98 protein-coding genes, 2 tRNA genes and 2 pseudogenes (2 of these 102 running past the window's edge) are annotated in these 115,343 nt (G+C 67.7%); 36 read left to right on the forward strand and 66 right to left on the reverse strand.

Annotated features, from left to right (window positions below; translation table 11 throughout):
- Positions 1-224 carry the final stretch of an SRPBCC family protein gene (locus ITJ61_RS01845; protein WP_181057882.1) on the forward strand. 241 nt of this gene lie to the left of the window's left edge, so 224 of the gene's 465 nt are visible here — the last part of the coding sequence; the start codon falls outside the window, past its left edge; the stop codon is at positions 222-224.
- Positions 225-337: 113 nt separating this feature from the next.
- Here ITJ61_RS01845 and ITJ61_RS01850 read toward each other — a convergent pair whose 3' ends face one another.
- Entirely contained in the window at positions 338-1,117 is a 780-nt protein-coding gene (locus ITJ61_RS01850; RefSeq protein WP_228496557.1) for an SDR family oxidoreductase, read from the reverse strand.
- A gap of 52 nt (positions 1,118-1,169) precedes the next feature.
- Between ITJ61_RS01850 and ITJ61_RS01855 the strand changes: the two genes are divergently transcribed.
- Entirely contained in the window at positions 1,170-1,940 is a 771-nt protein-coding gene (locus tag ITJ61_RS01855; RefSeq protein WP_194685306.1) for a glycerophosphodiester phosphodiesterase family protein, read from the forward strand.
- Between the two features lie 99 nt (positions 1,941-2,039).
- Positions 2,040-2,408, forward strand: coding sequence for an RNA polymerase-binding protein RbpA (locus ITJ61_RS01860; protein ID WP_068479689.1), 369 nt, complete (start codon positions 2,040-2,042; stop codon positions 2,406-2,408).
- Between the two features lie 124 nt (positions 2,409-2,532).
- Here the strand turns inward: ITJ61_RS01860 and lnt are convergent, their stop codons facing one another.
- The 11 genes from lnt to ITJ61_RS01915 form a co-directional block, all read right to left on the reverse strand.
- Positions 2,533-4,077, reverse strand: coding sequence for an apolipoprotein N-acyltransferase (lnt, locus tag ITJ61_RS01865; protein WP_194685307.1), 1,545 nt, complete (start codon positions 4,075-4,077; stop codon positions 2,533-2,535).
- Positions 4,074-6,524: a DEAD/DEAH box helicase gene (locus ITJ61_RS01870; protein WP_194685308.1), complete on the reverse strand. Its 2,451-nt coding sequence runs from the start codon at positions 6,522-6,524 to the stop codon at positions 4,074-4,076. The genes lnt and ITJ61_RS01870 overlap by 4 nt, the downstream gene beginning before the upstream one ends.
- On the reverse strand, positions 6,521-7,390 hold the full coding sequence (tatC, locus tag ITJ61_RS01875; protein ID WP_308471359.1) for a twin-arginine translocase subunit TatC: 870 nt from the start codon (positions 7,388-7,390) through the stop codon (positions 6,521-6,523). Before tatC ends, ITJ61_RS01870 begins: the two co-directional genes overlap by 4 nt.
- Before the next feature lies 1 nt (position 7,391).
- Positions 7,392-7,727, reverse strand: a complete 336-nt coding sequence (gene tatA / locus ITJ61_RS01880) for a Sec-independent protein translocase subunit TatA (RefSeq protein ID WP_104299047.1) — start codon at positions 7,725-7,727, stop codon at positions 7,392-7,394.
- A 4-nt stretch (positions 7,728-7,731) separates the two neighbouring features.
- Positions 7,732-8,049 carry a hypothetical protein gene (locus ITJ61_RS01885; protein ID WP_146080545.1) on the reverse strand — a complete coding sequence of 106 codons (318 nt, stop codon included), beginning with the start codon at positions 8,047-8,049 and terminating at the stop codon, positions 7,732-7,734.
- 106 nt (positions 8,050-8,155) lie between these two features.
- Positions 8,156-9,127 (reverse strand): helix-turn-helix transcriptional regulator, encoded by a 972-nt coding sequence (locus ITJ61_RS01890; RefSeq protein WP_194685309.1) that lies wholly within the window; start codon positions 9,125-9,127, stop codon positions 8,156-8,158.
- Positions 9,124-10,149: a helix-turn-helix transcriptional regulator gene (locus ITJ61_RS01895; RefSeq protein ID WP_194685310.1), complete on the reverse strand. Its 1,026-nt coding sequence runs from the start codon at positions 10,147-10,149 to the stop codon at positions 9,124-9,126. The genes ITJ61_RS01890 and ITJ61_RS01895 overlap by 4 nt, the downstream gene beginning before the upstream one ends.
- A 9-nt stretch (positions 10,150-10,158) precedes the next feature.
- Positions 10,159-11,076: an FKBP-type peptidyl-prolyl cis-trans isomerase gene (locus ITJ61_RS01900; protein WP_194685311.1), complete on the reverse strand. Its 918-nt coding sequence runs from the start codon at positions 11,074-11,076 to the stop codon at positions 10,159-10,161.
- Between the two features lie 50 nt (positions 11,077-11,126).
- Entirely contained in the window at positions 11,127-12,122 is a 996-nt protein-coding gene (locus tag ITJ61_RS01905; protein ID WP_146080544.1) for a hypothetical protein, read from the reverse strand.
- The gene (locus ITJ61_RS01910; protein ID WP_194685312.1) at positions 12,119-13,174 is read right to left on the reverse strand and encodes a tRNA (adenine-N1)-methyltransferase; all 1,056 of its coding nucleotides are present in this window, start codon (positions 13,172-13,174) and stop codon (positions 12,119-12,121) included. The genes ITJ61_RS01905 and ITJ61_RS01910 overlap by 4 nt, the downstream gene beginning before the upstream one ends.
- Positions 13,171-13,911 (reverse strand): HAD family hydrolase, encoded by a 741-nt coding sequence (locus ITJ61_RS01915; RefSeq protein WP_146081017.1) that lies wholly within the window; start codon positions 13,909-13,911, stop codon positions 13,171-13,173. Before ITJ61_RS01915 ends, ITJ61_RS01910 begins: the two co-directional genes overlap by 4 nt.
- Positions 13,912-13,998: 87 nt before the next feature.
- Here ITJ61_RS01915 and ITJ61_RS01920 point away from each other — a divergent pair, with 87 nt between their 5' ends.
- Positions 13,999-15,096: a PAC2 family protein gene (locus ITJ61_RS01920; RefSeq protein WP_323744289.1), complete on the forward strand. Its 1,098-nt coding sequence runs from the start codon at positions 13,999-14,001 to the stop codon at positions 15,094-15,096.
- Positions 15,097-15,137: 41 nt separating this feature from the next.
- Here ITJ61_RS01920 and mshC read toward each other — a convergent pair whose 3' ends face one another.
- From mshC to ITJ61_RS01935, 3 genes are all read right to left on the reverse strand, one after another.
- Entirely contained in the window at positions 15,138-16,454 is a 1,317-nt protein-coding gene (gene mshC, locus ITJ61_RS01925) for a cysteine--1-D-myo-inosityl 2-amino-2-deoxy-alpha-D-glucopyranoside ligase (RefSeq protein ID WP_104341085.1), read from the reverse strand.
- Positions 16,455-16,518: 64 nt separating this feature from the next.
- The gene (locus ITJ61_RS01930) at positions 16,519-17,361 is read right to left on the reverse strand and encodes an undecaprenyl-diphosphate phosphatase (RefSeq protein WP_104241188.1); all 843 of its coding nucleotides are present in this window, start codon (positions 17,359-17,361) and stop codon (positions 16,519-16,521) included.
- 164 nt (positions 17,362-17,525) lie between these two features.
- Entirely contained in the window at positions 17,526-18,836 is a 1,311-nt protein-coding gene (locus tag ITJ61_RS01935) for a M20/M25/M40 family metallo-hydrolase (RefSeq protein WP_104341084.1), read from the reverse strand.
- Positions 18,837-18,967: 131 nt separating this feature from the next.
- Here ITJ61_RS01935 and ITJ61_RS01940 point away from each other — a divergent pair.
- The 3 genes from ITJ61_RS01940 (at position 18,968) to ITJ61_RS01950 (ending at position 20,624) form a co-directional block, all read left to right on the forward strand.
- A tRNA-Leu gene (locus ITJ61_RS01940) sits at positions 18,968-19,053 on the forward strand.
- 213 nt (positions 19,054-19,266) lie between these two features.
- Positions 19,267-19,815, forward strand: coding sequence for a flavin reductase family protein (locus ITJ61_RS01945; protein WP_181059330.1), 549 nt, complete (start codon positions 19,267-19,269; stop codon positions 19,813-19,815).
- Between the two features lie 107 nt (positions 19,816-19,922).
- Complete coding sequence (locus tag ITJ61_RS01950) at positions 19,923-20,624, forward strand: DedA family protein (protein ID WP_104341083.1); 702 nt, start codon at positions 19,923-19,925, stop codon at positions 20,622-20,624.
- 29 nt (positions 20,625-20,653) lie between these two features.
- On the opposite strand, the gene ITJ61_RS01955 is transcribed toward ITJ61_RS01950, so the two are convergent.
- Positions 20,654-22,483, reverse strand: coding sequence for a DEAD/DEAH box helicase (locus ITJ61_RS01955; RefSeq protein ID WP_104241192.1), 1,830 nt, complete (start codon positions 22,481-22,483; stop codon positions 20,654-20,656).
- Positions 22,484-22,518: 35 nt separating this feature from the next.
- On the reverse strand, positions 22,519-23,697 hold the full coding sequence (locus ITJ61_RS01960; protein ID WP_104341203.1) for an acyl-CoA dehydrogenase family protein: 1,179 nt from the start codon (positions 23,695-23,697) through the stop codon (positions 22,519-22,521).
- 97 nt (positions 23,698-23,794) lie between these two features.
- Here ITJ61_RS01960 and ITJ61_RS01965 point away from each other — a divergent pair, with 97 nt between their 5' ends.
- Positions 23,795-24,604 (forward strand): SGNH/GDSL hydrolase family protein, encoded by an 810-nt coding sequence (locus ITJ61_RS01965; protein WP_104341082.1) that lies wholly within the window; start codon positions 23,795-23,797, stop codon positions 24,602-24,604.
- 12 nt (positions 24,605-24,616) lie between these two features.
- Here ITJ61_RS01965 and ITJ61_RS01970 read toward each other — a convergent pair whose 3' ends face one another.
- The gene (locus ITJ61_RS01970) at positions 24,617-25,456 is read right to left on the reverse strand and encodes a TrmH family RNA methyltransferase (RefSeq protein ID WP_104241194.1); all 840 of its coding nucleotides are present in this window, start codon (positions 25,454-25,456) and stop codon (positions 24,617-24,619) included.
- On the opposite strand from ITJ61_RS01970, the gene ITJ61_RS01975 reads away from it, so the two are divergent.
- On the forward strand, positions 25,455-26,330 hold the full coding sequence (locus tag ITJ61_RS01975; RefSeq protein WP_228496561.1) for a Sir2 family NAD-dependent protein deacetylase: 876 nt from the start codon (positions 25,455-25,457) through the stop codon (positions 26,328-26,330). The two genes, ITJ61_RS01970 and ITJ61_RS01975, sit on opposite strands and share 2 nt — an antisense overlap.
- 34 nt (positions 26,331-26,364) lie before the next feature.
- Here ITJ61_RS01975 and ITJ61_RS01980 read toward each other — a convergent pair whose 3' ends face one another.
- On the reverse strand, positions 26,365-27,444 hold the full coding sequence (locus tag ITJ61_RS01980; protein ID WP_104341081.1) for a glycosyltransferase family 4 protein: 1,080 nt from the start codon (positions 27,442-27,444) through the stop codon (positions 26,365-26,367).
- Positions 27,441-28,352: an alpha/beta fold hydrolase gene (locus tag ITJ61_RS01985; RefSeq protein WP_104341080.1), complete on the reverse strand. Its 912-nt coding sequence runs from the start codon at positions 28,350-28,352 to the stop codon at positions 27,441-27,443. Before ITJ61_RS01985 ends, ITJ61_RS01980 begins: the two co-directional genes overlap by 4 nt.
- Before the next feature lie 105 nt (positions 28,353-28,457).
- Here ITJ61_RS01985 and ITJ61_RS01990 point away from each other — a divergent pair, with 105 nt between their 5' ends.
- Positions 28,458-29,153: an exonuclease domain-containing protein gene (locus ITJ61_RS01990; protein ID WP_104241198.1), complete on the forward strand. Its 696-nt coding sequence runs from the start codon at positions 28,458-28,460 to the stop codon at positions 29,151-29,153.
- A gap of 84 nt (positions 29,154-29,237) precedes the next feature.
- Here ITJ61_RS01990 and ITJ61_RS01995 read toward each other — a convergent pair whose 3' ends face one another.
- From ITJ61_RS01995 to glgA, 3 genes are all read right to left on the reverse strand, one after another.
- The gene (locus ITJ61_RS01995) at positions 29,238-29,498 is read right to left on the reverse strand and encodes a type B 50S ribosomal protein L31 (RefSeq protein ID WP_068481959.1); all 261 of its coding nucleotides are present in this window, start codon (positions 29,496-29,498) and stop codon (positions 29,238-29,240) included.
- Positions 29,499-29,586: 88 nt separating this feature from the next.
- Positions 29,587-30,372: an ABC transporter ATP-binding protein gene (locus tag ITJ61_RS02000; RefSeq protein ID WP_194685314.1), complete on the reverse strand. Its 786-nt coding sequence runs from the start codon at positions 30,370-30,372 to the stop codon at positions 29,587-29,589.
- A 50-nt stretch (positions 30,373-30,422) separates the two neighbouring features.
- On the reverse strand, positions 30,423-31,607 hold the full coding sequence (gene glgA / locus ITJ61_RS02005) for a glycogen synthase (protein WP_104242034.1): 1,185 nt from the start codon (positions 31,605-31,607) through the stop codon (positions 30,423-30,425).
- A gap of 47 nt (positions 31,608-31,654) precedes the next feature.
- Here glgA and ITJ61_RS02010 point away from each other — a divergent pair, with 47 nt between their 5' ends.
- Both ITJ61_RS02010 and serB read left to right on the forward strand, forming a co-directional pair.
- The gene (locus ITJ61_RS02010) at positions 31,655-32,896 is read left to right on the forward strand and encodes a glucose-1-phosphate adenylyltransferase (protein ID WP_104241200.1); all 1,242 of its coding nucleotides are present in this window, start codon (positions 31,655-31,657) and stop codon (positions 32,894-32,896) included.
- Entirely contained in the window at positions 32,893-33,552 is a 660-nt protein-coding gene (serB, locus tag ITJ61_RS02015) for a phosphoserine phosphatase SerB (RefSeq protein ID WP_194685315.1), read from the forward strand. Before ITJ61_RS02010 ends, serB begins: the two co-directional genes overlap by 4 nt.
- Before the next feature lie 119 nt (positions 33,553-33,671).
- On the opposite strand, the gene fabG is transcribed toward serB, so the two are convergent.
- Complete coding sequence (gene fabG / locus ITJ61_RS02020; protein ID WP_104241202.1) at positions 33,672-34,382, reverse strand: 3-oxoacyl-ACP reductase FabG; 711 nt, start codon at positions 34,380-34,382, stop codon at positions 33,672-33,674.
- 80 nt (positions 34,383-34,462) lie between these two features.
- On the opposite strand from fabG, the gene ITJ61_RS02025 reads away from it, so the two are divergent.
- Genes ITJ61_RS02025 through ITJ61_RS02035 form a run of 3 tightly spaced genes read left to right on the forward strand, consistent with a single transcriptional unit; the run spans position 34,463 to position 35,863 of the window.
- A complete protein-coding gene (locus tag ITJ61_RS02025; protein WP_146080201.1) occupies positions 34,463-34,738 on the forward strand; it encodes a DUF3099 domain-containing protein in 276 nt (91 codons plus the stop codon).
- Positions 34,731-35,012, forward strand: a complete 282-nt coding sequence (locus ITJ61_RS02030; protein ID WP_228496563.1) for an acetone carboxylase — start codon at positions 34,731-34,733, stop codon at positions 35,010-35,012. The genes ITJ61_RS02025 and ITJ61_RS02030 overlap by 8 nt, the downstream gene beginning before the upstream one ends.
- A complete protein-coding gene (locus ITJ61_RS02035) occupies positions 35,009-35,863 on the forward strand; it encodes an SURF1 family protein (protein WP_194685316.1) in 855 nt (284 codons plus the stop codon). Before ITJ61_RS02030 ends, ITJ61_RS02035 begins: the two co-directional genes overlap by 4 nt.
- 96 nt (positions 35,864-35,959) lie before the next feature.
- Here the strand turns inward: ITJ61_RS02035 and ITJ61_RS19670 are convergent.
- Positions 35,960-36,088, reverse strand: a pseudogene (locus tag ITJ61_RS19670) (integrase core domain-containing protein); the annotation flags it as partial.
- Between the two features lie 8 nt (positions 36,089-36,096).
- Between ITJ61_RS19670 and ITJ61_RS02045 the strand changes: the two are divergent.
- Positions 36,097-36,680, forward strand: a pseudogene (locus tag ITJ61_RS02045) (recombinase family protein).
- Between the two features lie 190 nt (positions 36,681-36,870).
- Here the strand turns inward: ITJ61_RS02045 and ITJ61_RS02050 are convergent.
- The 8 genes from ITJ61_RS02050 to sufB all read right to left on the reverse strand — a co-directional run bounded on the left by ITJ61_RS02050 (position 36,871) and on the right by sufB (position 45,524).
- Entirely contained in the window at positions 36,871-38,463 is a 1,593-nt protein-coding gene (locus ITJ61_RS02050) for a hypothetical protein (protein WP_194685317.1), read from the reverse strand.
- A 125-nt stretch (positions 38,464-38,588) separates the two neighbouring features.
- Positions 38,589-39,575, reverse strand: a complete 987-nt coding sequence (locus ITJ61_RS02055; protein ID WP_194685318.1) for an IS481 family transposase — start codon at positions 39,573-39,575, stop codon at positions 38,589-38,591.
- 106 nt (positions 39,576-39,681) lie between these two features.
- Positions 39,682-41,280 (reverse strand): ABC-F family ATP-binding cassette domain-containing protein, encoded by a 1,599-nt coding sequence (locus ITJ61_RS02060; protein WP_104241205.1) that lies wholly within the window; start codon positions 41,278-41,280, stop codon positions 39,682-39,684.
- 180 nt (positions 41,281-41,460) lie between these two features.
- Positions 41,461-41,793 (reverse strand): metal-sulfur cluster assembly factor, encoded by a 333-nt coding sequence (locus ITJ61_RS02065; protein WP_104241206.1) that lies wholly within the window; start codon positions 41,791-41,793, stop codon positions 41,461-41,463.
- Between the two features lie 9 nt (positions 41,794-41,802).
- The gene (sufC, locus tag ITJ61_RS02070) at positions 41,803-42,567 is read right to left on the reverse strand and encodes a Fe-S cluster assembly ATPase SufC (RefSeq protein WP_068481926.1); all 765 of its coding nucleotides are present in this window, start codon (positions 42,565-42,567) and stop codon (positions 41,803-41,805) included.
- Positions 42,568-42,570: 3 nt separating this feature from the next.
- The gene (locus ITJ61_RS02075) at positions 42,571-42,903 is read right to left on the reverse strand and encodes a non-heme iron oxygenase ferredoxin subunit (RefSeq protein ID WP_104299032.1); all 333 of its coding nucleotides are present in this window, start codon (positions 42,901-42,903) and stop codon (positions 42,571-42,573) included.
- Positions 42,900-44,105, reverse strand: a complete 1,206-nt coding sequence (sufD, locus tag ITJ61_RS02080) for a Fe-S cluster assembly protein SufD (protein ID WP_194685319.1) — start codon at positions 44,103-44,105, stop codon at positions 42,900-42,902. The genes ITJ61_RS02075 and sufD overlap by 4 nt, the downstream gene beginning before the upstream one ends.
- On the reverse strand, positions 44,106-45,524 hold the full coding sequence (gene sufB, locus ITJ61_RS02085) for a Fe-S cluster assembly protein SufB (protein WP_104242038.1): 1,419 nt from the start codon (positions 45,522-45,524) through the stop codon (positions 44,106-44,108).
- A gap of 262 nt (positions 45,525-45,786) precedes the next feature.
- Here sufB and ITJ61_RS02090 point away from each other — a divergent pair, with 262 nt between their 5' ends.
- Complete coding sequence (locus ITJ61_RS02090; protein WP_104241209.1) at positions 45,787-46,752, forward strand: COX15/CtaA family protein; 966 nt, start codon at positions 45,787-45,789, stop codon at positions 46,750-46,752.
- 619 nt (positions 46,753-47,371) lie between these two features.
- On the opposite strand, the gene ITJ61_RS02095 is transcribed toward ITJ61_RS02090, so the two are convergent.
- Positions 47,372-48,274 carry a heme o synthase gene (locus ITJ61_RS02095; RefSeq protein WP_236558549.1) on the reverse strand — a complete coding sequence of 301 codons (903 nt, stop codon included), beginning with the start codon at positions 48,272-48,274 and terminating at the stop codon, positions 47,372-47,374.
- Positions 48,275-48,517: 243 nt separating this feature from the next.
- On the opposite strand from ITJ61_RS02095, the gene tkt reads away from it, so the two are divergent.
- The 6 genes from tkt (at position 48,518) to pgl (ending at position 56,794) form a co-directional block, all read left to right on the forward strand.
- Positions 48,518-50,608, forward strand: a complete 2,091-nt coding sequence (gene tkt / locus ITJ61_RS02100) for a transketolase (RefSeq protein WP_104241211.1) — start codon at positions 48,518-48,520, stop codon at positions 50,606-50,608.
- Between the two features lie 77 nt (positions 50,609-50,685).
- The gene (tal, locus tag ITJ61_RS02105; RefSeq protein ID WP_194685320.1) at positions 50,686-51,804 is read left to right on the forward strand and encodes a transaldolase; all 1,119 of its coding nucleotides are present in this window, start codon (positions 50,686-50,688) and stop codon (positions 51,802-51,804) included.
- Between the two features lie 9 nt (positions 51,805-51,813).
- Complete coding sequence (locus ITJ61_RS02110) at positions 51,814-53,400, forward strand: glucose-6-phosphate isomerase (protein ID WP_194685321.1); 1,587 nt, start codon at positions 51,814-51,816, stop codon at positions 53,398-53,400.
- 105 nt (positions 53,401-53,505) lie between these two features.
- Positions 53,506-55,047, forward strand: coding sequence for a glucose-6-phosphate dehydrogenase (gene zwf, locus ITJ61_RS02115; protein ID WP_236558410.1), 1,542 nt, complete (start codon positions 53,506-53,508; stop codon positions 55,045-55,047).
- Positions 55,044-56,042: a glucose-6-phosphate dehydrogenase assembly protein OpcA gene (locus tag ITJ61_RS02120; RefSeq protein ID WP_104241215.1), complete on the forward strand. Its 999-nt coding sequence runs from the start codon at positions 55,044-55,046 to the stop codon at positions 56,040-56,042. Before zwf ends, ITJ61_RS02120 begins: the two co-directional genes overlap by 4 nt.
- A complete protein-coding gene (gene pgl, locus ITJ61_RS02125; RefSeq protein ID WP_104341073.1) occupies positions 56,039-56,794 on the forward strand; it encodes a 6-phosphogluconolactonase in 756 nt (251 codons plus the stop codon). The genes ITJ61_RS02120 and pgl overlap by 4 nt, the downstream gene beginning before the upstream one ends.
- Before the next feature lie 93 nt (positions 56,795-56,887).
- Here pgl and ITJ61_RS02130 read toward each other — a convergent pair whose 3' ends face one another.
- From ITJ61_RS02130 to ITJ61_RS02180, 11 genes are all read right to left on the reverse strand, one after another.
- On the reverse strand, positions 56,888-57,256 hold the full coding sequence (locus ITJ61_RS02130; RefSeq protein ID WP_104241217.1) for an RNA polymerase-binding protein RbpA: 369 nt from the start codon (positions 57,254-57,256) through the stop codon (positions 56,888-56,890).
- Positions 57,256-57,513, reverse strand: a complete 258-nt coding sequence (gene secG, locus ITJ61_RS02135; protein ID WP_104241218.1) for a preprotein translocase subunit SecG — start codon at positions 57,511-57,513, stop codon at positions 57,256-57,258. Before secG ends, ITJ61_RS02130 begins: the two co-directional genes overlap by 1 nt.
- 81 nt (positions 57,514-57,594) lie before the next feature.
- A complete protein-coding gene (gene tpiA / locus ITJ61_RS02140) occupies positions 57,595-58,383 on the reverse strand; it encodes a triose-phosphate isomerase (RefSeq protein ID WP_104241219.1) in 789 nt (262 codons plus the stop codon).
- Entirely contained in the window at positions 58,377-59,588 is a 1,212-nt protein-coding gene (locus tag ITJ61_RS02145) for a phosphoglycerate kinase (protein ID WP_194685322.1), read from the reverse strand. The genes tpiA and ITJ61_RS02145 overlap by 7 nt, the downstream gene beginning before the upstream one ends.
- Before the next feature lie 31 nt (positions 59,589-59,619).
- Positions 59,620-60,621 (reverse strand): type I glyceraldehyde-3-phosphate dehydrogenase, encoded by a 1,002-nt coding sequence (gene gap / locus ITJ61_RS02150; protein WP_236558411.1) that lies wholly within the window; start codon positions 60,619-60,621, stop codon positions 59,620-59,622.
- A 184-nt stretch (positions 60,622-60,805) separates the two neighbouring features.
- Positions 60,806-61,783: a DNA-binding protein WhiA gene (gene whiA, locus ITJ61_RS02155; protein ID WP_068481866.1), complete on the reverse strand. Its 978-nt coding sequence runs from the start codon at positions 61,781-61,783 to the stop codon at positions 60,806-60,808.
- Between the two features lie 71 nt (positions 61,784-61,854).
- On the reverse strand, positions 61,855-62,742 hold the full coding sequence (gene rapZ / locus ITJ61_RS02160; RefSeq protein ID WP_104242040.1) for an RNase adapter RapZ: 888 nt from the start codon (positions 62,740-62,742) through the stop codon (positions 61,855-61,857).
- A gap of 58 nt (positions 62,743-62,800) precedes the next feature.
- Positions 62,801-64,723: an excinuclease ABC subunit UvrC gene (gene uvrC / locus ITJ61_RS02165; protein WP_104341071.1), complete on the reverse strand. Its 1,923-nt coding sequence runs from the start codon at positions 64,721-64,723 to the stop codon at positions 62,801-62,803.
- A complete protein-coding gene (uvrA, locus tag ITJ61_RS02170) occupies positions 64,723-67,596 on the reverse strand; it encodes an excinuclease ABC subunit UvrA (protein ID WP_104241223.1) in 2,874 nt (957 codons plus the stop codon). Before uvrA ends, uvrC begins: the two co-directional genes overlap by 1 nt.
- 64 nt (positions 67,597-67,660) lie before the next feature.
- Positions 67,661-69,739: an excinuclease ABC subunit UvrB gene (gene uvrB, locus ITJ61_RS02175; RefSeq protein ID WP_104241224.1), complete on the reverse strand. Its 2,079-nt coding sequence runs from the start codon at positions 69,737-69,739 to the stop codon at positions 67,661-67,663.
- A 96-nt stretch (positions 69,740-69,835) separates the two neighbouring features.
- Positions 69,836-70,372: a Dps family protein gene (locus ITJ61_RS02180; protein ID WP_104241225.1), complete on the reverse strand. Its 537-nt coding sequence runs from the start codon at positions 70,370-70,372 to the stop codon at positions 69,836-69,838.
- 143 nt (positions 70,373-70,515) lie between these two features.
- On the opposite strand from ITJ61_RS02180, the gene ITJ61_RS02185 reads away from it, so the two are divergent.
- Positions 70,516-71,241, forward strand: coding sequence for an IMPACT family protein (locus ITJ61_RS02185; protein ID WP_104341070.1), 726 nt, complete (start codon positions 70,516-70,518; stop codon positions 71,239-71,241).
- 54 nt (positions 71,242-71,295) lie between these two features.
- Here ITJ61_RS02185 and coaE read toward each other — a convergent pair whose 3' ends face one another.
- Entirely contained in the window at positions 71,296-71,931 is a 636-nt protein-coding gene (coaE, locus tag ITJ61_RS02190) for a dephospho-CoA kinase (protein ID WP_104306612.1), read from the reverse strand.
- A 150-nt stretch (positions 71,932-72,081) separates the two neighbouring features.
- On the opposite strand from coaE, the gene ITJ61_RS02195 reads away from it, so the two are divergent.
- Positions 72,082-72,726 (forward strand): DUF4126 domain-containing protein, encoded by a 645-nt coding sequence (locus ITJ61_RS02195; protein WP_104341069.1) that lies wholly within the window; start codon positions 72,082-72,084, stop codon positions 72,724-72,726.
- A 151-nt stretch (positions 72,727-72,877) separates the two neighbouring features.
- On the opposite strand, the gene rpsA is transcribed toward ITJ61_RS02195, so the two are convergent.
- From rpsA to ITJ61_RS02215, 4 genes are all read right to left on the reverse strand, one after another.
- Positions 72,878-74,335 (reverse strand): 30S ribosomal protein S1, encoded by a 1,458-nt coding sequence (rpsA, locus tag ITJ61_RS02200; protein WP_194685323.1) that lies wholly within the window; start codon positions 74,333-74,335, stop codon positions 72,878-72,880.
- Positions 74,336-74,553: 218 nt separating this feature from the next.
- Entirely contained in the window at positions 74,554-75,015 is a 462-nt protein-coding gene (locus ITJ61_RS02205) for a DUF779 domain-containing protein (RefSeq protein WP_104306614.1), read from the reverse strand.
- Between the two features lie 126 nt (positions 75,016-75,141).
- Positions 75,142-76,443, reverse strand: coding sequence for an MFS transporter (locus ITJ61_RS02210; RefSeq protein WP_194685324.1), 1,302 nt, complete (start codon positions 76,441-76,443; stop codon positions 75,142-75,144).
- Positions 76,440-77,348, reverse strand: coding sequence for a shikimate dehydrogenase (locus ITJ61_RS02215; protein WP_323744383.1), 909 nt, complete (start codon positions 77,346-77,348; stop codon positions 76,440-76,442). Before ITJ61_RS02215 ends, ITJ61_RS02210 begins: the two co-directional genes overlap by 4 nt.
- 130 nt (positions 77,349-77,478) lie before the next feature.
- Between ITJ61_RS02215 and ITJ61_RS02220 the strand changes: the two genes are divergently transcribed.
- Both ITJ61_RS02220 and ITJ61_RS02225 read left to right on the forward strand, forming a co-directional pair.
- On the forward strand, positions 77,479-79,311 hold the full coding sequence (locus ITJ61_RS02220; RefSeq protein WP_194685326.1) for a sugar phosphate isomerase/epimerase and 4-hydroxyphenylpyruvate domain-containing protein: 1,833 nt from the start codon (positions 77,479-77,481) through the stop codon (positions 79,309-79,311).
- Entirely contained in the window at positions 79,277-79,915 is a 639-nt protein-coding gene (locus ITJ61_RS02225; RefSeq protein ID WP_104299016.1) for a TetR/AcrR family transcriptional regulator, read from the forward strand. The genes ITJ61_RS02220 and ITJ61_RS02225 overlap by 35 nt, the downstream gene beginning before the upstream one ends.
- 65 nt (positions 79,916-79,980) lie before the next feature.
- Here ITJ61_RS02225 and ITJ61_RS02230 read toward each other — a convergent pair whose 3' ends face one another.
- The 4 genes from ITJ61_RS02230 to polA all read right to left on the reverse strand — a co-directional run bounded on the left by ITJ61_RS02230 (position 79,981) and on the right by polA (position 87,465).
- Positions 79,981-81,504: an aldehyde dehydrogenase family protein gene (locus ITJ61_RS02230; RefSeq protein WP_104299015.1), complete on the reverse strand. Its 1,524-nt coding sequence runs from the start codon at positions 81,502-81,504 to the stop codon at positions 79,981-79,983.
- A 100-nt stretch (positions 81,505-81,604) separates the two neighbouring features.
- Positions 81,605-82,924 carry a helix-turn-helix domain-containing protein gene (locus ITJ61_RS02235; RefSeq protein ID WP_104241236.1) on the reverse strand — a complete coding sequence of 440 codons (1,320 nt, stop codon included), beginning with the start codon at positions 82,922-82,924 and terminating at the stop codon, positions 81,605-81,607.
- A 118-nt stretch (positions 82,925-83,042) separates the two neighbouring features.
- Positions 83,043-84,740, reverse strand: a complete 1,698-nt coding sequence (locus ITJ61_RS02240; RefSeq protein WP_194685327.1) for a DUF885 domain-containing protein — start codon at positions 84,738-84,740, stop codon at positions 83,043-83,045.
- Positions 84,741-84,834: 94 nt separating this feature from the next.
- Complete coding sequence (gene polA, locus ITJ61_RS02245) at positions 84,835-87,465, reverse strand: DNA polymerase I (protein ID WP_194685328.1); 2,631 nt, start codon at positions 87,463-87,465, stop codon at positions 84,835-84,837.
- Positions 87,466-87,569: 104 nt separating this feature from the next.
- On the opposite strand from polA, the gene ITJ61_RS02250 reads away from it, so the two are divergent.
- Positions 87,570-88,016 carry a PaaI family thioesterase gene (locus ITJ61_RS02250; protein WP_104241239.1) on the forward strand — a complete coding sequence of 149 codons (447 nt, stop codon included), beginning with the start codon at positions 87,570-87,572 and terminating at the stop codon, positions 88,014-88,016.
- Positions 88,017-88,084: 68 nt separating this feature from the next.
- Here ITJ61_RS02250 and ITJ61_RS02255 read toward each other — a convergent pair whose 3' ends face one another.
- On the reverse strand, positions 88,085-88,687 hold the full coding sequence (locus ITJ61_RS02255) for an ANTAR domain-containing response regulator (protein WP_104241240.1): 603 nt from the start codon (positions 88,685-88,687) through the stop codon (positions 88,085-88,087).
- A 35-nt stretch (positions 88,688-88,722) separates the two neighbouring features.
- Here ITJ61_RS02255 and ITJ61_RS02260 point away from each other — a divergent pair.
- Positions 88,723-88,805, forward strand: a tRNA-Leu gene (locus tag ITJ61_RS02260).
- A gap of 183 nt (positions 88,806-88,988) precedes the next feature.
- Positions 88,989-90,752: an LPXTG cell wall anchor domain-containing protein gene (locus tag ITJ61_RS02265; protein WP_194685329.1), complete on the forward strand. Its 1,764-nt coding sequence runs from the start codon at positions 88,989-88,991 to the stop codon at positions 90,750-90,752.
- A 196-nt stretch (positions 90,753-90,948) separates the two neighbouring features.
- On the opposite strand, the gene ITJ61_RS02270 is transcribed toward ITJ61_RS02265, so the two are convergent.
- Complete coding sequence (locus tag ITJ61_RS02270; RefSeq protein WP_104241242.1) at positions 90,949-91,209, reverse strand: hypothetical protein; 261 nt, start codon at positions 91,207-91,209, stop codon at positions 90,949-90,951.
- Between the two features lie 274 nt (positions 91,210-91,483).
- Here ITJ61_RS02270 and ITJ61_RS02275 point away from each other — a divergent pair, with 274 nt between their 5' ends.
- From ITJ61_RS02275 to ITJ61_RS02285, 3 genes are all read left to right on the forward strand, one after another.
- The gene (locus tag ITJ61_RS02275) at positions 91,484-97,081 is read left to right on the forward strand and encodes a glutamate synthase-related protein (RefSeq protein ID WP_323744290.1); all 5,598 of its coding nucleotides are present in this window, start codon (positions 91,484-91,486) and stop codon (positions 97,079-97,081) included.
- Positions 97,078-98,814, forward strand: coding sequence for a diflavin oxidoreductase (locus ITJ61_RS02280; RefSeq protein WP_194685331.1), 1,737 nt, complete (start codon positions 97,078-97,080; stop codon positions 98,812-98,814). The genes ITJ61_RS02275 and ITJ61_RS02280 overlap by 4 nt, the downstream gene beginning before the upstream one ends.
- Before the next feature lie 138 nt (positions 98,815-98,952).
- Positions 98,953-99,897, forward strand: coding sequence for a hypothetical protein (locus ITJ61_RS02285; RefSeq protein ID WP_194685332.1), 945 nt, complete (start codon positions 98,953-98,955; stop codon positions 99,895-99,897).
- 105 nt (positions 99,898-100,002) lie between these two features.
- On the opposite strand, the gene ITJ61_RS02290 is transcribed toward ITJ61_RS02285, so the two are convergent.
- Positions 100,003-100,578: a dihydrofolate reductase family protein gene (locus ITJ61_RS02290; RefSeq protein WP_194685333.1), complete on the reverse strand. Its 576-nt coding sequence runs from the start codon at positions 100,576-100,578 to the stop codon at positions 100,003-100,005.
- A 71-nt stretch (positions 100,579-100,649) separates the two neighbouring features.
- Between ITJ61_RS02290 and ITJ61_RS02295 the strand changes: the two genes are divergently transcribed.
- Together ITJ61_RS02295 and ITJ61_RS02300 are read left to right on the forward strand one after the other, a co-directional pair.
- Complete coding sequence (locus tag ITJ61_RS02295) at positions 100,650-101,216, forward strand: TetR/AcrR family transcriptional regulator (protein WP_104299178.1); 567 nt, start codon at positions 100,650-100,652, stop codon at positions 101,214-101,216.
- A 105-nt stretch (positions 101,217-101,321) separates the two neighbouring features.
- Positions 101,322-101,960: a TetR/AcrR family transcriptional regulator gene (locus ITJ61_RS02300; protein ID WP_194685334.1), complete on the forward strand. Its 639-nt coding sequence runs from the start codon at positions 101,322-101,324 to the stop codon at positions 101,958-101,960.
- Here the strand turns inward: ITJ61_RS02300 and ITJ61_RS02305 are convergent, their stop codons facing one another.
- Complete coding sequence (locus ITJ61_RS02305) at positions 101,961-102,236, reverse strand: hypothetical protein (RefSeq protein ID WP_194685335.1); 276 nt, start codon at positions 102,234-102,236, stop codon at positions 101,961-101,963. It lies immediately after the preceding gene.
- Between the two features lie 53 nt (positions 102,237-102,289).
- Between ITJ61_RS02305 and ITJ61_RS02310 the strand changes: the two genes are divergently transcribed.
- Positions 102,290-102,748 carry a MarR family winged helix-turn-helix transcriptional regulator gene (locus ITJ61_RS02310; RefSeq protein WP_104306627.1) on the forward strand — a complete coding sequence of 153 codons (459 nt, stop codon included), beginning with the start codon at positions 102,290-102,292 and terminating at the stop codon, positions 102,746-102,748.
- A gap of 35 nt (positions 102,749-102,783) precedes the next feature.
- On the opposite strand, the gene ITJ61_RS02315 is transcribed toward ITJ61_RS02310, so the two are convergent.
- The 8 genes from ITJ61_RS02315 to trpB form a co-directional block, all read right to left on the reverse strand.
- Positions 102,784-103,887, reverse strand: a complete 1,104-nt coding sequence (locus tag ITJ61_RS02315; protein WP_194685336.1) for an NADH:flavin oxidoreductase/NADH oxidase — start codon at positions 103,885-103,887, stop codon at positions 102,784-102,786.
- A 68-nt stretch (positions 103,888-103,955) separates the two neighbouring features.
- On the reverse strand, positions 103,956-104,990 hold the full coding sequence (locus ITJ61_RS02320; RefSeq protein ID WP_258064742.1) for an alpha/beta hydrolase: 1,035 nt from the start codon (positions 104,988-104,990) through the stop codon (positions 103,956-103,958).
- Positions 104,991-105,123: 133 nt separating this feature from the next.
- Positions 105,124-106,581, reverse strand: a complete 1,458-nt coding sequence (gene pyk, locus ITJ61_RS02325; protein ID WP_104241251.1) for a pyruvate kinase — start codon at positions 106,579-106,581, stop codon at positions 105,124-105,126.
- 56 nt (positions 106,582-106,637) lie between these two features.
- Entirely contained in the window at positions 106,638-108,098 is a 1,461-nt protein-coding gene (locus tag ITJ61_RS02330; RefSeq protein ID WP_104241252.1) for a glutamate synthase subunit beta, read from the reverse strand.
- Positions 108,091-112,659 (reverse strand): glutamate synthase large subunit, encoded by a 4,569-nt coding sequence (gene gltB, locus ITJ61_RS02335; RefSeq protein ID WP_194685337.1) that lies wholly within the window; start codon positions 112,657-112,659, stop codon positions 108,091-108,093. The genes ITJ61_RS02330 and gltB overlap by 8 nt, the downstream gene beginning before the upstream one ends.
- 188 nt (positions 112,660-112,847) lie before the next feature.
- On the reverse strand, positions 112,848-113,906 hold the full coding sequence (gene lgt / locus ITJ61_RS02340) for a prolipoprotein diacylglyceryl transferase (protein WP_194685338.1): 1,059 nt from the start codon (positions 113,904-113,906) through the stop codon (positions 112,848-112,850).
- Entirely contained in the window at positions 113,903-114,724 is an 822-nt protein-coding gene (trpA, locus tag ITJ61_RS02345) for a tryptophan synthase subunit alpha (protein WP_104307264.1), read from the reverse strand. The genes lgt and trpA overlap by 4 nt, the downstream gene beginning before the upstream one ends.
- A 29-nt stretch (positions 114,725-114,753) precedes the next feature.
- Positions 114,754-115,343 carry the 3' end of a tryptophan synthase subunit beta gene (gene trpB / locus ITJ61_RS02350; RefSeq protein ID WP_104241255.1) on the reverse strand. 655 nt of this gene lie beyond the right edge of the window, so 590 of the gene's 1,245 nt are visible here — the last part of the coding sequence; its start codon lies beyond the right edge, outside the window — the gene reads right to left on this strand; it ends in the stop codon at positions 114,754-114,756.

Genomic DNA, 115,343 nt, shown 5'->3' on the forward strand with positions numbered 1-115,343 from the left:
AATCCGGCGAGTTCGAGACCGATGTTGTGCTCGTCGTCGTCCAGCAGAACGACAAGAAGAGCAAGGTGCGAGTCCTCGAGCAGGGGTTCCCCCGCGGTGACTACGCCGAGATCCACGTGGCCAAGTACCGCGATGGCTGGCGTGAGCACCTCCTCCAGCTCCAGGAGCTGTTCGAGGATGGACCCGGCCGGAAGCTCGCGACGAACTCGCTCAAGAACGCCTGACGTCGCCGTTGATCGCCGAACATCGGCGGTGCTCACGACGACGCTGGTCAAAACGACGATGCCCGGACCACCTGGTCCGGGCATCGTCGTTCGCGACAGCAGAATCCCCGCGTCTAGGCCTCGGCGGCGAAGCCCGACGTGTCGCCGATGAGGCGGATGTTGTCGGCAGGAACCGGCTCGACGACGGCCTTCGTCACCTCGGCCGCGAACTCCTGCACGTTGTAGAGCTTGCCGGCCTCTTCGCGACGGGCGGCGATCGCGCCCGGGTTGAGGCGGTCGAGCAGCGTCGCGGTGATCGTGCCCTCGATCATGTCGCCGGAGACGACGACGAACTCGATGCCGCGCTCGGCGAGCTCCGGAACTCGCTCGAGGAGCGCGTCCTCCCCCGCCCGCTTCGAGCTGGCGACTGCCTCGTACTCGGGCATCGTGGGCGTCGTGCGGATGAAGTGCGCCTGGTGGCTCGTCACGAAGACGACACGGCCCCCGTCACGCATGAGCTCGAGCGCGCCAGTGAGCGTCTCGACCTGCGCGTCGCGGTTGAGCTTCAGCGCGTAGTCCTCTCCGAGGCCCGACTCCATGCCGCCCGAGGCATTGAGGACAAGCACGTCGAGGCCCCCATACTCGCGCTCGATGGTCGAGAAGAGCTCCTGGCGGCTCCCGGTGTCGGTGAGGTCGGCACCGACGGCGATCGCGGTACCACCGTCGGCCGCGATCGCGTCGACGAGCTTGACGGCCCGCGCTTCCTTGTTGCGGTAGTTCACGACGACCTTGGCGCCAGCCTGCGCGAGGAACTTGACGGTGTCCGCGCCGATGCCGCGGGAGGAACCCGTGACAAGCGCACGCTTGCCCTCGAGTGCTCCGGCGGCCAGCGGGTTGAGAATCTGTTCAGCCATGTGCTCGATTCTATTGGGCGTGACGAGAGCCGGGCGCACTACCGTTGGACGCATGCAGCACCCGTACCTGGATGGCGCTCCCCCACGTGTCCTCGCCCACCGCGGGCTCGCGCTGCGGGCCACGGAGAACACCAGCGAGGCCTTTCGCGCCGCCCTCGACGTCGGCGCCACCCACATCGAGACGGATGCCCGTGCATCCAGGGATGGGCGCGCGGTGCTCTGGCACGACGCGACCCTCGAGGGCTTCGACGGGAGCGATCGGAGCCTCGCCGGCTCCCCCATCGCCGAGCTGACGCGGCTGACGTCGGCCGGGCGCACTCCTGGGGCGCTGCTGCTCCCCCTCGACGAGGCGCTCGACGCCTTCCCGCAGGCTCGATTCAACATCGACGTCAAATCAGCGGATGCCGTCGACGCCGTCGCTGCCGCCGTTCGACGGACGAACGCGCAGCGACGAGTGCTCGTCACGTCGTTCTCAGCTCGTCGTCTGCAGCTGACCGCGACTCTCATTCCAGAGGCAGCCCGCGGGGCCGCGAGCTCCGCCATCGCGGCCGCGCTCGTCGGCGTGTCGCTGCGGTCGCGTGGGATGCTGCATCGGGCGCTCCGGGGCGTCTCAGCGGTGCAGATTCCCGAGCGGGCCGCGCGGATCGAGCTGCTCTCCCCTACGAGGCTGCGAGCCTTCCACCGCCACGTGCCGGAAGTGCACGTCTGGACGATCAATGACCCGTCGAAGATGGCGGAGCTGCTCGAGCGAGGCGTCGACGGTCTCGTGACGGACCGCGCGGATCTTGCCGTCGAGGTCGTTCGAAGCCGCAGGAATGTGTGAGTTTCGAAGGAAAAGGGGGAACGCGCGGGAATACCGCGGCACAATAGGACGTTGGGACGATAGAAGTAGAACCGCACTGACGAGGAGAGGAGGTCAGCAATGGCTGATCGGAGTCTGCGCGGAATGCGGCTCGGCGCACAGAGCCTGCAGAGTGACGAGGGCGTTGTCCTTGTCGACCGCCAGGTGCGAACGTACGAGACGACGCTGGGTGAGCGCTTTGCCGTCACCTTCGCCGCTGAAGCGGAGGTGCCCGAGGTCTGGGCGTCGCCGAAGAGCGGCAACGAGGGTCGTCTGCTCGACGAGGGCGGCGAGCAGGTCGCCTACGAGGCGCCGGAGCAGAAGCACCAGCGCACTCACTGGGACATGCTGCTCGAGCGTCGTACGCGGGAGGAGCTCGAAGAGGTCCTCCAGGAGCGGCTCACGTTCCTGCGCTCACGGCGCGGAACCAAGGGCGCGAAAGACGTCTGACCCCCGCAGGTCGCTCAGCGAGCGACCGTGACTGTCGAAAGGGACGAGGCCTTCTGGCTTCGTCCCTTTCGTGTGTCCGGTCGCTGCGCCACCGCCGGGTCCGTCTCGGACTGGGCCGGCTCGGCTAGCGTCGAGGGATGCGCACGGTCGCGGTGTTCATCCGCCGCGTCTTGGAGCTTCCTGCGCCGATGAGCAGGCCCAGCCCGAGCGCAGCGAGCGTGACCTCGATGCCGCGCCCGAAGAGCACCGCAGGGGTGAGGCCGTCGGCAAGCGGGACATCCACGATCATGACACCGGGCTCGTACCAGGGCAGCTCGGCGAGCACTCTGCCCTCTGGCGAGTAGACGGCGCTCAGGCCGACGGTCGACGCCTGCACGATGGAGCGGCCCGTCTCCATCGAGCGCAGCCGTGCGAACGCAAGCTGCTGGGCGGGCTCGTCGGTCTTCCCGAAGTCGGCGTTGTTGCTCGGAGCGAACAGCACCGTGGCCCCCTCGAGGACCGCGTCGCGGATCAGCACGTCATCGACGATGTCGTAGCAGATGTAGGTGCCAGCCCTGATGTCGCCGACCTCGAGGATGCTGTCCCGCTCCCCCGGCGAGTAGCCGCGCCCGATCAGGCCGATCAGGTCAGGGGCAAGCGAGTACCAGAACTCACGATCCGGGACGTACTCGCCGAACGGAATCGGGTGCTTCTTGTCGTACTGATCGCCCCAGCCGCTCTCCGCGTCCCAGACGAACTGCGAATTGAAGAACCGGTCGTCGTCGGCGCTCGCGCCCTCCTCGACCGTCACGGCGTTCGCCACGATCGGGGCACCGTACTGCTCGCTCAGCTGGTCGAGCGTGCGGCGCACCCCGGTCGACGTCTTCGGGTCGAGATCGATCGAGCCCTCCGGCCACAGGATGGCGTCGACGTCGGCGTCATCCGGGATGGTGAGGGTCGCGTCGACATGGCCGAGGAAGACGTCTCCTGGGTCTCCGTCGACGAAGTAGGCGGCCTCCGGGGTGTCGCCCTGGACCGCGGCGATCCGGGCGGAACCGATCTCGTTCGTCGGGTAGATGGGAACGACCGCGACCACGAGCACGGCCGCAGCCGCCGTAACCCAGGTCTGGGGTCTGACTCGGGCGCGGCCCAGCTCGAGGGTCAGCGCCACGAGGAAGACCATGACGAAGCCCATGCCCGAGAGTCCCAGCCAGGACACGAGCTCCGCGAACGGACTCGCTGATTGCGACTGCGCGACTCTCCCCCAGGCGAAGCCGCCGTACGGCCACGCCGAGTAGATCGCTTCGCGCAGCGTCCACAGTCCCGCGATCGCCGCCGCGACGAAGATCACGCGTCTCGCGCCGCTCTCCCAGCGTGCCGTGAGGCGACGGTAGGCGAGCGCGACGAGCACCGCTCCCCCGGCCCAGAACAGTGACGAGAGGACGCTCAGCGCACTCCACGGTACGGGGCCGAGGAACAGCGAGGCCCAGGCGATGAGCGGGAAGTAGTAGGCGAGTCCGGAGGCGAGGCCCACGAGGAACGCCCCTCCGGCGGAACGGTGCATGAGGGAGCAGAGCACCAGCCCGATGCCGACGAAGGCGAGCGGCCACAGCGCGGTTCCTGGGAAGGCGGCCCTCAGCAGCAGGCCGCCGGCAACGGCAGCGAGCAGGGAGAGCCAGAAGGACCTCACCCCACCCCCGAATACGCCACGATGCCCCGACGCACGCTGCTGGATGCCTGCCGCGCGGTCGTCGCGAACTTGCCCTCCGCGACCTTCTCGATCTGGTCGAGCACGTCGAGCACCTGCTTGCACCAGCGCACGAAGTCGCCGGCGGCGAGGTTCGACTCCTCGAGGACACGCTCGAGCTCCGCGCCGTGCGCCCAGTGGAAGATGGCGGGGGCGAGGTTCGTCGCCAGGCGTGACGAGCGCGGTACACGGTACTTCTCGGCCAGCTCGTCGAGCGACTGCCAGTGCTTCTCGGTGGTCTGCATGGCACCGCGGAAGGCCCCGCGAGGCAGCTGGTACTCCTCGAGGGTCTCCTCTTCGCGGCGCGGCTCGTACACGAGGACGGCAGCCATGGCGGCGAGCTGCTGCGGGTTCAGCTCGTTCCACACCTGTCTGCGCAGGCACTCGGCGATGAGCAGGTCACGCTCGCCGTAGATGCGCGCGAGCGTGCGCCCGTGGTCGGTCACGGTGAGGTCCTTATCACCGCTGTCTGCGGGGGCGAGGTAGCCGAGATCGAGCAGGAGCTCGGTGATCCGGTCGAAGACCTGGGCGACGGCCCCGGTTCTCGACTCGATCTGCCGGGTCAGCTTGTCGTTGTCGTGCTTCAGCTTCCAGTAGCGCTCACCCCAGCGAGCGTGCTGCTCCCGGTCCGGGCAGACATGGCACGGGTGACGCTTCAGGGCGGTCTGGAGCTGTGTCAGCTTCGCCTGCCTGCGCTCGCGCGCGGCGTGCTGGTGCGCCTCGTCGTGGGGGATGCGCTTGCGCTCGAGGTCGTTGAGCTCGCGACGGATGCGCGAGTACTCGAAGAAGTCGCCGAGGTGGCAGTTCATGCCCTCCTCGTAGCCCGCGAGGGCCTCCTCCTGCTGACGCACTCGCTTCGCGAGGTCGACGACCGCTCTGTCCGCCTGGAACTGCGCGAACGACGACTCGAGCACGGAGCGCGTGCGCGCGCGGCCGAACCGGTCGATGAGGTTGACCGCCATGTTGAAGGTCGGTTTGAAGCTCGAGTTCATCGGGTAGGAGCGACGCGAGGCGAGCGAGGCGATCGCCTGGGGATGCATCCCGCCGACCCATTGCACGACGGCGTGGCCCTCGACGTCGATGCCACGACGGCCCGCCCGGCCGGTCAGCTGCGTGTACTCGCCTGGGGTGATGGGCACTCGCGATTCGCCGTTGAACTTCTCCAGCTTCTCCAGCACGACGGTGCGAGCCGGCATGTTGATGCCGAGCGCCAGTGTCTCGGTCGCGAAGACGAGCTTCACGAGCTTGCGCTGGAAGAGCTCCTCGACGACTTCCTTGAACGCGGGCAGCAGCCCCGCATGGTGGGCTGCGATGCCGCGCTCGAGGCCTTCTGTCCACTCGTAGTAGCCGAGGACCGCGAGATCCTGATCGAGGAGGTTGCGGCAACGGTCCTCGACGATCCAGCGGATCTCGTCGCGTTCCTCGCGAGTCGTGAGCGAGACGCCGGCGCGAAGCACCTGGGAGACGGCCTGGTCGCAGCCCTTGCGGCTGAAGATGAAGTTGATGGCGGGCAGCATGTCGGCATCGTCGAGCATGCGCGTCAGGCCAGCTCGGTCGGCCCGGGCCGTCTGGAATCGCTGCTCCTTCCAGCTGCTCCCCCGGCCCCTGCGCCCGACGCGGTCGCGGTCGCGGCCGTCTTCGCGCCGCCCGCCGCCACCCTGCGTGGCCCGGACGAGGTCGGGATTCACGCGGTCGGCGATGTCTCCGTCACGGGTCTCGAAGAGGTCGTAGAGGCGCTGGCCAACGAGCACGTGCTGGAACAGCGGCGTTGGGCGCTCCTCGGAGACGATGACGTCGGTGTCGCCGCGTACGGTCTGCAGCCAGTCGCCGAACTCCTCGGCGTTCGAGACCGTCGCCGACAGCGAGATGAGTCGCACCTCGCTGGGAAGGTGGATGATCACCTCTTCCCAGACGGCGCCCCTGAACCGGTCTGCGAGGTAGTGGACCTCGTCCATGATGACGTACGCGAGGTCGTCAAGCAGATCGCTGCCCGCATAGAGCATGTTCCGCAGCACTTCGGTGGTCATGACGACGATCCGCGCGCGCGGGTTGATGTTGACGTCTCCCGTGAGGAGGCCGACTTCGCTCTCGCCGTAGCGGCGCACGAACTCGCTGAACTTCTGGTTGCTCAGCGCCTTGATCGGCGCCGTGTAGAAGATCTTGGCATTCGGCTGGCGCATGGCCAGGAAGACGCCGAACTCGGCGACGACGGTCTTGCCAGCGCCCGTCGGCGCCGCGACGAGCACGCTCTTGCCGGCCTCGACGCTCGCGCACGACGCGATCTGGAACTCGTCGAGGTCGAAGCTGAGTTCGCGACGGAACAGCTCGAACTGCTGCAGCTGAGCGCGGGACCTGCTGGCCGCGAAGCGCTCGGACGGGCTCGGGGTCATGCAGCCGACGCTTCGGCTGCCGCCAGCTCGGCCTCGAACTTCTTGTGCTTCTTCGCGCGCCGTCGGTCGTTGATCATGGCGATGCCGACAGCGAGGAAGTACAGGCCGAGCATCGGGGCCATCAGGAAGAACATGGAGAGGACGTCAGCCGATGGCGTCGCCATCGCCGCGAAGAGCGCAACGAGCAGCACGGCAGTTCGCCATCCCTTGAGAATCGCGGAACCCGTGATGACGCCCGCGAAGTTCAGCATGACGAGGATGACCGGGAGTACGAAGGCGATGCCCACCGCGATGCAGAGCGTCATGATGAGCTTGTAGTAGTCGCCCGCGTTGATGAGGCTCGAGCTGTCCGAGGGCGCGAAGCTCACCATGACCTCGACGATGCGGGGCATCAGCAGCCACGCGACCCAGACGCCCGCGAGGAACAGCGGGATCGCCGTCCCGACGAAGCCGATGGCGTACCAGCGCTCGTTCTTCTTGAGCCCGGGGACGACGAACATCCAGATCTGGTAGAGCCAGACAGGCGAGGACAGGATCACACCGAGAGCGAGGGAGATCTGCAGCCGTAGGTCGAAGGCGCCCGTGATGCTCTGGAAGTTCAGGTCCGCCGTTCGACCCTGCGACACGGCGATGTCGTGGATCGGCGCGGACATCAGGTTGAAGACCCAGTCCGTGAGCAGGAATCCACCCACCATGCCGAGCACGATGCCGATCGCGGAGATGATGAGCCGGTTGCGGAACTCGATGAGGTGCTCGGCGAGGCGCATGCGCCCGTCAGGATCGCGCTTGCGGTCCTTCTTCGCTCTCTTCGGCGTCGTCTTCGGCACTCCTGCCGGAGACGGCCCCTCGCTTGGCTGGAGGGTCACGTCAGTTGGAAGGACCAGCGGTGCCCCTGGCATCGGAGCTCGGGGCCGCGGGGGCCTCAGGAGCCGGCGCTGCCGGAGCGGAGTTCTGGACGGGAGGCGTGACGGGTGCCTGCGGGGCTGCGGGTGCCTGCGGCGCAGCGGCGGCAGGTTGCGAGTACACGTCCGTGGACGGCGTGGCGTCGACCTCGTCGTCCTTCTTCATGTTCTTGACCTCGCCGCGGAAGATGCGCATCGACTGTCCGATGCTCTTCGCGAGGCCCGGGAGCTTCGGGGCGCCGAAGAGCAACAGGACGATCACCAGGATGATGATGAGGTGTGGGCCAGTCAGATTCGGCATGGTGTCAGTTGCCTTTCACAAGGTGTTCATATTGAAACGGGTCTGCGGTCGTCAGCTCACGGCCACGCTCCAGGCGCTGCTCGTGACGCTGCTCTTTGGTTTCGTCGAGCGCTTCTTTCAGCGCACCTCGCTCGACTTGGACCTCGCGGAGACCGCGAACGATCGCATTGCTCCGTGGAGGCGTGAACGAGACGAGCGTTTGCGCACGCTTCTCGAACGCCTCGAGGAGAACCTCGAGGCCCGCCAGCTCGCCCTGCAGCAGGACGACCTTCTTGAAGAGCCAGTAGCCCAGTGCACCGAGCACGCCAAGCAGGATGAGCACGAGGCCCACCCAGATGAGAACCCAACTCCACCACGGCATAGTGACTCCAACGATACCTGGTCTGAGCTGAATCGCCAGTCACCCGCCGTTGGCTCGCCGTCGAGCTTCAGCGCTCGTGGTGCTCGCGGAGCGCGGTGGCGGCCCAATCGGCGACGGCGGCACGCGCGGACGCGGGCGCCAGGACGCGCATCTCCCCCGCATTCCCGGCGACAAGACGGGAAAGATGCCGCATCGAGGCCATCCGGACCTGCACGGTGGCGCGTCCACGGTCGTCGACAGTCGGCGCGGGCTGCCCCGGCGGTAGGTAATCGCGCAGGAGCGGCAGGACGGCGGCCCCAGCCTCGATCGTCACCAGGACGTGTTCCTCGCTCGGCGTGAAGATCGGGCGGGCTGTCGCGGCCGCAGGATGAGACTCGGCAGAAACATCCGTGACCACCGCCTCGCGCATCCGGTCGAGCCGGAACACGCGCTCGGCGTCGCGCTCCAGGCACCATCCGCGCAGGAACAGGTCCCCGCCCAGGGTCTCGAGCGTGAAGGGATCCACGTGGCGCACGCTCTCGTCGCCGTCTTCGCGCCGGTAGCGGAAGCGCAGGCGCCGCCTCGTGGCGAGAGCGGCTGAGACCGCGTCGCGGGCGGCCGGAGCCTCCGCTATCGAGCCGAAGGCGAAGTGGGGCGCCGCGCCGCTCGCGCCGAGCTTCCGGAGGAGATCGTCGATGCGGTGCTCATCGACGAGCCGAGGGAGGCTGCGCAGGAACCCGAGGCCGGCGATCACGGCTGCCGCTTCTCGATTCGACATGCGCGGTGCTTCCTCCAGGGCGACGAAGTGGGTCACCTCGATGAGGTCCTGCGCTTCGAAGGCATCCCAGTTGATGTCGAAGAGGTCGAGGTGGCTGTAGACCCCCGCATCGCCGGGAGTGCCGGACACGGCGATGAGTCGGACCGCATCCCGGACCTGCGTCGCGCTCACGCCGAAGTGGCTCGCTGCGGTCTCGACGGGCACCGCTGCTTCCTGTTGGCGCAGGTACGGCACGAGCGACACGAGGAGCGCGAGACGGTCGGCGGAGACGAAGGGGCTCACGGGGCGACCTCGCTGTGGTCGGAGACGACCTCGGTCAGGCGCGCCGCGACGAGCCTGGCGAGCTGTTCCGGCTCGAGCACACGGACCTCCGAGCCGAAGGACGCGAGGCGATTCGCGAGGAGGTCCACATCGGTGTAGCCGAGCTCGATCTCACGCCAGGGGGTGTCAGCTGTGGACGCGACGGAGCGGAGCCTGACCTCGGCGTCCGAGCCCTCACGGACCTCGAGTCTCGCGCGCTGCCTGCGTGCGAGTTCCGCCAGCGTGTCGAGCGCTCGTGCTGCGTGCTGCTCTGGGGTCACCCCCGGGTAGCGCGTCGTGTCGACGGCGCCGAGCGGCCTCGGCGTCGAGACGATGCGTGCCAGGAGGAACATGCGCTCGCTGGCTCGGTCGAGATCGTAGGAGACGAGCAGCCAGTTCGCGTCGGCGAACACCAGAGCAAGCGGTTCGACCCGGCGAACCCGCGCAGCTTCCTCGCCGGGCTTCGCGTACGAGAACGAGACGAGTCGACCCTCCTCGATGGCTGTCGAGAGGGGCTCGAAGGCCGCGTCACGCGCCCGGAGACGCGGTGCGACGCCGACGAGATCCTCGCTGGTGCTCTCCCCCAGCGCCTTCAGCTTCATGAGGCCGCGCCTCGACTCCTGCGAGACGGAGCCCTCGCGCCAGACCTGGGCGGCCAGTGCGAGCAGGGCCGTCTCCTCGGCATCGAATACCAGTCCTGCTGGCATGGAGAACCCGCCTCGAGGCACCCGGTAGCGAGCGAGCTGGTTGTTGCCGGGCGCCGACGGGTCGTCGATGACCTCGACGGGAACACCGAGGTCTCTCAGCTCGGTCTTGTCGCGCTCGAATCGCTTCTCGCGCGCGGTAGCCGCACTCCCGCCGCTGTCGCCCGAGTACCCGTGGACGGTCTCGAAGATGTCGCTCTTCGTGAGTCCTCGCTCGGTCGTCAGGAGCGCGAGGACCAGCGAGAACTGGCGCTCCGCAGCGGAGGGCGCCTTGGCTCGGGGTGTTCGCTCGCTTGCCACGCCTCGATGTTAGATCGTGCCGAGGATGTCGACGACGAAGACCAGCGTTGAGCCAGCGGGAATCGCCTCGCTCGCCTGGTCGCCATAGCCGAGGGCTGGCGGGATGACGGCGATGACCTGCGAGCCCACCGTCTGTCCGACCAGAGCCTGCGCGAAGCCGTCGACGACGCCGGTGGTGGAGAACTGGGCGGGGGTGCCGCGGTCCCAGGAGCTGTCGAACGTCTCCCCCGTCGCGAAGAGGACGCCGGTGTACTGGACGACGACGGAGCTGCCCTCTGCCACGACTGGGCCGGTGCCGAGCTTGCGTGTCTCGAGGACCAGCTCGTCCGGCGCAGTCGCACCTTCGACGATCGTGACCTGCGGGGCGCCCTCGGCCGCATCCGTGACCGTGACGAGCGACTGCGTGGACGCCTGCTCGGCTCCGGTTGCCCGCGTCTCGGGCACCTCGATCACGTCGGCGACGACGAGCGCGGGAGGCGTGTCCGTTGCTCCCGCGTTGGCGGTTCCCTCCAGGAGCAGGGCCGCGGGGATGAGGGCGACGACGCGCGAACCGGAGGTCACGCCGTCGAAGAGCCCCGTGAGGTAGCCCGGGATGCCCTCGGCGTCGAGGTCGAGGACCTGCCCGAGCGGTGCGTACGGGCTCTCCTCGGCCTTCGTGCCAGCGTCGTACACCGTCAGGTTCGCGGCGACCGTGGAATCGAGGGTGATCTCCTCGCCGTCACCCTCGATCTCGACGCGGCGCTCCATCTCCTCGCCGAGACCTGCGACATCGCCGATCACGACGGTCGGTGCTGCGCCGTACTCGCCGCTGACCTCGACGCCGTTGAGCGCGTCTCCGCTCGCTGCGGGGGTCGAGCTGCCGGCGCACGAGGCCAGGCCGAGCGAGAGGAGGAGGGCCGCGGCGATCGCGGGGAGACGTCGTTGCATTGATCCGCCTTGCGTGGAATCGAGAGGGAGGTGGGAAGTCAGCCTGGTCGCTACTCGGCGGCCAGGATGTCGATCACGAAGACCAGCGTGCGTCCCTGCGTGGCCGTGGCGTTCAACGGCCCTGGCTGGGACGCGAGACGCTCGGGGGGAAGCACGACGACGAGCTGCGAGCCCACGGGGGTGCCCACGATCTCCTGGCTCAGACCGAAGAGGCCGTCGGTGGGTGCCATGGTGAGCTGGAGCACGTTGTTGCCGGGGGTCCACGTGGATGCGACCTGCTCACCGGTCGTCCAGTCGAAGGCAGAGAGCTGCATCGTCACGGCCTGGCCTTCGGCGACCGGGGCACCGTAGCCGTCGATGCGCACGTGTCGCTTCGGGGCTGCGGGCGGGTCCTGGGCTGGCATGGTGACACCAGGGGTGCCGTTCGGTGCCGTGACGACGGCCGGGATGCCGTCTTCGGGGGCGGCGATGCGCCCACCGGCACTCGATGGGTACACGTCGAGCACATCGGCGATGGCGACGATCGTCATGGCCGGGTCGACCCCCGTCGATGCCGCCGCCTCGCCGAACAGGACGCTCGCGGGCATGACGGCGACGACGCGCTCGCCGGTCTGCGAGCACTCGATGGCCTCCGCGAGTCCGGGGAAGGTGTTCGCGATCGTCGCCACGCTCGTCGGCGCGGAGGCACCGGACTCATCCGCGACCGTCGGGCTGTAGGGCACGAGGACCTCGCCGCCGGCGCCGTCGAGCAGCTCGAAGTTCGCGCGCACGACTCCGGACGGCGTGACCGGGTCGCCGGTTCCGACGCCGTCACGCGTGGTCTCGAGAGCAGTCACCGAGAGGGGATGCGGCAGGGTCGCGCCGCTGAGCTCGCCGAACGCGCCGTCGGCAGTGATGCTCGTCGAAGCGGTGCCCTCGACGCCGGGCAGCTCGCACGCCGCGACGTCGAGCTCGCTCTCCGGCCAGGTGACGCAGCCCGTGAGGGCGATCGCGACGGCGGACGCGGTCATCGCGGCCCCCACGAGTCGGATTCCTGTGCGATTCATTCGCTCTCTCCCTCTGGTCCGGTGCTCTGCGCGTCGGTGTCGTCCTGCTGCGTTTCGGAGGGCTCCGGCTCGCTGCCCTGTCCTGAGGTGATGGCGGCGCCGCGCTGCGCGAGTCTGGCGCGCTTGCGGAGCACCTTGTCGCTCACCTGTCGGTCGCCCAGCGATCCCGGCGTCCAGATCTCCACGTCCTCGTCGCTGAAGTCAGATTTCGAGGCTCGGCGCTTGAGGTTCGGCACGACGGCGCCGTCCGCGAGGCGGCGGGCCGTGAGCAGGAAGCCGGTGTGGCCGATCATGCGGTGGTCGGGACGCACAGCGAGGCCCTCGACGTGCCACCCGCGGACCATCGTCTCGTCGGCGTTCGGATCGGTGAAGAGGCCGGTCGCGCGGATGGCCTCGGCGACGCGGGACAGCTGGGTGACCGTGGCCACGTAGCAGAGGAGCACTCCGCCGGGCTTGAGGGCGTCCGCGACGACCTCGAGGCACTCCCAGGGGGCGAGCATGTCGAGCACGGCCCGGTCGGCGGTCCCGTCGGCGTGCTGCTCGGGCAGCGCTTCGGCGAGGTCGCCGAGCACGAGGTTCCAGTTGTCCGGCTTCTCGCCCATGACGCTGATGACGTTGCCCTCCGCGACCTGGGCGAATTCCTCCCGGCGTTCGAAGGACGTGAGCGAGCCCGTCCCCCCGAGCATGCGCAGGATCCACAGCGAGAGCGCGCCTGAGCCGACGCCGGCTTCGATGACGCGTGCACCGGGGCGGATATCGGCCTTCGCGAGGATCGCCGCGGCATCCTTCGGGTAGATGATGGCGGCACCGCGCGGCATGGACATGACGATGTCCTCGAGCAGCGGACGCAGCGCGAGGTACTGGCCGCCGTCGGTCGCGGCGATGACCGAGCCCTCGTCGACGCCGATGATCGTGTCGTGGTCGATCATGCCCTTGTGCATGAAGTAGCGCTTGCCCGGCTCCAGGTAGAGGGTGCTGACGCGTCCCTTCGGGCCGGTCAGCTGCACGCGGTCTCCAGCGCGGAAGGGTCCGCCGATGTCGGTCTGGGTCATAGCTGTGCTTCGCTTTCTCGGTTGGCGGCGTCGTGTGCCGTCTGTGCGTCCTGTCCCGTCGCCGTTGCGCTTGCGACGCGCTCGACGAGTTCGCCGAGCTCATCGAGGGTGATGCCCTCGAGTGTGTGCGTCACGAGATGCGCGTGGTGCGCCTCGAGCGTCTGGCCGTGCGGGATGCCGATCGTCGCGCATCCGGCGGCCCGAGCGGCCTCGAGGCCGCGGCGTGAGTCCTCGACCGCGATGCAGCTCTCCGGGGCGACGCCCAGCTGCTCTGCCGCGCGGAGATACGGTTCGGGGTGCGGCTTGCCGTTGTCGACCTCGTCGCCTGCGATCACGATCGTGAACAGCGGGGCGTCGAGCGTCGAGACGACTGCGTCGGCGAGGATGCGCGTCGAGTTCGTCACGAGCGCGTTCGGGATGCCTGCAGCGTGCAGGTCCGTCAGCAGCTCCAGAGCGCCGGGCCGCCAGTCGAGCTCCCTGAGGATGCTCGCCATGACCGTCGAGTTCATGTGGTCCACGATCTCCTGCGGCTCGAGCCTGACGCCGAGGCGAGCGAAGAACTCGGACGCGTCGGCCATGCTCGAGCCCACCATCCCCAGCTCCTGCTCTTCGGTGAGCGGGGGCAGGCCGTGGTCGCTGAGGAGGTTCAGCTGAGCGGTCTGCCAGTACTGCTCGGTGTCGACGATGGTGCCGTCCATGTCCCACAGGACGGCGGCGGGAAGTTTCGAAGGAGCCACGGGGCGACAGTCTACGGGGCGGCAGGGCGGCTGCCGACGCCCCGCCGCGTATCCTTGGACGACAGTCCATCCATGGCGAGGAGCACGGTGACGGATCACAGCGAGGCCACCACACCATTTGCGCGAGGCAGACTGCTGGTGGTCGCCCTGCTCGGCTGGAACGACGCGGGCGACGCGGCATCGAGCGCCGTCCGATCGCTGCAGGAGGCTATCGGCGCGGACCGCCTCATCGAGGACATCGACGACGAGTCCTTCTTCGACTACTCGATCCACCGCCCGGTCATGAAGGCTGGTGTGGAGGGGATCCGGAAGATCCAATGGCCGAGCGTCGCCTTCAGCGGCATCGCGCTGCGTGAGGCCTCGGCGACGGACGCCCCGGCCGAGACCACCGAGCTCGCAGCAGATGCGGGGCTCTCAGTGAGCTCCGACAACGGTGAGAACGTCTTCGTGCTCATCGGGCCCGAGCCGACGCTGCGGTGGCGGAGCTTCACGAAGCACGTCGTCGACCTGTGCGAGCGGGAGGGCATCACGCGCGTCGTGCTCGTCGGGGCGCTCCTCGCTGACGTGCCGCACACCAGACCCATCACGATCTTCATGTCGAGCGACGACGCGGCGGTCCGCGAGGAGCTCGACATCGACCGCAGCGAGTACGAGGGTCCGACGGGAGTGCTGTCGGCGATCGGCGAGGAAGCGCGTTCGCGCGGCATGCTGGTGCTCTCGCTCTGGGCTTCCGTTCCCCACTACGCGCACCACTCGCCCTCGCCGAAGGCCACGCTCGCCCTCGTCGACCGTCTCACCGAGATCGTCGATGTCTCGATTCCCCACGGCGAACTCGTCACCGAGTCCGCGGAATGGGAGGCGGAGGTGACGGAGGCGACTGCGCAGGACGAGGAGATCGCGCAGTACGTCGGCTACCTCGAGCGCACGCGCGACATGGTCGAGGCGCCTGAGGCGTCCGGTGAGGCGATCGCGCAGGAGTTCGAGCGCTTCCTCGAGCAGGCGGCCGGGAAGAAGCCGCAGCCGGGGCCAGGAGCGTTCCCGACGGATCTCTCCGGGACCGCGCAGCGGCCCATGGGAGGCGATCGCCGAGTGGCGCCCGAGGGTGACGATCAGGATGCGGACGCCGCCGAGTCGGAGTCTCCTGCCGCGGAGGAGACCGAGGCACCCGAGGACTCCGAGGACTGACCCAGCCAAGGAGCTGGTCCCGGGCCGGGACCCGCTCGGAGCTACTCGCTGGTGAGGCTCACACCCAGGAGGGCGTCGACGAGCCTGACGACGTCGCCGTCTCCGGCGGCCGGAGGCGCCTGCACCCACTCGTCGACGATCTCGACGACCGCTGGGGTGTTCAGATCCTCGGCGATCGCCGCCCGCATCCGCGTGACGAAGCTGCTCTGCTCGGACGGGACTCCTCCGGCGATCGACCGCCGTGCTCGCTCACGCCAGGCAGACAGGCGCTCACTCGAGCGCTCGAGTTCCGCGTCGGTCCACTCCCAGTCGCTCCGGTAGTGGTGGGAGAGCATCGCGAGCCTGATCGCCATGGGATCGACCCCATCGGCGGTGAGCCTCGAGACGAGCACGAGGTTGCCGAGGGACTTCGACATCTTGGTTCCGTCGTAGGCGATGAGGCCAGCATGCGCGTACGCGCGGGCGAAGTCGTCGGCCGAGCCGTTCGAGTCAGCCGAGGTCAGCGAGATGGCGTGCGCGGCCGAGAGCTCGTGGTGGGGGAAGCGAAGGTCGCGGCCGCCGCCCTGCACCGAGATCGGGGCCCCGAGCGTGCGCGTCGCGATGACGGAGCACTCGATGTGCCAACCGGGACGACCGAGTCCCACGGCGCTCTCGAAGGCGGGCTCGCCGTCGCGCGCGCTGCGCCAGAGCAGCGGATCGAAGGGGCCGTGCTTGCCTTCACGGTCCGGGTCTCCCCCGAACTCGAGGAAGGCGGCTTCCATCTCGGCTGGGGTGTACCCGGAGACGTCGCCCATCGTCCAGCTGCTGGCGGTCTCGGCGGCCGCGACGTCGTAGTACACGTCGCCGAGCTCGGTGACGGCAGCGGGAGCCGCGTCGCTCGCGACGGCAACCCGGTAGGCGAGTCCCGCGTCGATGAGCTTCGCGATGGCCTCGCCCGTCTCGGCGATGCTGTCCTGCACCCGCACGTACGCGTCGGGCGGCAGCACACGAAGCGCGGCCATGTCCGAGCGGAAGAGGTCGGTCTGCGAGGTCGCGATCTCCTGCCAGTCGCGCCCCGTCTTGGCGGCGCGCTCGAGGAGCGGGTCGTCGACGTCCGTGATGTTCTGCGCGTACCTGACCTCGAGACCCGCATCGCGCCAGGCGCGTCCGAGGGTGTCGAACGCGAGATACGTGGCCGCGTGGCCGAGGTGCGTCGCGTCGTATGGGGTGATCCCGCAGACATAGAGGGTCGCGATCCCATCGGGGGTGACGGTGTCCTGCACACGTCCGCTCGCCGAGTCGAAGACCCTGATCGGACCACCGCCGTTGCCGGCTACCGAGGGGACTGCAGGGATGGGCCACGAGGGAACGGTTCGCACCGGGACATCCTATGTCGCGCCCCAGCCTTGACCGTCGAGTGGGACTCCCCACCGCGTGTCAGCGTCAGGCGGCACCGCTCGTCGGGTCCATGAGCCCGAACGACAGCAGGATGATGATGAGCGTGCCGAGCGCGATGCGGTACACCACGAAGGGCAGGAAGCTGCCCTTGTTGAGGTACGCCATGAGGTACTTGATGACCACGAGGCCGACCACGAACGAGATGATCGTCGCGATGATCGTTCCGACGACGGGCGCCTGCGCGCCCTCCGTCTCCCCGAACGCGGAGACGAGCTCGTAGAAGCCGGAGCCGAAGACGGCTGGCACGGCCAGGAGGAAGCTGTAGCGGGCGGCCGACGGGCGGTCGTAGCCCATGATGCGTCCGGCCGTGATCGTGCCGCCAGAGCGGGAGACGCCGGGGATGAGGGCGAGCGCCTGAGCGAACCCGTAGACGATGCCGTCCCTCGTGTTGAGGTCCTGCAGCGCCTTCGCGCGCTTCCCGAAGATGTCGGCGAGGCCGAGGATGACGCCGAAGATGATGAGCGTGAACGCCACGATCCAGAGCGACCTGAACTGGTCCCGGATCAGGCTCTGCAGCAGGAAGCCGAGGACGACGATCGGGATCGAGCCGAAGATGATGAGCCAGCCCATGCGCGCATCTGGGTCGCTCCGCGGAACGCTGCCGCGAAGCGAGCCGAACCAGCGCGAGATGATGCGCTTGATGTCGCCCCAGAAGTAGACCAGGACGGCGGCCTCGGTGCCCAGCTGGATGATGGCGGTGAACGTCGCCCCAGGGTCCTGCACGCCGATCCACTCGCCGACGATGCGGATGTGCGCGCTCGAGGAGATCGGGAGGAACTCAGTGAGCGCCTGCACGAGTCCGAGGATGACGGCGTCAAACCAGTTCATTGCCACTGCCTTTTCGAGAGAGATTTCCTGCTGCGGCCGCGGTCGAGGTCACGTCGGGCCCGGCGCACGCTAACACGAATCCGGCAGTCAGGCGCGGATGGCACCCCGGAGCCGAATGGATGCGGAGAGCGGGCGTGCCCGGATCGAGCACGCCCACCGAGCGCTCAGTAGCTGCGCAGGAAGTCCCCGAGCACCTTGCGTCCGAAGACCAGCGACTCGAGCGGCACGCGCTCGTCGACGCCGTGGAACATCGCGGGGAAGTCGATGCCCTCAGGGAGGCGGAGCGGGGCGAAGCCGTAGCCCTCGATGCCGAGCGTCGCGAGCGCCTTGTTGTCGGTTCCGCCGGAGAGGAAGTACGGCACGACGACGGCTTCGGGGTCGTGCCGCTGCAGGGCCGCCGTCGCCGCGTCGACGATCGGGCCCGAGACGGGAGCCTGCGTGCCGATGCCTCGGAACACGGTCTCGATCTCGATGTCGTCGCCGACGATGGCCTGGATCTCCGCGAGGAGCTCGTCCTCGGCTCCGGGGAAGGGCCGCGCGTCGATGGCGACGCTCGCCGACTCCGGGATGACGTTGTGCTTGTAGCCGGCGTTCAGCATCGTTGGGTTCGTCGTCGAGCGGAGGCTGGCCGTGAGGAACCCAGACGCGCTGCCGGTCGCGAGGACGATTGCACCCGGCGTGGTCTCCTGCGGGTCGACCTCGAGGAGGCGAGCGAGCTCCGTGATCATCGAGGAGGTCGTGTCGTTGAGGAGCACCGGCCACTCGTGGGAGCCGAGCTTCGCGATGGCCTGGGCCAGGCGCGTCACGGCGTTCTCCTCAGCAGGGATGACCCGTGAGCCGTGAGCCGCCCTCCCCTTGGCGTGGAGCCGCAGCCACAGGAGCGCCTTCTCCCCCGTCTGCAGCAGGTAGGCGCGTTTGCCGCCGACCGTGATCGAGTAGCCGCCGACCTCGGAGATCGCCTGCGTCGCGCCAGCGAAGAGCTCCGGATGGTCGCGGGCGATGGGCTCGGATCCGAACTGGCCGCCGTTCTCCTCGTCGGCGAAGAACGCGAGGACCAGCTCGCGCTCCGGCAGCTCGCCCGCGCCGAGGATCTCCTCGACGGCGGTCAGGATCATGGCGTCCATGTTCTTCATGTCGACGGCACCGCGCCCCCACAGGAGGCCGTCCTTGATGACGCCGGCGAATGGGTCGACGCTCCAGTTGCCAGCTTCCGCCGGGACGACATCAGTGTGTCCGTGCACGACGAGCGCCGGCTTCTCCGGGTTGCGCCCCGGGATGCGCGTGAAGATGCTCGGGCGTCCTGGGGCCGCCTCGATCGTCGTGACGTCCAGACCGAGAGCCTGGAGCCGCGCCTCCAGGTACTGCGCAGCCTCGGTCTCGCCCTTGGAGCGGCCTTCGCCGTAGTTCGTGGTGTCGAGGCGGATGAGGTCCTGGGTCGTCGTGACGGTCGGATCGAGTTCGAGGGAGTCAGCCATGCCCCAACGCTACCGCCGCGGAGTCCCCCAGATAGTCCCTGCGACGCGCCCGGGATGCACGCTTTTCGGCCTCGATTAGCGTTTCGCCGGAATCCTGGTAATGTTTCTCCTCGTGCTCAACAGCACAACCTGCGCGGGTGGCGGAAATGGCAGACGCGCTAGCTTGAGGTGCTAGTGCCCGTATTAGGGCGTGGGGGTTCAAGTCCCCCCTCGCGCACAGGTTGAAAGGCCCGGGAGTTTTCTCCCGGGCCTTTCGTGTTCCCTGCCGCAGCTTCCTGTTTCGTCCCTCAGGTCATCTGCGATTCGCTTCCTGACGCACTGCGTAGTGAGACGGCGCGGAGGGAAACACTCGGCAACGTTGGCTTGCCAGGACACGCTCTGCGGGTGACGCTCGATGAGGTCCATCCACCGTCATCCCAGGAGTGCACCAGTGCCCGCTGAAACCACGTCGCTCGCGAACCACACGCAGATCGATCAGACCGAGCTCTCCGAGAGCTTCCGCTCGCTGTTCCGCCAGCACCCCTCGGGTGTCGCGGTGCTCACGGCCGAGAGCGAAGCCGGTCCGGTCGCGATGACGATCACTTCGCTCACGTCGGTCAACGCTTCCCCCGCGCTTGTCGCCTTCTCGCTGTCGAAGGCCTCGTCGGCGACGCCCGGAATCCTGGGATCGTCCAGCGTGCTCGTGCACTTCATCGACGAGGCGTCGCTCGCGGTGGCCCAGGTGGCCGCCACGAGCGGTATCGACCGCTTCGCAGACCGAGACAGCTGGGGCTATCTGCCGAGCGGAGAACCGCACTACAGGGCCGTCACGCGCTGGGCGCGTGGCAGCGTCCGCAGCACGCTCGACGTGGACGGCGCGGTTCTTGTCGTCCTGGACATCGTCGAGGCCAGGGATGGGAGCGCTGGCGCCCCGCTGGAGGACGACGGGGTCGTCTACCGCAATCGCGTGTGGCGAAAGCTCGGCGCCCCGCACAGCTGAGAGGGGGCCGTGGAGCGGTCGGGTAGTTTGGGAGCGCAGCACTGTGACGAGCGATTGGCGCATGAACTGCCTCCACGCTCCCAGACCGAGAAGGACCTCCTCGAACCATGCCTGGCCTCGCCACGACACTCCTCCACGCCGCCAGCTCAGGAGGGAGCGCCGTCGATGAGGCGACCGGCGGCATCTTCGGGGTCATCTCCGATTGGGCGATCGAGATCATGGGAACCATCGGGGCTCCTGGCGCCGGCATCGCCGTCGCGCTGGAGAACCTCTTCCCGCCTATCCCGTCCGAGATCATCCTTCCGCTGGCGGGCTTGGCAGCGCACCAGGGCAAGTTCTCCGTGCTCGAGGCCATCATCTGGACCACGATCGGCTCGGTGGTCGGCGCCTATGCCCTGTACTGGCTCGGTCGCTGGCTCGGACACAACCGCATGGTGTGGCTCGCTCGGAAGATCCCTCTCGTCGACGCGGCCGACGTCGTCAAGACGACCAACTGGTTCAAGAAGCACGGCAAGAAGGCCGTCTTCTTCGGCCGGTTCCTGCCGATCTTCCGGAGTCTGATCTCGATACCGGCCGGCATCGAGCGGATGCCCGCACTCCAGTTCGGCCTGCTGACGCTCGCCGGCTCCGCGATCTGGAACACCGTGTTCGTGATGGCCGGCTACCTGCTCGGCGACTCCTGGGAGCAGATCCTCATCTACGCAGACGCGCTCAAGTACCTCGTGTACGCCCTCGTGGGAGGCGCGATCATCTGGTTCCTGGTCGTGAAGATCCGCGGGCGGGTGCACCGCGGCGGCCACTCGGCCTGAAGGCGCGCGCGCTCAGGTCGGCTGACGGCTCAGGAGCGCATGCGCCGCCGGAGCACGTCGATACGCGCCTGGATCTGCGACACGGTCGCCTGTCCCACCGCTGGCCCCCCGCAGCTGCGTCGCAGCTCCGCGTGCACGATGCCGTGCGGCTCCCCCGACTGCTTCGCGTAGACCGAGACGAGGCTGTTGAGCAGCGTTCGCTGCTCCTTCAGGGTTCGGTGGAGCGCCTGGGGCGGCGCGGGAGCCGGTGGGCCTGCCTTCACGCGCGACTCCTGGATGCGCCCCTGCTTCGCCTGGCGCTGGGACAGCACCGACCGCACCTGGTCGGCGTCGAGGATCCCGGGCAGCCCGAGGAACTCCAGCTCCTCCTCGCTGCCGACTTCGGCCGCGTAGCCGAAATCGCCGCCGTCGTAGAGGACCTTGTCGAACAGCGCCTCGCTCGAGATCGCCTCGAACGTGAACTTCCCGAGCTCGTCCGAGGTCTTGTCCGGCCGCTCGGCGGCGGCCATCATGTCTTCTTCCGGAGCGCGGGAGTCGTCGGCGTCAGCGAGCCGATCGAGCGCGTGGTTGCGCTCCATCTCCAGCGCGTGCGCGAGCTTCGTGAGCTGCGGCACGCTCGGCACGAAGACCGTCGCGGTCTCGCCCTTCTTGCGGGCGCGCACAAAGCGGCCGATGGCCTGTGCGAAGAACATCGGCGTCGACGCGTTGGTTGCGTAGACGCCCACAGCGAGCCGAGGCACGTCGACGCCCTCCGACACCATGCGGACGGCGACCATCCACCGCTCGTCGCTCGCGGAGAACTCGGTGATGCGGTCGGACGCGCCCTTGTCGTCGGAGAGGATGAGCGCGGGCTTGGTTCCCGTGATGGTCTTCAGGATCGCCGCGTAGCCCTTTGCCGCCGCGTGGTCGGTGGCGATGACGAGGCCGCCGGCATCCGGGACTTCCTGGCGGACCTCGCTGAGGCGCTGGTCGGCCGCCTGCAGGACCTGGGGGATCCACTGCCCTTCGTGGTCGAGGGCGGTGCGCCACGCCTGGGAGACGATGTCCTTCGTGTTGTCCTCCGCGAGGCCCGCTGACATCTCCTCCCCCTGCGTGTCGCGCCACCGCACGTTGCCGGCGTAGGACATGAAGAGCACTGGGCGCACGACGCCGTCCTCGAGCGCACGGCCGTACCCGTAGGAGTAGTCGGTGAGGGATGTGCGGATGCCGTCCTCATTCGGGGCGTAGGTGACGAACGGGATCGGCGCGGAGTCGGAGCGGAAGGGCGTTCCCGTGAGCGAGAGTCGGCGGTCGGCGTGTCCGAAGGCCTCGCGGATCGCGTCTCCCCAGCTCAGCGCGTCTCCGCCATGGTGCACCTCGTCGAGGATGACGAGCGTGCGTCCGGAGGCCGTCAGGTGGCTGTGCACGCTCGGCTTCATCGCGACCTGCGCGTAGGTCACGGCCACGCCGTGGAACTGACGTGAGTGGATGCCCTGGTTGTTGCCGTAGCGCGGGTCGATGCGAAGGCCGACTCGAGCGGCAGCCTCCGCCCACTGCGTCTTGAGGTGGTCGGTCGGCGCGACGATCGTGATGCGATCGACGGAGCGGCGCTGGAGGAGCTCGGTGGCGAGTCGCAGGGCGAAGGTCGTCTTGCCAGCGCCTGGCGTCGCGGAGGCGAGGAAGTCTCGAGGCTCGGACTCGAAGTAGACGTCGAGCGCCTCAGCCTGCCAGGCACGCAGCCTCCCGGCGGTGCCCCACGGCGCTCGCTGCGGGAACGACGGGGAGAGGTGCTCGGCAGCGAAGGTGCCGACCTGGTGACCGTAGCGTGAGCCGTCGTGGCTGGAGGGATGAGCTTCCTGGACGGCTTCGCGTTCGGTCATGGCTGCGTCGAGTTCCTCTCAGGGCAGTCGCCCGGTCAGCGCCGTGCGGGTGGGTCTTGGATTGGTCCGAGTCGGTGGCTGGCGTGCAGCCGGCGCACGGCTCGCTCGTTCGACGGGTGCAAACCGCCTGCGAGCACGTCGCGCAGCAGTCGCGCGAGCTCATGTCCGGAACGGTAGCCGCTGCCGCCGACAATCCCGAGCGCGTCCTGCGTCGTGGTCGCCGCGGCGGCCACCGCCTCGTACTTCGCCATCGTCAGGCGCGCGAACCAGGCGTCGCCGTGAGGCACCCCCTCGTCGACATCGCGAGCGATGGACTCAACGAGGGTACGCGCTGCGAGCTGTCGAATGCTCATCCTGGCGATTTCCTCTCGAACCTGCACGTCGTCGGCGAGACGGATCCCGCCCTGCGTCGAGCTCGTCCGGTGCTCGGCGGCCTCGATCGCCAGCTCGAGCGCGCGGTCGCCGATCCCGACGTAGCACGAGGCGACGAGGAGGAGGAAGTTCGAGTGAACGGCGAAGATGTGCGGTTCGCTGCTCGGTCCGACCGGGAGCCGAGCGATGACGCGCTCGGCGGGGATACGGGCACCGTCCAGGGAGGTGGAGCAGCTCTGCGTCCCCCGCATGCCGAGCGTGTCCCAGTCATCGTGGATGCGCACGCCGTCGTCGCCGCGTCGCAGCACTCCGTGGACGAGAGCCGGCTCCGCTCCGGTGTCGTCGCGGCCGAAGGTCACGAGGCTCGTCCAGACGGGAGAGAGCGAGGTGAAGATCTTCATGCCGTGCAGCCGGTAGCCGCCGTCGGCCTCCGGCTCGGCACGGACATTCGAGTCGTAGAGGACGGCGTCGTTGCCGATCTCGGAGATGGCGAGCGCGTAGGTCTCCCCCGCGACGATCTCGCGCAGCATCCAGTCGAGGGCCCCTTCGCCCGCCTCGTGCCTCGCGCGGGCGATGCCGGCGACCACGTGGTGCATGTTCACGGCGAGGGCCGTCGCTGGAGCCGCGGCCGCGAGACGTGCCTGGCATCGCACGGCCTGCTCGAGGGATGCTCCCGTGCCGCCGAAGTCGCGAGGAACCAGCAGCCGCAGGTAGCCGATCTCGCGGAGCGCCTCGAGGTCGTCCGCGGGGAAGGAGTTCTCCGCGTCGTGGCGGCTCGCGCGCTGATTGAGCACCTCGAGCAGGTCATCGGCCAAAATGGATCTCGGGTCTGAAGCTGGCATGTCCACCACGGTACTCGTCACGGCTTCGACCTCGATGACCACGTCAGCGTCTGTGACGGTCTAGTCTTCAGTTCCGATCGAGGAGAGAAACGGCGAGATGTCAGAACCCGAACTCATACCCTGGAGCCGCTACGTGGCGATCGGCGATTCCTTCACCGAGGGCGTCGGCGACCCTGAGCCGACCGCTCCAGGCGGTCTCCGCGGCTGGGCCGATCGTGTGGCAGAGGAACTCGCCGCACACCGCTCCGACTTCGCCTACGCGAACCTGGCCATCCGCGGCCGACTGCTGGATCAGATCGCCGAGGAGCAGCTCGGGCCGGCGCTCGAGCTGAAGCCCGACCTCGTGACGGTCTCCGCTGGTGGGAACGACATCATCCGCCCGGGCGCGGACCCGGACGCGATCGCCGCGCGGTTCTCGCGACTCGTCGGCTCGCTGCGTGCCAGCGGCGCCACCGTCGTGGTGTTCACCGGGGTGGACACGAAGTTCGCGCCGGTATTCTCATCGATGCGCGGCAAGATCGCCATCTACAACGAGCACATCCGCGGGATCGCCGAGTACCACGACTGCATCGTCGCCGACCAGTGGGCGCTTCGCTCCATCCAGCGCCCCAGCATGTGGGTCAGCGACCGCCTGCACCTCAACGCCTACGGGCACCACGAGGTGGCTCGCATGGTGCTCGCCGCGTTGAACGTCGAGAACGAGCTCGTGGCGATGCAGCCTGCACCGGCCCGTCCCTCTCGGTGGCGCGAGGCCCGCGCGCAGGACATGGTGTGGGCGAGAGAGCACCTCGTTCCGTGGGTGCTGCGTCGCCTCAGGAACGAGTCATCGGGCGACAACGTGATCGCGAAGCGTCCGTTCGCCGAGCCCTTCTCTTTCGGCACCGACATCGACTCCCCTCTCGGGTGAGCGCGCAGAGCCCTACCCGGTGAGCGCGTAGAGCGCGACGGCACTCGCCGCAGCGACGTTGAGCGAGTCGACGCCGTGGAGCATCGGAATCGTGACGGTCGTCGTCGCAGCGCTGAGGGCGCCGCGACTCAGGCCGTCCCCCTCCGTGCCGAGCAGGATCGCGACGCGCTCGGGACGGTCCGCGGCGTAGTCCCGGAGCGAGACGGCGTCGTCGTCCAGGGCGAGCGCTGCGACGTCGAAGCCGGCGTCTGCGAACAGCGTGGCTGCCTCCCGCCACACCGGCAGCCGGGTCCACGGCACCTGGAAGACGGTGCCCATGCTGACCCGCACACTGCGCCGGTAGAGGGGATCGGCGCATTCCTGGGTGACGAGCACCGCGTCGGCCCCGAGACCGGCAGCAGCCCGGAACACCGCGCCGACGTTCGTGTGATCCACGAGATCCTCGAGCACCACGACGGTCTTCGCCGTCGCGAGCAGGTCTGCGGGGTCGAGCAGCGGGGGCCTGTGCATCGAGGCCAGGGCTCCCCGGTGCATGCGGAAGCCGGTCAGCTGCTCGAGCTGCTCGCTGGAACCGACGTACACGGGCACGTCGGGGAACGCCTCGAGCAGTGGCTCGACGGTTGGGAGCCACTGCTCCATGAGGAGGAGGGAACGGGGCGTGTGGCCGGCTCGCAGCGCCCGCTCGATGACCTTCGGCGACTCGGCGAGGTAGAGGCCACCTTCCGGCTCGAGGCGACGGCGGAGGGCCACGTCGGTCAGGCGGGAATAGTCGTCGAGTCCAGACTGTTCGAGTGAACGGACGGATGGGGCCGCACGTGGCCAATCGGTCGATTGGAGAGGGGTCAGGCGCATGGAGGCAATCCTGTCAGAAGCGGGCGGTGCCATGGCGGAGCGGTCGCGAGCTGAGGGTCTTGCACGTGCCGCGGATGTGCTGGCGGATCGGGCGTTCGCGGTGCTCACCGGAGCCGGGCTCTCGACGGACTCGGGCATCCCCGACTACCGCGGGGACGGCAAGGCGCCGAGGATCTCGCCCATGACGATCCAGCAGTTCATGTCCGACGAGGCGACGCGCAGGCGCTACTGGGCCGGCGCCGCGCTCGGTGCGGCACGGTTCTCCGGAGCGGAGCCCAACGCGGGCCACCTGGCACTCGCCGAGCTCGAGCGACACGGCGCCACGACGGGGGTCGCCACGCAGAACGTGGATGGCCTCCACCTCCGCGCAGGCAGCCGCAACGTCGTCGAGCTCCACGGCAGCATGCGCACCGCGAGCTGCACGCAGTGCGGGCACGAGGTCTCACGGGCCTCGCTGCTCGCCGACATCATCGAGTCCTCCCCCGGCATCGCCGAGCTGGCGGCCGACGCGAGCAGCCGCCCAGACGGTGACGCCGAGGCGAGCGGCGCGGAGATCGAGGAGCTCCCGAGCTGCCCGGTCTGCGGGGGCATCCTGCAACCGGACGTCGTGATGTTCGGTGACGTCGTTCGTCCCGAGGTCGCCGAGCGTGCCCGCAACCTCGTCGACGGGTCCGACGCGCTCCTGGTCGCCGGTACGTCCCTGGTCGTCAACACTGGACGCAGGCTCGTGCATCGCGCCGTGGCAGCTGGCAAGCCGGTCGTGCTGTTCAACCGCGGCGGGGCCGCGATCGAGCACCTGGCCTTCGTCTACGTCGACGGCGGCACCTCCGAGTCGCTCGCCGACCTCGCGGCCCGGCTCACGTCGGATTCCTAGGCCGACCCAGAACCCCGAGGCCGGCCGGAAGCCGTCAGCGCTGTCGCTGCTCTGCCACCTCTTGGCAGGCGCTGAGCAGCGAGGCGGCGGATCGCTCCCACGCGTACTCGGCGGCCCTCGCCACGCCAGCAGCTGAGGCGGCGGCCCACGCCTGCGCGCTGCCGTCGAGCTGCCTCGCCTTCGTCGCGAGCAGCGCCGCGTCATCGGCCGGGAAGTACCCGGCTGCTGCTCCCCCGACCTCGCGGAAGATCGGGGTGTCGCTCACGAGAACGGGTGTGCCTGCGGACATGGCTTCCACGAGCGGCAGCCCGAAGCCCTCGCTCTTCGACGCGGTCACGAGGGCGGTGGCGTTGGCGAGCAGCGCGCGGTACTCCTCATCGCTCACGCCCTGGTGGGCGACGATCGAACCCGTGGGGGCGAGATCCTCGAGCGCCGCCAGGGTGCGCGCATCCGCCTTCGAGCAGAGGTGGAGTCGCCAGCCAGGCAGGTCGCGCATGGCGCGCGCCAGCGTCTCGACGTTCTTGTACGGCATGAAGGAGCCCATGTAGACGAGATTGGGCTCGCTCGGCGGCTCGGTCCTCGCCGGCGCGACGAACGCGCGATCTGGCGCGTTGGGCACGAGCGGGATGGGGCGGCGGGTGAGCTTCTTGGACTCGAGCAGCCCGCGGGTCGTCGCCGAGACCACCGCGACCTGGTCCGCACCGGCGAGGAGGAGCCGCTGCGGCCAGAAGGACAGGTGGTAGACCCGCCACAGCGCGCGCACGTACCAGGGGAGGAACTGCGGGGGCTTCGGGTGCTCGTAGTAGATGAGGTCGTGGATCGTGAGGATGAGCCCGTAGTGCCGCCCGAGCGAGCCCATCGTCTGCATGGGGCTCACGACCACTTCGGGGCGCAGCGCGTTGATCTGGCGAGCGACGAACGGCTCCGCTGGCGACGTCGGCGCGCTGATGAGCGCGTGCGGAAGGTCCGGCAGCATGGGCAGCTGTCGTTCGTCGGAGATGAGCATGGTGACCGGGTGCAGTTCGGAGAGCGCACGCACGAGCTCAGCCGAGTACCGCGAGATGCCGTCGTGGCGGTCGATCCGAACGTACCTGCAGTCGAAGAGCAGTTTCACCGGCTGCGCTCCGCATCGTCGGGTGTGGAGTTCTCGTCGATGAACTCGGAGAGCAGGCGGGCGGCTGCGATCGGCGTCTCGTAGTGCACGAGGTGTCCCGTGCCGGCGATCACGTGCAGCGGCAGCTCGGCGAGCCTCGCGAGTTCGAGCTGGGCTTCGAGCGGCGCGATGTCGTCGAGCGCGCCAGCGATGAGCGCGGTGGACGCTGGCAGTTCGTGTGCATGGGCGAGAACCGAGTCGGAGACGGATGCACGGAACGCGGCGAGGAGCGTGTCGCGGTCGGAGAAGTCCGAGAAGTGCCGTTCATGCTCGGCGTGGATCCAGGCTCGGAGCGGCTTCGAGGTGGTCTTGGCCATGACCTCGCTCATGACGCGTGTGATGAGCGGATGCGAGAGCAGCATCCTGCCCGCCGACTCTGGCAGCTTCGAGCCGAGCCAGTAGTAGAAGATCGCGAGCTTCGTGAGGATCGCCTGCTGGCCTTCCAGGGCGGGCGCGGCGATGGGGTTGACGAGCACGAGGCGCCGATCGCCGATCGCGGCGGGGCGCCGGGCGATCACGAGCGAGCCGAACGAGTGGCCGAGGACGATGGCGGTCCCGTTCGGGTCGACCTCATGGAGGAACGCCTCGAGCCAGGCCGAGTAGTCGTCGAGCGTGTGTCCGCTTGCGAGTGGCCGCGACTCCCCGAAACCCGGCAGGTCGGGTGCGAGGAAGCGAACGTCCGGGAGCCGTTCCACGACGGGGAGCAGCCCGTGGTGGGTGCCGCGGAAGCCGTGGACCAGCACAACCGTCGCGCGGGCGTCGCCGGCCAATGGGCCGATCTCCCACCAGGCGCATTCGGAGCCCAGGACACGCGCTGTGCGGGCGAGCGACGGGGACTCGGGAGTGGCTGCAAGAGCGGAGGAAGGCATCGTGCAAGAGTGTACCGAGCAGGGCGGGAAGCCGTGCTCAGGCGCTCCCGTGCGATGCGCGGTGGAAGTGCCTGCAAGAGGACGCCGAGGCGGGATGAGGAAGCAATGACCGAGTGGACGAAGCGGATCGCGGTGTTCGATCTCGAGACGACCGGCATCGATGTCGAGAACGACCGGATCGTGACGGCGTTCGTCGGGCTCATCGATGGCGATGGCACGATCGAGCGCGGCACGGATTGGCTGGCGGACCCGGGCGTCCCCATCCCCGAGCGCGCGGCGGCCGTGCACGGCATCACCACGGAGATCGCCCAGTCCGAGGGGCGGCCGGCAGGCGAGGTCGTCGGGGAGCTTCGGGCTGCGCTCGACTGGATCGCCCGGCACCGTGTTCCGCTGGTCATCTACAACGCGCCGTACGATCTCACCCTGTTCGCTCGGGAGTGCGCGCGTCACGGCCTGGAGCAGATTGTCTTCGCCGAGCAGGTCGTCGACCCGCTCGTCATCGACCGGGCGCTCGACAAGTACCGCAAGGGCAAGCGCACGCTCACCGACACCGCCCTCTTCTATGGCGTGGAACTGATCGACGCGCACTCCGCGGGTGACGACGCCGTCGCCGCGGGCCAGCTTGCGCTCGCACTGGCGGCCAAGTATCCCGCGGAACTCGGGCTGCCGCTCCAGGAGCTGCACACGAAGCAGGTCACGTGGGCGGCGGACCAGGCCAGGGACTTCGAGGCGTACATGCGCGCCAATCGAGACCCGGACTTCACCGCCGACGGCGCGTGGCCGGTGCGCAGCGCTCCCTAACCGGCGACGGGCCTCGGTGAGGCACCCAGCAGACGCGCGAAAGGGCGGCACCGAAACGGTGCCGCCCTTTCGTGGAGCAATGGACTACTTGCTGCCGCCGCCGAACTTGGCGTAGCGGTTCTTGAACTTCTCAACACGACCTGCGGAGTCCATGATGCGCTGCTTGCCCGTGTAGAACGGGTGCGAGGCGCTGGAGATCTCGACGTCGATGACTGGGTACGTGTTGCCGTCTTCCCATTCGATCGTCTTGGCGCTCGAGACCGTGGAACGGGTGAGGAACTTCTCCCCCGATGCGAGGTCGTTGAACACCACCGTGTTGTAGGTGGGGTGGACGTCAGCCTTCATAAGGGTTCCTTCAACGAGTTTGGTGAGCAGAATCGGACCACGGGTCCTGAGCCAAAGGACAACTTTAGCAGATAGGAGCCCGTGGGTGTCAGTTTGACGCGCGGGCGGCGTACCGTCCCTGGGCGTTGGTGACGTGGAGGGGAAGCCCGAAGGTCGTCTCGAGGTTCGAGCTCGTGAGCACCTCGGAGATCGGGCCAGCCGCGACGACCTTGCCTTCGCGCAGCAGGAGCACGTGGGTGATCCCCACTGGGATCTCCTCGACGTGGTGCGTGACCATGACGATCGCGGGCGCGAACTCGCTCTGCGCGAAGCTGGAGAGCGCAGCGAGGAGGTTCTCGCGAGCTCCGAGATCGAGGGACGCGCTGGGCTCGTCCAGGAGGAGCAGCTCGGGGTCGGTCATGATCGCCCGTGCGATGAGCGTTCGCTTCTGCTCGCCGTCGCTGAGCGTGCCGAAGTCACGCTCAGCGAACTCGCCGAGGTTCCATTCCTCGAGGACACGCTGCGCCCGGCGCTCGTCGATCTCCTCGTAGGCCTCGTTCCATCGGCCCGTGACCGCGTAGGAGGCGGTCAGTGCGACGTCGATGACTCGCTCGTCTTCGGGGATGCGCCTCGCCATCGCGCTCGACGCGACGCCGATGCGAGGACGAAGGTCGAAGACGTTGGTCCGGCCGAGGCGCTCCCCGAGCACGTCGACGTCTCCTGACGTGGGGTGCTGCGTCGCCGAGGCGAGCGAGAGGAGCGTCGATTTCCCGGCGCCGTTCGGGCCGAGCACCGCCCAGCGCTGCGTCTCGTCGACGGACCAGGTGACATGGTCGAGGATCGGACGACCGTTGCGAACGACCGTAGCGTCGTTGAATTCGAGAACCGTTGCCATATGCCCCAGCCTAGACGCGGCTCGTGCGCTGGCTTCGGCGGCGCACCGCGTCAGCCAACGAGCTGCTCGTAGATGGAGATCGTCTCGTCGCTGATGCGGCGCCAGGTGAACTCGCGCTCGGCGCGCTCGCGCCCCGCCTTGCCGTAGCGAGCGGCCGTCTCGGGGTCGCTGACGACCTCGGTGAGCACTCGCGCGAGGTCGGCGACGAACTTGTCTGGGTCGAGCGGGGTTCCCGTGCCGTCGGTTGCCTGCTCGATCGGCACGAGGCGTCCGGTCACCCCGTCGTCGACGACCTCGGGGATGCCGCCGGTCGCCGTGCCGACCACGGCTGTGCCGCAGGCCATGGCCTCGAGGTTCACGATGCCGAGCGGCTCGTAGATCGAGGGGCAGGCGAAGACCGTCGATGCCGAGAGCGCGGTCATGATCTCGCGCTTGCTGAGGTGGCGCGCGAGCCAGAGGACGCCATCGCGCTCGGTCTGCAGCTGCTCGACGAGACCTGCGACCTCTGCCTCGATCTCGGGGGTGTCCGGGGCGCCGGCGCACAGGATGACCTGCACCTCAGGTGGCAGCTCGCGCACGGCGCGCAGGAAGTACGGGAGACCCTTCTGCCGAGTGATGCGGCCGACGAAGACGACAGCGGGGCGGTCGGGGTCGATGCCGAGGGCCCGTGCGGCCTCAGGGTCCTCGACGCGCTGCCAGGTCTCGAGGTCGATGCCGTTGTAGACGACCTCGACCTTCTCCGGGTCGAGGTTCGGGTAGGCGCGGAGGATGTCGGCGCGCATCCCGTGGCTCACGGCGATGATGCGGTCGGCGTGCTCGTAGGAGACCTGCTCGATCCAGCTGGAGAGGCGGTAGCCGCCTCCGAGCTGCTCTGCCTTCCAGGGGCGGAGCGGCTCGAGGCTGTGCGCAGTGATGACGTGCGGGATGCCGTGCAGCAGCTTCGCGACGTGGCCCGCGGCGTTCGCGTACCAGGTGTGCGAGTGCACGAGGTCGGCACCCGCGATGTCGTTCGCGATCTCGAGGTCGGTGCCGAGGAAGCCGAGAGCCGGGTTCGCGGATCGGAGGGCAGGGGGCGTGTTGTACGCATAGGTCTGCTGCTCGTCGCGCGCCTCTCCGAAGCAGCGGACGTTGACGTCGATGTCGCGTCTCATCGCCTTGACGAGCTCGGTGACGTGGACTCCGGCCCCGCCGTAGACGGCCGGTGGATACTCGCGTGTTACCAGATCAACTCTCACGGGCTCCACGGTAGTACAGCGGGGCTGGGAACCCCTAAGCTCGAGTCATGTCACAGGCAAAGGTGTTCGGCATCGTTCTCGCTGGTGGTGAGGGGAAGCGGCTCATGCCGCTCACCGCAGACCGGGCAAAGCCCGCTGTGCCCTTCGCAGGCCAGTATCGACTCATCGACTTCGCGCTTTCGAACCTGGTGAATTCCGGGCTCCACAAGATCGTCGTCCTGACGCAGTACAAGTCCCACTCTCTCGACCGTCACGTGTCGCACACGTGGCGTCTCCCCGCGATGCTCAACTCCTACGTCGCCTCCGTGCCAGCGCAGCAGCGACTCGGCAAGCGGTGGTTCTCCGGCTCGGCAGATGCCATCCGGCAGAGCCTGAACCTCATCAACGACGAGTCCCCGGACATCGTGGTCGTCGTCGGCGCGGACCACGTCTACCGCATGGACTTCTCCCAGATGATCGAGGCGCACATCGCCTCCGGGCGCAGCGCGACGGTCGCCGCGATCCGCCAGCCGATCTCGCTCTCGGACCAGTTCGGCGTCATTGACGTCGACCCGGACGACCGAACGCTGATCCGCGAGTTCCTCGAGAAGCCGGAAGACGCTCAGGGGCTGCCGGACAGCCCGGGCGAGATCCTCGCCTCGATGGGAAACTACGTCTTCACGGCCGACAAGCTGGTCGAAGCCGTCATCCGCGACTCGACGCTCGAGGACTCCAAGCACGACATGGGTGGAGACATCATCCCGAGCTTCGTCGATCAGGGCGACTGCGGAGTCTACGACCTCAAGGACAACATCGTCCCAGGGTCGACGGAACGCGATCGCGACTACTGGCGCGACGTCGGAACGATCGACTCGTTCTACGACGCTCACATGGACCTCATCTCCACGCTGCCGATCTTCAACCTCTACAACGAGAAGTGGCCGATCTTCGCGCAGCAGTTGAACTCTCCCCCGGCCAAGTTCGTGCGGGACAGCCGTGGGTCCACGGGCACGATGATCGACTCGATCATCTCGCTCGGCTCGGTGATCTCCGGTGCGCACATCGAGCGGAGCGTGCTCGGTCCGTGGGACAACGTCGAGTCCGGAGCCGCAGTCGTCGACTCCATCCTCTTCGACCGAGTCAACGTGCAGGCTGGTGCTGTCGTGCGCCGCGCGATCCTGGACAAGAACGTCATCGTCAAGGAAGGCGCCTCAGTCGGCGTCGACCGTGAGCACGACCTCCGACGCGGCTTCACGGTCACCGACTCTGGCCTCACGGTCGTGGAGAAGTTCGGGATCGTCGAGCCGTGACCTCGGGCACGTCCCCCCGGTCACCCTTCCTGGTCGTCCTCGACGTCGACTCGACCCTCATCGAAGACGAGGTCATCGAGCTGATCGCCGACTACGCCGGGGTGACCGATGAGGTTGCCGAGGTCACCGGGCGAGCCATGGCGGGCGAGCTGAACTTCGAGGAGAGCCTGCGCCACCGCGTTGCGCTCCTCGAGGGTGTCTCCTCGACGGATGTCGCGTCGGTGGTGGATCGGGTCGTCGTCACGGACGGCGTCCCAGAGCTCATCGACGGCGTGCACGCGGCCGGCGGCTCCATCGCGGCCGTGTCGGGAGGCTTCCACGAGATCCTCGACGAGCTCGCAGAGCGGCTCGGCCTCGACCGCTGGCGCGCGAACCGCTTCGAGGTCGTCGACGGCAAGCTCACGGGCAAGGTGTCCGGGCCCATCATCGGGAGCGAGGCGAAGCGCGAGACGCTGCTCGAGTGGGCTCACGAGCTCGGCATCGACCTGTCCCGCACGGTCGCGATCGGCGACGGCGCCAACGATCTCGGCATGATGTCGGCTGCTGGTCTCTCGATCGCGTTCGACGCGAAGCCGGTTGTCCGGGAACAGGCGCACGTCAGCCTCCCCGATCGCGACATGCGGCAGGTGCTCGCAGCCCTTGGCCTCGAGGGCTGACGACCGAACAGGGCGACTACCGAGTGCAGAGACCCACGAGCAAAGCGGGCCGAGCGGATTCAGATCCGCTCGGCCCGCTCTGCTCGTTGATCTCTGTGCGTCGGGCCGACGACGTGCTGCTAGTGCCCCATGCCGAGGCCGCCATCGACCGGGATGACGGCGCCTGAGATGTACCCGGCGTCATCGCTGGCGAGCCAGGCGGCGGTCTTGGCGATCTCGTCGACGCTTCCGTAGCGGGCCGCCGGGATCTGAGACAGGTATTCCTTCTTGGTCTCCTCGGGAAGCACCGCCGTCATCTCGGTCTCGATGAACCCCGGGGCGATGACGTTCGCGGTGATGCCCCGCGAGCCGAGCTCGCGGGTGAGGGAGCGGGCCATGCCGACAAGGCCGGCCTTCGCGGACGAGTAGTTGATCTGGCCGGGCGAGCCGAAGAGCCCGACGACGCTCGAGATGAAGACGACCCGGCCGAAGCGAGCCTTGAGCATCCCCTTCGAGGAGCGCTTGAGGACGCGGAAGACGCCGGTCAGGTTCGTGTCGATGACCTGCTGGAAGTCGTCCTCCGACATGCGGAGCAGGAGATTGTCCTTCGTGATGCCGGCGTTCGCGATGAGCACCTCGACGGCCCCGAGCTGCTCCTCCACGGCTGTGAAGGCCGCGTCGACGCTCGCAGCGTCGGTGACGTCCGCCCGAACGGTGAGAGCGCCCTCAGGGCCGCCCTCCCCCGAGCGCGAGGTCACCGCGACGCGGTGGCCCAGGCTGACGAAGTGTGCGGCGATGGCGTAGCCGATGCCGCGGTTTCCTCCCGTGACGAGGACGGTTCTTTGGGTCATGCTGCTCCCTTGAGACGGTTCGCTCCAGTCTAGGGGCGAGGAGTAAGCTGAGCAGATCGCCGAGAGGAGCACCTGCCACCGTGCGATCACACACCACGAACGTCACCTCCATGGGGGACAGCGAGTACGACGAGCGCGCTGCCCGCATGAGGAAGTACACCATCATGATGCTCATCAGGGTGGCCTGCTTCGTCGCGCTCATCTGGGTGCGCGGACCGTGGATGTTCGTCTTCGCGGCCGGAGCGATCTTCCTCCCCTACTTCGCTGTCGTCATCGCGAACGCTGCCACGCAGCGGCGCACGCGGAAGGTGGAACGGCCGAGCTTCCTGCAGCGACGAGGCAAGCCGGATGCGTGAGGGATTCGACCTGCTCGGCGCGCTCCAGAACGGCGGGCTCGATGCCGCGGAAGCCGAGCCGCGATGCTCGCGGGCCGGGTGCAGCTCCGACGCGACGACCCGGATCGTGTGGCGGAATCCGCGCATCCACGACGAGGCGCGTCGCAAGATCTGGCTCGCCTGCGACGAGCACGCCGGCTACCTCGCAGACTTCCTCCGCCAGCGTGACTTCCCGGTGACGGCCACGGCCATCTCGGCCGGGCAGCTCGACGACGATGTGGACGGGCGCGCGTGAGCGGCGAGCGTCGCTGGCGCTTCGCCTTCTCGAAGCGCTGGCTCGGCTACCTCGGCCTGCTGATCGTCTTCGCGATCGCGTGCGGCTTCCTGAGCCACTGGCAGTTCGAGCGGCGCGACGAGCGGGTCTCTGAGAACGCGCGGATCACCGGCAACTTCGACCGGGAGCCGGTTCCCCTCGAGAGCGAGCTCCCGGCGCTCGACGACTTCTCGATCGACCAGGAGTGGACTCCCGTGCTCCTGCAGGGCCGGTACCTCACCGACGAGCAGCTGCTCGCGAGGTCGCGGCCCCACAACGGGTTGCCGGGATTCGAGATCCTCACGCCATTCGAGACCGACGACGGGCGGGTGTTCATCGTCAACCGCGGCTGGATTCCGACGGGTGACGCGCAGGACTCCCCCGACCACATCCCGGCTGCCCCCGAAGGCGAGGCGACGATCGTCGCTCGCCTCAAGCCCGGCGAACCCGAGATCCCCGGACGAACGGCGCCCACGGGACAGATCGCGACCATCCACCTGCCGCAGTTCGCCGACGAGCTCGGCACCGACCGCGTCTACACGGGCGCGTACGGACTCCTCTCGGCGGAGCGGCCCAACGCTGAGACGGGCGCGCTCACGACGAAGCCCGCGCTGAGCGAGGGCAACCACCTCTCGTACGCGTTCCAGTGGATCATCTTCGCCATCATCGCGCTCCTCGGCCTCATCTTCGGCCTGCGGGCCGAGTACCGCGACCGCAACCCGGACGACCCGAAGGTGCGCGAGGCCATCTCGCGCGAGCGAGAGCGCGCTGGACGACGCCGCAAGACCGACGCCGAGATCGAGGACGAGATCCTCGATCGCGCCGGCGGCTGATCGCCGAAGCACCCGCAAACACGAAGAGCGCATGCCCCCGGCTGGGAGCATGCGCTCTTCCTTGCAGCGAGCGACCCTGCTGCTGGGACGCCCTGCCTAGTTGTACTGCCCAGGCAGGTTGGTTAAACGGCTGATGGGTGGCTTTGCTCCGACGGCGGTGTGGGGCCTGTGGTGATTGTATTCGTGGAGCCATCCGGGGAGTGCTGCTCGGCGGGCTGATTCGCTCTGTCTGATTGAGACTCCTCGGCTGTACCCGCGTCAGCACAGCGACTCAAGATGCGCAGCTTCAGCTCGACGCGCTCGTCGACGTCGGCGTGCAGAAGCGCGACGTCTTCGCCGATGTAACCTCCGGGCGTCGGACAGCCATCGAACGCCGGGGCATGAAGCGATTGCTCGAGCACGCAGAGGCCGGCGACACTGTGGTGGTGGGTTGCGTTGATCGTTTGGGGCGATCACTCATCGATGTCCTCAACACTGTCAACCTTCTGCGGGAGCGCGGCATCAACGTGCGCTCCGTCTCGGACGGTATCGATCCAGCGACGTCGACGGGCCGTCTCATGTTGAACATGCTCGCCACTCTTGCCGAGTACGAGCGTGAGCTCATCGTGGAACGCGTAAATGCTGGCATCGCCGTGGCCCGCCAAACGGCACGAAGATCAGCCGGCCCCTCTACGATCCTGTCCAGGTCGCAGAGAAGCTCCAGGTCGTGGCCGATGCGCGCAAGCGAGGACGGACTGCTGAGGAAGCAGCTCGCCTCGTTGGTTGGAGCCGTGCCACGCCCTACCGCCATCAGCGAGCCCGCACATCGCGCGAGTGAATCATCCTCCTGAGTAGGTGCACACTGCTGAGATCAATGCGCTGTTTGATTTCTCTCCTACACATTGCGGTGAGACGCACTCAAACCTAGGTTCGTGCGCCTTCTCTGCTCCACTTGAACTCGTTACGAGAATCAACGCAACCCGTCACAACGGAGGTTCGCGTTACGGACTACACAGTGTTTCGTGACTCTAGTGTTCGGATGGCTTACGACGCAGTAGGAGCAACGAGATGCCCGTCACGAGCACGATCGATCCGAGGCCGAGCCATATCGTCATGATTCCCTCAAATCCCGTTGCTGCTAGACCGTCAGCTGAGCGTGACGCGTCCGACGGTTCGGTTTGCACCGGTAGTCCAGAGGTAGGTAGCTCGGACGGCGCGGAGGCTGTTGCTATCGAGGACTGCAAAGGCTCGACTGGTGCAGAAGTCACTGTTGGGCCTGTCGTGGGCGGCATGCTGGGCTCAACGGTTGGCTCCAACGTTGGCTCTACTGTCGGAAGTGGAGTCACAAGTGGCAGATCCACCGTAAAGATTTGGGGGGCTATGTCTGGATTCCATGTTGCTGCTGTGTGTTCCGAGACGTTGCCGGCGCTGTCTGTTAGACGAACGGTGAGTATCTCGTAGTCACCGTTCGGCCACGTTCCGTCTGAGAGATCCGCCATGTAGGTGCTCAGCTGTAATCCGGGCAACTGCGCAAGAGGGTCTAGCGCGTGCAGGACCCACCTGACAGAGCCGTCAGGCATCCGCAGCTCGAACATCACATTCGCAAGTGGGCTCTCATCAATCGCCGTCCACATGATTCCGAAATTCGGATCTCTAAAGGTGGCGGCGGTCACTTGCAAGCTGTGGAACTCCGGGGCAGTCGTGTCAGGGGCTGGCACTGCAGTTTCGGTCGGCTCGAGGGGTGGTGTGTCTGTTGGCGTCGGGGGCGTGCTCGGAGAAGGTGGCTGTTCTGAAATGGGAGGGGTCGCGCCTCCTCTTCTGACGTCGAAGGTGAGTGTTTGGAAGTCTGGGTCGTAGGGAGACTTCGTGGAGGAGTTACCAGCTGTGTCGCTCAGCGTGACGTATGCCAGCGTGTAGGTGCCAGTCGGCCAGGAGCCGCCATCGACGTTCGTGCTCGCGAATCCGTTCTGGAGACCAGTCGCGGTCGTTCCGTACGCGTACGTCGAGAGGTAGAACGTGCGCCCGGTTGGGGCCTTGAACGCAAACGACACATACTCGATCCCGCCGTCATCGCGGGCGCTCCATCGGACGCTGACTTCATCACCTGGTTCGACTTCGTCGGCGACCAGCGACGCTGAAACCAGCGCCGGTGCAGAAACATCCGCATCCGTTCCAATGACGTCGAAGGTGAGTGTTTGGAAGTCTGGGTCGTAGGGAGACTTCGTGGAGGAGTTACCAGCTGTGTCGCTCAGCGTGACGTATGCCAGCGTGTAGGTGCCAGTCGGCCAGGAGCCGCCATCGACGTTCGTGCTCGCGAATCCGTTCTGGAGACCAGTCGCGGTCGTTCCGTACGCGTACGTCGAGAGGTAGAACGTGCGCCCGGTTGGGGCCTTGAACGCAAACGACACATACTCGATCCCGCCGTCATCGCGGGCGCTCCATCGGACGCTGACTTCATCACCTGGTTCGACTTCGTCGGCGACCAGCGACGCTGAAACCAGCGCCGGTGCAGAAACATCCGCATCCACTGTTATTGGAGCAGCATATGCCGAGGTAACCGCGATCCCTCCGAAGAAGAACGCGACGACGAGCACGCTGAGAAGCGTGTAGAGCTTTTTCACTTGTACTCCAGAGTGGTATGCACTTGAGGTTTATTCGAAGCTATCGGCAAACATTCAGGTTGGCTAGATGATATGGTCGCGTTGAATCCCCGGGGAACATCGTCCTGTGCTGAGTAGCGAACTGGCTAGTTGTACTGCCCAGGCAGGTTGGTTAACCGGCTGATGGGCGGCTTTGCTCCGATGGCGGTGTGGGGCCTGTGGTGATTGTATTCGTGGAGCCATCCGGGGAGTGCTGCTCGGCGGGCTGATTCGCTGTTGAAGTGGCGCGAGAAGGCCCAACCGTCTGCGAGGGTGCGGTGGAAGCGTTCGATCTCCCCGTTCGTTTGCGGCCGGTAGGGGCGGGTCTTCTTCGCCTTGATTCCGAGCTCGTGGCAAGCGTCGCGCCAGGCGTGAGATGTGTAGGCGGAGCCGTTGTCCGAGAGCACTCGTTCAACGGTCACGCCACGAGCCTCGAACCAGCTGACCGCTCGTCGCAGCAGTGCGACCGCACCGGTCTCGTCGTCGTGGATCTCCGCGTAGGCGCCCCGGGAGTTGTCATCGATGACGGTGTGGACGAAGCTGGTGCCCACGATCTGGCCGCGCTTGTTGTTCGTGGGTCGCCCAGCGGTGGCCCGGATGTTCTCATTTCCTTGCTGGCGGCCGACGAACCGATGACCACCACCATCGGGGACCTTGCCGATCTTCTTCACATCGACATGGATCATCGCACCAGGCTTGTCGTGCTCGTAGCGACGGATCGGCTCACCAATTCTGACATCGACATGACGCAGACGGTTCAGCCGCACTCGGACCAGCACTGCATGAACGGTCGAGGTCGGCAACCCGACTATCACGCCGATCGCGACCGGACCTAGGCGCTTCTTCCACCGCAGATGCACGATCTTGCGCTCCAGCTCCGGGCTCGTGCGCCTCGGGGAACGATGCGGCCGCGAGGACCGATCCTGGACCCCGTCACACCCCATGGCCGCATACCGATCAGTCCACCGCTTCGCGGTCGGCCACGACACATGAAAGAACACAGCAGCGTGAGCGACCGGCCATCCTTCATCGACGATGAGCAGCGCGATGCGCCGCCTCTGAGTAGGAGCAAGAGCCGCATTAGCGTGAGACACGAAGACCTCCGGTACTGGGATGGGGAACTCGACAGCTCCACCCTCCACCGGAGGTCTTCTTCAACTCAAGATTTCACACATCAACCAACGTCCCTGGGCAGTACACCTAGTTCATCGTGATGAGGTCGAAGTAATCGGGCGTCCAGTGGTCCTCCACGCCGTCCGGCATGATGAGCACGCGCTCGGGGTTGAGCGCCTCGACGGCCCCCTCGTCGTGGCTGACCAGCACGACAGAGCCTTCGTAGTGCGCGAGCGCGTCGAGGATCTGCTCGCGGCTGAGCGGGTCGAGGTTGTTCGTGGGCTCGTCGAGCAGCAGCACGTTGGCGCTCGACACGACCAGCATCGCAAGCGCGAGGCGGGTCTTCTCGCCGCCGGAGAGCACACCGGCTGGCTTGTGCACGTCGTCACCCGAGAACAGGAACGAGCCGAGCACCTTGCGTGCCTCGGTCTCGGTGAGATGGCTGGACACGCTCACCATGTTCTGCAGCACGCTGCGCGCGACGTCGAGGGTCTCGTGCTCTTGCGCGTAGTAGCCGATCTTGAGGCCGTGCCCGGGCTCGAGCGCGCCGGTGTCGGGCTCGTCGACGCCGGCGAGCATCCGCAGCAGCGTCGTCTTGCCTGCACCGTTGAGGCCGAGGATGACAACACGGGACCCGCGGTCGATAGCCAGGTCGACGGCGGTGAAGATCTCGAGCGAGCCGTACGACTTCGAGAGGTTGGATGCGCGGAGCGGCGTCTTTCCGCACGCCGCGGGCGTCGGGAAGCGCAGCTTCGCGACGCGATCCGCGACTCGGACCTCCTCGAGACCCGAGAGCATCTTCTCGGCGCGCCTGGCCATCTGATGCGCCGCTGTGGCCTTCGTCGCCTTGGCGCCGAACTTCGCCGCCTGCTGCTGCAGGACGGAGGCCTTCTTCTCGATGTTCGCGCGCTCCTTCTTGCGGCGCTCCTGGTCTGCCTCGCGCTGGCGGAGGTAGTGCTTCCAGCCCATGTTGTAGACGTCGATGACCTGGCGGTTCGCGTCGAGGTAGAAGACCCGGTTGACGGTGTCCCCCACGAGCTCCACGTCGTGGGAGATGACGATGAGTCCGCCCGCGTACCCCTTGAGGAACTCGCGCAGCCAGATGACGGAGTCGATGTCGAGGTGGTTCGTGGGCTCGTCGAGCAGCATGGTCTCGGCACCCGAGAAGAGGATGCGGGCGAGCTCGATGCGTCGGCGCTGTCCTCCGGAGAGCGTCTGCAGCTCCTGGTCGAGGATCCGGTCAGGCAGCTTGAGGTTGCTGGCGATGGCCGCCGCCTCGGCTTCTGCGGCATAGCCGCCGAGCGCCAGGAAGCGGTCATCGAGGCGCGAGTACTTCTTCATCGCGGACTCCTGCTCAGCAGGGGTGCCCTCGGCCATCGCCATGGTCGCCTCGTCGATGCCGAGACGCAGCTCGCCGAGCCCGCGGGCGTCCAGGATGCGGGTGCGGGCAGTCTGCGTGGGGTCGCCGCTCCGCGGGTCCTGCGGCAGGTAGCCGATCTCGCCGCGACGCTCGATCCGACCGGCCGTCGGGAGCGTGTCGCCCGCAAGGATCTTCGTCAGCGTCGTCTTGCCCGCGCCGTTGCGGCCGACGAGGCCGATCTTGTCGCCAGCGGCAACACGAAAGTCGACTCCCGACATGAGGGTGCGGGCACCCATGGTGATTTCGAGGTCATGTACGGCGAGCAAGAAGTGATTCCATTCGGTGAAGTGCGGGCGTTCGGGGTGAGTCGTGTGGTCTGTCGGGAAACGGTGCGGGGCCAGGTCGCGGCGTGAACCGAGCCTGGCCCCATAGCCGACAACCTGCCCAGTCTAGACGAGGCGCGAAAGAGCCCCGCCGGGGCGGGGCTCTTCACTGCGGGACCGAGCTCAGATGTTGAACCCGAGCGCGCGCATCATGTCGCGGCCGTCGTCCGTGATCTTCTCAGGACCCCACGGCGGCATCCAGACCCAGTTGATGACGAAGCGCTCGACAGCACCCTCGAGTGCCTCGGCGGTCTCGGACTCGATGACGTCGGTCAGCGGGCAGCCCGCCGAGGTGAGCGTCATCGAGATCACGAGCGCGTCGGAGTCGTCGTCCCAGTTGAGGTCGTAGATGAGCCCGAGGTCGACGATGTTGACGCCGAGCTCCGGGTCAACGACCTCCTTGAGCGCTTCCTCGATCTCGTCGTAGCGTGTCGCTTCGAGTGTCGTCAGTGCCATGGCGAGATCCTACGCCTCGACCTGCTGGGCGAGGTAGCGGTCGTAGCCCTCGTTCTCCAGGCGATCGGCGAGCTCGGGTCCACCCTGGTCTGCGACCTTGCCCGCAACGAAGACGTGCACGAAGTCAGGCTTGATGTAGCGCAGGATGCGCGTGTAGTGCGTGATGAGCAGCACACCGAGGCCGGTGTTCTCCTTGACGCGGTTGACACCCTCCGACACGATGCGGAGCGCGTCCACGTCGAGGCCAGAGTCGGTCTCGTCGAGCACGGCGAACTTGGGCTTGAGGAGCTCGAGCTGGAGGATCTCGTTGCGCTTCTTCTCTCCACCGGAGAAGCCCTCGTTGACGTTGCGCTCGGAGAACACGGGGTCCATGCGGAGCGCCGCCATGGAGGCCTTGACCTCCTTGAGCCACGGGCGCAGGGGCGGAGCCTCGCCGGCGACCGCGGTCTTGGCGGTACGCAGGAAGTTCGCGACCGTCACGCCGGGGATCTCCACCGGGTACTGCATCGCGAGGAAGAGGCCAGCCTTGGCGCGCTCGTCGACGGACATCTCGAGGACGTCCTCGCCGTCGAGCGTGATCGAGCCGCTGGTCACCTCGTACTTGGGGTGGCCCGCGATCGTGTAGGCGAGGGTCGACTTGCCAGAGCCGTTCGGCCCCATGATGGCGTGGATCTCGCCCTTGTTGATCGTCAGGTCGACACCGCGGAGGATTTCCTTGGTGCCCTGGTCGGTCTCGACCGTGACGTGGAGGTCGGATATCTGCAGCGTGGACATGTGCTAGCTCTTCTCCTCGAAGATTGGAGTGGGGTCGATGTAGATGTCGCCCGCTTGCACCTGGATGCGGTACACGGGCACTGGTTCGTAGGCGGGGAGGGTGCGTGGCCAGCCGGTCTTGAGCGAGAACTGGGAGCCGTGCGCCCAGCACTCGATCGAGTCGTCTTCCACGAAGCCCTCGGCGAGCGAGATGTCTCCGTGCGAGCACCGGTCGCCGAGAGCGAAGAGCTCACCGGCCGAGTCTCGGACCAGGCAGATGGCCTGGCCCTCGATCTCGAAGCGCTGCGGCGACTCGACCTTCACGTCATCTGCCGCGCAGAGACGCACCGAGGTCATCGCTCGGCGACGAGCAGGGGGCTTGCGCCCTCGTTGAGCTCGCGTTCGAGCGCATCCCGCAGGTGGGTGGCGATCTCCTCGCTGCCGATCTGCTGGACGATCTCGTTGAGGAAGCCGTGGACCACGAGGCGGCGGCTCATGGCTTCGGAGACGCCTCGGCTCATCAGGTAGAAGAGCTGCTCGTCGTCGAAGCGTCCGGTAGCCGAAGCGTGGCCGGCGCCCTCGATGTCGCCTGTCTCGATCTCGAGGTTCGGGACCGAGTCGGCGCGTGTGCCCTCGGAGAGGACGAGGTTGCGGTTCTGCTCGTAGGAGTCGGTGCCCGGTGCGTTCCGGCGGATGAGGACGTCGCCGATCCACACGGCACGCGCGCCTTCGCCCTGCAGTGCGCCCTTGTAGTTGACGCGGCTGCGCGTGTGCGGCGCGTTGTGGTCGACGAACACCTGGTGCTCGAGATGCTGGCCCGCGTCCGAGTAGTAGAGGCCGTACAGTTCGCCGTCAGCGCCCTGCGCGTTGAGCTGCAGCGTCGGGTTGAGGCGGACGATGCCGCCGCCGAGCGAGACCACGATGTGCTTGATGAAGGCGTCGCGCCCGACAGACAGGAAGTGCGACGAGAGGTGCTGCGCCGAGTCCTCCCACTCCTGCATGGAGACGACCGTGACGTTCGCCCCGTCGCCGACGAGGATCTCCACGTTCTCCGCGACCGTCGCCGCGCCGGTGTGGCGCAGGATGATGAGGCCCCTGGCGTGCGGCTTGATGTCGACCACGACGTGGGCGGCGACAGCAGCACTGCCGAAGCCCTTGCGGTCCAGGACGAACTGCTTGTCGTCTTCACCGGAGACCTCGACGAGCAGCGCCTCCTCGAAGTTCGACCAGGCGTTCGCCGAGGCGCGGTCCTCCGGCTTGCCCGCGGATCCGATCCGCGCATCCGAGCGAGGGATCCAGCTGACTGCGACCCCCTCGGTCTCCGAGAACTCGAGCTCGGAACGTGAGCCCGTGAGCTCGCCGTTGATGAGACCATCGAGCTTCGCGACGGGGGTGTACTTCCACTCGATCCCGCGACCACTCAGCGGCGCGAAGTCGGCGAAGTCGAAGGAGGTGAACCGCTCCGACCTCGTCTGCACCGGCACCTCGGACCCAGGCCCGTGGCTGTGCTTGTTGAGACCGAGCGGGTTGATCTGCTCGCTCGTCACCTGCGTCGTCATCTAGCCGACCGATCCTTCCATGCTCATCTCGATGAGCTTGTTGAGTTCCAGCGCGTACTCCATCGGCAGCTCGCGCGCGATGGGCTCGATGAAGCCGCGCACGATCATGGCCATCGCCTCGGTCTCGGGGAGGCCGCGGCTCATGAGGTAGAACAGCTGCTCCTCGGACACCTTCGTGACCGTCGCCTCGTGGCCGAGCTGCACGTCGTCGACGCGGATGTCGATCGCGGGGTACGTGTCGGAGCGCGACTGCGTGTCGACGAGCAGCGCGTCGCAGACGACGCTGTTCGAGGAATGGTGCGCCTTCGCGTCGATGCGCACCTCGCCGCGGTAGCCGGCTCGACCGCCGCCCCTCGCGATGGACTTCGACGTGATCGACGACTGCGTGTACGGCGCCATGTGGATCATCTTCGCGCCGGCATCCTGGTGCTGGCCGGGACCTGCGAACGCGACGGACATGGTCTCGCCCTTGGCGTGCTCGCCGACGAGGTAGATCGACGGGTACTTCATCGTGACCTTGGACCCGATGTTGCCGTCGACCCACTCCATGGTGGCTCCCTCTTCGGCGATCGCGCGCTTCGTGACGAGGTTGTAGACGTTGTTCGACCAGTTCTGGATGGTCGTGTAGCGAACTCGCGCGTTCTTCTTGACGATGATCTCGACGACCGCGGAGTGCAGCGAGTCGGACTTGTAGATGGGAGCCGTGCAGCCCTCGATGTAGTGCACGTAGCTGCCCTCGTCGGCGATGATGAGCGTCCGCTCGAACTGGCCCATGTTCTCCGTGTTGATGCGGAAGTAGGCCTGCAGCGGGATCTCGACGTGGACGCCTTTGGGGACGTACACGAAGGAGCCACCCGACCACACGGCGGTGTTGAGCGCGGCGAACTTGTTGTCGCCAGAGGGGATGACGGTGCCGAAGTACTCCTCGAAGAACTCCGGGTGCTCGCGAAGCGCCGTGTCGGTGTCCATGAAGATGACACCCTGCTTCTCGAGCTCCTCGTTGATCTGGTGGTACACGACCTCGGACTCGTACTGCGCGGCGACGCCCGCGACGAGGCGCTGGCGCTCTGCGTCGGGGATGCCGAGCTTCTCGTACGTGTTCTTGATGTCGTCCGGGAGGTCTTCCCAGGTCTGCGCCTGCTTCTCCGTCGAGCGCACGAAGTACTTGATGTTGTCGAAGTCGATGCCGGAGAGGTCAGCTCCCCAGTTCGGCATCGGCTTGCGCTCGAACATCTTGTAGCCCTTGAGACGCGTCTTCAGCATCCACTCGGGTTCGTCTTTCAGCTGCGAGATGTCGGCGACGACGGCATCGCTGATGCCTCGCTTCGCGGACGATCCCGCAACATCGGAGTCGGACCAGCCGAACTCATAGCGGCCGAGGCCCTCGAGTTCTGGGCGATCGATCAGGACATCTGACATGTCTGCCTCGTCTCTCTCATCTCTGAAGTCGTTCTCCACACGCGGCTGCTTCTGGGGCCTGTCGCCGTCGATCGTCTCGCGTGTGGGGTCTTCGGCCGGTGGGCCCGCGGTCGCTCGGGCAGACGGCGTGCGTCTACCTCTCGTAGAATGGAACCCGCGAGGGGCCTCCATTGTTCCCTGCGCCGCGATTCGGGCGCACGTCCCGAGCGAAGACAACAACTTCTATCCTACGCCAGACATGCCAGGCGTCTGAAAGGAACTCGTGACCGCGCAAGTCGCTCCCGTCCGTCCCTCACGAGCGGATGACCTCCGCGCGCGATTGCTGCCGACCAGCATCACCCGGTACACGCGCTTCCTGGCGTGGGCGAGCCTGGTCGCGAACATCGCCATCGTCGGCACGGGCGGACTCGTGCGACTCACCGGCTCCGGCCTCGGCTGCCCGACCTGGCCGTACTGCACGGAGGGGTCGCTCATCAACACGCCCGAGATGGGCATCCACGGCGTCATCGAGTTCGGCAACCGCCTGCTGACGGGCATCCTCTGCATCATCGCCCTGCTGCTGTTCCTCGCCGTGCTGCGCGTGCGCCCCCGCGGCATGCGCCTCGCCGTCCCCGCGTTCTCGATCGGTCTCCTCATCATCCTGCAGGCGATCGTGGGCGGCATCACGGTGCTCACGGGGCTCAACCCCGACATCGTCGGCCTCCACTTCCTCATCTCCGGCCTCATCTGCGCCATCGCAGCGGTGCTGCTGTTCCGCGTGCGAAGCGGCGAGCCCGTCCCCGAGGTGGGGACCCGGCTCGATGTCAGCCGCGCCGGCCTCGTGCTCACGATCAGCGTCGTCGTCAACGTGTGGGTGTGGGTGACGGTCTTCGTCGGCGCACTCACGACTGGCTCTGGGCCCCACGCCGGAGACTCGGCCGCCTCGCGGAACGGCCTCGATCCGGTCATCATGCAGCACGTGCACTCCTGGCCGGCCTACATCCTGCTCGCCTGCTCGCTCATCTTCGTCGTGGTCGCCTCGGTTCGGGGCTTCGCGGCGACGCGGCGAGTCTCGATCGGCCTGCTGTGCCTCATCGTCGCGCAAGCGGCCGTCGGCATCTGGCAGGCGCGCACCGGACTTCCCATCACGCTCGTCATCGTCCATATGGTGCTCTCGGTCACGACCATCGCCGTCGCCACGACCGCCGTCGCCACCATCCGTCGCGAAGGACGCCCAGCGCGCGTCTGATCGGGATCGGCTGATGCAGCGGCCCCGGCGAGCACGGCTCGCCGGGGCCGCTGCATGTCCCCGCTGCATGTCCCCGCCGCCCGCAAGCTGCCCGCCGCGCCGCCCAGCTCACCCCGCGGGCGCGCCTCCAAACCCGGCGGGTGCGCGCAGAGTTGTGGCGAAACGCGGTCGGGGCAAGTGGCAACAACACCTGGCCACAACCCTGCGCCCGCGCCCGCGCCCGCACCTCGCGCCCGCGCCCCGGCCCGCGCCCCAGCAGTCCGCCGAGAGCTGAGTTGTGGTTGCTTGGAGCGAGTCTTCACGACCACAACTCAGCTTTGGGCGAGCGGATGAAGGGCGGTAGGGAGGTAGGGCGGTAGGGCGGGATGCGTGGGTGTCCCGAGAGGGGTGGGCGAGGGCGAGGCTCGTTGGACGAGGAGCGAGGGCGACCAGTTCCCACCGGCGGTGGGGAGACTCCAAGCCGGGCGCCGGCTGGAATCGATCTGATGCACCACGGTGTTGCGACCACCGCGAGAACCCGGCCCGCTCGCCGTGGTCGCTTCCTGCGCGATCGCACGCGGTCGCGAGCGATCTGAGTGTTGACCTCGGGCTGGGTGTTGACCTCGCGGGCAACCGTGATCTAGGAGATCAGCGGGTCGATTCCGACCGCGACGAAGACGAGCGTCAGGTACGTGATCGAAAGGTGGAAGACCTTCATGGGCTTGCCGCCCTTGCCGGTGATCGTGCGGTAGTAGAGCACGTGAGCCTCGTAGAGGAACCAGCCGCCCGACAGCAGCGCGACCGAGGTGTAGAGCCAGCCCATCCCCGCGACCGGCACGAGCAGGAGCGAGCAGATGACCGTCGCCCACGCGTAGAGGACGGTCTGCAGCGAGACCGAGAGCTCGCCCTCCGTGACGGACAGCATCGGCACGCTCGCCTTGGCGTAGTCGTCTCGGTACTTCACCGAGAGCGGCCAGTAGTGGGCCGGAGTCCACAGGAAGATGATCGCGAAGAGCACGAACGGCGCCCAGCTGAGCGAGTTGGTGACGCCGGCCCAGCCGATGAGGACGGGCATGCAGCCAGCCACGCCACCCCAGATGATGTTCTGCTCCGTGCGGCGCTTGAGCACGATCGTGTAGAAGACGACGTAGAGCAGGATCGCGCCGAGCGAGAGCGCTGCAGTCAGCGGGTTCGCGACGAGCCAGAGCACGACGATCGACAGGATGCCGAGGGCGAACGAGAAGACGAGAGCCTCTCGGTCTGAGAGCTCGCCCGTGACGAGCGGACGCTTGGCGGTGCGCTTCATCAGGCGGTCGATATCGCGGTCGATGTAGCAGTTGAAGGCGCTCGCGCTGCCCGCGGACATCGCTCCGCCGAGGACCACACCGAGGACGAGCCACAAGTTCGGGACGCCACCGTGGGCGAGGAACATCGTCGGGACCGTCGTGATGAGGAGCAGCTCGATGATTCGAGGTTTCGTCAGCGCCACGTAGGCCCGTACCTTGCGCCCGAAAGGCTTCCGCTCCGGGGGTGCCACGGCCACTAGTTCATCGACAGACAAAGCCACCAATTCCTCTTCGCTCGAAATCTGCTGGCAATTCTATCTGCTCTTGCCCAGAAGCCGTCCCGTTTCCTGGGTGCGGCCAGCCTCACACCCGGCTGAAAGCGCTGTGAGGCTCGTCGCACGGAGAAACATGACCGGGAACTGAACGACGTTCCCCCCGCGCGGACCCGTCGTGGCGATAAGCTGTGAGGCGGCCCTTTCCCAACGACGACGGGACGCAGTGTGACGAATTTTGAGTGGTCCGAGCTCGATCGACGTGCAGTCGACACAGCAAGGATCTTGGCGGCAGACGCAGTTGAGAAGGCGAAGGGTGGACACCCCGGCACGGCGATGAGCCTTGCTCCCCTCGCGACGCTGCTCTACCAGCACGTGATGCGGGTCGATCCGAAGGACCCGCACTGGATCGGTCGAGACCGCTTCATCCTGTCCGCAGGGCATTCCTCGCTGACGCAGTACTGCCAGCTGTACCTGGGCGGCTTCGGCCTCGAGCTCGATGACCTCAAGCAGCTTCGCCAGTTCGGCTCGAAGACGCCTGGGCACCCCGAGTTCGGGCACACCGACCACGTCGAGATGACGACCGGCCCACTCGGCCAGGGACTCGCGTCCGCCGTCGGGTTCGCCTACGCGCAGCGCTTCGAGCGCGGCCTGTTCGACCCAGAGACCGCGGTCGGGGAGAGCCCGTTCGATCACCGCGTCTACGTCATCGCGAGCGACGGCGACCTCCAGGAAGGTGTCACGAGCGAGGCATCCTCGCTTGCCGGACACCAGGAGCTCGGCAACCTCATCGTGTTCTACGACGCGAACCAGATCTCCATCGAGGACGACACCGACATCGCCTTCACCGAGGACGTCGCGAAGCGCTACGAGGCCTACGGCTGGCACGTGCAGACGGTCGACTGGACCGCTGGAGAGCAGTACCACGAGGACCTCGCGGCTCTCCACGACGCGACGCTCGCGGCGCAGGCCGAGACGGGCCGCCCCTCGATCATCGTGCTCCGGACCATCATCGGCTGGCCGAGCCCGACCAAGCAGAACACGGGCGGCATCCACGGCTCCGCGCTCGGTGAGACCGAGCTCGAGGCCGTCAAGAGCCTCGTCGGGTTCGACCCGAAGCAGAGCTTCGAGGTCGCCGACGACGTGCTGGCCTACACCCGCGGTCTCGCCGACCGCGTCGCGCCCGTTCGCGCGGAGTGGCAGCAGAGCTTCGACGCTTGGAAGAGCGCCAACCCGGAGCGCGCGCAGCTCCTCGAGCGCCTCGAGGCCGATGAGCTGCCAGAGGGCATCGCGGATGCGCTCCCCGACTTCGCGGGCGTCGCCAAGGTCTCGACCCGCAAGGCCTCCGGTGAGGCGATCAACGCGCTTGCGGCACACCTGCCGGAGCTGTGGGGTGGCTCTGCCGACCTCGCCGGCTCGAACAACACGACCATCAGCAAGGCCGCGTCGTTCATCCCCGAGAAGTTCTCGACGTCCAGCTGGACGGGCAACCCGTACGGCCGCGTGCTGCACTTCGGCATCCGCGAGCACGCCATGGGCGCGATCCTCAACGGGATCACCCTGCACGGCAAGACGCGCGCCTTCGGCGGCACCTTCCTCATGTTCAGCGACTACATGCGCCCCTCGGTGCGTCTCGCCGCGCTCATGAACATCCCGTCGATCTTCGTCTGGACGCACGACTCGATCGCCCTCGGCGGCGACGGGCCGACGCACCAGCCTGTGGAGTCGCTGACCGCGCTCCGCGCGATCCCGAACCTCGCGGTCGTTCGCCCAGCCGACGGCCCGGAGACGGCTGCCGCCTGGCTCGAGGTCGTGAGCCGTCGAGGCGGCCCGACCGGCCTCATCCTCTCGCGTCAGGACCTCCCCGTCATCGCACGCGGTTCCGGCGACGCCAACGAGCAGGAGTTCGGCTCGGCTGCTGGCACGAAGCGCGGCGCCTACGTGCTCGCGGAGGCTGCCGGCGGAGCGCCTGAGGTCATCGTGCTCGCCACCGGTTCCGAGGTGCAGTACGCACTCGAGGCCCGCGAGACCCTGCAGGCTCAGGGACACCCGACGCGAGTCGTGTCCGTCCCGAGCTTCGAGTGGTTCGCCGAGCAGGACGACGCCTACCGGGAGCACGTGCTGCCGTCGGCCGTCGAGGCTCGCGTGAGCATCGAAGCCGGCCTCGCGCTCCCCTGGCTCCAGTTCGTCGGCCCCAAGGGCCGCAGCGTCTCCATCGAGACGTTCGGCGCATCCGCTGACCAGCCCGAGCTCTACAAGGCCTACGGCATCACGGCGGACGCCGTCGTCGACGCGGCGCTCGAGTCGCTCGCGCGCTAGCCGTCCACGGGCGGCACCGTTCGCCCATGCAGCGGTACCCAGCACTTCTTCACCAGCAACGCGAAGGAACACCAGCAATGACTTCAACACCAACAGCAGCACTCGCCGAGGCCGGCGTCAGCATCTGGCTCGACGACCTCTCCCGCTCCAGCCTCGAGTCGGGCGCCCTCGAGCGCCTCATCGCCGAGCGGGGCATCGTCGGCGTGACCACGAACCCGACGATCTTCGCCGGCGCGCTCAGCAAGGGCGAGGCATACGACGCGCAGGTCGCCGAGCTCCAGGCCCGCGGTGCCAGCGTCGACGAGGCGATCTTCGACATCACGACCGACGATGTGCGCTCGGCCTGCGACCTCTTCCTGCCGATCTACGAGGCGAGCAACGGACTCGACGGGCGCGTCTCGATCGAGGTCTCCCCCGAGCTCGCTCGCGGCACCGACGCGACCATCGACGAGGCCAAGCGACTCTGGGCCACGGTCGACCGCAAGAACGCCATGATCAAGATCCCGGCCACCGTCGAGGGCCTCCCCGCGATCACCGAGGTCATCGCCTCGGGCATCAGCGTCAACGTCACCCTCATCTTCAGCCTGAGCCGGTACCGGGAGGTCGTCAACGCGTACCTCTCCGGGCTCGAGCAGGCGCGTGAGCGTGGACACGACCTGTCGACGATCCGTTCTGTCGCCTCCTTCTTCGTGTCGCGTGTCGACGCCGAGATCGACAAGCGTCTCGTCGCGATCGGCACCGACGACGCGATCGCGCTCAAGAGCCTCGCGGCTCTTGCGAACGCTCGCCTCGCCTACGCGGCCTTCGAGGAGGAATTCTCGAGCGAGCGCGCGAAGCTCCTGCTCGAGGAAGGTGCGCACAAGCAGCGCCCGCTCTGGGCCTCCACCGGTGTCAAGGACCCCGCGCTGCCCGACACCCTCTACGTCACGGAGCTCGTCGCGGCCGACACCGTCAACACCATGCCGGAGAAGACCCTCGAGGCTGTCGCCGACCACGGCGTCATCACCGGTGACACCGTCGCCGGCACCGCGCACGCCGCGAACACGACGCTGGACGCGCTCGAGGCGATCGGCGTGAGCTACGTCGAGGTGACCGAGCAGCTCGAGACCGAGGGCGTCGACAAGTTCATCGTCTCCTGGCAGGAGCTCAAGGCAACCGTCGACTCGCAGCTCCAGGCTGCAGCGGCGAAGGCGTAGGTCCGCGCCGTGGGCATCAAGGTCAGCACCTCGGGCGCGGCCTCCGCTGCCGCCGCCGAGAAGGTCGGCGCCCTCGTCGGCGATCGCTTCGCCTCCCGCCTGTTCGCGCAGGACGCGACCCTGTGGGGAGCCGCTGCTGAGGCCGAATCCGCGATTCGACTCGGCTGGACTCGTGCGCACGAGGTCTCCCGCGACCTCGTTGAGGGCATCCTGGCTCTCAAGGCCGAGTTCGCGGATGCCGGCGTGACGCGGTTCGTGCTCTGCGGAATGGGCGGATCGTCGCTCGCTCCGGAGGTCATCACGCGCACCGCCGGCGTCGAGCTCGTGGTCCTCGATTCGACCGACCCGGCTCAGGTCCGGGCCGCCGTCGAGGAGAGCCTCGAGAAGACGGCCATCATCGTCTCCTCGAAGTCCGGCTCGACGGTCGAGACCGACTCGCAGCGCCGGACGTTCGCCCACGCCTTCGAGGCGGCGGGCATCGACCCGGCCAGCCGCATCGTGATCGTGACCGACCCGGGCTCGCCCATGGAGGCCGCCTCGCGTGAGGCCGGCTACCGGGTGTTCCTGGCCGACCCTCACGTCGGTGGCCGCTTCTCGGCACTCACCGCGTTCGGCCTGGTCCCCTCCGGGCTCGCGGGCGTCGACATCGCCGGCCTCCTGGACGACGCAGGCGTCGCGGCGACCGTCGTCTCGGTCGACGACGAGAGCAACCCCGCGCTCGTCCTCGGCGCGGCGATCGCCGCCAAGCGATTCCTCGGCGTCCTCGACGACGGCACGTCCATCGTCGGCTTCGGCGACTGGGTCGAGCAGCTCATCGCCGAGTCGACCGGTAAAGACGACCTCGGGATCCTCCCCGTGGTCCTCACCTCCCGCGCTCCGGAAGTCGCCGCGCGCCCCGCTGACCTGCAGCTCGTTCGGGTCGTCGGCGACGCCGAGGCAACCCCGGCTGCCGGCGACGACATCGCCGTCTCCGGCACCCTCGGCGGCCAGTTCGTCTTGTGGGAGACGGCAGTCGCCGTCGCGGGAGCCGTCATCGGCATCAACCCGTACGACCAGCCCGATGTCGAATCGGCCAAGGTCGCAGCACGCGGTCTGCTCGAGGCGACACCGGAGCCGACTCCGGCGGCCTTCGCGATCGACGGCGTCGAGGTGCGCGGCACCCAGTCCGTCGTCGAGGGGCAGAGCACGCTGAGCGGCGCCATCGACGCCCTCGTGGAGCTCATCCCGTCGGACGGCTACCTGTCGGTTCAGGCCTACGTCGACCGGAACCGCTTCGGGGCACTCGAGGCGCTCCGGGACGAGCTCGCGCAGCGTTCAGGCCGCCCCGTGACCTTCGGCTGGGGCCCTCGCTTCCTGCACTCCACCGGCCAGTTCCACAAGGGCGGCCCGAAGGTCGGGGCGTTCCTCCAGATCACCTCGGCTGAGCCGCAGGACCTGGAGATCCCAGAGCGCCCCTTCACCTTCGGGACGCTCATCTCCGCGCAGGCTGCCGGCGACGCCTCCGTGCTCGAGTCGCACTCGCAGCCAGTCCTGCGGATCGACCTCGGGCAAGGCGGACACGGGCTCGACGCGCTCCTCGGAGCCATCTCGCGCTGATCGATCATCGGGGCGGGGATGCGAGACCCCTCGCGTCCCCGCCCCGTCTCCGGGTCTCCCCGGAGAACAGAACACTCGTGCCTACACAAAAAAGGAGGCGACGCTGTGACGCCAGTCGACATCAGCGCTGACAACAACCCCCTCAGGTCCATCGACGACGGGCGACTCCGCCGCATCGCGGGACCGTCGAGCCTCGTCATCTTCGGAGTAACGGGCGACCTGTCCCGCAAGAAGCTCCTGCCAGCGGTCTACGACCTGGCCAACCGCGGACTCCTCTCCCCCTCGTTCGGACTCGTCGGCTTCGCGCGCCGGCCCTGGTCGGACGACGAGTTCCGTGCGTTCGTCAAGGAGAACGTCGAGCAGCACGCGAGGACCCCGTTCAACGAGGAGGTCTGGACGCAGCTCGCGAAGGGCATGCGCTTCGTCTCGGGTGAGTTCGACAACGATGAGTCCTTCGACTCGCTGAAGTCAGTGCTCGACGAGCTCGACGAGGACCAGGGCACGCGAGGCAACCACGCCTTCTACCTGTCGATCCCGCCGCGATCCTTCCCCGAGGTCACGACCCAGCTGCGACGCTCGGGACTCGCGGATGAGCGAGAGGACTCCTGGCGCCGAGTCATCATCGAGAAGCCGTTCGGGCACGATCTCGCGTCGGCTCGCGAGCTGAACAGCATCGTCGAGTCGGTCTTCTCGAGCGACGCCATCTTCCGCATCGACCACTACCTCGGCAAGGAGACGGTGCAGAACATCCTCGCGCTGCGCTTCGCGAACTCGATGTTCGAGCCGCTCTGGAACGCCAACACGGTCGATCACGTGCAGATCACCATGGCGGAGGACATCGGCGTGTCTGGTCGCGCCGGATACTACGACGGAGTGGGCGCCGCACGCGACGTCATCCAGAACCACCTCCTGCAGCTGCTCGCGCTCACCGCGATGGAAGAGCCGCTCTCCTTCAACGCCAAGGACCTCCGCCAAGAGAAGGAGAAGGCGCTCGCAGCGGTCCGGCTCCCCCGCGACCTGTCGCTCGCCTCCGCCCGAGGCCAGTACGGCTCCGGATGGCAGGGTGGCGAGTTCGTGCGTGGCTTCCTCGAGGAAGACGGCATGAACCCGCAGTCGACCACGGAGACCTACGCCGCCCTTCGCGTGGAACTCGACTCCCGCCGCTGGGCTGGGGTGCCGTTCTACCTTCGGACGGGCAAGCGCCTGGGCCGCCGCGTGACGGAGATCGCCGTCACCTTCAAGCAGGGTCCGCTGTACCTGTTCGAGGAGGCGCAGCGGACGTCGCTCGGGCCGAATGCCCTCGTGATCCGCGTGCAGCCGGACGAAGGCGTCACCATCCGCTTCGGATCGAAGATTCCAGGATCCGGCATGCACGTCCGCGACGTGACCATGGACTTCGGGTACGGCCACGCGTTCACCGAGTCGAGCCCGGAAGCCTACGAGCGACTCATCCTCGACGTGCTGCTCGGCGATCCGCCCCTCTTCCCGCGCCACGAGGAGGTCGAGCTCTCCTGGAAGATCCTCGACCCCGTCGAGGAGTACTGGGCGACGCAGGGACAACCCGAACTCTACAAACCCGGCAGCTGGGGTCCGGCCTCGGCCACGGCCCTCCTCGCCCGCGATGGCCGCACCTGGAGGCGCCCGTGATCATCGAACTCGGCAACACCACGACCTCAGCCGTCTCGAAGCGGCTCGTGTCGATGCGAGAAGAAGGCGGAGCAGTCGCGCTCGGGCGCGTGCTCACGCTCGTCATCTCGACCGGCGAGCGGCGAGGCGAGGCCGCGATCGCCGCAGCCAACTCCGCCTCAGGCGAGCACCCCATGCGCGTCATCGTCATCCACGTCGTCGACCGCACCGCGAAGACCTCGAACATGGACGCGGAGATCCGAGTCGGCGGAGACGCCGGGGCCAGTGAGGTCATCGTGCTGCACGTCTCCGGACCCGCGGCGGACGATCCCGAGACCCTGGTGCAGGCACTGCTTCTGCCGGACGCCCCGGTGGTCGCCTGGTGGCCCGACTCCGCGCTCGGCGCCCCGAGCGCCTCGTCGCTCGGTCGCATCGCCCAGCTGCGCATCGTCGACTCCGGCAGCGCCAGCAACGGCGGTGAGACCGTCACGAAGCTCGCAGAGGGCTTCTGCGACGGCGACAGCGACCTCGCGTGGACCAGGCTCACCAGCTGGCGCGCGCAGATCGCCGCGGTGCTCGACCAGCCCCCGTACGAGCCCATCCAGGAAGTCGAGGTCATCGGGCGTCCCTCGCACACGTCGACCCTCCTGATGGCGGCCTGGCTGCAGCTGGCGCTGCAGGTCCCGGTCCGGCTCGCCCAGGCAACTGAGCGAGAGCTCGGCCGAGCTCAGCTCCGTGCGATCAAGCTCACCCGCCCGAGCGGCGTGGTCACGTTCGAGCGGGTCAGCGACTCCGCCGTCGTGCTCACGCAGCCGGGTCAGCCGGAGCAGAAGATCCCGATGCCCGTGAGGGACCTCCCGGATGTCCTTGCAGAGGAGCTCCGCTCGCTCGGCCCCGACCGCGTCTTCGGCGAGGTGCTCGCCGAGGCCGCCGAGACGGAAGCCCGGGAGCTCGCGGTCGCAGAGACCGCTTCCACGACGGACGAGTCGGCGGAGAACGAGGGAGTGCAGGCATGACACAGGCCGCTCGAAGCAGGCACGTCGAGCCCTCCGTCTCGGCGGTTGCCGAGCACACGGCGCAGCGCTTCGCGCGGCTGCTGGGTTCCACGACGGCGGAGCTCCACATCGCCGTGAGCGGCGGCTCCGTCGCGACGAAAGTGCTCCCCGCTTTCGTCGCCGCGGTGGAGCGCGCGGGCCTCGACTGGTCGCGCGTGCACGTCTGGTTCGCCGACGAGCGATTCGTTCCGACGGGCCACGACGAGCGGAACGTCGTCGCGGTCGCCGAGGCACTGAAGGGCGCGGCCGGATTCGAGCAGGCACGCCTGCACGCGACGCTCGCGAGCGACAGCGGAGAGTCCCTCGAGGATGCCGCCGCAGCCTACGAGGCCGAGCTGCGTGCACTCGTCCCGCCGGCAGACGGGGTCCCCGGCGGCATCCCGTCGCTCGACCTCGTGCTGCTCGGTGCTGGCGGAGACGGACACACCGCGTCGCTCTTCCCCGGAACGGAGGGACTCGAGGAGACCTCGGCGCTTGTCGACAGTATCCGTGACTCGCCGAAGCCGCCTCCCGAACGGGTGACGCTCACCCTCCCGGCCATCCGCGAATCCGCGCGTGTCTGGGCCGTGGTCACCGGTGCCGAGAAGGCAGACGCCGTTCGCCTCGCCGCCACCGAGGGAGTCATCGCGAAGGAATCACCACTCGGCGCCGCGACCGGTCGCCTCGAGACGCTGCTGCTGCTTGATGCCGCAGCCGCAGAGGCACTCGGCTAGGCGCCAGTTCGGCGCACGAACAACGGCCCCGGTCGAGAGGAGACTCTCGGACGGGGCCGTTGTTCGTTGCTCAGCCGTGTGAAGCTGCGGTGCTCAGGACTTCGAAGTCGTCTTGCCGCGACGCTCGCGCAGCTTCGACAGGGCTTCCTCGAGGAGGCGTTCCGCTTCCTCGGCCGTGCGTCGTTCCTTGACGTACGCCAGGTGCGTCTTGTACGGCGCGACCTTTACGGCTGCCGGCGGATTCTCCCGGTCACGTCCGGCAGGAAGGCCGGAGATCGGGCAGTCGATGAGATCGGGGATGTCGTCCTCCGCGATCTCCGCGGAGTAGTGCCTGACGGTCTCGTTGCCGTGCGCGTCCCAGTACGAGATCGACACGCGCGCAGCGTGCACCCCGTGATCTGTCTCCCCCATAGGACCGGCACCGACACGCGATCCCCTGATCGCAGATCCCCCCTGGGCCATTAGCTCACCACAACCGTTTGAATGCGGGTGATGATGCCCATAGCGACGATAGCGAGCAGCCAGATGACCGCGAGGGTCACCGTGATGCGGTTCAGGTTCTTCTCCGCGACGCCGGAAGCGCCCAGATTGGAGCCCATGCCGCCACCGAACATGTCGGAGAGTCCGCCGCCTCGTCCGCGGTGCAACAGAATGAACAGGATCAGCAGGACGCTGGTGATGGCCAGCACGACCTGCAGGATGACGAGGAGAATATCCACGGAATCCCTCTCAGATGAACGGACTCGGACGTGGCCTGAGTGAACAGGCCACGTCCGAGTATAGATGGTTCGCGTTTGCGACTAGGAACCGACGTGCTGACGGAACCGCGCGATGGCGCTGAACTCGTCAACCTTGAGGCTCGCGCCGCCGATGAGTGCGCCGTCGACGTCGGGCTCGCGCATGAAGCCGGCGATGTTGTCGGACTTGACCGAGCCGCCGTAGAGGATGCGCGTGGCTGACGCCACGGACTCGCCCAGGAGCTCTTCGAGCGCGACGCGAAGAGCGTTCGCGACGGTCTGCGCCTGCTCGGGCGTTGCCGCCTGGCCGGAACCGATCGCCCAGACCGGCTCGTAGGCGACGACGAGGTCAGGCGTTCCCTCGACGCCCTCCAACGCTGCCTTGAGCTGAGCCACGGGAACGGCGCTCGCGCCGAACTTCTCGAGGTCCTCGGACGTCTCGCCGACGCACAGGACTGGCACGAGACCGTGCTTGATCGCCGCCTTGACCTTGCTGCCGACGACCTCATCGGTCTCCGCGTGCAGGGTGCGTCGCTCGGAGTGACCGATGATGACGTACTTGCAGGCGAGAGCGCTCAGGAAAGCTCCCGAGATCTCCCCCGTGTAGGCACCGGAGTCGTGCGCCGAGACATCCTGTGCACCGTAGCTGAGCGACAGCTTGTCGGCGTCCACGAGCGTCTGCACGCTGCGGAGGTCGGTGTAGGGCGGGAAGACAGCGACCTCGACGTCGTCGAAGTCGTGCTTCGCGTCCTTCAGCGCCCAAGCGAGCTTCTGCGTGAACGCGATGGCCTGGAGGTGGTCCAGGTTCATCTTCCAGTTGCCCGCCATGAGCGGGGTGCGAGTCGTTACCATCCGAGAACCTGCAATCCGGGCAGCTGCTTGCCTTCGAGGAACTCGAGGCTCGCACCACCACCAGTAGAGATGTGGCCAAATTCGTCATCAGCGAAGCCGAGCGTGCGCACGGCTGCCGCGGAGTCACCGCCGCCAACGACCGAGAGGCCGTCAACCTTGGTGAGTGCCTCAGCGACGGTGCGAGTGCCTTCCGCGAATGCGGGGAACTCGAACACGCCCATGGGGCCGTTCCAGAACACGGTGCTCGACTCGCGGATGGCCGCGGCGAATGCCGTGGCCGTCTCCGGGCCGATGTCGAGCCCGATTCCGTCTGCGCCGAACGCGCTGCCCTCGATGCCATCGGCGGGGACGACCTCGTGATCGGCATCCGCCGAGAACGAGGCGGCGACCACGATGTCCGTCGGGAGGACGATCGAGACGCCACGCTCCTGGGCGTCCGCCAGATACCGACGGACAGTGTCGAGCTGGTCGACCTCGAGCAGGGAGGCGCCGACCTTGTGTCCCTGAGCGGCGAGGAACGTGAAGAGCATTCCCCCGCCGATCAGGATCGAGTCGACCCTCGGCAGGAGGTGCTCGATGACGCCGAGCTTGTCGGACACCTTCGAGCCGCCGAGCACGACCGCGTAAGGGCGCTCGACCGCGGAAGTGAGCCGCTCGAGGACCTCGAGCTCGTTCGCCACGAGGAGTCCCGCGGCACTCGGCACGATCTGTGGGAGGTCGTAGACGGAAGCCTGCTTGCGATGCACGACCCCGAAGCCATCGGAGACGAATGCGTCCGCGAAGTTCGCGAGCTGCTCTGCGAAGGCGCGGCGCTCAGCGTCGTCCTTGCTCGTCTCCCCCGGGTTGAAACGCAGATTCTCGAGGACGATGAGCTGGCCGTTCTCGAGCCCGGCAACACGGCGTTCTGCATCCTCGCCGACGGTGTCGGCTGCAAGCGGGGCATCGATCTCGAGCAGCTCGCCGAGCCTGGCAGCTGCCGGCGCGAGCGAGTACTGCGGTTCTGGTGCCCCCTTGGGCCGACCAAGGTGCGAGATCACGATGACCTGCGCACCCTGGTCGAGGAGGAGGCGGAGCGTACCGAGGGAGGCGCGAATCCGACCATCGTCGGTGATCACGCCCTCCTTGAGCGGCACGTTCAGGTCGCAGCGAACGATGACCTTCTTTCCCGTGAGGGAGCCAAGGGTCTCGATTGTGCGAAGCGCCATGTTGGCGTTCCTTCCTCTTTTGCCGAAGTGGTTAGAGCTTGCTTGCGACGTACTCGGTCAGGTCGACGAGACGGACCGTGTAGCCCCACTCGTTGTCGTACCAGGACGACAGCTTCACCTGGTTGCCGATGACCTTCGTGAGCGGTGCGTCGAAGATCGAGGAGTGGTTCTCCCCGACGATGTCGCGCGACACGATGTCTTCCTCGTTGTACATGAGGAGGCCCTTGAACTCGCCTTCAGCAGCTTCCTTGTACGCGGCGTTGACCTCTTCGACGGTCACAGGCGTCTTGGAGACGACCGTGAGGTCGGTGATCGAGCCAGTCTCGGTGGGGACGCGCAGAGCGAAGCCGTCGAGCTTGCCCGCCAGCTCGGGGATGACGAGGCCGATGGCCTTCGCCGCACCCGTCGAGGTGGGGATGATGCTGAGCGCTGCTGCGCGCGCACGGCGGAGGTCCTTGTGGGGGCCGTCCTGCAGGTTCTGGTCGGACGTGTAGGCGTGAACCGTGGTCATGAGACCCGACTCGATGCCGAACTTGTCGTTGAAGACCTTCACGAGCGGCGCGAGGCAGTTCGTGGTGCAGGATGCGTTCGAGATGACGTCGTCATTCTCGGGGTCGTACTCGGTGTGGTTGACGCCGAAGACGAAGGTCGGTGCCGGTCCGGAGGCCGGTGCCGAGAGGATGACCTTCTTGGCGCCTGCGCTGATGTGCGCACGAGCCTTGTCGGGGTCCGTGAAGTGACCCGTGCTCTCGATGACGATCTCGACACCGAGCTCGGCCCACGGCAGGTTCGCGGGGTCGCGCTCTGCGGTCGCCGTGATCTTCTTGCCGTCGACGTAGATGGCGTCTTCGTCGAACGAGATGTCGTTCTTCAGCTTGCCACCCGTGGAGTCGTACTTGAGGAGGTGTGCAAGCGTCTTGTTGTCGGTGAGGTCGTTGATTGCAACGAGCTCGAGGTTGTTGTCATCCTGCAGCAGTGCGCGTGCGTAGCTGCGTCCGATGCGTCCGAAACCGTTGATGGCGATTTTCGTCACGTGATGCTCCTTTTTCCTGTTGTTTCTCCGATTTGACAGGACTGTGTGGCCTTGGAGGGCCGGGTGCACCATCGCACCGAGTTCGGGGGAACGGTCTGCTCGGCGAGCCCGTTCAACATCGTCAGCCTAGTCCCATGGGCGTGCGCCCAGGTGACCAAATGGGGTGAGCTGTTCGGCGTGGGGATCAGAGCTCGTCGAGGACGGGCAGATTGGACTCCGTGCCCGGGATGCCACGGTCAGAGGCCTGCTTGTCGGCGAGAGCCAGCAGGCGACGGATGCGGCCAGCGACCGCATCCTTCGTCATGGGCGGGTCCGCGTAGCGGCCGAGCTCGTCGAGTGAGGCTTCCCGGTGCGCGAGGCGAAGCTGCCCGGCGTACTTGAGGTGGTCGGGCGCACCCTCTCCGAGGATCTCGAGCGCACGCTCGACGCGGGTGCAGGCCGTGACAGCGGCCTGGGCGGAACGACGCAGGTTCGCGTCGTCGAAGTTGACGAGACGGTTGGCGGTGGCGCGGGTCTCACGACGCTGGCGGAGGCTCTCCCAGCTCTCCACGGTCGCGTGGGCACCGATGACGGTGAGCATCGCGCTGATGGCGTCGCCGTCTCGGATGACGACACGGTGCACGCCGCGGACCTCGCGGGCCTTGGAGGACACCCCGAGGCGTCCGGCCGCTCCGACGAGGGCCATCGCGGTCTCCGAGTTCGGCGTGATGATGTCGAGCGACGCGGACCGGCCCGGGTCGGTCAGTGAGCCAGCGGCGAGGAACGCGCCACGCCAGACGGCGGTGAGGTCGTCCTGGCTGCCCGTCGTCAGACGGTTCGGGAGACCGCGGACGGTTCGCCGGCGCGCATCCATGAGGCCAGTCTGGCGGGCGAGCGTCTCGCCGTTCTCGAGCACGCGGAGGAGGTAGCTCTCCCCCGGGCGGGCCCCAGAGCCGGCGACGATGGAGATCTTCGCCCGGACGCCGTAGAGCTCGAGGAGCTCGCGGCCCAGACGACGCGCGAGCATCTCCGAATCGAGCTGAGCCTCGACCGCGATGCGTCCGGAGATCAATTGCAGACCGCCCGCGAAGCGCAGGAGCGACGCGACCTCGGCAGCACGAGCTTGGGTTGTGGCCGCGCGAGTGCGCAGAAGCTCGTGCTTGACATCGGCGGTGAGCGTCACCGGGGTACCTCCAGGGATCAGAGTGAGTGGGCGCGACGAATCGTCGTCGCGAGTGCGAGATGGAACGAGCGTCACTCGCGACCGAGGTCGCGGTGCCGGACGCTGATGATCGTGTCATCGCGTTCGCGGAGCAGGCTCGCGATGCGCTCGGTCATGGCGACCGAGCGGTGCTTGCCGCCGGTGCATCCGACGGCGAGCGTCACGTGCCGCTTGTTCTCCCGCTCGTAGCCCCGCAGGACGGGGTCAAGCATCTCAATGTAGTGGGTCAGGAACTCGTCCGCACCTTCTTGGTCGAAGACGTAGTCGGAGACCCGCTTGTCGCGACCGTTGAACGCGCGCAGTTCCGGCTCCCAGAACGGGTTCGGGAGGAAGCGCATGTCGACGACAAGATCTGCGTCTGTCGGGATGCCGTACTTGAAGCCGAAGCTCTGGACGGTCACGGCGACCTTGTTCTGGTCGGCTTCGCCGAATCGCTTCACGATGCGGGTCACGAGCTGGTGGCCGTTCAGCTCCGAGGTGTCGATGACGATGTCGCTCGCCTCGCGGATGTCCTGCAGGCGGCTGCGCTCTCGAGCGATTCCGTCGAGGATCGTCCCGTTGCCCTGCAGCGGGTGCGGGCGCCGCACTGCCTCGAACCGCCGGACGAGGGTGCCGTCTGTCGCATCGAGGAAGAGCACGTCGACCTCGTGCGTCTCGCGCAGTCCGCCGACGAGAGCCGTGAACTCCTCGAGCAGGTGACCGCCGCGCACATCGACCGAGACGGCGAGCTTCGGGAGGGAGTCCCGAGCCTTGCCGGCAACCTCGATGAGGGGCCGGATCATCTGCGGGGGAAGGTTGTCGACCACGAACCAGTCGAGGTCTTCGAACGCCTTGCAAGCTGTCGATCGCCCTGCACCGGACATGCCCGTGACGATCATGATGTGCTGGCGTCCTTCGCCGTCGATCTCCGCCGAACTCATGCGCAGGTCACCTCCCATGGACTAAAACACCAGCCTACATAGCCCGAGCGTGCGTCTCTCACGCTTCTGTCGATTGATCGAGTGCGAACCGCTCCGAAATCGCACCGGCCGTCGCCTCGCCGATGCCCTGCACGGTCGTGAGCTCCTCGACGGTCGCCGCGCGCAGCCGCTTGACGGAGCCGAACTTCTTGAGCAGTGCGGCGACCCGGGTCGGCCCGAGGCCGGGGATGTCCGCGAGCACCGTGCCGATGTCTGCCTTGCGCTTCGAGCGCTGGTGGCGGATCGCGAACCTGTGCGCCTCGTCGCGGAGTCGCTGCACCAGGAACAGCGCCTCAGAGCCGCGCGGGAGGATGACCGGGAAGTCGTCGTCTGGCAGCCACAGCTCTTCGAGGCGCTTGGCGATGCCGACGACGGCGATGCCGCGAACCCCCGACTCCTCGAGGGCCCGCTGCGCGGCGTTGACCTGCGGGACGCCGCCGTCGATGAGCAGGAGCTGAGGCCGGTAGGCGAACTTGGCTCGAGTGGACTCCTGGGCGGCCGCCTTCACGGGGCCCGCGGAGAGGGCAGTGTCTTCCACGATCTCGGCGGGACTGGCGTCGTCGCGGAGGTAGGCCAGTCGGCGCGTGAGCACCTGGTGGATGGAATCGGTGTCGTCGGTCGACGAGGCGATGTTGAAGCGACGGTAGTGCGACTTGCGTGCGAGTCCGTCCTCGAAGACCACCATGGAGCCGACGATGCCGGTGCCCTGGAGGTGGGAGATGTCGTAGCACTCGATTCGCAGGGGGGCCTCGCCGAGACCGAGCGCGTTCTGCAGCTCGGTCAGCGCGTCGGATCTCGCGACGTAGTCGCTGCTGCGCTTGAGCTTGTACTGCGCGAGTGCTCCCATGGCGTTAATCGTCGCGGTCTTGAGCAGTTCCGATTTCGGGCCCCGCACCGCGGTGCGCAGCTTGACTCTGGCCTGCCGTGTGGACTCGAGCCACTCGGAGAGCGCGTCCGCGTCTTCTGGCAGAGCCGGCACGATGATCTCGCCTGGCGGGAAGAGCCCATCCTTGCCGTACACGCGCTGCATCGTCTGGTCGATGATCGTGCCGATGTCGGTGTCGAGTTCCTTGTCGAGCACCCAGTTGCGGACTCCGCGAATGCGTCCGCCCCGCACGGTGAACTGCTGCACGGAGGCGCTCAGCTCATCCTCGGCGATGCCGAACAGGTCGAGGTCGACGTTGTCGGGCAGCACGACGGCGCTCTTCTCGAGCACGTTCTCGAGCGCGCCGATTCGGTCACGGAGCTTCGCCGCGTCCTCGAACCTCATCTCGGTGGCCGCGAGCTTCATCTCGTCCTGCAGGGTCGTCAGGAGGCTGCGGTCGTAGCTCTCCATGAAGCGGACGAACTCGTTGACGATGACACGGTGCTCGTCGATCGTGACGCGTCCGCTGCAGGGTCCCCCGCAGCGGCCGATCTGCCCGGGGAAGCAGGGTCGGCCGCTCTGCATGGCTCGCTTGTAGTTCGAGTCGTTGCAGGTGCGGATCGGGAAGGCCTTGACCATGAGGTCGATGGTCTCGTTCACCGCCCAGACCTTGGGATACGGCCCGAAGTAGCGCGCCCCGCGGATGCGGGGGTTCCGGGTCACGAGCACGCGGGGCGCTTCGTCGCCGAGCGTCACCGCCATGAACGGGTAGCTCTTGTCGTCCTTGAACTTCACGTTGAAGGGCGGCGAGAACTCCTGGATCCAGGTGTACTCGAGCTGCAGGGCCTCGGTCTCCGTGCGGACGACGGTCCACTCGACGCGGGTCGCCGTCGTCACCATGTGCCGTGTTCGCTCGTGCAGGCGCTCGAGCGGCGCGAAGTAGTTGCTGAGCCGCGCGCGGAGGTTCTTCGCCTTCCCGACGTAGAGCACGCGGTCGTCGTCCCCGAGGAATCTGTAGACCCCGGGGCTCGTGGGGATGTCGCCCGTCGCGGGGCGATATGGCAGGACGTTCGCCATCAGCGCGCAGCTGCCTCCCGCTCGAAGATCTCCTTCAGGTACTGGCCCGTGTGGCTGTCGGAGATACCGGCGATCTTCTCCGGGGTTCCGACGCCGACGACGGTTCCTCCGCCGGAGCCGCCTTCTGGGCCCATGTCGATCAGCCAGTCCGCGGACTTGATGACATCCAGGTTGTGCTCGATGACAATGACGGTGTTGCCCTTGTCGACGAGGCCGCCGAGGACCTTGAGCAGCTTGCGGACGTCTTCGAAGTGGAGGCCCGTGGTCGGCTCGTCGAGCACGTAGACGCTGCGCCCGTTGGAGCGCCGCTGCAGCTCGGTCGCGAGCTTCACTCGCTGCGCCTCACCACCGGAGAGCGTCGTGGCGGACTGCCCGAGCCGCACGTAGCCGAGGCCGACCTCCACGAGGGTCGAGAGGTAGCGGTGGATGGCCGTGATGGGCTCGAAGAAGTCAGCCGCCTCCGAGATGGGCATCTGCAGGACCTCTGCGATGTTCTTGCCCTTGTAGTGCACGCTGAGCGTCTCCCGGTTGTAGCGGGACCCGCCGCACACCTCGCAGAGGACGTACACGTCGGGGAGGAAGTTCATCTCGATCTTGAGCGTGCCGTCGCCAGAGCAGGCCTCGCACCTGCCGCCCTTGACGTTGAAGCTGAAGCGACCGGGGAGGTAGCCGCGCGCCTTGGCCTCGCTCGTCTCGGCGAAGAGGGTGCGGATGCGGTCGAAGACGCCCGTGTAGGTCGCGGGGTTCGATCGCGGGGTGCGGCCGATCGGGTTCTGGTCGACGTGGATGACCTTGTCGAGCTGGTCGACCCCGGTGATGCGCGTGTGCTTGCCCGCGACGGCGCGTGCGCCGTTGAGCTTGGCGGCGAGGACGCGGTAGAGGATGTCGTTCACGAGGGACGACTTGCCGGAGCCGCTGACGCCAGTGACTGCGGTGAGGATGCCGAGCGGGAAGCTCACCTGGACGTTCTTGAGGTTGTTGGCCCTGGCACCCACGACCGTCAGCTCGCGCTTCTTGTCGTACTTGCGACGCTTCTTGGGTGTGGTGATGCCCATGCGTCCCGAGAGGTAGTCGCCGGTGATCGATCTGGTGTTCTTCTCGAGGTCGGCGACGGATCCGCTGTGGACGACCTCTCCCCCGTGCTCGCCTGCGCCTGGCCCGATGTCGACGATCCAGTCCGAGGTGCGGATGGTGTCTTCGTCGTGCTCGACCACGATGAGCGTGTTGCCGAGGTCTCGCAGCTTCACGAGCGTCTCGATGAGCCTGCGGTTGTCACGCTGGTGGAGCCCGATCGAGGGCTCGTCCAGCACGTAGAGCACTCCGGTGAGCCCGGATCCGATCTGCGTCGCGAGTCGGATGCGCTGAGCCTCGCCGCCGGACAGCGTGCCAGCCGCGCGTGCGAGGTCGAGGTAGCTGAGGCCGACCTCGATGAGGAAGTCGAGCCGAGCCCGGATCTCGCGCAGCACCTGCGCCGCGATCTTCGCCTCGCGGTCGGTGAGCTCGACGGTGTTCATGAAGTCGAGGCAGTCGGCGAGGCTGAGCGTCGTCGCGTCGGCGATCGAGCGACCGTGCACCTTGACGGCGAGCACTTCAGGGCGCAGACGCGCGCCGTTGCAGGCCGAGCAGGGGATCTCGCGCAGGTACTGGGCCCAGCGTGCCCGGGTCGCGTCGGTCTCGGCCTCGGCGTACTGCCGCTCGATGTACGGCATGACGCCCTCGAAGCCGGAGCTGTAGGTCATCTGGCGGCCGAAGCGGTTGCGGTACTTGACCCTGACCTCGTATTCGCGCCCCTCGAGGATGGCCTCGCGCACCTCTTCCGGGAGCTTCTTCCACGGCGTCGTGAGCTTGAACTCGATCTGCTCGGACAGGCCGAGCAGCAGCCGCTCGTAGTACTGGTAGAGGCTCTTGCCCTGCGAGCTCCACGGCAGGATGACCCCGTCGGCGATCGAGGCGAGCGGGTCTCCGATCAGGAGCTCACGGTCGACGGACATGCGCGTGCCGAGGCCGTCGCAGGTCTGGCAGGCGCCGAACGGGGCGTTGAACGAGAACGTCCTCGGCTCGATCTCCGTGAGCGCGATCGGGTGGTTGTTGGGGCAGGAGAGCTGCTCGGAGAAGGTGGTCCAGGCGTCGTCTCCCTCCGCATCCACGAAGTTGATCTGCACAAGACCATCGGCGAGGCGCAGGGCGGTCTCGAGCGAGTCGGTGAGTCGACCGAGCACGTCCTCGGCCGCGACCAGACGGTCGACGATGACCGAGATGTCGTGCTTGAACGACTTCTTGAGCTTCGGCGGTTCGGTGAGCTGGACGCGCTCTCCGTCGACCATCGCCCGAGCGTAGCCCTGTCCGGACAGCGACTGGAAGAGGTCGACGAACTCGCCCTTCTTCTGCTGCACGACGGGCGCGAGCACCTGGTACCTCGTGCCCTCCTCGAGCTCCATGAGGTGGTCGGCGATCTGCTGGACCGTCTGTCGCTGGATGACCTCGCCGCAGACGGGGCAATGGGGGACGCCGATGCGTGCCCAGAGCAGTCGCAGGTAGTCGTAGATCTCGGTGATCGTGCCGACGGTGGACCGCGGATTGCGGTTGGTCGACTTCTGGTCGATGGAGACCGCAGGGCTCAGGCCCTCGATGAAGTCGACGTCCGGCCGGTCGACCTGACCGAGGAACTGGCGCGCGTACGCGGAAAGGGACTCGACGTAGCGTCGCTGTCCCTCGGCGAAGATCGTGTCGAAGGCGAGCGAGGACTTGCCCGAACCGGAGAGGCCCGTGAACACGACAAGGCTGTTGCGCGGGATCTCGAGGTCGACGTTCTTGAGGTTGTGCACGCGTGCGCCTTGAACGCGCAGCTGCGAAGTGGGAGGAAGGACGGCCATAGCTCTTTCGGGTTCTCTCTTCGTGTGGATGCTCTGTGCGCCCGTCATCGGCGGGCGGCCGTGCTCAGCCCTTGGTGACGTGACCGGCACGTTCCATGGTTCGCAGGTCCTGCTTCAGCGCTGAGAGCTCGTCGCGCAGACGCGCCGCGAGCTCGAACTTGAGCTCTGAGGCCGCATCGAGCATCTGCGCGTTGAGGTCCGAGATGAGGTTCTCGAGCTCCCGGGCGCCGGAGGCGGCCAGGCCCTCGCGCTTGAGTTTAGGTGTCGTCTGACGCTTGTTGTCTCCCTTGCCGCGGGAGGCGAGGAGCTTCTCGGTGTCCTGCCCCTCGCGCATGAGGGATTCGGTGATGTCGGCGATCTTCTTGCGAAGCGGCGTCGGATCGATGCCGTGCTCCGCGTTGTAGGCGAGCTGCCGGTCTCGGCGCCTGTCGGTCTCCTCGATCGCCTTCGCCATGCTGTCGGTGATGCGGTCGGCGTACATGTGCACTTCGCCCGTCACGTTTCGGGCGGCGCGGCCGATGGTCTGGATGAGGGACGTGCTGGAGCGCAGGAACCCCTCCTTGTCTGCATCGAGGATCGCGACGAGCGACACCTCTGGCAGGTCGAGTCCCTCACGCAGCAGGTTGATGCCGACGAGGACGTCGTAGAGCCCGGCGCGCAGCTCCGAGAGCAGCTCGACTCGTCGCAGCGTGTCGACGTCTGCGTGCAGGTAGCGCACGCGAACGCCGTTCTCGCCGAGGAAGTCGGTGAGCTCCTCTGCCATCTTCTTGGTCAGCGTCGTGACGAGGACACGCTCGTCGCGATCCGCGCGGAGGCGGATCTCCTCGAGGAGGTCGTCGATCTGACCCTTCGAGGGCTTCACGACGATCTGCGGGTCGACGAGACCCGTCGGGCGGATGATCTGCTCGACGAAGCCGTCCGCCTGAGCGAGCTCGTACTTGCCGGGAGTCGCCGAGAGGTAGACGGTCTGGCCGACCCGGTCGCTGAACTCGTCCCAGCGGAGGGGGCGGTTGTCGAGAGCGCTCGGCAGGCGGAAGCCGTGGTCGACGAGGGTGCGCTTGCGCGAGGCGTCGCCCTCGTACATCGCGCCGATCTGCGGCACCGTGACGTGGGACTCGTCGATCACCGTGATGAAGTCGTCGGGGAAGTAGTCGATGAGGCAGTGGGGAGCCTCACCCGGCGCCCTGCCGTCCATATGGCGCGAGTAGTTCTCGATGCCGGAGCAGAAGCCGATCTGCTCCATCATCTCGAGGTCGAATGAGGTGCGCATGCGGAGCCGCTGCGCCTCGAGGAGCTTCTGCTCGCGCTCGAAGACGCCGAGGCGGTCATCGAGCTCGTCGCGGATCTGGCCCATGGCGCGCTGCATGGCGTCGGCTCCCGCGACATAGTGCGAACCCGGGAAGACGCTCACGGAGTCCATGGACCTGACGACGTCACCCGTGAGGGGGTTGAGCGCTGTCAGGGCCTCGATCTCGTCGCCGAACATCTCGATCCGAATCGCGAGCTCCTCGTAGACGGGGATGATCTCGATCGTGTCGCCGCGGACGCGGAAGGTGCCGCGCTGGAACGCGACGTCGTTGCGCTGGTACTGCATCGTCACGAAGCGGCGGATCAGCTCCTGCCGCGGGATGCGGTCGCCGACGTGCAGGGCGAGCATGGAGTTGAAGTACTCCTCAGGCTTGCCGAGTCCGTAGATGCAGGAGACCGTCGAGACGACGATAACGTCGCGTCGGCTCAGCAGCGAGTTGGTGGTCGAGTGGCGCAGGCGCTCGACTTCCTCGTTGACGGAGCTGTCCTTCTCGATGAAGGTGTCGGTCTGGGGGACGTACGCCTCCGGCTGGTAGTAGTCGTAGTACGAGACGAAGTACTCGACTGCATTGTTCGGCATGAGCTCGCGGAACTCGGTGGCGAGCTGCGCGGCGAGCGTCTTGTTGTGGGCCAGGACGAGCGCGGGGCGCTGGAGCTTCTCGATGAGCCAGGCCGTCGTTGCCGATTTTCCGGTTCCCGTGGCGCCCAGGAGCACGACGTCGGGCTCGCCCGCGTTGATGCGGCTGGCAAGCTCTGCGATCGCCTTCGGCTGGTCGCCGCTTGGGGTGTACTCGCTGACGACTTCGAAGGGACGTACGCTGCGTGTTGCTTGCATAGAACAAGTGTACGTGGCGGCTGCGACATTTCGGGGCCTCCGTGATGCGCTCTGCGCGATCACGGAGGCCCCGAAGCGAGGTGCAGCCGGCGCGGACTAGTCCTCGCTCGAGAGCACGCCCTGCGTGTTCTCGAGGTGCGCCCGGATGAACCACTGGAACTTCTCGAGCTCGGAGACCTGGCCGATGACGAGGTCCTGCGTCACGAGGTCGAGGTCGTCCAGCCGCTTGATCGCCTCGCGATGGTCGGTGATGACGCCGACGTAGACGTGGTCGAGCGCCTCGAGGTGCTGGCGCGTGCCGGCCCTGAAGACCTCGTAGTCGCCCCAGGTGCGGGCCTCGACGAGTGCTCCGGGGAGCCCGTTCGGGGGGACGCCCAGAGCTGCCATGCGCTCTGCGAGTTCGTCAGCGTAGCCGCGGACCAGCTCGATCTGGGGGTCGAGCATCTCGTGCACGCCGATGAAGTCGCGCCCGATGACGTTCCAGTGCGCGTGCTTGAGCGTCAGGTGCAGGTCGTTCAGCGCGTGGAGGCGGAGCTGGAGCAGCTCGCCGATCTCGTGTCCCTTGTCGAGCGAGAGTCCGGGAACCGTGTACTCGCCGTTCTCGGTGTGCTGGCTTGAGGCTGTCGTGGTCATGTCAGTCCTCTCTTGGGAGCGCGTCGCGCGTCTCCCGATCAGTGAGTCCCGTTCGTTGCGGGATGCTCAACACTGTCAGCCCGGTCTGAACGTTTGGTCGGAAGACGTGCGGGTCGGCGAAAGGACGGACGTAGACTGCCCCGATGCGCCGCGAAGAGTCCGAGGGCACCCAGCTGCACGAGCTGGGTTCCTCGGCTGCACCGAGCTACGGGGTCCTCGCGGCACGGACTCCCATCGACCACGAGATCGAGATCCGTCGGTCCAGGTTCATCTGCCGCCTCGAGCGCGTCGAGAGCGAAGAGCAGGCCAGGCAGGTCATCGCCGACCGTCGCTCCGCGCATCGTCTTGCCCGCCACCACTGCAGCGCTTTTGTGCTCGGCGCCCGCCGAGGCGTGCAGCGATCCAACGACGACGGTGAGCCCTCGGGAACAGCGGGCGTCCCCATGCTCGAAGCCCTCGTGCTCCACGAGCGAGTGCGCGGCGAGGTCGATTCAGCGGACCTGAGTGACGTCGTGGCTGTCGTCACGCGGTACTTCGGAGGTGTGCTGCTGGGGGCCGGCGGGCTCGTGCGCGCCTACTCGGAGTCCGTGTCCTCCACGCTCGAGCTGGCTCCGCTCGCGAAGCGCGAATCGAGGGCGATCTTCGGGCTCGAGGCGCCGCACGCCACCGCTGGCCGGTGGGAGAACGAGCTCCGAACTCGCGGAGTGCTCGTCACGGGAACGGAGTATGCGGGGTCGACGGCACTGCTGAGCCTCGCCGTTCCCGACGCGGCGGATGCGAGACGCGGCCTCGCCTCCGAGGTCGCTTCGATCACCGCTGGTGAGGGCACGCTCGTCCCGCTCGGCACCGAATGGGTCGACCTGAGCTGAGGCACCGACGACGGGGGCATCCGGGACCGCATCCCGCCCTGTCTCGTCAGCGCATCAGACCCCGTAGGTCTGCGTCTCCGGTGCGCGCAGCGCGACGGCGGCGAGGCGTCTCCACTCCTCGTCGACCTGCTCGAGCGTCTGATCGAGCGGCGCACTCGTGTCGATGAGCACGTCGGCGATCTTCCGCCGCTCCTCGTCGCTCGCCTGCGAGGCGATGCGCGCCCTGGCTTCGGCAAGGGACATCCCCCTGCTCTCGACCAGCCGCTCCTCTCGAACAGCCGCGGGGGCATCCGCGACCCAGATCTCCTCGTAGTCGTAGTTGCTCGTCGACTCCACGAGCAGTGGGATGACGTGGACGACCAGAGCGGCGGGGTCATCGCGCAGCACCTCCTCGAGTCGCTCGCCGGTGAGGCGACGGACCTCCGGGTGCACGATGTCGTTGAGGGCGCCGCGGGCCTCGTCGTCGCCGAAGACGAGCGCGCCGAGGGCAGGGCGGTCGAGGGCACCATCGTCGAGGATGACACCGTGTCCGAAGCGAGCCTCGATCTGTCGGAGCGCCGGCGAGCCGATCGCCACGGCTTCCCTCGCGAACACGTCCGCATCGAGGATCACGCCGCCGAGCTCCTCGAGGCGCTTGGCGATGGTCGTCTTTCCCGAGCCGATGCCTCCGGTCAGAGCGATGGTGACCATGATGTGCCGTCCTCTCATCTGCGGATACCCGCTGCGGGCATTGCCGTGAAGCCAACGCTACTGCGCTGAGGCAGCGAGCGCAGTGCGCTCTCCCCAAGCCGCGCTCGACCCATCCGCATGCCAGACTGAGGGCCAGGAGGCACTCACATCATGCTTGAAATTCTGACCGGTCTCGGGCTCGCGACGGCCAGCGGACTGAACGCGTTCATCCCGCTCCTGGGAATCGGGCTCCTCGCCCGATTCACCGACCTCATCGCGCTGCCGGCGGGCTGGGCGTGGCTCAGCAATGACTGGGTGCTCATCATCGTGGGCGTGCTCCTGGTGCTGGAGCTCGTCGCCGACAAGGTCCCGGCACTCGACCACGTCAACGACTGGATCCAGACGGTCATCCGCCCCACCTCCGGCGGGATCGTCTTCGGTGCAGGCACTGCGAGCTCCACCGCTGCCATCCAGGACCCTGCATCGTTCTTCACGAGCAATGCGTGGGTTCCCGTGGTCATCGGCATCGGGGTGGCGCTGGTGACCCACCTCACGAAGAGCGGCACGAGAGCCGCTGCGAATGTCGTCACCGCGGGAGCCGCCGCACCGGTGCTCAGCGTCGGCGAGGACGCCCTCAGCGTCGGGCTGCTGTTCTCCGCGATCCTCGTGCCGCTGTTCGTCGTGGTCATGCTCGCCTTGATCGGCGTGCTGGCCTGGGTGCTCTTCCGCAGCTTCAAACGAGTCCGGGATGCGCGCGCCGCGCGGACCAGGCCAGCCGCTCCCCCAGTTCCCCCGGCCCCTGGCCTCTCTGCCTGACGCTCGCAGAGACCTCTGGCCCGGCTGGAGAACCAGCCGGGCCAGAGGTCTCTGCGCAGCACGACGAAGCCGACGTCGCGGCGCCGCCGGAACGGCCGAAGGCCGGCCCCAGAGATGGGACCGGCCTTCGGTGCAGTGAGGCTGCTGGGAACTAGTTCCCTGCGAGCTTCTCGCGGAGGGCTGCAAGCGACTCGTCGTCGGCAAGCGTTCCTGCGCCAGCTGCTTCGCTCGTGAACGAGTTCAAGGAGCTCGACGGCGCGACTGCGCTGACGTTCTGCTCGATCTCGGCTGCCGAGGCGACCTGCTTCTTGTGCGCTTCCCAGCGAGTCTGGGCGAGAGCGTACTCCTGCTCCCAGGCTTCGCGCTGCGTGTCGAAGCCTTCCTTCCACTCGTTGGTCTCGGGGTCGAAGCCCTCGGGGTACGTGTAGTTCCCCTCGGCGTCGTACTCGGAGACCATGCCGTAGAGCGCAGCATCGAATTCGGTGCCCTCGGGGTCGACGCCATCGTTCGCCTGCTTGAGCGAGAGCGAGATGCGGCGACGGTCGAGGTCGATGTCGATGATCTTGACGAACAGCTCCTGGCCGACCGACACGACCTGCTCGGCGAGCTCGACGTGTCCGCTGGAGAGCTCCGAGATGTGCACGAGGCCCTCGATGCCGTCTGCGACGCGGACGAACGCGCCGAACGGAACGAGCTTCGTGACCTTGCCCGGTGCGATCTGGCCGATGGCGTGCGTGCGAGCAAGCACCTGCCACGGGTCTTCCTGCGTTGCCTTCAGCGACAGCGAGACACGCTCGCGGTCGAGGTCGACTTCGAGGATCTCGACGGTGACCTCCTGGCCAACCTCGACGACCTCGGAAGCGTGCTCGATGTGCTTCCAGCTGAGCTCGGAGACGTGCACGAGCCCGTCAACGCCACCCAGGTCGACGAACGCACCGAAGTTGACGATCGAGGAGACCACACCCTTGCGGACCTGGCCCTTCTGGAGGTTGTTGAGGAAGTTCGAGCGGGTCTCGGACTGCGTCTGCTCGAGGAGAGCGCGACGCGACAGGACGACGTTGTTGCGGTTCTTGTCGAGCTCGAGGACCTTGGCCTCGAGTTCCTGACCGAGGTACGGCGTGAGGTCGCGGACACGGCGGAGCTCGATGAGCGAGGCCGGGAGGAAGCCGCGGAGGCCGATGTCGACGATGAGACCGCCCTTGACGACCTCGATGACGGTGCCGGTGACGACGCCGTCTTCTTCCTTGATCTTCTCCACGTCGCCCCAAGCGCGCTCGTACTGAGCACGCTTCTTGGACAGGATCAGACGGCCTTCCTTGTCCTCCTTCTGGAGAACGAGTGCCTCAACGGTGTCGCCGACCTGAACGACCTCGGTGGGGTCGACGTCGTGCTTGATCGAAAGCTCGCGCGAGGGGATGACACCCTCGGTCTTGTAACCGACGTCGAGGAGGACCTCGTCGCGGTCGATGCGAACGACGGTGCCCTCGATGAGGTCCCCGTCGTTGAAGAACTTCAGCGTCTCTTCGACCGCGGCAAGAAAGTCCTCAGCAGATCCGATGTCGTTGATGGCGACCTGCTTGGTTGCCTTTTCGGTCGTGGTGGTGGTCATGTAGGTAATGCTCCAGGTGGGCTATAAGTCGGCCCGGATGCGCTGCTCGGGGCGTGAAGCCAAGGGCAACGGGGTTCATCCGGGAATACGGATACGTGCACACAGAAAAGTGCTCTGTCAGCCTAGTCGGCAAGGTCAAGCGGAGGCAAGTGCCGCGCGCGGCGAGTTCCCCCGAGTTTCGCGGCGAGTCGCCGCCTGTGCTCCCTGGCGAGTTCGGATCAGGACGCCGCCAGCGAGGTCGCGTCGCTGCCGTCCTCGTTCATGAGCTGGGACCGGATGAGGAACCTCTTGCCCTCAGGTGCCTCCAGCGAGAAGCCCGAGCCCCGTCCTGGGACGATGTCGATCGTCAGGCGCGTGTGCCGCCAGTAGCTGAACTGCTCTCGCGACATCCAGAACTCCACGTTGCCCGCATCCGGGATCTCGGTCGTGCCGAGGAGCACGTCGGCGTCGCCCGTGAGGAAGTCGCCCGCCGGGTAGCACATCGGCGATGAGCCGTCGCAGCAGCCGCCGGACTGGTGGAACATGAGCGGACCGTGGCGGCGCCCGAGCGATGAGATCATGTCGACCGCGTCCTGGGTGAATGCGACCCTCGAGAAGGTCTCGCCAGGCACTGTCGGCTCTGCGATGAGCCCGGCTCCCCTGGCTTCGGGCCTCGGCTCGGTCTGCACTTCCTTGTGCATGTCAGTTCCCTCCTTCAGAGTGCGGCGCCCGGAGCGTGCCCGGACCTCGCTGGTTCCGTGACCGTACGTCGTGAGACTGTGGTCAAGGTGTGTTCGCGAGAATCTGAGCCGCTCCGGGGGCAGCGCCTATGCCACGACGCGGATGCCGAGAGTGTCCGTCGGCACGCTCTTCGTCTCCTTCGCGGTGAGCGCCGAGATCGCGGCGATGAGGCAGATGGCGCCGGTGAACGCCGAGATCACGACCCAGCCGCCCTCCTGCACGCCGCCGAGGGCCGCGACGATCGAGGGGGCGAAGCCGGCCATCAGGAAGCCGAGCTGGGTGCCGATCGCCATGCCAGAGAAGCGGACGCGGGCGCTGAACATCTCGCCGTAGAACGAGGGCCAGACGGCGTTGGCCGCTGCGTAGCCGAACGAGAACACGAGGATGGCGAGCCCGAAGGTGAGCAGGGTGTTCCCCGACGACATGGAGAGCATGTAGAACGGCATGACCACGGCGGACGAGATCGCGCCGTAGACGAAGACGGGCTTGCGTCCGATCCGGTCGGCGAGGATCGCGAAGAGCGGTTGCGTGCCCAGCGCCACGATGTTGGCGACCACCACCAGCCAGAGCGTCAGGTTCTCCGCCAGCCCGACTTCCTTGCCGTAGGCGAGCGCGAGGTTGCCGAACACGGTCGAGACGGCGGCGATGAACGCGCAGAAGATGACGCGCAGGACGTCGCGCCAGTGGTCGCGCATGAGCGGGATGAGCGGGATCCGGGCGATCTCGCCCTGCGCCTTCGCGTCCTGGAACGTCGGCGTCTCATGAAGGGTGCGACGGATGAAGAACGCGACGATGACGACGACGGCGCTCAGCCAGAACGGGACGCGCCAGCCCCAGCTGTACTTGATCTCGTCGGGGAGGCTCAGGACCGGGATGAACACGAGGGCGGCGAGGATCTGCCCACCCTGGGTTCCGGTGAGCGTCCACGACGTGAAGAACGAGCGGCGGTTGTCGGGAGCGTGCTCGAGTGAAAGCGACGCAGCGCCGGCCTGCTCGCCAGCGGCGGAGAGCCCCTGCATGAGGCGGCAGAGCACCAGCAGGGCTGGCGCGAACCAGCCGATCTGGTCGAAGGTCGGCAGGCAGCCGATGATGAACGTCGACAGGCCCATGAGCACGAGCGTGAACATGAGGACCCGCTGGCGTCCTATCCGGTCACCGAAGTGGCCGAGCACCACGGCGCCGATCGGGCGCGCGATGTAGGCGAAGCCGAACGTGGCGAGCGACATCACGAGTGCGGCGTTGTCGTCGTCCGGGAAGAAGATGATCGGGAAGATCAGCGCGGCCGCGGATCCGAAGATGAAGAAGTCGTAGTACTCGACGGCGCTGCCCATGAAGCTGGCCGCGGCAGCTTTCACGGGGGTCCGCTTGGCGGTCGTGGTTTCGGTCATTTCTGAGACCTCCATGTCTCGGATCGTGCCTCTTCGTCGTTGACGAGGCTCTGGAAGTGCTGGTGCATCCGGGTGGCGTCTGCATCCCTGCCCGTCACGAGGCGGAAGGTGTCGACCGCCTGGCCGACGGCCATAGCGCCGCCGTCGAGCGTGCGGCACCCGAGTGCGCGCGCCGCGAGGATCAGCTGCGTCTCGAGCGGGCGGTAGACGATGTCGGCCACCCAGAGCTCGGGTCGGAGCAGCTCGGCGGGGAAGGGGATCCCGGGGTGGTCGTGCATCCCGACGGGTGTGCAGTGCACGACTCCATCTGCCGTCGAGAGCAGCTCTGGCAGTGCGCCCATGCTCCCGCCTCGGATGCGGGGTCCGCCTGCTGCAGTCGCGTGCCGTTCGGCGAGGTCCTGCGCGAGCTGCTCAGCGCGCTGCGCATCGAGGTCGACGATCGTGAGCAGGCGTGTGCCGACTCGGATGAGCGCATCGGCGACTGCCGAGCCCGCTCCGCCCGCGCCCAGGAGGACAACCGAGTTCGTCTGCACTCCCCCGAGGCCGCCGCGGAAGGCGCCCTCGAAGCCTGTCGTGTCGGTGTTGTAGCCCACGCGTCCGTCCGGGGTGAGGAGGACGGTGTTGACCGCGCCCAGCGCTCGCGCGAGCGGGTCGATCCGGTCGAGCAGCGGGATGACGCTCTGCTTGCACGGGTGGGTAATGTTGAGCGCGTCGAAGCCGAGGCGCTCGGCCCAGTCGAGGATCTCGGGGAGTCGCTCGGGCTCGAGGCCGAGGGTCGTCAGGTCGAGCGGGCGGAAGAGCAGGTCCATGCCCTGCGCGCGTGCCTCCGCCATGTGCATGGGCGGCGTCAGCGACGGGGTCACTCCCGTCCCGACGAGTCCCATGAGGGTGGCGCGATGGTTGATCAAGGTACTCCTTTGTCCCAGACCGTCTAATGTACTAAACGGTGAGTACATCGTTCACGTTGTCGCACACGCCTGTCAAGTGCGCTGCAGGGTGTCTGGTGACTTAATTAACCATTTGGTACATTGCGGTATGCGTACCTCCATAGCCACCGTCTGTCTGGCCGGAACTCTCGTCGAGAAGCTGCACGCCTGCGCCGAAGCAGGCTTCGACGGCATCGAGATCATGGATGCAGACCTCACCGCCGCCTACGAATCGCCCGAGGAGATCCGCGCGCTCTGCGACCGCCTCGGCCTGACCATCGACCTGTTCCAGCCACTGCGCGACTTCGAGGGCGTCGACGATGCGACCCTCGCGGACAACCTCCGGCGCGCGAAGGCCAAGTTCGAGGTCATGCGACGCCTCGGAGCCTCCATGATCCTGCTCTGCAGCAACGTCGGCACCGCGACCATCTCGGACCGCACCACCACCGCGAACCAGCTCGGGATGCTCGCAGATCTCGCCGCGGAGTACAGCATCGACATCGCCTATGAGGCGCTTGCCTGGGGCCGCTACGTCGACGACTACCGAGACGCGTGGGAACTCGTGCGCCTCGCGGATCGACCGAACCTCGGCGTCTGCCTTGACAGCTTCCACGTACTGTCGCGAGGACACGATCCGGCCGCTATCGAGCGCATCGATGCAGACAAGCTCTTCTTCCTGCAGCTCGCCGATGCACCGGACATGGACCTCGACGTCCTGTCCTGGAGCCGCCACCACCGGCTCTTCCCTGGCGAGGGCGACTTCGACCTCACCCGGTTCCTCTCGCACATGCTCCGCGCCGGGTACCGCGGCCCCCTCTCCCTCGAGGTCTTCAACGACACGTTCCGCCAGACGGATGCCAAGCGCACCGCCGCTCATGCGCTCAGGTCGCTCCGGTGGCTGTTCGACCGCTCGGCGGCGCTCAACGGCTGGGACGACCAGCAGCTCGCCCCACCCCAGCCTCCACGGGCCATCGACTTCGTCGAGATCGCCGGTGAGGACCTCTCCGCGGTCGAGGCGACCCTCCAGCAGCTGGGCTTCGCCTTCGGAGGCAGACACCGCACCAAGCCCGTGCGACTCTGGCAGGCCGGTGTCGCGCGCATCATCCTCAACGAGCAGCGGCGGACGAAGGACGCGCGGCTCTCGGGACTCGGCGTCGAGGTCGCAGACGCCGGTGCGGCAGCCGGGCGCGCCCACGCCATCGGCGCGCCCGCCGTCTTCCGACGCAGCTCCGCCGGCGAGTACGAGCTGCGCGGTGTGGAGGCCCCCGACGGGACCGAGGTCGCCTGGAACTCACGGTCGGCAGGCGACTCCTGGCTGCCCGAATTCGTGGGCGGCGCCGAAGACGACAGCACGGCCTCGTCCCTGCACGGGGTCGTCGACCATCTCAACATCGCCTACCCGTGGCAGGAGTTCGATGAGGCAGTGCTCTTCTTCCGGAGCGTCCTCGCGCTCGACGCGGAGCCCGTCGCGGAGCTTCCTGGCCCACGGGGTCTCGTGCGCAGCCAGGTCATGCGCACACCGGACGGGGCAGTTCGCCTCGCCATGAACCTGGCCCCGCCGACTGCGCCCCTCCAGCCCCGACACATCGCGATCCGCGTCGACGACGCCGTCGCCGCTGCCAGAGCTGCGCGGGGGCGCGGCCTGCCCTTCCTGCCCATACCCAGCAACTACTACGACGACCTCCAGGCGCGCTTCGGCCTCGAGCACGTGGCCCTCGACGAACTGCGAGAACTCGACCTCCTCTACGACCGCGATGAGCAGGGCGCGTTCGTCCACTTCTACACCCCCACCATCGACGGGCTCTTCTTCGAGATCGTCGAGCGCCGCGGCGCCTACGACGGATACGGCGCAGCCAGTACCCCGGTCCGGTTTGCGGCTCAGCTGCACCACGCGGGAAGATACACAGATGACCGAGAACAGGGTGAAGCAGCGAGACGCTGAGCGAACCCGGGCCGAGCTGCTCGCTGAAGCGACATCGGCGTTCGCGGAGACGGGGTACTCGGGCACGAGCGTCGACGAGATCGCGAAGCGCAGCAGCACGACCAAGCGGATGATCTACTACTACTTCGGCAGCAAGGAGCAGCTCTACCTTGCGGTGCTCGAGGAGGCCTACCGTGGCATCCGCGTGGCCGAGCAGAAGCTGCAGGTCGATGGACTCGCCCCCTTGGAAGCGGTGCGGAAGCTCGCCGAGATCACCTACGACCACCACCGAGAGCACGCGGACTTCATCCGCCTCGTCGCGATCGAGAACATCCACCGGGGTCGGTTCATCCGGCAGCTCGACTCGCTGCGAGAGCTCGGCACCCCCGCCCTCACGCTCCTGGACGGGCTGCTGGAACGGGGGCGGGAGGCGCAGGTGTTCCGGGCAGACGTCGACGCGCTCGACGTGCACCTGCTCATCAGCTCGTACTGCGTCTTCCTGCTCGCGAACCAGTACACGTTCGGGTACCTCTTCGACGTGCAGCTGCAGGACCCGTCGCGTCAGGACCACCAGCGGGGCCTGATCGGCGACGTCATCGTCGCATGGCTGACCCGCGAGGAGTGATCCCCGCGGGTCAGCGCTCTGCGCGTGCAGTCTGAGTCAGGCGCGCGGCATCAGCGCGCGGCGAATCAGAAGAAGCCCAGCTTGTCCTCGCTGTAGCTCACCAGCAGGTTCTTCGTCTGCTGGTAGTGATCGAGCATCATGAGGTGGTTCTCGCGGCCGATGCCGGAGGACTTGTACCCGCCGAACGCCGAGTGCGCCGGGTAGGCGTGGTACTGGTTCACCCAGACTCGTCCGGCCTGGATGTCGCGGCCGGCGCGGTAGGCGGTGTTCCCCATGCGCGACCAGACGCCGGCGCCGAGCCCGTAGAGGGTGTCGTTCGCGATCGAGATCGCATCGTCGTAGTCGGAGAACTTGGTGACGGCCACAACCGGGCCGAAGATCTCCTCCTGGAAGATGCGCATGCTGTTCTGGCCCTCGAAGATCGTCGGCTGCACGTAGTAGCCGCCGGCCAGGTCGCCCTCGAGTTCGGCCCGAGCGCCGCCGATGCGCACCTTCGCACCTTCCTGGCGGCCGATCTCGAGGTAGCTGAGGATCTTCTCGAGCTGGTCGTTCGACGCCTGAGCCCCGACCTGGGTATCGGTGTCGAGCGGGTTGCCCTGGACGATCTTGCGCGTGCGCTCCGTCACGTCCTCGAGAAAGCGGTCGTAGATGGAGTCCTGGATGAGGGCACGCGAGGGGCAGGTGCAGACCTCACCCTGGTTGAGGGCGAACAGCGTGAAGCCCTCCTGCGCCTTGTCGTAGTAGGCATCGTCGCGGAGCGCGATGTCCTCGAAGAAGATGTTCGGGCTCTTGCCGCCCAGCTCGAGCGTGACGGGGATGATGTTCTGCGAGGCGTACTGCATGATGAGGCGCCCAGTCGTGGTCTCCCCCGTGAACGCGATCTTGCGGATGCGGGAGCTCGAGGCGAGCGGCTTGCCCGCCTCCGCGCCGAAGCCGTTGACGATGTTGACGACTCCGGGGGGCAGGAGGTCTCCGATGAGCTCGAAGAGCACGAGGATCGAGGTCGGCGTCTGCTCAGCGGGCTTGAGGACGATCGCGTTGCCGGCAGCGAGCGCGGGGGCCAGCTTCCAGACCGCCATGAGGATCGGGAAATTCCACGGGATGATCTGGCCGACGACGCCGAGCGGCTCGTGGAAATGGTAGGACGTGGTGTTCTCGTCGAGCTGGCTCAGCGTGCCCTCCTGGGCCCGGATGGCGCCGGCGAAGTACCGGAAGTGGTCGATGGCGAGCGGGATATCGGCCGCCAGGCATTCTCGGATCGGCTTCCCGTTGTCCCAGGTCTCGGCGACGGCGATGTACTCGAGGTTCTCCTCGATGCGGTCGGCGATCTTGTTCAGGATGATGGCACGTTCCGCAGGGCTGGTCTTGCCCCAGCCAGGGGCCGCCGCGTGGGCCGCATCCAGTGCAGCTTCGATGTCCTCGGCGGTTCCCCGCGCCACTTCGGTGAACGGCTGACCCGTGACCGGTGTGATGTTCTCGAAGTACTCGCCCTTGACCGGCGGCACCCACTCTCCGCCGATGTAGTGCTCGTAGCGGGGCTTGAACGAGACGAGGGACCCGTCTGTGCCCGGCTTCGCGTAAACAGTCATGAGGACTCCTTTGTCCGAGGGAACTCTTCCCTGGAAGCGTAGGAGCCCCGACGTTGCAATCGGGTTGCACTCGAGGCGGCAGCGATTCGGCGCAGGGCACTCAGGACTCGAGGGCCTCGATCTTCGCCACGAGCCTCGACCGGGCGGGCGCGTGGGGTGGGAGGACCGTGAGCGCCGTGCGGAAGGCCTGCGCGTCCTGCGCGACTTCCGGCAGCTCGAGATACCTGAGGAGCGTGGCCGGCTCCGCGGAGCTGAGGACCTGATCTCGGAGGGTCGCCGAAAGCTCCGCGCGCAGCTCGCGGATACCGGGGGCCTCCGACGTGGGCAGCAGCTCCCCGCGGTAGGACTCGACGGCCGCGGCCACGTCACCTGCCTCCAGCAGGTCGAGCACGTCGACGGCATCGCTCGCGAGGCCCTGCGCCACCCGGTAGGGGCGGGGCACGAGGTCGAGACCGCGCTCAGCGAGCACCGGCCGCAGCCGCGCGATCTCGGCTCTGAGCGTGACCTCCTTGGCGCTCTCGCCGTAGATTCGGAGCGCGAGCTCGCCCGAGGTGAGACCCGAGGGCCGTGCGGCGAGGAGCGTCAGGATCTCAGCGTGCCGACCGCTCAGTTCGACCGGTGCACCATCGACGGTGGTGAGCCTGGCGCGGTGGACGCCGAGCGTGCTGATCCTGCCCGCCGCGACGGTGCTCGCCGTCGCGGGTGTCTCTGGGTGAACTCCCGGCTGCGTCGAGTGGCGCGAGAGCAGCACGGCGAGCCGCATCTCCGCCTCCGCGGCCGCGACGGCGGCGCGCATGAGGGCAAGCGAGTGCGGGCCGACGGCTCGTTCATCACCGGTGAGGTCGATGGCACCGACCGCGATGCCGGAGAACGGGTCGCGGATGGGCACTGCGGTGCAGCTGAGCAGCTGCACGGCTGGCGCGAAGTGCTCAGCGCCTGCGATCTGGACGTCCCGACCCGAGGCGAGCGCTGTCCCTGGGGCGCTCGTCCCGACGGCGGCCTCCGACCAGTCGGCGCCCTCGACGAAGTCCATGCGCTCGGCCCGACGGAGTGTGGCGCTGTCACCCCGCACCCAGAGCAGTCGCCCCTGTTCGTTCGTGATCGCGACGATCAAGCCAGTGTCTCGCGCCGGCTCCACGAGGAGACGATCGAGCACGGGAAGGACACGCTGCAGGGGGCTGCGCTCCCGCGCCGCCGCAAGCGGCTCGAACTGGTCGAGATCCCGGGCCCGTGCGTTCGCAGGGCTGCCGAGCAGCTGCAGCGATCTCAGCCAGGAGTCGCGGACCACGCTGCGGAGTCCGGCGACCGCCGAGCGGAGCTCAGCGGAGGCGCCCAGACTGCCATGCGCGTCGATCAGGGTGTGTGCGGATGCTGCGGCAGCCTGGTCAAGGCCAGCTATCTCGCCACTCTGCGGATGCACCTCGCAGCCTCCTCGGATTCGCGGCAGCGAGTGCGTCGATGCACCCGCTGCCGCGAGCCTAGGCGACTCTGCCTGAGTTCTCCCGTGGCAAGCAGCGGCCGGCCGACGGGAGCTCCGATCAGTCGGTGCTCAGCACCTCGCGGAGCGTGTCGAGGCCGAGTCCACCGAGGTCGAGGGCACGCGAATGCCACGCCTTGAGGTCGAAGTCGTCACCGGCACGAGCCTCGGCATCTGCACGGAGCTCCTCCCAGATCCGCTGCCCGATCTTGTAGGACGGCGCCTGGCCCGGCCAGCCGAAGTAGCGGTTCACCTCGAACTTCACGAAGCCGTCAGGCATGTTCACGTGCTGACGCATGAAATCGAGCGCGTACTCGTAGTCCCAGACCTTGTCGCCCTCCGGCACCGTCTTGCCGAGGTGCACTCCGATGTCGAGGACGACACGAGCCGCGCGCATCCGCTGCCCGTCGAGCATGCCGAGGCGGTCTGCCGGCTCGTCGAGGTACCCGAGCTGCTCCATGAGGCGCTCGGCGTAGAGCGCCCAGCCCTCGCCGTGCCCGGAGGTCCAGTTGTTGCGACGCCAGGTGTTGAGCTGGTCGCGGTTGAGGGTCGCACGGGCGATCTGCAGGTGGTGACCCGGGACGCCCTCGTGGTAGACCGTCGTGAGCTCGCGCCACGTGTCGAACTCCGTCACGCCGGGGGTGACCGACCACCACATGCGTCCCGGACGCGTGAAGTCCTCGGATGGGCCCGTGTAGTAGATGCCGCCCTCTTCGGTCGGGGCGATCATGCACTCGAGTCGACGCATCGGCTCGGGGATGTCGAAGTGGCTCTCGGCCAGCTCGGCGACCGCGCGGTCGCTCGTCTCCTGCATCCACGCCTGCAGGGCGGGCGTGCCGTGCAGCTTGCGGGCGGGGTCGAGCTCGAGGTGGGCGATGGCTTCTGCGACCGTCGCACCAGGGAGGATCTCGTTGGCGATGGCCTCCTGCTCGGCCTTCATGCGCGCCAGCTCGGCGAGACCCCACTCGTAGGTCTCGTCGAGGTCGACTGCCGCGCCGAGGAAGCCTCGCGAGGCGAGCGCGTAGTGCTCGCGTCCGACGGCGTCCGTGTTGCTCGCAGCGGGGAGGAGCTCCTCGTGGAGGAACGTCGTGAACGTGCCGTACGCCGCGGAAGCGAGCTGCGCACCGTGACGAAGCTGCTGGCGGAGCTCGTCCGAGACCTCGCCGGTCGCCGGGCTCGATGCCGCGAGCTGCTCGAAGAAGTTGCCGCTGGCCGCGTACTCGCCTGTCTGCATCGCAACTTCGCGGACCTGGCGCTTCGCTGGCACGACGCCGGCGTCGATGCCCGCGCTGAGACGCTCTGTGTAGCCCTCGATCGCGGCGGGGAGGTTCTCGAAGCGCCGCGCGATGTCCTCGAAGTCGCTCACGGTCTCGCGCGGCATGAGGTCGAACACCATGCGGATGTCCTGTGCCGGAGACGCGATGTTCGAGAGCTCGCGCAGGTGGAGTCTGGCATCGATCATCTCGATCTCGAGGCCAAGGCTACGGCGGAGCTCGAGCGCGGTGACCCGGTCGACCTCGTCGGCTTCGGTCAGCGTGTCGAGCTTGCTGAGCACATCGACGATCGCGGCGCGCTTGCGGGGCGCCGCGGCCGAGGAGTAGTCGCTGTACTCGGCCTTGTCGCCGTCTGCGCCGAGTTCCACGCGACGCTCGGGAGAGAGCTCGATCTCTGTGGCGACCCAGGCCTCCGCGAGCCGGTCGATGTCGGTCTGCGGTCGTGTCTGACTGGTGTTCTGGTGGTGCTGAGCGGAAGTCGTCATCCCCCAAGCCTAAGCTCGCCCCTCGGAAGAATCACCGAGAGGCGAGCCCCGTGTGCCTGCTACAGGGAGCCGCGGATGGGGCGGACGGTGGCGGCTAGTGGCCGGCGTCGTCCCAGTTCGGTCCCCGGCCGATCTGCACCTCGAGCGGCACGGTGAGGTCGGCTGCGCCGGCCATCTCCTCGCGCACGATCGCCTCCAACGTCTCCCCCTCACCAGCGGCAACCTCGAACACGAGCTCGTCGTGCACCTGGAGGAGCATCCGCGATGAGAGCTTCTCGGCGCCGATGCGCTCCTCGATGGAGTTCATCGCCCGCTTGATGATGTCTGCGGCCGACCCCTGGATGGGCGAGTTGAGCGCCTGACGCTCGGCGTTCTCGCGGGCGATGCGGTTCGTCGAGTGCAGGTCGGGGAACGGGCGCCTGCGGCCGAAGATCGTCTCGGTGTAGCCGTCCTCCTTCGCCTGCACGACGACGTTGCGGAGGTAATCGCGCACCTTGCCGAAGCGCTCGAAGTAGTCGATCATCAGCTTCTTGGCCTCGGCGACCTCGATCTGGAGCTGCTTCGAGAGGCCGAACGCCGACAGTCCGTAGGCGAGGCCGTACGACATCGCCTTCACCTTGGAGCGCATGGCCGGCGTGACGTCGGTCGGCTCCACGCCGAACACGCGAGAGCCGACGAAGCGGTGGAGGTCCTCCCCCGCGTTGAACGCCTCGATGAGCGCGGCGTCGCCGGAGAGGTGCGCCATGATGCGCATCTCGATCTGCGAGTAGTCGGCGGTGAGGAGCGACTCGAACTCGGGCCCGTGCACGAACGCGCGACGGATGCGGCGTCCCTCGTCGGACCGGATCGGGATGTTCTGCAGGTTGGGGTCGTTCGACGAGAGACGGCCGGTCGCCGAGCCGATCTGGTGGTAGCTCGTGTGGATGCGCGAGCTGTCGTCGACCGCCTTGAGCAGCGACTCCATGATCTGCCGCAGCTTGACCGAGTCGCGGTGCTTGCGGAGCGCGCCGAGGAAGGGGTGCGGACTGTTCCGCTCGAGATCGGCGAGCGACTCTGCGTCGGTGGAGAAGCCGGTCTTCGTCTTGCGGGTCTTCGGCATCTCGAGGGTCTCGAACAGCACGACCTGCAGCTGCTTGGGCGATCCGAGGTTGATCTCGGTGCCGCCGATGGCGTCGAACGCCTCCTGCTCGTACGTGCGGATGCGCTCGGACAGGTCGTCGGCGAGGCCCTGGAGGAACTCCCGGTCGATGGCGACGCCCTGCAGCTCCATGCTGGAGAGAGTCGCGAGCAGGGGCGTCTCGATGCTCGTGAACACGTCGAGGGTGCCCGGTTCGAGCATCTCGAGCGCCGCGGTCGTCGCGCGCTGCGTGTACCAGGCGTCGCTGGCGACCAGCGAGGACTCGTCCTCGAGCTGGAGCTGGTTCGGGTCGGACTCGGGCAGCTGCTCGTCGAGACGCATCTGCACGAGCTCGGCGAGACGCTTCGGCGCGTTCTGCGGGCGGTAGAGCCAGGCGGCGAGCTGACCGTCCTTGACCTGGCCGCCGACGTCGAGCCCCGCGATGGTGAGCGCCTTCAGCTGCGGCTTGGCGTCGAACATCAGCTTGGGGGCGTCGCTTGCGAGCCACGCCTCGAAGGGGGCATAGTCGACGCGCTCCGGAATCCAGTGCAGCTCGGTCGCCTCGGCGGCGGTGGAGATGCCGACCGCGACGACGGTGCCGTCTGCGCCGTGGGAGACCGTGAGGCCGAGACCCTCCGGAGTCGCCTCGACCGCCTTCGCGAGCCACTGCTCGAGTTCCTCATCGAGGAGCTCGGGGCGCACGGGCGCCGCGACGGCCTCCGCTGGCGTGATGTCGTCGCCAGCTTCGTCGGCGAGCTTCAGGACGCGGTCTTGGAGCGTGCGGAACTGGAGCTTCGTGAAGATCTCGCGAACCGCATCCGCGTCGATCGCCCCGCGGGACAGCTGCTCGGGTGCGACGGGCAGCTCGACGTCGTCGACGAGGCGGTTGAGCTTGCGGTTGCGCACCGCGTTCTCCCGGTGCTCGCGGAAGGACTCGCCGACCTTGCCGCCGATCTCGTCCGCGTGGTCGAGGATGCCCTGAAGGGAGCCGTACTGGGCGAGCCACTTGGCCGCGGTCTTCTCGCCGACCTTCGGCACGCCGGGCAGGTTGTCGCTCTTCTCGCCGACGAGGGCCGCCACGTCTGGATACTGCTCCGGGCGGACGCTGTAGCGCTCCTCGACCTTGGCCGGGTCGTAGCGCGTGAGCTTGGTCACGCCCTGCGTGGACGGGTAGAGCAGCGTGACGTCGTCGGTGACGAGCTGGATCGAGTCGCGGTCGCCAGAGACGACGAGGACCTTGAAACCCTGCTCGCGCCCCTGCCTGGCGAGGGTCGCGAGGATGTCGTCGGCCTCGAAGTCCTCCTTCACGATCGTCGTGATGCCCATGGCGTGCAGTGCGTCGCGGAGCAGCGGGACCTGACCCTTGAACTCGACGGGAGTCGCTTCCCGACCCGCCTTGTACTCCGGGTACTCGCGGGTGCGGAACGAGCTGCGGGAGATGTCGAACGCCACGGCGATGTGGCTCGGATTCTCGTTCTGCAGCAGGTTGAGGAGCATCGAGACGAAGCCGTGGATGGCATTCGTGTGCTGCCCCTCGGCGTTCACGAAGCTGTCGACCGGCAGGGCGAAGAACGCCCTGAAGGCAAGCGAGTGGCCGTCGATGACCATGAGGGTAGGCTGATTTTGCGCTGACACACGGTCAGCCTACTTGCCGCCCCAGACACTGCGCCGATGCGCGCGTGTTGTGGGGCGTTCTTCGAGGAGGAAGCCTGATGACGCACCTGGAAACGCCGACGACGGTCAACGGGCTCAGCATCCCCGACCAGCACGAGGTGACCTACGGCCGAGGCTTCGGGGCGCTCGCCGAGCGCATGGGCATCCTCTGCGTCGAGCTGAGCCCCGAGCGTGCCGTGGCCGTCATGCCGGTCGAGGGGAACACGCAGCCGATCGGCCTCCTGCACGGTGGCGCCTACTGCGTGCTGGGCGAGTCGCTCGGGTCCATGGCCGCGAACGTGCACGCCGGCCCGGGAAGGTTCGCGGTCGGCATCGACATCAACGCGACCCACACGGGCTCCGCCGTGAGCGGCTGGGTCACGGGCGAGTGCACGGCGGTGCATCTCGGCGGGTCGATGACGGTGCACGAGATCGTCATCACCGACGAGGCGGGCAAGCGCTGCTCGACGGTCCGCATCACGAACCTCATCCGCACCGCCAAGTAGCATCAGGCGAATGCGAAGAAGCCCTCACCGCGTCAACGCGGTGAGGGCTTCTGCTGATCGGGGCTCGGCTATTTCTTGGCCGAGAGCTGCTGGATGACCGCCTGCGCGACCTCCTGCATCGTGAGGCGACGGTCCATGGATGCCTTCTGGATCCAGCGGAACGCCTCTGGCTCGCTGAGGCCCATCTTCTGCGTGAGGAGGCCCTTGGCGCGGTCGACCTGCTTGCGCGTCTCGAAGCGCTCGTTGAGGTCGGAGATCTCGGCTTCGAGCGCGATGAGCTGCGCGTGGCGAGCCAGCGCGATCTCGATGGCCGGGAGCAGATCGTTCTGCGTGAACGGCTTCACGACGTACGCGAGGGCGCCCGCCTCCGTCGCGCGCTCGACCAGTTCCTTCTGGCTGAACGCGGTGAGGAGCACAACCGGGGCGATGCTGTCCTTCGACAGCTGCTCGGCGGCAGAGATGCCGTCGAGCTGCGGCATCTTGACGTCCATGATGACGAGGTCGGGGCGAAGCTCCTTCGCGAGGGCGACCGCGGTCTCACCGTCGCCGGCCTCTCCGACAACGTCGAAGCCGTTGTCGCGAAGGATCTCCACGATGTCGAGCCGGATGAGCGACTCGTCTTCGGCGACGACAACACGTCGCGGGGCTTGAGAGGTTTCCTGTTCAGTCACGTAGTGAGCTTACGATACTGTGTCCGAGGTGAAGCGCCGGCTTGGCGGAATGGCAGACGCGGTGCACTCAAAATGCTCTGTCCGAGAGGGCGTGTGGGTTCGAATCCCACAGCCGGCACGGTTCTGAAGGCCCCCACTTCCCAGTGATTCACTGGCGAGTAGGGGCCTTCGTCGTTCCCTCGATGCGCCCTCGGCCCACAGTCGCAGAGATGTGAGCGAGATTCAGCGGAGAGCGCGGCCCCGTGCGTTTGCACATTCGCACTAGTCTTTGCGGACCCCCGCCCTCTGTCGACGGAGACAAATGAAGAAGCTCTCTGCCCTCCTCTGCGCCTGCCTCGCCGCGCTGCTGTTCTCTGTAGTCCTGACGCCAGCGCTCCCGGCGAACGCCTACAACCAATTCGATGTCGGGCCTGAACTGCTGTCAGCCGAGCTCGTCACGCCTACGACCGTCGGAGGCGGCGACGAGGTCCGCATCGAGTGGAGCGTGCTCAGCACACGGGGCGTTGCGTATAGCGCCGTTTCCCTGGCGACCGGGTCGGTGTTCTCACCGGAGACTGACAAGGTTCTGGGTCAATACGACACCGTCGTCACTGGACGCGACGGGGACGTTGTATCTGGCACGACATCCTTCACAACGGGCGGCTCGAACTGGGCGCCTGGGGAATGGCGGGTAACTGATCTCGGGTTCTTCGACGAACAGGACGTCTACGGAGGCGCGTTCGAGGACAGCCCCATCATCCAAGCGCTGCCGAGGCTCCAGATCGACGTCGGTACGGACGGGGACCAGGAGTACCCGGAGCTCGTCGCCCTCGAGGTGGATGCGCCTGACGAGGTCCGCCAAAGCGATGTCATCTGGTTCAACTGGACTGCGCGCGAGGCCAGCCGTGTCACTGCGCTCTCGCTCACGATCGTCGGCCCAGACGGGCGCACCTACCAGGCTCAGGGATTCGACCGGCTTGCCGCGGCTCGAGACGGAGATCTCGTCTCCGGATCTCTGCAGGTGACCGTGAACAACTTCACCTGGGCGCTCGGGGACTACCGCGTCGACAGCCTCGTCGTCGAGGACGAGCATGGGAATCGAAGCCCACTCCTCACCGCGGCTGACAGTGAAGCGCTCGCCGCTGCGGCGACGTTCACAGTCGTTGATGCGGGCGGGCCAGATGTGACTGCTCCGGAACTGCTTTCGGCTGGATTCGAGCAGTCGACCGTCCGGATGGGGGACGAGCCCGATATTAACTGGACCATCCGCGACGAGAGCGATCTCGACGACATCACGTTCCTCTTGGAAGACGATCGAGGCACGGTCTACAAGATGCGTGGCTCAGCAGGCGACCGATTGGGCGAGATCGTCCGGGGTGTCGCCGGTGCTTGGTTGACCGTGACCCCCTGGGAGGACGAAGTGCCGAAATGGCACGGGGGTGAGTACCAGGTGGTTGGCGCTGAACTCACGGACGAGTTCGGCAACGTCACGACACTCACGCCAGACAACCCCGTTATTGCCGGGCTGCCAAGGATGATCGTGCTCGCAGAAAACGCACCCATCCCGCCTCGGACCCCGTCACCGACCGTGACCGCGACCCCGTCACCGACCGTGACTGCGACCCCGTCACCGACTGCGACTGCAACGCCCTCACCAACGGAGAGCACGGCGCCTTCTCCGACGGCGAGCCCGTCACCGACGGAGACCGGCACATCAACACCTGCGCCGACAGCCTCGTCCACGGCCGGACCCACCGATCCTTCAACTGGGCTGCCTGTCCCCACGCAGTCCGTCGCACCTTCCACGCAGGCCCCAACACCGACTCCAACGTCCACGACATCGCCGGCGCCCTCAGCCACACCGCCGATGTCCTCTCCAGGCGCGACAGACGCGCCGCCGCAGACGCCGGTCGGAACCCCCACCGTGGTCACCGTCGAAGACGGTACTGCGCCCGAGGCCGGAGATCAGGGAAAGCTGGCGTCGACGGGTTCCGACACCCTCGGGCCGGGTCTTCTCGGCGCGACGGCACTCCTCGGGCTGGGAGCCATGCTGCTCCTCATGCGGAGGCGCAGCCACGGCGAGTGATCGCGTCGTCCGGGCTCGATTCTCGGGCCGTATCCGGCCGGTGATCGAGTCTCGGTGACGGCGCGTCGCCGAGACGAGCCGGCAACCGTCCTTCGACGGGAGTCCGAAGTCCGCAGTCCGTGCACAGAGGGAAGCCCCGGTTCGGCCAGTGATTCACTGGCCGAACCGGGGCTTCGCGCGTGTGTCGTGTTCGGCGCTAGCCGATGTCGGTGACCGTCGCCTCAGCATCCGCGGCGCTTGCACCGGATCCGGACCAGGTCGCGGTCGCGTCCCACAGGTTCAGCGTGTCGTCGACGAGCACGTCGACCTCGACTTCGCCCTCCGGGATCGTGATGCCGTCGGCGGCAGCGGCCTCCACGAGGCGCTGCACGAGCCTGTCGGTGACCTCCGCGAGGGTGTCCTCGCCGGCGTCGGCCTCCGCGGAGGCAGTTCGCATGTATGTCTTGACGTCGCTCATGCCTCCATCATCTCAGCCGGAGAACGAGGACGCGCATGCAGGGGCGGACGTGGGCAGTCGGAACCACCTGTCCGAGTGCCGTGACCGCGAAATCCGTCGATCGATCATCGGCGCGTGGCCTTGCGCCAGCTTTAGGCAACCCTTACCGTACGTATACCGCTATGCCGCTGGGAACCCCGCACCGCACCAAGTGACGACTCCCGCAGACGAAACCTCCAATGTTGCAGTGTTCGCGTCGCCTTTCCCCTCGCTGCTGTCCCTTGGAGGCATCTTCGTGTCGCAAAAAACCGTTGGTCTGTACCGTCCCGAGCTCGAGAAGAGCGACTGCGGCGTCGGCTTCATCACGCGCAAGGACGGCGTGCAGCACCATGATGTGATCCGGCTCGGAAACGAGGCGCTCTGCGCGATCCCCCACCGCGGAGGCATGTCCGCCGAAGGTGTCGGCGACGGCGCAGGCATCAACGTCGACCTGTCGGTCGAGTTCTTCAGCTCGCTCGTCGGGCGCGAGCTCGAGTCGGGCCTCTTCGGCGTGGGCAACTTCTTCATGCCGAGCGACGTCGAGCAGCTCGACGTGGCGCACGAGCTCATCTCCAGTACGCTGCGCGCGCACGGCATCGAGCCGATCCTCGTCCGCGACGTGCCCGTCGACGCCACCGTCGCACGCCCTGCGGCGTCGCACTACCAGCTGCCCATCGTCCAGTGGATCTTCGTCGCGGCCGAGGGCTGGAGCCGCGCCGAGATGGACGCCGCGGCCAACGCCGCGCTCCTCGACATCGAGGGCATCGCCTACTCGAACGCCCCGCTTCAGGGCCTCTACCCGCTGTCGCTGAGCGCCCGCACGCAGACGCTCAAGGGCCGCCTCAACTCGAACGAGGTCATCCCCTACTTCACCGACCTGCTCGACGAGCGCCAGTCGGTTCGCACGCTTTTCTTCCACACGCGCTTCTCGACCAACACGGAGCCGCACCCGAGCATGGCGCAGCCGTTCCGCATGCTCGCGCACAACGGAGAGCTCAACACCGACCGCAAGAACCGCCTCTCCGAGAACGCGCTCGCGACCGCGCGGGGACGCGTCATCGTGCATCCACCTGGGCAGTCGGACAGCAGCCGCTTCGACCAGACCCTGCAGAGCCGCGTCTTCGACGACGGGCTCGAGCTCGTCGAGGCCGTCGTCTCGACCATGCCGCCGGCGTGGGAGAACGACCGCACGCTCACCCCGGAGGTCCGGGACATGCTCGAGTTCTTCTCCCTCTACGAGGAGAAGAACGACGGACCGGCAGCACTCGTCTTCAGCAACGGCGACATCATCGGCGCGCGCCTCGACCGCCTCGGGCTGCGCCCGTTGCGCACCGTCGAGACCGACGACTACCTCGTCGTGAGCTCAGAGGCCGGGCAGATCCAGTTCGCACCGGGAAGCATCGTGCGCCGCGGTCGCATCGAAGCGGGCGGGATGCTCTACTTCGACCACACGCAGGGGCGCAGCTTCCGCACGTGGGAGGCGCTCGAGCAGCTCGCCCTCCGGCGCGACTACAGCGCGGACCTCGAAGCCGCGCGCGTCAACATCGAGGACATCGAGCTGCCCGAGATCGACCGGGGAAGCAACACGCTCGGCTACGACGGGGACCTCTCCCCCGCCGGCAGGTACGTCGCGTACTCGCTGAACCAGGAGAGCTTCAAGTTCATGATGGACCCGATGCTCGCCAACGGCACCGAGCGCATCTCCGCCATGGGCTACGGCAACGCCATCAACGCGCTCTCCGACCAGGAAGGCGGGCTCGCGAAGTACTTCTCGCAGCGCTTCGCGCAGGTCACGAACCCGCCGCTCGACAGCATCCGGGAGGCCGACGGCATGACGCTGCGCGTCGCACTCGGCGCCAAGCCCGACGGCGGCAACCAGACGCGGCAGATCGTCGTGCCCTCGCCCATCCTCAGCCACCTCAACATGGTCGCGCTCCGCGAGCAGCGCCTTGCGCCGCTCGAGCGCTTCGAGATCCTCTACACGCCCGTGCAGGGCGACGCCCCCGCCAACGCCGCCTCGCTGCGCGACGCCGTCGAGCGCGTGTGCGACGCCGTGACCTCGTTCGCGCGCGCCCAGGGCGGCATCGCCGTGCTCACCGACCGCAACGTGTCGCGCGAGCTGGCCGCGATCCCCCTCATCCTGGTCATCGCGGCCGTCAACCAGCGGCTCATCCGCGAGGGCCTGCGCCTGCGGGTGTCGATCATCGCGGAGAGCGGCCAGCTGCCCTCCTCGCACCACATCGCCGCCGCGCTCGGCTTCGGCGCCGCCGCGGTCTACCCGCTCTGCGTGCGCCTGCGCGCCGAGGAGCGCTACCCGAGCGGCGCCGCCTCGATCGACACGATCACGGACACGGACCTCGCCGTGGCCCGCTTCGCGAAGGCCGCCGAGAAGTCGCTCATGAAGACCATGGGCCGTGTCGGCCTGTGCACCGTCGAGAGCTACATCGGCGGCGAGTTCTTCGAGCCCAACTACCTCGACACGAAGGACCCGGTCCTCGCCGACTACTTCCCCCACCTCGCCGCCCCGGTCGGCGGCGTGCGCTTCGAGCGCATCGCCCTCGCGGTCGCCGAGTGGCACGAGCGGGCCGTCGCGGTCGCCGACGAGAAGCAGATCCCCCTCCTCGGCCTCTTCAAGGAGCGCCAGGAAGGAGCCGGCCACTCGTTCGGCACCACCGCGGTGCGCGGGTTCATCGACATGACCGAGGAGCCGCGCATCCTCGAGACCACGAAGGCGCCGGAAGCGCCCGCCGCGAGCGAAGAGCCGCACCCAGGGCACGACTCGCTGCGACTCCTCACCCTCGGCCAGCTCGGCGACGCGTTCGGACTCGACGACAAGGCGTACACCTACAGCGGATACGGCGCGCTCACGCCGGCGCAGATCGACGCGTTCGAGATCACCCCCGGCTACCGGGACTTCGTCACGAACACCATCCAGGAGCGCACGCGGCGCCCCTCGGCGCTCCGCGACGTGCTCTCGCTGCCAGCAGACGTCCGCCTCGCCTCGACGCCCTCCGAGTTCGCGCGGGAGCTCAGCCGCTTCTCGCTCGAGGGCAACAGCGACGTCCGCGTGCGCGGCCTCGAGATCGAGCACACGGAGAACTCCACCTACGAGCTGAAGCTCACCGGGCCCCTCGACGGCGAATCGACGCGATACGACGCGCTCGCGCAGGTCCTCACGGCCCTCGACGGCGACGCCATCACCGAGACGACCGCGACGGATTCGAAGCTCGAGGTGCGCGTCACCCCGGGCGCACCGAGCATCCTGAGCCTGCTCAGGACGGCCCCGGACAGCATCTCGCTCGACGAGGTGCAGCCCGCGCACGAGATCGCCCGCACCCTCGCATCCGGCGCCATGAGCCACGGGGCGCTCGTCGCGACCGCCCACGAGTCCGTCGCGCACGGCACGAACATGGTCGGCGGCATGTCGAACTGCGGCGAGGGCGGCGAGCACATCACCCGCTACAACACGATCCGGGGCTCGCGCATCAAGCAGTTCGCGTCCGGCCGCTTCGGCATCTGGGCCGGCTACCTCGCCGACCCGATGCTGCAGGAGCTCGAGATCAAGATCGGCCAGGGCGCGAAGCCCGGTGAAGGCGGCCAGCTGCCGGCGCCGAAGGTCACGGTCGACATCGCTGCGGCCCGAGGCGGGACCCCAGGCGTCGAGCTCGTCTCGCCGCCGCCGCACCACGACACCTACTCCATCGAGGACCTCGCGCAGCTCATCCACGACTGCAAGGCCGCCCGGGTGCGGGTCGTCGTGAAGCTCGTCTCGTCGGAGGGCATCGGCACGATCGCCGTCGGCGTCGCCAAGGCGGGCGCCGACGTGATCAACGTCGCCGGCAACACGGGAGGCACGGGGGCGGCCGCCGTCACGAGCCTCAAGTACGCGGGACGCTCGGCGGAGATCGGCGTCGCTGAAGTCCACCAGGCGCTCCTCGCGAACGGACTCAGGCAGAAGGTCGTCCTGCGCTGCTCCGGTGCCCACCAGATGGCAAGCGACGTCGTGACCTCCGCGCTCCTCGGCGGGGACAGCTTCGAATTCGGCACGACAGCGCTCATGATGCTCGGCTGCGTCATGGCGAAGAACTGCAACATCAAGTGCCCCGCAGGACTCACGACCAACCCCGAGGTGTTCGACGGCGACCCGCGCGCCCTCGCCCAGTACCTCCTCAACATCTCGCACGAGGTGCGGGAGATCCTCGCCTCGCTGGGGCTGCGCTCGCTCGGGGAGGCACGAGGGCGCGGCGACCTGCTGCAGCTCCTCGCGCACCCCGCGAGCGTCGGCGACCTCGACGTTCGCGACATGCTCGCGAAGGTTCCCGAGAAGATCGTCGCCAACCCCATCTACCTCGAGAAGGACTTCAGCATCGACGACTCCCTCGTCGAGCAGATCCGGGCCGCCCTCGTCGACCGAGCAGAGCCGTCGATCCTCATCGAAGGCGTCGAGATGGGCAACCGCTTCAAGTCGGTCGGCGGTCAGCTGTCGATCGACATCGAGCGGATGCTCAACTACGAGCTCGATGCAGAGACGGTCGCAGGGCTCCCCGCAGTCGTCGAGGACGAGCGAGGCAGGCGCTCGCTCGTGGACGGCAGCATCATCGTCACGACGCAGGGATCCGCCGGACAGTCCTACGGCGCCTTCAGCAACGACGGCATGCGCCTCGTGCACACGGGAACCGCGAACGACGGCGTCGGCAAGAGCCAGGGCGGCGGAACCATCGTCGTGCTCTCCCCCGGCGGCGGCGGCTCGGAGCCCGGCGAGAACGTGCTCATCGGCAACTTCGCGCTCTTCGGTGCGACGGGCGGACGCACGTTCGTGCAGGGCGAGGCGGGCGACCGCTTCGCGGTGCGCAACTCCGGCGCAACAGCGGTCGTCGAGGGCATCGGCGACTTCGGCTGCGAGTACATGACCAACGGGGCCGTCCTCAATCTCGGCAGCGCGGGCAAGGGCCTCGGCAACGGCATGAGCGGCGGGTTCGTCTACCAGTACGACGCCGACGGCTCGACGCGCGAGAACGTGAGCGCCGACTCCCTGCTCGTGTTCCCCATCACCGACACCAGCCACGGCGACTTCCACGAGGCCGCGGTCAAGCTCCTCCTGCAGTGGCACCTCGACGCGACCGGTTCACCCCTCGCGGCGCAGATCCTCCGCGACTGGGAGTCCGAGCGCAGCAGGTTCTTCTGCGGTATGCCGCGGGCGCTCCTGCTCTACCAGGACGCCGACAAGATCCTCGCCGCGAAGGGACGCAAGGAGCTGCTGGACGAGCTCTCCACCTCCATCGCAACCCAGCGCATCCGCCTCTTCAAGGAGGCCTACCGCGGCGGTCACCCGGTGATCGGCGGCCGCACTCCCGGCGGCTCGGAGTCGGACCGTGACGACAGGTTCGCCCTGCTCGCCTCCTACGCGGTGCTCAACATCTCGCAGGACATCGCGCTCACCCGAGTGCCAGACGCCAGCGGGCCCGACGACCCCAGGGTGGTCGACGCGGTCCGGAAGCTCATCCTCACCGAGGACTTCTTCGTCATGCAGCGCGTGAACAAGTACCTGCGCGGTGAACTCGACCGGTTCGAGGACGCGGAGCTCGCGGCCCTCATCGCCGCGAAGCGCCTCGAGGACTACAAGGACGCCCTCCGCCTGCGCAACGTGCGCAGCATCGACGCGCCAGGAACGACGGGGTGGATCATGCACCAGAACGTGAAGAACCGCCGGCTCCTCCAGTCGGTGGGCACGGACGAGATCCTCGCGACCGCGGCGATGGTCGACATCGCCCGCGAGCTCGTCGTCACCGAGAAGCGCCAGCAGCCTTCGGCCGCGGCCGCTGGCCTCGCTCCGACGGCGGGTGGCCTCGCATGAGCGCGCCGTTCATCCCCGTCGACGCCCCCTTCACCCGGGAGCAGCAGGCATGGCTCTCCGGGTTCATGGCGGGACTCGCCGCGATCCCCACCGCCGACAAGGAGGTGCGGGCCGCGACGCTGACGCTCGAGATCCTCATCGGCACGCAGACCGGGAACTGCGAGTTCGTGGCTGAGGACCTCGCGGCTGCGGCCCGAGCTGCAGGCCTCGCGGCGACGCTCGCCCCGCTCGACTCGGTCTCCCCCGAGGCGTTGAACGGCGAACGCAACATCGTCGTCGTCACGTCCACCTACGGCGAGGGTGAGATGCCGGACAACGCCGAGCTCTTCTGGGAGGAGCTGTCCGCTGACGGTGCTCCGCGCCTCGAGTCGGCGAAGTTCGCGGTCCTCGCGCTCGGAGACAGCAGCTACGACGACTACTGCCAGGCCGGGAAGCTCATCGACACGCGCCTCGAGCAGCTCGGGGCGACGCGTGTCGTGCCGCGCGTGGACTGCGACGTCGACTACGAGGATGCGGCCGCCGAGTGGATCGCGGAGGTGGTCGAGCACTTCGCGGCCCTCCAGCCGAACACCGCCGCTCCAGCGCCAGCCGTTGCCGCCGCGCCGGCCCGAGTGCGCTCGCCGTGGAACAAGAAGACGCCGTACCCGTCGCGCCTCGCCGTCAACCGCGTCCTCTCCGGGCCACGAAGCTCGAAGGAGATCCGCCACTACGAGTTCGATCTCGGCGACAGCGGCATCACGTACGCGGCGGGCGACGCCCTCGCGGTCGTGCCGGTCAACGAGCCCGGTCTCGTCGACGAGCTGCTCGGGCACCTCGGCTTCTCCGGTGACGAAGCGCTCGAGAGCGGCTCGACGCTGCGCACGGCGTTCGAGCGAGAGCTCGACATCACGGCCCCCTCGAAGGACCTGCTCGCGGAGCTCTCCGCTCGGGAGCCGAGCGGAGCCGTCGCGGAGCTCGTGCAGCGCGGCGACAAGGCTCAGCTGGACAGCTGGCTGTGGGGCCGGGACACGCTCGACGTGCTCCGGGCTGCGCAGGGAGTGAGCTTCACCGCAGATGAGTTCGCGTCGCTGCTGCGGCCCATGCAGCACCGCGCCTACTCGATCTCGTCGAGCCCGCTCGCCAGCCCGGACCGCATCCACCTCACCGTGGCCTCGGTGCGGTACGGAACCGAGGCCCGCCGGTACGGCGGCGTGTGCTCAACGTTCCTCGCGGACCGTGTCGGCGACCTCGACCCCGTGCACCTGTTCCTGCAGCCGAACGCGGCGTTCCGCGTGCCTGAGGATGACGACGCCCCCATGATCATGGTCGGCCCAGGCACGGGGATCGCCCCGTTCCGCGGCTTCCTGCACGAGCGTGAGGCGCGCGGCGCATCCGGACGCAACTGGCTGCTCTTCGGCGACCAGCACCGCGACAGCGACTTCATCTACGAGGAGGAACTCGCGGGGCTCACCGAGCGCGGGGTCCTCGACCGCCTCGACCTGGCGTTCTCGCGCGACCAGGCGGAGAAAATCTATGTGCAGACGCGGATGCTCGAGCACAGCGCCGAGCTCTACGCCTGGCTCGAGGAGGGTGGGCACTTCTACGTCTGCGGTGACGCATCGCGCATGGCGAGAGACGTCGACGACGCCCTCCACGCGGTGGTCGCGCAGGAGCGAGGAGTGACGGCTGAAGGCGCGGCAGAGTACGTTGCCGCGTTGAAGCGCCAGAAGCGCTACGTGAGGGACGTGTACTGAGCCATGCTGCCGGAGGACACCGCGGGCAGGGATGAGGTCTGCGGGGCGAACGGGGACTGCCCGTGCGCGCGGCGTCGCGGCGGTGGGCTCCAAGGTCTCGGGCGGGATGGCGCAGTCGGCGCGGCCCACTCCCGGCAGGTGAGCGCGCTCAACGCTGGGACGCTCGATCGGCTGCTGTCGTCGCCGCACACCATGCTCCGCAAGGTGACGCAGTCGCCAGAGGCCCTCGCCTACGGTCTTGTCGGGTTCGGCACGGCGACGGCGACCACCAGCAATGGCGCGTGCACGATCCACCAGATCGGCAGCTACGACCTGCCGACGGCTTGTGGTCGGGCGCTGCGCGCGCCGTCCGCCTGGATCACGTTGCGGGTTCGTCCGGCGTCGCTCGGCGTCGCGGTGATCGCCCACGAGGAGGGCGTGCAGGGGGCGCTCCCCAGTCTGTACGTCTATTCCATCGACGGGCGCCTCGTGCACCGGGTGCTTGTCCACTCTGCCCAGGACGCCCGGCTGCTCGCGCGCCTCGGACGTTCTCGGCCGCCGAGCGAGGCGCAGCTGCGCATCCTGCAGCTGGCTGGGGAGGCCGCGGCGGACTGGCGCGACGGCGATCAGCTCGCGCAGCTGGATGCGATCCTCGATGCGGGCGGGTCCGATCGACACGCCGCGCTGGTGCGCGGGAACGCTGCTCGCTCTGGCTGGGGTGTCGGTGGCGTCGGCAACAGCCGCGCCGTGGATCCCTCGCTGCTCCCCGCGGTGTTCGAGCACCTGAGCTCGGTCGGGTTGCCGGTCTGCGTGGGTGTTCCGTCGAGTGCTGTGCTGCAGCTGGGCGCGGGGTTGGTGCACCTCGTGGAACGTGTCGGCGCGCTCCTGGTCGTCTCGCTCGGGGACGGCGTCATCGAGCTCGATCTCGGAGCGATGCGCTCGTGTCTGCTCGTGGCGGCCTGTGGGCCGCTGGGTCGCACGTCGACGCTTGAGCTCTACGATGAGCGCGCTCGTTGCGTCGCTGTGGTGACGCAGCTCGGGCTGGTCTCGGCCGATGTGCATCGTGCCTGGGAGCACATGCTGGAGTCGTTGCCCGCTGCGTGAGGTCGTCGACAGGGACTCGGGAGACTTGGCCCGGTCGCGCTGGGGGTCTGACACCAGGACGTCGTTGACACAGCGGTGGGGGCGACGTCCGCGCGATCACGATGCTCACGCTCTGCCGCTGGAGACGTATTCCTCGACCACGACACCCGACTCGAAGGAGCGGGTTCCGGTCAAGGTGAACGCACGCGGCTCGTAGGGGACACTCCCGAAGATGGGGAGGCCGGAGCCGAAGATGACGGGACTGCGCTTCAAGACGAGGCGGTCGATCTCCGGGAGGAGTGCGCCGGCGAGCTCCCCACCACCGCAGAGCCAGACGTCCAAACCGTCTTCCCGTTTCAGGCCGCGGATCGTGGCGAGCGGATCGTGAGTGACGGTGATCTCCGGGTCGAGGTCGTGTGCCCGGCGGCTCGCAACGATCTGACGCAGATGGGGGTAGGGACTGTCGATTCCGATATCGAGCGCGGGGGCCAGCGTGTTCCACCCCATGATCACCGTGTCGAATCGCGTCTTGGGCGGTTCGATTCCCAGTGCGGCCTGCACGTGCGCGGGCAGCGCGTCCGCATACTCACCGAACACCACAGATGCGTGGTCGCCATCGACGAGGAACGCATCGAACCCGCCGGTTGGGTCAGCAATGTATCCGTCGATGCTGACGGCGACGTAGTAGACGAGGTTCCTCACAGCATCTCCAATCACGACAAGTGTCGTAGTTAAAGTACAACAGGAGTTGTGGTCTAGCTACCATGGGCGGCATGGCCCGCAACGAAGAACGACGCACAGCACTTGCCGACGCCGGGATTCGCGTGCTGGCCGAAGAAGGCGCCCGTGGTCTCACCCACCGCGCCGTGGACGCCGCCGCAGGCACGCCCCGCGGTACAGCCTCGAACTACTTCCCGACCCGGGACGATCTCATCTCCGCGCTCGTCGACCGCATCGGAGAGAGGCTGACACCCGATCCCGAGGCTGTTTCCTCGCGTAGCGCTCGGCCACCCGACCGGGAGCTCTTCGCCGACTACCTGCGTGACGTCGTCAGGCGCCTCGGTATTGACCCACATGTGTCGCTCGCCCTCTTCGAGCTGCGGCTAGAAGCCGGACGGCGTCCTGCCGTCGCCAAGGCGCTCGGAGCGTGGCGGCAGGGAGCCTTCCGGGATGATGTCGCGTTCAACGAAGACTCTGGCCTGCCAGGAGGGCAGACGGAGATCGCCCTGTTCCACTACGCCATCGACGGATTGATGCTCGACCACCTCACCGCACCGATCGATACTGGATTGTCCGTCGATGCCGCCATAGACGAGTTCGTCGACCGCATTCTCCGGTAGTCCCGTCCCCAGAGTCGCCATGTCGCGTCAGCAGTATTCTCTCCAGCCGGTGCGTCGGCGTGTGTGAACGCGTTCACTGAACTTGTTCGAGGTAGCCTTTCGGACATGTCGAACTCACGCGCAGAGGTCAAGCGGCTCACGCACTCCCGCGTGGTCGACGCCGCGGCGCACCTTTTCGTCGAGGAGGGGTTCGCTGGTACGAGCATCCGCGGAATCGCGCAGGCGGCGGGCGTGAGCGTCGGCACGGTCATGTCCGTGGGCGACAAGAGCGCGCTGCTGGTGCGGGTCTTCGACCTCCTCGTCGAGGCGGAAGTTGCCGAGCGGTCTGCTGTCCTCGATCAGGCTCGCCCCGCAGGAACTCAGCGCCCCGCGTTCGCCGATATCGCCGGGACGGACGCTGGGGGCAATTGCCCGGACAGGCTCGTAGGTCTCACGGCACCGCTCGTCGCGCTGTTCACGCGCCACGACGAGCTTGCGCGCGCCTACGCGTCCATCCTCATCTCGGGCGGGCGTGAAGCGGGACTCTTCTCGGATCTGGCGACCGGCCTCACCGAGAGGTTCCGCACCGTGATGACCGAGCGCGGATGCACCGCCGAGGAAGACGCCGCCGCGCGAGCGGGGGTGCTGTACTTCGCGTTCGTCGGGCTGCTCTTCACGGCGGCCGCGGGTGGCACCTCCGACCCCGAAGCACTCTCCGCTGACGTCCGCGGAGCGTTCGGCGCGATCTGCGCCTGCCCCGAGTGACTAGGCGGAGGTCCGCGTCGAGCCAGGCTCTCGTCGCTCGTCACTCGGGCAGAGGATGCTGCTCGGCTGATTGGCGCCGATGCCTCGCCTGATCTCGTGCTCGGAGTACGGGTGTCCGCAGTCCCGGCAGGACGCGGGTGCTCGGACGGGATCCGTTCGCGCGACTCCCCCGGTGCCCACCTGTGCTGGCCCCATGAACGGGAACAGCAGCTGGTTGAGCCGATTCCACCATCCGGGCTGACCCTTGTAGGGGTTCGGGAGTCTGTCGCTGGCCATGATCGTTAGTGTACTAACTATTCGTGGTCTGTGTGCGCGACTAGTCTGGTCCCGTGGATCTCCTCGCGCTCGACAAGCAGCTCTGCTTCGCCCTGGCCGCGGCCAGCCGAAGCGTCATCTCGCTCTACCGACCCATCCTCGAGCCGCTCGGCCTCACGCATCCGCAGTACCTGGTGATGCTCGGGCTCTGGGAGAACGACGGACAGACACTCGGTCAGCTCGCGAGGGCCCTGCATCTTGAACCCGCCACGCTCAGCCCGCTCGTGAAACGACTCGAGACCTCTGGCCTGGTCACCCGCAGCCGGCGACCAGACGACGAGAGAGCCGTCGAGATTCGACTCACTCCCCCGGGCCTTGAGCTGCGGGCCAAGGCCGAGGAGGTGCCGGTCAAGGTCGTCGCGGAGCTCGGATGGACCCTCCCGGAACTCGAGGCGCTCAAAGACACGCTCACCCGGCTCCTCGACGACTCGACCACTGCCAGGGCCGAGGGGGCGCGCGGGCCCCGCAGCTAGCTCGACAGGCCAGCTACCGGGGAGCTACCGGGGCGCTAGCCCATGGTCGCGCGCCAGTACTGGGGTGCGACGAGGCCGACTTGCCCGTCTCCCAGCTGCACCGCGGCGTGCACCGGCCAGTTCGGGTTGGCGAGCGCGGCTCGGCCGATCGTGATCCCGTCGGCATCGCCTCCCACCAGGATCGCCTCGGCGTGGCGCGCTTCGGTGATCTGGCCGACCGCCGTCACAAATGCGGTCTCCGCGGGGAGCGCCTCGCGGACCGCCCGGGCGAGCGACACCTGGTAGCCGGGGCCGACCGGGCCGTTGAAAGCGCCGATGCCACCGCTGGAGAGGTCGAACACGGTGACGCCCAGCTGGTGCACGAGCTTCGCGAGGTCGACGGTCTCGGCGATGGTCCAGCCGCCCTCCACCCAGTCTTCGCCGGAGAAGCGGATCGCCAGAGGCTTCTCCGCCGGCCAGTTGCGCCGCACCTCGGCGACGACCTCGAGGACGAAGCGAGTGCGGTTCTCGAACGAGCCGCCGTACTCATCGCTCCGCTCGTTCGAGAGCGGCGAGAGGAACTCGTGCAGCAGGTAGCCGTGAGCCGCGTGGATCTGCAGCGCGTCGAAGCCCGCCTCGTCGGCGCGGCGGGCCGCCCTGCCCCAGTCGATGACGAGGTCCGAGATCTGCGTGACGGTGAGTTCGGCAGGCACCGCGAGCCCGAAGACATCGGTGCTCGACGGGGCCTGCGCATTCCAACCGCCCTCGTCCGCAGGAACGGTGCCTCGTGCCGTCTCCGGCAGGGCCGGGGAGGCGGATGCCTTGCCACCTGCGTGGCCGAGCTGGATACCGGCAGCAGCGCCTTGCTCATGCAGGAAGTCGACGATGGGTCGCCACGCCTCCGTGTGCTCGTCGCTCCAGATTCCCGTGTCCTCTGGCGAGATGCGGCCCTCGGGGACGATCGCTGTCGCCTCCGTCCAGACGAGCCCGAACCCGCCGCTCGCCCGCGCACCCAGGTGCACGAGCTGCCAGGAAGTAGGAAGACCGTCCCGGCGCGTCACCGAGTACTGGCACATCGGTGCGAGGAACGTGGCGTTGCGCAACGGCAGGCCGCCACCTTCCATGCTCGGCAGGGTGACGGGTGACAGAAGACGGCTCATGCTGACCTTTCGACGTTGGGGCACACGCGGTCCAACAGCGATTCGGCCGCTGTTGTTCCCGCTGCGGATCAGTGGAGGTACGCCTTGAGCCACCGAGTCATGGCCGCGAACGCCTCAGCCCGCACCGGCGGGGCGGAGAGCAGCACGTCGTGCAGCGCGCCGTCCAGGCGACGAACCGTGACCGTGTCACCGAGATTGAGTGAACGCCGCGCGATGTCGTCGACGCGCAGCACAGAATCGGAGGTGCGCATCGACTCATGCCAGATCGGCGACAGCGTGCTCCGCGATGACAGGAGCGTCAGGACGGGTGCCCGGATGTCGAGCCCCACGGCGACTGCCGCGTGGCCGGCGAGGATCGCGTGGAGCCAGCCAGCTCGCACGGTGAAGCTCGGCGTCGGCCGCCAGCGGTCGTCGAACTCCCACTCGCCACCTAGCTCCTTCTTCACCGCCCGCGTGTAGAAGCCGAAGTCGATGTTGTTGAACGTATCCGTGGGGCGGAGCTGGGCCGCGAGCGTCATGAGCGGGGTCAGCGCCGTACGCACCGCTGCTCTGGTCTGCAGCTCGAGCCACGGGCTGTTCAGGATGAGCGCATCCACGCGACCTGGGTTCCGGTCCGCCCAGAGGCTCAGCGTGAGGCCACCCGTGGAGTGGCCGATCAGGATGAGCGGATGCCTGCCTCGGCGGTGCCCACCCGGCCCATGCCCCATGACCTCGAGGGCGCGTTCCAGCTCCTCGTCGTAGGTCGCGAGGTCGGTGACGAACCCGGGTGTCTGGTAGTCGCGGAGGCTGCGCCCGTACTTGCGCAGGTCGAGCGCGAAGAAGCGTGCGCCCTCGCTCGCCCAGTAGTGCGCGTGGTGCTTCTGGAAGAAGTAGTCGGACCAGCCGTGCACGTAGAGGATGTCAGCTCCACGTGCTGGGCCCCGCGCGAAGCGGTCCGCCCGCGGCCCGCGAACGAGCGTCGCGACGACCTGGCCCTCATGGTCGGGCTTGAGCGGCAGGTCGAGGGCCGAGAAGCCGGAACCGAGGATATCCGGTCGCCATTCCGTGGCGGCGACAAGCGCATCTCTGACGTCCAGCGCGGTGGACCCCTGCACCGGACTCACGACTCGCTCCGCGTCTTGACGATCGACATGGTGAAACGATACCCAACCTGGGGCCGCGGCGGGCTCTCACCGACGACAAGAGGCCGGTCAGGACCGTGTGGGTCCTGACCGGCCTCTCGGCGGCAGCGTGCGGCTAGCGGGTGTGCTTGCCCTCGTACGCGGGGACGACGCGGTCGTCATCGACACCAACGCGGTGCACGCGGAGGTCGTTGGTGGTGCCAGCGCGGCCCGGCGGCATGCCGGCGACGACCACGACGACGTCGCCCGCCTGGGCGAGGCCGTTCTCCATGAGGTACTTGTCGACCTGCCCGATCATCTCGTCGGTGTGCGTGACGCGCTCCACGATGGCGGCCTTGACGCCCCAGTAGAGGTTCATGCGACGCGCGATGTGCGGCGACGGGGTGAACCCGAGCACGGGGATCTCGGTGCGCAGGCGCGCCATGCGCCGCACCGAGTCACCGGACTCCGTGAACACGCAGTAGTACTTCGCCTTGAGGAACTCGCCAACTTCCGACGCGGCGAGGGTGATCGCGCCGCCCTGCGTGAAGGGCTTCGTGCCCAGCGGCGGGATGCGGTCCAGGCCGTGCGTCTCGGTCGACTCGATGATGCGCGCCATGGTGCGCACCGCCTCGATCGGGAACGCGCCGACGCTGGTCTCGCCGGAGAGCATGAGCGCGTCGGCGCCGTCGAGGACGGCGTTGGCGCAGTCGGATGCCTCCGCGCGGGTGGGGCGCGGGTTCTCGATCATCGTCTCGAGCATCTGCGTCGCGACGATCACGGGCTTCGCCCAGCGGCGAGCCTGCTGGATCGCGTTCTTCTGCACGATCGGGACCTGCTCGAGAGGAAGCTCCACGCCGAGGTCGCCGCGGGCGACCATGATGCCGTCGAACGCGTCGACGATCTCGTTGAGGTTCTCGACGGCCTGCGGCTTCTCGATCTTCGCGATCACGGGAAGGCGGATGCCCTCCTCGTCCATGATCGCGTGGACGCGGTTGATGTCCTCCGCCGAACGCACGAACGACAGGGCGATGATGTCGGCGCCGATGCGCAGACCCCAGCGCAGGTCGTCCTCGTCCTTCTCGGACAGGGCTGGCACGTTCACGGCGACGCCGGGCAGGTTGATGCCCTTGTTGTTCGAGACCTTGCCTGGCACCTCGACGCGGGTCGTGACGGTCACGCCGTCGGTCTCCACGACGCGCACGAGCACCTTGCCGTCATCGATGAGCAGCGGGTCGCCCGGCTTCACGTCGGTGGGCAGGCCCTTGTAGGTCGTGCCGACGAGGTCCTTCGTGCCGGGCACGTCCTGGGAGGTGATCTTGAAGATGTCCCCGACCGCGAGGTGGTGGGGGCCGTCCTCGAACTTCTCGAGACGGATCTTCGGTCCCTGCAGGTCGACCAGGATCGCGACGGGAACGCCGAGCTCCTCGGCGGCATCCCGGACGAGGGTGTAGTTCTCGGTGTGCACGGCGTGGTCGCCGTGGCTGAGGTTGAAGCGCGTGACGTTGACGCCGGCGCCGATGAGGGCGCGGATCCCTTCAGGGGTGTTGACGGCTGGACCGAGGGTGGCGACGATCTTCGCTCTACGGCTCATGCATTAACTCCGGTTCGTCGAAACTGTGGTGCGCCGAGAGGCGCGTGGTGGCGGATTCAGAGGGAGATCGCGCGCTCGGTGGCGAGGATCGGCTCCGGAAGCTCCGTCGACTGTTCAAGATACCGGTCGACGGAGGCGGCTGCCGCACGTCCCTCGGCGATCGCCCAGACGATGAGCGACTGGCCGCGGCCCGCGTCGCCCGCGACGAACACTCCAGGGAGCTCCGTCTCGTACTCGGCAGTGCGGTCGAGGGCCCCCCGTGAGGTGAACGGGAGCTGCAGCTGAGGTTCGATCGTGTGCCGCTCCGGGCCCGTGAAGCCCATGGCCAGCAGCACCAGGTCGGCGGGAAGCTCGCGCTCCGTGCCCGCCTTCGGGCCGCGCGAGCCGTCGGCGCGGAACTCGGTCTCGGCGAGCCGGATCGCGCGGACCCGACCGGACTCGTCGCCGATGAACTCGACCGTGGACGCCTGGAAGGCGCGCTCTCCGCCCTCCTCGTGCGAGGTCGAGACCTCGAAGAGGGTCGGCGTCGTCGGCCACGGCTGATGCGCGGGACGCTCGGTCGGCGGCTCCTTGCCGATGGCGAGGTTCGTGACCGAGGCTGCGCCCTGGCGGTGCGACGTGCCGATGCAGTCTGCACCGGTGTCTCCACCGCCGATGACGATGACGTGCTTGTCCTCGGCGTGGATCTGCGAGGCGAGGTCGTCGCCCGCGACCACGCGGTTCGACTGCGTCAGGAAGTCCATCGCGTAGTGGACGCCCTTGAGCTCGCGGCCCGGCACGGGGAGATCGCGCGGGACCAGCGCTCCGGTGGCGACCACGACGGCGTCGTAGCGCTGTCGGAGGTTGTCCCACGTGATGTCGCGACCGATCTCGATGCCGGTGCGGAAGCGAGTGCCCTCGGCGCGCATCTGCGAGAGACGAGCATCGAGTACGGACTTCTCCATCTTGAAGTCCGGGATGCCGTAGCGCAGCAGCCCGCCGATGCGGTCGTCACGCTCGAACACCGCGACCGTGTGGCCGGCGCGGGTCAGCTGCTGGGCGGCGGCGAGGCCCGCTGGCCCCGATCCGACGACGGCGACCGTCTTGCCAGTGAGGCGCTCGGGCGGGTGCGGACGGACGTTGCCCTCGGCGAAGGCGGTGTCCGCGATGGACTGCTCGACGCGCTTGATCGTGACGGCCGGCTGGTTGATGCCGAGCACGCACGACGACTCGCACGGGGCCGGGCACAGGCGTCCCGTGAACTCCGGGAAGTTGTTCGTGGCGTGCAGGCGCTCGCTCGCGCCCGCCATGTCACCGCGGAACGTCAGGTCGTTCCACTCGGGGATGATGTTGCCGAGCGGGCAGCCCTGGTGACAGAACGGAACACCGCAGTCCATGCAGCGTCCGGCCTGCCGGCGCAGCTGGGTGGGCTCCTGAGGGTCGTAGACCTCGCTGAAGTCCATGATTCGCACGGGAACGGGCCGACGCTTGGGGAGCTCGCGTTCGCGATTGGTGAGGAATCCTCTCGGGTCAGCCACGGGTTGCCTCCAGAATCTCGTGCCAGGTCGTGCTGTCATCGGGGTCGCCACCGCGTTCGATGGCGGCGTTGCGGATCTCGGTGACCTTGGCGTAGTCACGCGGGAGCACCTTCGTGAACTCCTTCGACACCGCGTCGAAGTCCTCGAGCATCTCGCGAGCGAGCTGCGAGTCGGTCTCCGCGTAGTGGCGTTCGAGGATGTCGCGCAGGATGTCGGCATCGGCGCTGGTCAGCGTCGTCAGGCCGAGCTCCCCCGTCGAGACCATGTCGGGGTTGACGAGCTTCGGGTCGAGCTTGTGCACGTAGGCGATGCCACCGGACATGCCCGCACCGAAGTTCTTGCCCGTCTCCCCCAGGATCACGGCGAGTCCGCCGGTCATGTACTCGAGCGCGTGGTCGCCGACGGCCTCCGCCACCGCAGTGGCGCCGGAGTTGCGGACGAGGAAGCGCTCGCCGACGACGCCGCTCAGGAACATGGTTCCGCTCGTCGCGCCGTAGCCGATGACGTTGCCCGCGATGACGTTCTCGTGCGACTTGAACGGCGCACGCTCGTCGGGCCTGAGGATGATCTCGCCACCGCTGAGCCCCTTGCCGACGTAGTCGTTCGAGTCGCCGACGAGCCGGATGCGGATGCCGTTCGGCAGGAACGCGCCAAGCGACTGCCCTGCGGTCCCCCGCAGTTCGATGTCGATCGTGCCTGCTGGCAGGCCGTGCTCACCGTGCTTGAGGGTCACGTGGTGCCCGAGCATCGTGCCGACGGCGCGGTCGGTGTTGATGACGTCCATCGACACCTTGACGGACTCGCCGCGCTCGAGCGCCTGCTCGGCGAGCGTGAGCAGCTTCTGGTCGAAGTGCTGGTCGAGCTCGTGCTCCTGGGTGACAAGGCTCCGAGTCGGCGCATCGCCGAACTCGTGGCCGGTGAGCACGCGCGAGAGGTCGAGCCCCTCGGTCTTCCAGTGATGCATCGCCTCGTCGACTTCGAGGAGCTCGCGCTTCCCGATGATCTCGTCCAGTGAGCGCACGCCGAGCTCCGCGAGGTACTCGCGGACCTCCTGCGCGACGAACTCGAAGAAGTTCACGACGTGGTCGGCTTGGCCCGTGTAGCGGGCGCGCAGCTCAGGGTTTTGCGTGGCGACGCCGACCGGGCACGTGTCGAGGTGGCAGACGCGCATCATGATGCAGCCGGAGACGACGAGCGCCGCGGTCGCGAAGCCGAACTCCTCGGCACCGAGCAGGGCGCCGACGATGACATCGCGGCCCGTCTTGAGCTGACCGTCCACCTGCACGACCACGCGGTCGCGCAGCCCGTTGAGCATGAGCGTCTGCTGCGTCTCGGCAAGGCCGAGCTCCCACGGGGTTCCGGCGTGCTTGAGGGAGTTGAGGGGCGAGGCGCCGGTGCCGCCGTCGTGGCCTGAGACCAGGACGACGTCGGCAAGCGCCTTCGTCACACCGGCCGCGACTGCGCCGATGCCGTTCTCACTCACGAGCTTCACGTGGATGCGCGCCGACGGGTTCGCGCGCTTGAGGTCGAAGATCAGCTGCTTGAGATCCTCGATGGAGTAGATGTCGTGGTGAGGGGGCGGGGAGATCAGACCCACGCCAGGTGTCGCGTGGCGCGTCCGAGCCACCCAGGGGTAGACCTTCGTCGGAGGCAGCTGCCCGCCTTCGCCCGGCTTCGCGCCCTGCGCCAGCTTGATCTGGATGTCATCCGCGTGGGTCAGGTACATGCTCGTGACGCCGAACCGGCCCGAGGCGACCTGCTTGATGGCGCTGCGTCGCTCAGGATCGAGGAGGCGCTCGACGTCCTCGCCACCCTCACCCGTGTTCGACTTGCCGCCGATGCGGTTCATCGCGATGGCGAGCGTCTCGTGCGCTTCCTTCGAGATGGAGCCGTAGCTCATGGCACCGGTCTGGAAGCGCTTGAGGATCTCGGAAGCCGGCTCGACCTCGTCGATCGGGATCGGTGTCCGGTCGCCCACCTTGAGCTTGAAGAGCCCGCGCAGCGTCATGGTCTCCGCGGCCTGGTCGTCGACGAGCTTCGTGTACTCCTTGAAGATGTCGTAGCGGCCCTCGCGCGTCGAGTGCTGCAGGCGGAAGATCGTGTTCGGGTTGAAGAGGTGCGGTGGCCCCTCACGGCGCCACTGGTACTCGCCGCCGATGTCGAGGGGGCGGTGCGACGCGGGAGCAGCCTGGGCCGGGTACGCGTGGCGGTGGCGGAGCTGGTTCTCGCGGGCGATGCCCTCGAGCCCCATTCCGGAGATCTTGCTCGCCGTGCCCGTGAAGTACTCGCTGACGAGCTCGTTCGAGAGGCCGACGGCCTCGAAGCACTGCGCGCCCGCGTAGGAGGAGACCGCGGAGATGCCCATCTTCGACATGATCTTCAGGACGCCCTTGCCGAGCGCCTTGATGAGGTTGGCGACCGCCTTCTCCTCGGAGACTCCGGTGAGCTTGCCCTGACGGACCATGTCCTCGCAGGATTCCATCGCCAGGTACGGGTTGACGGCGGAAGCGCCGTAGCCGAGCAGCACTGCGACGTGGTGCACCTCGCGGACATCGCCCGCCTCGATGACCAGGCCGACGCGCATCCTGCGTTCCGTGCGGATCAGGTGGTGGTGCACGGCACTCGTCATGAGCAGCGAGGGGATGGGCGCGTAGTCCCGGTTCGAGTCGCGGTCGGAGAGCACGATGAAGCCGGCGCCGGCGTCGATCGCGCGGTCGGCCTCCTCGCACAGCTCCTCGAGCCGCTTGCGCAGCCCCTCGACGCCGTCGTCGACCCGGTAGCAGCCGCGGAGCGTCTCCGCCGCGTCGATACCGGGGCGCTGCTCGATGTGCTGGATCTTCGCGAGCTGGTCGTTGTCGATGACCGGGAAGTCCAGCACGACCTGACGCGCGTGCTCAGGGCCGGCGCTGAGGAGGTTCTCCTGCGGCCCGATGCTCGTCGTGAGGCTCGTCACGACCTCCTCGCGGATCGAGTCGAGCGGCGGGTTCGTCACCTGCGCGAAGTTCTGCGTGAAGTAGTCGAAGACGAGCCGCGGTCGGTCCGTGAGGATCGCGATGGGCGTGTCCGTGCCCATGGCTCCGATCGGCTCAGCACCGTTCTTCGCCATCGGAGCGAGCAGGATGCGCAGCTCCTCCTCGGTGTAGCCGAAGGTGCGCTGGCGGCGCTCGACGGAGGCCGGAGTGTGCGTGACGTGCTCGCGCTCCGGGAGCTCGGCGAGGTTGATGCGACCCTCATCGAGCCAGTCCCCCCACGGCTGCAGCTCCGCGAGGTCGTGCTTGACCTCATCGTCTTCGATGAGGCGGCCGACCTCGGTGTCCACGAGGAGCACCTGTCCTGGGCGCAGACGCCCCTTGCGGATGACGGTCGCGGGGTCGAGGCTGGCGACCCCGACCTCGGAGCCCAGCACTATGAGGCCGTCGGCTGTCTGCACGAAGCGGCCGGGGCGAAGTCCGTTCCGGTCGAGCGTCGCGCACACGTAGCGGCCGTCGGTGAAGGCCATCGCCGCGGGCCCGTCCCACGGCTCCATGATGAGCGAGTGGTACTCGTAGAAGTCACGCACCTCGGCGCTCAGGTCCTCTGCGGTCTCCCACGCTGCCGGCACCATCATGTGCACGGCGTGCGCGAGGGAGCGGCCCGAGAGGGTGAGCAGCTCCAGCACCTCGTCGAAGGATGCCGAGTCGCTGGCGCCCTCGGTCACGATCGGGAACAGGTCTGCGACGTCGCCGAGGATCTCGGAGCGCAGCTGCGACTGCCGGGCGCGCATCCAGTTGCGGTTGCCGCGAACCGTGTTGATCTCGCCGTTGTGCGCCATCATGCGCATCGGCTGCGCGAGCTGCCACGACGGGAACGTGTTCGTCGAGTAGCGCGAGTGCACGATCGCGAGCTTGGAGGCGAAGCGCTCATCGCTCAGGTCCGGGTAGAACGGCTCCAGCTGCAGGGTCGTGACCATGCCCTTGTAGGTGATCGAGCGGCACGAGAGCGACATGAAGTACACGCCGAGCGAATGCTCGGCGCGCTTGCGCATCCGGTAGCACTGCCGGTCGAGGGACGCGCCCTTGCGTGGGTTCCCTCGGAAGTTCTGGCGCTCGCTGCGCACGAAGAGCTGCTCGATGACGGGCATCGCGGCCCGAGCCAGCTTGCCGAGCTCGTCGGGCTGCACGGGAACCTCGCGCCAGCCGATGACTCGGAGATCCTCTTCTGCCGCGAGCTTGGCGATGCCAGCCTTGACCCTGGCCCGCTCGTCCGCGTCCACGGGGAGGTAGGCGTTTCCGACCGCGTACCGGCCATCGGCAGGCAGATCGAAGCCGCTGACCGCGCGGAAGAAGTCGTCCGGGATCGCCGTCAGGATGCCAGCGCCGTCTCCGGTGCCCGCATCCGAGCCGACAGCGCCGCGGTGCTCCATGTGGCGGAGCGCGTCGAGCGCGTGGTCGATGATGTCGTGACCCGGCGTGCCGCGCAGGGTGGCGACCATCGCGAGCCCACAGGCATCGCGTTCGTTGGCAGGGTCGTACAGACCGGCTGCTGCTGGGTAGCCATTCGTTGGAAAGGCGGCGGAGGTCATAACTCGTCCCCTCGTCGGTGGTGCCATGGGTCGCTTGGCGGACTCGACAGAAGACTGATGTTGACGGAGCCCGTTCGGGGCGGGTGCCTACAGGCGTCCGTCGGTCCATTCAGCAGATTACGACCGCTGTGTTACTTCTGTGTTTCGAGGTGCACGTGCAAGGCCCGAGAGGGGTGGGGTGTTTCGCCTCAGCTCTTCGAGGACGTGGAGACTTCTTCGCTCTCATCAGGGGTATTTTCCACGTCGCCCGAGTTAGGCTTGGCTTCGGAAGTTTCCTCGTCGTGAACCGAAGATTGCGTGGAGGTTTCCTCCTCGGCGTCGAGCTCGTCGTCGCCGTCGAGTTCGTCGGCCTCAGCACCATCAGCGCCCTCAGTGGCCCTGGCTGCCTCGGACTCCGGATCGCGCCCGGGAAGGTAGATGCTCGTGCTCAGCTGCGAGACCGGCAGGCGTGAGACGTAGATGAAGAGCGCGACGCCGACGATGACGAGGCACAGGGCCCCGAAGACGTTCGAGCGCATCCCGAGGATCACCTCGGAGTAGTCGACGCGAATGGACTCGATCCAGATGCGTCCCGTTCCGTACCAGATGAGGTAGGCGGCGAGCGTCTTGCCCGTGCGCCACCGGAACATGCGCTCGAGGAGCACGATGAGGGCGATGCCCGCGAGGTTCCAGAGCATCTCGTACAGGAACGTCGGGTGGAAGAGCGTGCCCTCAGGCAAGCCGACGGGGAAGGCTGGATTGCTCGCCTCGATCTGCAGGCCCCACGGCAGGTCGGTGGGCCAGCCGTAGAGCTCATGGTTGAAGTAGTTGCCGAGGCGCCCGACGGCCTGTGCCAGGAGGAGGCCGGGGATGAGCGCGTCCGAGAACGCGAGCATGCGGATGCCCGTCATCCGGCTCGCGATGAAGATCCCGATCGCTCCGCCGATGAGGGAGCCGATGATGGCGTTGCCGCCCTCCCAGATGAAGAAGATGCGCCAGAAGTTGGCGCCCTCGAAGAAGTAGTCGGCGGGATGCGTGAAGACGTGGTACAGACGCGCGCCGAGCAGCCCGAGCAGCACGGCCCAGATGGCGAAGTCGACCGTGATCCACTTCTCACCGCCACGCGCGGTGAGCCGTCGGTCCGTCCACAGCACGGCGAGGATCATGCCCGCCACGATGAAGAGCGCGTAGAGGTGCACCGTGAGCGGCCCGACCTCGAAGCTCGCCCACTCGAGGGGCGGGCTGGGGATTCCGGTCAGTGGCGTCATGCCTGTTCCTTCGAAGATGAAGCGTCGAGAGCGGTTCCGGTCGCGAGCTGGGCGGCGACCTCGGCGACAGCGGGCACGCCGCCGGAGGCGAGGGCCTTGACCAGCGCGGATCCGACGATGGCACCCTCCGCATACGCGAGCACCTCGCGGACCTGCTCTGCGGTCGAGATGCCGAGGCCGACGCAGGCTCGTGTGCAGCCGTGCGCGTGGAGTCGGTCCGCGAGCGAGCGAGCGGCCTGGTCGACGTCCGCCCGGGCTCCCGTGATGCCCATGGTCGAGACCGTGTACACGAAGCCGCTGCTGGAGTTGATGACCAGGTCGAGGCGCGCGTCGCTCGAGCTGGGGGCCGCGAGGAAGACGCGGTCGAGCTCGTGCGCCTGCGAGGCGGCAATCCACTCCCCACCCTCGTCGGGGACGAGGTCGGGGGTGATGAGTCCGTTGCCACCCGCTGCCGCAAGGTCGCGGGCGAACGCGTCGACGCCGTACTGCATGACGAGGTTCCAGTAGGTCATGACGACGATCGGCGCATCCACCTCGGCGCGGATCTGGCGGATGGCCTCGAAGACGTGCTCCGTGCGGAAGCCGCCCTCGAGCGCCTGAACAGCTGCGGCCTGGATGACGGGGCCGTCCATGACAGGGTCCGAGTACGGCATGCCGAGCTCGATGACGTCGACGCCCGCCTTGACGACCGCGATAGCCGCGGCCACTGACGTGTCGAAGTCGGGGAATCCGACAGGCAGGTAGGCGACGAGCGCGCCCCTGCGGTCCCGATTCGCCGTGTCGATGACCTGCTCGAGGGCGGATGTCGCGGACGGGATCGGGGAAGCCGCGGTGGTCGATGCTGAGGTCACTTGACTTCTCCCTCGGTGCGGTCCGGGTTGCCGAGGCCGAAGTACTCGGCTGCGGTCTCCATGTCCTTGTCGCCGCGCCCCGAGAGCGAGACGAGGATCGTCGCGTCCGGACCGAGCTCCTTGCCGAGCTCGAGCGCGCCGGCGAGGCCGTGGCTGGACTCGATGGCCGGGATGATGCCCTCGGTGCGCGAGAGCAGCCGGAAGGCCTCCATCGCCGCCGCATCCGTCACCGGGAGGTACGTTGCGCGGCCGATGGCGGCGAGGTGGGCGTGCTCTGGTCCGACGCCCGGATAGTCGAGGCCCGCCGAGATCGAGTGCGACTCGATGGTCTGCCCGTCGACGTCCTGCAGGAGCAGGGTGCGAGCGCCGTGGAGCACACCAGGGCGACCGGCGCCGATCGTCGCGGCGTGACGTGGCGTGTCGACGCCGTCGCCAGCGGCTTCGTAGCCGTAGAGCGCCACCGAGGGGTCATCGAGGAACGCGCTGAAGATGCCGATCGCGTTGGAGCCGCCGCCGACGCACGCGACGACGGCGTCGGGCAGAGCACCGGTCAGGTCGAGCACCTGCTGGCGCGCCTCCTCGCCGA

Origin of the sequence: Pseudoclavibacter sp. VKM Ac-2888 (assembly GCF_015351285.1) — a bacterium.
In the GTDB taxonomy this organism is placed as follows: domain Bacteria; phylum Actinomycetota; class Actinomycetes; order Actinomycetales; family Microbacteriaceae; genus Pseudoclavibacter.

Coding starts and splice junctions, on each gene's coding strand:
- ITJ61_RS01860 (WP_068479689.1), top strand. CDS start 2,040: ATGGCTGATCGGAGTCTGCGCGGAATGCGGCTCGGCGCACAGAGCCTG.
- lgt (WP_194685338.1), bottom strand. CDS start 113,906: ATGACGCCACTGACCGGAATCCCCAGCCCGCCCCTCGAGTGGGCGAGC.
- ITJ61_RS01900 (WP_194685311.1), bottom strand. CDS start 11,076: ATGCAACGACGTCTCCCCGCGATCGCCGCGGCCCTCCTCCTCTCGCTC.
- ITJ61_RS02195 (WP_104341069.1), top strand. CDS start 72,082: ATGCTTGAAATTCTGACCGGTCTCGGGCTCGCGACGGCCAGCGGACTG.
- ITJ61_RS02280 (WP_194685331.1), top strand. CDS start 97,078: ATGAGCGCGCCGTTCATCCCCGTCGACGCCCCCTTCACCCGGGAGCAG.
- sufC (WP_068481926.1), bottom strand. CDS start 42,567: ATGTCCACGCTGCAGATATCCGACCTCCACGTCACGGTCGAGACCGAC.
- uvrC (WP_104341071.1), bottom strand. CDS start 64,723: ATGGCGAACGTCCTGCCATATCGCCCCGCGACGGGCGACATCCCCACG.
- ITJ61_RS01985 (WP_104341080.1), bottom strand. CDS start 28,352: ATGCCTTCCTCCGCTCTTGCAGCCACTCCCGAGTCCCCGTCGCTCGCC.
- gltB (WP_194685337.1), bottom strand. CDS start 112,659: ATGACCTCCGCCGCCTTTCCAACGAATGGCTACCCAGCAGCAGCCGGT.
- ITJ61_RS02295 (WP_104299178.1), top strand. CDS start 100,650: ATGGCCCGCAACGAAGAACGACGCACAGCACTTGCCGACGCCGGGATT.
- ITJ61_RS02315 (WP_194685336.1), bottom strand. CDS start 103,887: ATGAGCCGTCTTCTGTCACCCGTCACCCTGCCGAGCATGGAAGGTGGC.
- ITJ61_RS01935 (WP_104341084.1), bottom strand. CDS start 18,836: ATGGCTGACTCCCTCGAACTCGATCCGACCGTCACGACGACCCAGGAC.
- ITJ61_RS02030 (WP_228496563.1), top strand. CDS start 34,731: ATGCGTGAGGGATTCGACCTGCTCGGCGCGCTCCAGAACGGCGGGCTC.
- ITJ61_RS02250 (WP_104241239.1), top strand. CDS start 87,570: ATGACGCACCTGGAAACGCCGACGACGGTCAACGGGCTCAGCATCCCC.
- coaE (WP_104306612.1), bottom strand. CDS start 71,931: ATGGTCACCATCGCTCTGACCGGAGGCATCGGCTCGGGAAAGACGACC.
- ITJ61_RS01950 (WP_104341083.1), top strand. CDS start 19,923: ATGCCTGGCCTCGCCACGACACTCCTCCACGCCGCCAGCTCAGGAGGG.
- ITJ61_RS01970 (WP_104241194.1), bottom strand. CDS start 25,456: ATGCGCCTGACCCCTCTCCAATCGACCGATTGGCCACGTGCGGCCCCA.
- ITJ61_RS02180 (WP_104241225.1), bottom strand. CDS start 70,372: ATGACCACGACAGCCTCAAGCCAGCACACCGAGAACGGCGAGTACACG.
- ITJ61_RS01960 (WP_104341203.1), bottom strand. CDS start 23,697: ATGCCAGCTTCAGACCCGAGATCCATTTTGGCCGATGACCTGCTCGAG.
- ITJ61_RS01995 (WP_068481959.1), bottom strand. CDS start 29,498: ATGAAGGCTGACGTCCACCCCACCTACAACACGGTGGTGTTCAACGAC.
- ITJ61_RS01870 (WP_194685308.1), bottom strand. CDS start 6,524: ATGACCCCGAGCCCGTCCGAGCGCTTCGCGGCCAGCAGGTCCCGCGCT.
- ITJ61_RS02230 (WP_104299015.1), bottom strand. CDS start 81,504: ATGACTGTTTACGCGAAGCCGGGCACAGACGGGTCCCTCGTCTCGTTC.
- ITJ61_RS02205 (WP_104306614.1), bottom strand. CDS start 75,015: ATGCACAAGGAAGTGCAGACCGAGCCGAGGCCCGAAGCCAGGGGAGCC.
- ITJ61_RS02065 (WP_104241206.1), bottom strand. CDS start 41,793: ATGGCACTGACGACACTCGAAGCGACACGCTACGACGAGATCGAGGAA.
- ITJ61_RS02270 (WP_104241242.1), bottom strand. CDS start 91,209: ATGAGCGACGTCAAGACATACATGCGAACTGCCTCCGCGGAGGCCGAC.
- ITJ61_RS02010 (WP_104241200.1), top strand. CDS start 31,655: ATGTCACAGGCAAAGGTGTTCGGCATCGTTCTCGCTGGTGGTGAGGGG.
- ITJ61_RS01955 (WP_104241192.1), bottom strand. CDS start 22,483: ATGACCGAACGCGAAGCCGTCCAGGAAGCTCATCCCTCCAGCCACGAC.
- ITJ61_RS02225 (WP_104299016.1), top strand. CDS start 79,277: ATGACCGAGAACAGGGTGAAGCAGCGAGACGCTGAGCGAACCCGGGCC.
- ITJ61_RS02000 (WP_194685314.1), bottom strand. CDS start 30,372: ATGGCAACGGTTCTCGAATTCAACGACGCTACGGTCGTTCGCAACGGT.
- ITJ61_RS02145 (WP_194685322.1), bottom strand. CDS start 59,588: ATGGCGCTTCGCACAATCGAGACCCTTGGCTCCCTCACGGGAAAGAAG.
- tal (WP_194685320.1), top strand. CDS start 50,686: ATGACTTCAACACCAACAGCAGCACTCGCCGAGGCCGGCGTCAGCATC.
- ITJ61_RS01850 (WP_228496557.1), bottom strand. CDS start 1,117: ATGGCTGAACAGATTCTCAACCCGCTGGCCGCCGGAGCACTCGAGGGC.
- ITJ61_RS02240 (WP_194685327.1), bottom strand. CDS start 84,740: ATGACGACTTCCGCTCAGCACCACCAGAACACCAGTCAGACACGACCG.
- tpiA (WP_104241219.1), bottom strand. CDS start 58,383: ATGGTAACGACTCGCACCCCGCTCATGGCGGGCAACTGGAAGATGAAC.
- polA (WP_194685328.1), bottom strand. CDS start 87,465: ATGGTCATCGACGGCCACTCGCTTGCCTTCAGGGCGTTCTTCGCCCTG.
- pyk (WP_104241251.1), bottom strand. CDS start 106,581: ATGAGCCGTAGAGCGAAGATCGTCGCCACCCTCGGTCCAGCCGTCAAC.
- ITJ61_RS02075 (WP_104299032.1), bottom strand. CDS start 42,903: ATGACCTCGGTGCGTCTCTGCGCGGCAGATGACGTGAAGGTCGAGTCG.
- ITJ61_RS01965 (WP_104341082.1), top strand. CDS start 23,795: ATGTCAGAACCCGAACTCATACCCTGGAGCCGCTACGTGGCGATCGGC.
- rapZ (WP_104242040.1), bottom strand. CDS start 62,742: ATGAGTTCGGCGGAGATCGACGGCGAAGGACGCCAGCACATCATGATC.
- ITJ61_RS02220 (WP_194685326.1), top strand. CDS start 77,479: ATGCGTACCTCCATAGCCACCGTCTGTCTGGCCGGAACTCTCGTCGAG.
- pgl (WP_104341073.1), top strand. CDS start 56,039: ATGACACAGGCCGCTCGAAGCAGGCACGTCGAGCCCTCCGTCTCGGCG.
- sufD (WP_194685319.1), bottom strand. CDS start 44,105: ATGACGACGCAGGTGACGAGCGAGCAGATCAACCCGCTCGGTCTCAAC.
- ITJ61_RS02300 (WP_194685334.1), top strand. CDS start 101,322: ATGTCGAACTCACGCGCAGAGGTCAAGCGGCTCACGCACTCCCGCGTG.
- sufB (WP_104242038.1), bottom strand. CDS start 45,524: ATGTCAGATGTCCTGATCGATCGCCCAGAACTCGAGGGCCTCGGCCGC.
- ITJ61_RS02210 (WP_194685324.1), bottom strand. CDS start 76,443: ATGACCGAAACCACGACCGCCAAGCGGACCCCCGTGAAAGCTGCCGCG.
- fabG (WP_104241202.1), bottom strand. CDS start 34,382: ATGACCCAAAGAACCGTCCTCGTCACGGGAGGAAACCGCGGCATCGGC.
- ITJ61_RS02130 (WP_104241217.1), bottom strand. CDS start 57,256: ATGGCCCAGGGGGGATCTGCGATCAGGGGATCGCGTGTCGGTGCCGGT.
- rpsA (WP_194685323.1), bottom strand. CDS start 74,335: ATGACCACCACCACGACCGAAAAGGCAACCAAGCAGGTCGCCATCAAC.
- ITJ61_RS01910 (WP_194685312.1), bottom strand. CDS start 13,174: ATGACCCAGACCGACATCGGCGGACCCTTCCGCGCTGGAGACCGCGTG.
- ITJ61_RS02185 (WP_104341070.1), top strand. CDS start 70,516: ATGCGCCGCGAAGAGTCCGAGGGCACCCAGCTGCACGAGCTGGGTTCC.
- uvrB (WP_104241224.1), bottom strand. CDS start 69,739: ATGCAAGCAACACGCAGCGTACGTCCCTTCGAAGTCGTCAGCGAGTAC.
- ITJ61_RS02305 (WP_194685335.1), bottom strand. CDS start 102,236: ATGGCCAGCGACAGACTCCCGAACCCCTACAAGGGTCAGCCCGGATGG.
- ITJ61_RS01905 (WP_146080544.1), bottom strand. CDS start 12,122: ATGAATCGCACAGGAATCCGACTCGTGGGGGCCGCGATGACCGCGTCC.
- ITJ61_RS02265 (WP_194685329.1), top strand. CDS start 88,989: ATGAAGAAGCTCTCTGCCCTCCTCTGCGCCTGCCTCGCCGCGCTGCTG.
- ITJ61_RS01975 (WP_228496561.1), top strand. CDS start 25,455: ATGGAGGCAATCCTGTCAGAAGCGGGCGGTGCCATGGCGGAGCGGTCG.
- ITJ61_RS01990 (WP_104241198.1), top strand. CDS start 28,458: ATGACCGAGTGGACGAAGCGGATCGCGGTGTTCGATCTCGAGACGACC.
- uvrA (WP_104241223.1), bottom strand. CDS start 67,596: ATGGCCGTCCTTCCTCCCACTTCGCAGCTGCGCGTTCAAGGCGCACGC.
- ITJ61_RS01930 (WP_104241188.1), bottom strand. CDS start 17,361: ATGAACTGGTTTGACGCCGTCATCCTCGGACTCGTGCAGGCGCTCACT.
- ITJ61_RS01855 (WP_194685306.1), top strand. CDS start 1,170: ATGCAGCACCCGTACCTGGATGGCGCTCCCCCACGTGTCCTCGCCCAC.
- tatA (WP_104299047.1), bottom strand. CDS start 7,727: ATGCCGAATCTGACTGGCCCACACCTCATCATCATCCTGGTGATCGTC.